Origin of the sequence: Micromonospora chersina, assembly GCF_900091475.1 — a bacterium.
In the GTDB taxonomy this organism is placed as follows: domain Bacteria; phylum Actinomycetota; class Actinomycetes; order Mycobacteriales; family Micromonosporaceae; genus Micromonospora; species Micromonospora chersina.
In genome coordinates, this window is the sequence record NZ_FMIB01000002.1 from 4,960,823 (window position 1) to 5,072,684 (window position 111,862).

A 111,862-nucleotide genomic window follows, 5' to 3' on the forward strand; every position below is an offset into this window, starting at 1 on the left:
GTTCGGCCCCGAGGTGTCCGACGCCGCGCTGACCGCCGCGCAGACCTTCCTGGGCCGCCCCGGCGTGGAGATCGCCCCGAAGAAGCTCTGGCCGACCGGGCTGGAGGCGGTCGGCGTACCCCTGAAGGGCCGCATCCCCCCGGCGGAGCAGGCGCTTCCCGGGCGGGCCGTGGGGCGCCTGTCCGACCTGGGCTGGGGCGGCCGGCTGCGCGGCCTGGTCGGGCCGGACGCGGCGGACGGCCCGGTCCCGGACGACGTGTCGGCGGCGGTGGTCGAGGTGCTGAAGGCGTGGGCGCACGGCGACGACCCGTGGCCGCGCCGCCCGGTCGGCGTGGTCGCGGTCGGCTCCCGCACCCGGCCCGAGCTGGTCGGCACGCTCGCCGAGCGGATCGCCGCGGTGGGTCGGCTGCCGCTGCTCGGCCGGGTCGTCCCGACCGGCCCGTCCGGGGCCGGCGGGCCGCGCGGCAACAGCGCCCAGCGGGTGCGCGCGCTGCACGACGCCTTCGCGGTGCCCGCCGACCTGGCCGACGCGCTGGCCGGGCTGGACGGGCCGGTGCTGCTCGTCGACGACCTGGTCGACTCGGGGTGGACCATGAGCATGGTGGCCCGGCTGCTGCGCCGGGCCGGCGCGCCCGACGTGCTGCCACTGGCGCTCGCGGTGGCCGGCTGAACCGTCGCGCCTCGGGCACGGAAAGTTCCCGACCCGGCCGGAATGCGAGCGTCGCCACCGTCGGCGGACCGTCGGCGGGCCGACCCCCGACCGGCGGTACGGTGGGCCCATGACCGAGCAGCGACCCGTCGTCCAGACGTACGCCGTCACCGGCATGACCTGCGAACACTGCGTCCGGGCGGTCACCGAGGAGCTGTCCGCCCTGCCGGGCGTGGACGAGGTCCGGATCGACCTCGCCGCCGGCACGGCCACGGTCACGAGCGCCGCCCCGCTGCCCGTCGAGTCCGTCCGCGCGGCGGTCGACGAGGCCGGCTACGAGCTGGCCTCCGGCGTTGCCTGAGTCACCGCCCCTCGCCGGCCCCGACGCGCCCTCGCCCGGCGCCGCCGTACCGGGGCCGGCCCACGACGTGTCGGAGCCCGGCGCCGCCGTACCGGGGCCGGCCCACGACGTGTCGGAGCCGGGCCGCCACGGGGCGCAGGGCGGCGCCGACGTGCTCGCATCCACGGCTGATGGGGCCGCGCCGGTCGCCCGCGGGTCCCGTCCGGACGGGCCGGTCGAGGTTGACCGGGCGACGCTGCGGCTCGCCCTGACGGTGGGCGGGCTGGTGCTGGCCGTGCTGCTCGGCTTCGGTCTCGGCCGGCTGAACCCGCCGCCGAACCCGACCCGCACCGGGAGCCCCGCGGTGACCGGCGAGCACAGCCACGCCCCCGGCGTCGGGGCGCACTCGCACGGCGGGGCCGCCGTCACCCAGGGCGGCGACGCCGACGCGGCCGGGCTGTCGATCAGCTCGGCCGGCTACACGCTCGCCCCGTCGACAGTGGAGTTCGTCCCCGGCCGGGCCGGCGAGCTGCGCTTCCAGATCAGGGACGAGCGGCGGCGGGCGGTCACCCGGTTCGCCGTCGTGCACGACAAGCCGATGCACCTCATCGTGGTGCGCCGCGATCTCACCGGCTACCAGCACCTGCACCCGACCATGGCCCCCGACGGCACCTGGTCGGTGCCGTTGACCCTGGCCGAGCCGGGTGCCTGGCGGGCGTACGCGGACTTCACCGCGGTGGCCGACGACGGCCGGCAGACCGCCGTGATCCTCGGCGCCGACCTGGCGGCGCCCGGCCGGTACGCGCTCCGGCCGCTGCCCGCCCCGGCCACCTCGACCACCGTCGGCGGGTTCACCGTCGGCTACGAGGGCGCCCCCGCGGTGGGGCGGTCGGTGCCGCTGCGGTTCCGGGTCACCGGGCCCGGCGGCGGCGCCGCGCCGCTGGAGCCCTACCTCGGCGCGTACGGCCACCTGGTCGCGCTGCGCGAGGGCGACCTCGGTTACCTGCACGTGCATCCCGAGCCGGTGCGGGACGGCGACGCGGTGACCTTCTGGCTGACCGCGCCGGGGCCGGGCCGTTACCGGATGTTCCTGGACTTCCAGGTCGGCGGCGTGGTGCGCACGGCCGCCTTCACCGTCTCGGTGGCCTGAGCCGCGGGTCAGCCCGCCCGGCGGACCGGACGGCGGGCCAGGTAGCGGAGCAGGTCGCGGATGTGGTGCTTCTCCTCGGCGGGGACGTTGGGGTCGGCCAGCCGCTCCAGGATCACCCGCACGTCGGCCTCCACCGGGCCGTCCTCGGCGCGGCGGCGCGGCACCGGGCCGGCGTCGGGCAGGCCCAGCGCGCGGAAGGCGGCCGCCACCGGCAGGTCCAGGGCGGCGCAGAAGCCGCGCACCTTGGCCAGCTCGGGGTAGTCCTGCCAGTCGCCGGCCAGCCAGCGGAAGACGGTCGACCGCCCCACGCCGGTGTGCGTGGCGAGATCGGTCACCGTCCAGCCGCGTTCCTCGCGGGCGTCATCGATGGCGCGTCGCACGAATCGTGCGAAGGCCATCTGCGGTGAAACGTCTGCCGAACCCATGTCGGGGGGTCTGTCCCTTCCCGCCGGAGCACCCGACTCTGGGCACCGAGCCTAGTACGCCGGTTGAAATAAGTAACTGACTGATCGGTCGGAAGGTCCCGTGGGCGGGACCGTCATGGGCATCGACAGTTGTGAGACGTCAACTAAACTCGACGGACCGCCGGAGCAGCGAATACACGTCGAGGAGCAGCATGGCCGAGCCGGACCGTCCCGTGCCCCACCGTCCCGGTGCGGTCAGCCTCTTCTTCGTGGCGAAGGCCGGCGTCTTCGCCCTCGGCTTCTGGATCTGGCTGCTGGTGCTGGCCGTGCGCGGCAGCCAGGCGACCGGCGTGCACCTGATCGCCGCGGCCGGCGCGATCACCACGACGCTGGTCGGCGTGGTGCTGGGCGCCCGGATGGCGCTCCAGCGCAACGCCGCCGCCCGGCACGCCGAGCTCAAGCGGCTGCTCGTCGACATCTCGTGGAACGCCTTCGCCGCCGCCGGCAACGCCGACGAGTCGGGGAAGGTGGTGCCGTTCCCGACCTCGTCGCAGGACGGCGACCGGCCCGCCAACCGCGGTCCCGGCGAGCGGGTCCCCGCGTTCGACCGTGGGGAGCGCAACCGGGGCGACCGCCGCCGCTAGGCGCGATCGGCGAGCAGCGTCTCCAGCCGGGGCGTGACGCCCCACTGGTCGACCAGCTCGCGATACTCGGCGCGCTGCTCGTCGGTCGGCGCGCTCCCGGTGCGCCGGGCCCGGATCAGCAGGTTGCGCGGGGTGTGCCGGGAGTCGACGAACTCCACCACCTCGGCGCGGTAGCCGTGCAGCCGGAGCAGGCCGGCGCGCAGCGCGTCGGTGAGCACGTCGGCGAACCGCTCGCGCAGGATGCCCTGCCGGGTGAGCAGCTGGTACGGCCGCGGCGCGGGCCGGGCCCGGAGCTGGGCGGCCACATCGTGGTGGCAGCACGGGGCGGCGAGCACCCAGCGGGCTTCCCAGCGCAGCGTCCGGGCCAGCGCCTCGTCGGTCGCCGTGTCGCAGGCGTGCAGCGCGAGCACCAGGTCCGGGGCCGGTTCGACAGCGGCGTCGAGGATGCTGCCGGCCACGAAGCTCACCCGGTCGGCCCAGCCCAGCCGCTCGGCGAGGTCGGTGTTGCGCCGGCGCTGGTCCTCGCGGACGTCCACCCCGACCAGCGTCACGTCCAGCCCGCGCTGGGACAGGTAGCGGTGGGCGGCGAAGGTCAGGTAGGCGTTGCCGCAGCCCAGGTCGACCACGCGCAGCGGCCCGGTCAGGTCGTCCGGCAGGGTGGCGGCCAGCGCCCGGAGGAACGCGTCCACCTGGCGGCGCTTGGCCGCCGAGCCGCCGATCTCGGCGAAGATCGGGTCACCCGGGTCGAGCAGCCAGTCCTTGGCCCGGTCGTGGCCGCCGGGCTCCGGCGCCGGCCGGCTCGCCGCCGCCCGGTGCACCTGCGCCTCGCCCGACTTCGTCACCCGGAGCTGGATCGTGCTGTCGGCGGTCTCCACGTGCCAGTTGCCGAAGGGCTCCGCGAGCAGCGCGTCGACAGCCGTGCCGGCCTCCGCGCCCGGCGCCACGTTCCGGGTGTACGGACGGGCCCCGTCGGAGGTGGAGATCTGGAGCCGGGGGCCGGCCTTCAGCGTGACCGGACGCAGCTCGGCGCGGACCACTGAGGGGCGCTGGCCGCGGCGGCGCCCGGCGGCGACCGCCCGGGTCAGGGCGGGGTCGAGCAGCAGCGCCCGCACCTCGCTCAGTGCGGCATCCAGCGGTTCCGGCATGGCTTCCTCTTCCTGGGGTCGGCCGGGGGCAGGTGGAACGGGGACGTCCCCCGCACCGGGTGACCGGTACGGGGGACGTCGGATGTCTCGCGGGTCAGTCGGCGGTCGCCTCGGCCGGCGTGCCGGTGCCCCCGCCACCGCCACCACGGCGGCGCCGGCGGCGGCGCGGCTTGGCGGCCGACTCGCCCTCGGCGGCCGCGGCCGGCTCGGCGCCACCCTCGGCGGAGATCACCGCGGTGGCCTCGCCGGCCACCGTCTCGCCGGCCCGGCGCCGCCGGCGGCGGCGCGGGCTGCGGGTGCCCTCCTCGGCGGACGCCTCGGTCGACGCGCCCTCGGGCGCCGCACCGGTGTCGCCGTCACGACCCCGGCGGCGCTCCCGGCCGCGGCCCTCGCCCCGGCCCTCGCCGCGCCGCGAGCCGCGCTCGCCGCGCCGCGAGCGGCCACCGCCCAGGTCCTCCTCGACCTCGGCCGACAGGCCGGCGCGGGTGCGCTCGGCGGTCGGCAGGGTGCCGCTGATGTCGCGGGAGATGTCCAGGTCGGTGTAGAGGTGCGGGGAGGTGTGGTAGGTCTCCGGCGGCTCGGGCATGTCGAGCCCCAGGGTCTTGTCGATGATCCGCCAGCGGGGCATGTCGTCCCAGTCGACGAAGGTCACCGCGACACCGGACGCCCCGGCCCGGCCGGTCCGGCCGATCCGGTGGGTGTAGGTGTCCTGGTCCTCGGGGCAGTCGTAGTTGATGACGTGCGTGACGCCTGTGACGTCGAGCCCGCGTGCCGCCACGTCGGTGGCGACCAGGATATCGATCTTGCCGGCCCGGAACGCCCGCAGCGCCCGCTCCCGCGCGCCCTGGCCCAGGTCGCCGTGGACGGCGGCGACCGCGAAACCGCGGAAGTCGAGGTCCTCGGCCACCCGGTCGGCGGCCCGCTTGGTGCGGGTGAAGATCATGGTGAGCCCGCGGCCCTCCGCCTGGAGGATGCGCGCCACGATCTCGACCTTGTTCATCGAGTGGGTGCGGTAGACCAGCTGCTGGGTCTGCGGCGACGGGCCGGTCTCGGCGGTGTGCCCGGCGTGGATGGTCACCGGCCGGCGCAGGAAGCGCCGGGACAGCGCGACGATCGGGTCCGGCATGGTGGCCGAGAAGAGCATGGTCTGCCGGTCCTCCGGCAGCATGGCCAGGATCTTCTCGACGTCGTCCAGGAAGCCCAGGTCGAGCATCCGGTCGGCCTCGTCGAGCACCAGCGCGTGCACCCGGTCGAGCCGGAGGTGCTTCTGCTTGGCCAGGTCCAGCAGCCGGCCCGGCGTGCCCACGAGGATCTCGACGCCCTTGCGCAGCGCGTCGATCTGCGGCTCGTACGCGACGCCGCCGTAGATCGGCAGCACCCGGACGCCCCGGGTGCGCCCCGCGGCGTCGAGGTCCTTGGCGACCTGGAGGCCCAGCTCGCGGGTGGGGACGACGACCAGCGCCTGCGGGACGCCGTCGCCGCCCTCGGAGGGGGCGAAGACGCGCTCCAGCAGCGGGATGCCGAAGCCGAGGGTCTTGCCGGTGCCGGTCGGCGCCTGGCCGATCAGGTCGACGCCGCGCAGCCCGATCGGCAGCGCGTACTCCTGGATGGCGAAGGCGCGGGTGATGCCGGCGGCGGCCAGGGCCTCGACGGTCTCCTGGCGGGCGCCGAGCTCGGCGAAGGTGGGTGCCTCCGGGCGGACCGGAGCGGTGGGGGCCAGTTCCTGGCCGTGAATCTGCTCGCTCATATGGATTTGGGGGTGCCCTCTCGTGGTGCGCCCCGTCATGTCCTCAGGGCGCGGTCGGTATGGCGCGGGCCACACGGTCGGGGGCGGTATCGCCGAGCCGGACCGGGCCGCACGCGCGCCGGGGACCGGTGCTGATCAGCTCAGCTGAACGAATCGGTGCCCACGGCAACTGTGTCATCTTAGCTGAACGGGACCGGGGCCGTCCTGATTCCGGGTCACCGCACGGCGGCCGGGGGTGACGGGTGTGACCTGGGTCACGCCCCAGCGGGTCTTGTGCCCGGGCGGTAGCCTGCGGTCGTGTCCGCCCCCGACCCCGCCCTGGTCGACCTGCTCGGCCTCGTGGCGTACGGCGAACTGCTCGCCTTCGACCGGCTTGCCGCCGACGCCCGTCTCGCCCCCGACCTGCGCCGACGGGCCGCGCTGAGCGAGATGGCCGCCGCCGAGATCGCGCACTACCGCTGGATCGCCGACCGGATCACCGCGCTCGGCGTGACCCCCGACGAGGCCATGGGCCCCTACGTCGAGGCGTTGCGGGCGTACCACGACTCGACCGAGCCGAAGGACTGGCTGGAGGCGGTGACCAAGGCGTACGTGGGCGACGCCATCAGCGACGACTTCCTGCGCGAGATCGCCGGCGGGCTCGACGGGCCGGACCGGCGGCTGATCCTCGACGTGCTGCACGACTCCCGGTACGCCGAGTTCGCCGCCACCGAGATCCGGGCCGCCGTCGAGGCGGACCCCCGGGTGGCCAACAGGCTCTCCATGTGGGCCCGGCGGCTGGTCGGCGAGGCGCTCTCGCAGGCCGGCCGGGTCGCCGCCGCCGACCGGGGCGCCCTCACCGCGCTGATCTCCCGGGAGGGCGTGGACGTGCCGGCGCTGTTCCGCCGGCTGACCGACGCGCACACCGCGCGGATGACCGCCGCGGGGCTGAACAACTGACGCCCGGCGCCGCCGTGACGGGATGCCCCCGCCACGGCGGGCCGGCGGGTATCAGCGGACGGTGAAACCGACCGCGCGGGGCGAGGCCTCCGCGATCTCGACGTAGGCGACCTTCGTGACCGGCACGATGACCCGCCGGCCCTTCTCGTCGGTCAGGGAGAGGGTGCCCTCACCCTTGGCGACGGCGTCGGTCACGATCTGCTCGATCTCGGCCGGCGACTGCGCGCTCTCCAGGACCAGCTCCCGCGGCGCGTACTGCACGCCGATCTTGACCTCCACTGTGCCTCCTCAACTGGGGCGAAAAAGCCACCGTGGGAAGGCTATCCGATCTGGCGGCCCGATGTTCAGGCTGACTCACCTTGCAGCGGGAAGCTGGCGATGCCCCGCCAGGACAGGGCCGCCACCAGCGCCTCGGCCTCGGCCTTGGGCACCTGACGGCCGCCGGCCAGCCAGAACTGGGCGGCCGTCTCGGCCGCGCCGACCAGGCCGGAGGCGAGCAGCTCGGCGTGCGCCCGGCTCACGCCGGTGTCCGAGATGATGGTGTCGGTGATCGCGGCGATGCAGCCCTGTTCCACCCGCTCCACCCGCTGCCGGACGGCCGGGTCGTTGCGCAGGTCCGACTCGAAGACCAGCCGGAACGCCTCGCTCTCGTGGTCGACGAAGTCGAAGTACGCCTGCACCGAGGCGCCGACCCGCTCCTTGTTGTCCTGGGTGCCGCGCATCGCGTCGTGCACCTTCGCCACGATGGCGTCGCAGTGGGTGTCCAGCAGCGCCAGGTAGAGCTCCATCTTCCCGGGGAAGTGCTGGTAGAGCACGGGCTTGGAGACTCCCGCCCGCTCGGCGATGTCGTCCATCGCGGCGGCGTGGTAGCCCTGCGCGACGAACACCTCCTGGGCGGCCGCGAGCAGCTGCTTGCGCCGCGCCGAGCGGGGCAGGCGGGTGGGCCGGCCGGCGGTCTGCGCACCGTTCCCCACAGCGGTCATGGGAACCTCCGAGTTTCTCTGTACGAGCCGGCACTTATCACCCGAACCGGTCCGGGTTCGTGAACCCGGCGCGGAATTGGCCCGCCGCTGTAACTTATCGCCACTGTCACCACACGGTAGCCTCAGCGGGGGCGACCAAGGAGCGCGCGGTGAGTGAATCAGGGCAACCCGGAGCCGCCACCCCGGGAGAGCACGGCGACGGCACGGGTCAGCAGGACGACCTTGCCCACGCCGGCAGCGGGTGGGCGCCCCCGGCGACCGGCTGGGCCCGGGGCGCACCGGCGCCCGGCGCCTGGCCCCGCGCCGACCTCACCACCGGCTGGGGCGCCTCGTCCCCCCGGCACGGCGACCTGCCGGCCCCGCTGCCGGGCCTGGCCGCCGAGGAGCCGCCCGCCCGCGTCAACGGCCGTCACGTCAACGGCGTGCACCACGCCGGGGAGGAGCCGCCCGTGACCCGCCAGGCGCCGGTCAGCGCCCCGCCCGCGGACGAGCCGCGCCGGGAGACCGACGGCGACCGGCTGGTCGTGCCGGCCCCGCGGCCGGCGCCCGCGGTCGAGCAGTCGACCGCCGAGGCGGAGCCCGGGTCCCGACACGCCTCCGACGACACGCCGCGCGCCACCCGCTGGGCCGAGAGTGGCCCGACGTCCGCGCCGCCGGCCCTCCAGGTGCCGCCGGTCGGCGCCGCCGCCTCCGGCTTCGAGGTGCCTCCGGGCTTCCACGCACCGACCGCCGAGCGCTCCGAACCCGCCCCGTCGCTCTCCCGCGGCTGGGCCGACCGCCTCCCCCCGGAACAGCCACCGACCGAGACGCCCGCCTCCGCCGGCTGGGCCGACCGTTTCCCGCCCGAGCAGCCGCCGGCCGAGGCGCCCGCCCCCGCCGGCCGCGACCGCCTGCCCCCGGAGCATCCGCCGGCCGCCGGCTGGGCCGACCGCTTCCCGCCGGAGCAGCCGCCGGCCGAGTCGCCGTCGCTGTCCCGGGGTTGGGCCGACCGGCCCACCTCGGCCCCGCCCGCCGGCGCCGAGGAACGCCGGCCGGCCGCGGAGCAGCCGCGCGCCGCTGCCGACGACCGGGATGCCGGGGAGCGCCGGCCGGTCGAGGAGCCGGAGTGGTCCCGGCCGGCCTGGAACCGCCCGAGCCCGGTCGGGAGCTGGGCGCCGCCGTGGGGCCGCGAGGACCAGCCGGCCGGCCGCCGCGCCCGCGAGGAGGAGCCCCCCGGCCGCCGCGCCGGCGAGGACGAGCCGGTCGGCCGCCGGGCCGGCCGCGAGGAATGGGCGCCCGAGCCGTCCCGGGCGTACGAGCCGGCCCGGTTCGAGCCGCCCGCCGCGTACGACCCGCCGCGGCCGGAGCCGGTCCGCCCGTACGAGCCGGTCCGGGCCGAGCAGCCCGCGGGCTACGAGGCGCCCCGCCCCGAGCCGTCCCGCCCGTACGAGGTGTCGCGGAGCGAGCTCGAGTCCCGCCCGGCGCACGAGCCGGCCGCCCGGGAGATCCCCGAGCGACCGTCCTGGGCCGGGCCGCCCGTGCCGGTGACCCCGTTCAGCGCGCCGCCGCACACCGCCCCGACGAGCGCCCCGCCGGTGCCCCGCGAGGCGCCCGCCGGCCCGCCGTCCACCGGCTACGCGCCGGCCGCCCGTGCCGGCGAGGAGCGGGAGGGGATGCCGTACCGGCTGGCGGGCGCGGCCGACCAGCCGCCCGCCGAGCCGGCCGGCGCGTCGCGGGCCCCCGCCACCGGCGGCGTTGCCCCCTTCGACCGCACCCCCGCGCCCGCACCGACGAGCGCACCTCCCTACGCGGCCCGCCGGTCCGCGCCCGAGCCGGTGCCGACCGCCGAGGCGGTCACCGAGCCCCGGCCGGCCGAGCCCACCCCGGTGCTGCCGCAGCGCGTCCCCGCCGAACCGGACGTGCCCGTCGTGCCGGAGCCGCCCGCCGTGGAACCGTCCGCCGAGACCCCGGAACTCGCCCGCATCGCCACCCACCTGCGCCGCGACGACGAGCCCGCGCCGCTGCGCGAGCGGCCGGAGGGCTTCGACGTCAACGCGATCCTCGACGCCGTCCGCGAGGTGGCCGGCGTCCGGGACGCGGCGCTGCGCCGCACCCCGGCCGGGGCGCACAGCCTCCGGCTGGACCTCGCCGACGGCGCGGACCCGGCCGAGGTGAGCCGGGTGGTGGCCCGCCTGCTCCAGGAGCGGATGGGGCTGGCCGCCGCCCCGCAGAACCTGTCCGGCGCCCCGGCGGCCCCGCCGCCCCCGGTCCGCCGCCGGTCGGCCCAGCCGCGCGCCGACCGCCCCGCCGAGCCCCGCCCGACCGAGGACCGGCCCGGCGCGCTCCGGCCGGCGCCGCAGTCGCGGCCGGCGGAAGACCTGTCGAGCGCGGCACGGTCGGTGGCGCAGTCCCGTCCGGCCGAGGACCTGACGAACCCGGCACGGTCCGGGCCGCAGTCCCGCCCCGCCGAGGAGCCGGGCGGGCCGGCGCGGTCCGGCACCAACCGGCCGGCCGAGAACCGCTCCGGGGAGGGTCGGTTCGCCGCGCCCGAGGCGCGCGCCGGCCGGCCCGCCGAGGCGCCGGCCGAGGGCACCGACCCGGGCATCGAGCCGCCGCGCCGCCGCCGCCAGGCCAGCGGTCACCGGGGCCGCGCCACGGTGGAGGAGTCCTCGCTGGCCACCGCCCCGGCCGGCACGCCCACCGGCAGCCCGGTCACGCTCGGCACCTCGTACTCCGGCGGGCAGATGAGCACGACGGAGACCGCGCCGTCGCGACCGCTGGACACCGGCGGCCTGCCGGGGCCCCGGGTGGTGATCGACCACGTCCAGGTGAGCACCTTCGGCCTCGACGCCACCGTGGAGGTCCGCCTGATCGCCGGGGACCGGACGGCGGAGGGCCACTCCACCGGGCCGGCCGTCGACGGCTACGTGCTGCGGCTCTGCGCGGTGGCCGCGGCCGCCGCGGTGGACGAACTGCTCGGCCGGGCCGTGCCCGCCGGCGAGCGGGGCAGGTGCTTCGTCGAGCACGCCGCAGTGGTGCCGTTCGGCAACTGCGAGGTGGCGACAGTCGTGGTGCTGCTGGTCTGTGACGGATGGGTGGAGCAGCTCGCCGGCTCGGCCCTGGTCGCCGGGGATCCCCGGCAGGCCGTGGTCCGGGCCACCCTGGCCGCCGTCAACCGCCGGCTGGAGGCGCTGCTCGCCTGAGCCGGTGTCGGGCCGGGCCGGTCCGGGAAGACTGGAGCCATGAAGCCCGCCGCCCTCTGGCCGGACCACCTCCTGCCCGCGCACCACGTCCCGCCACCCTGGCCCGGCCGGAACGTCCGGCTCGACGGCACCGTGACGTACGTGCGGGACACCCCGGCCACCGCTCCCGGCGCCGAGCCGGCGCTCTACGTGCACGGCCTCGGTGGCTCGTCGCAGAACTGGACGGACCTGGCCGGCCTGCTCGCCGACCGGCTCGACGGCCAGGCGATCGACCTGCCCGGCTTCGGGCGCAGCGAGCCCGGCCGGCGTTACACCGTGCCGGCCTTCGCGGACCGGGTGGTCCGCTGGATCGAGCACAGCGACCGGGGGCCGGTGCACCTGTTCGGCAATTCGCTGGGCGGCGCCGTCACGGTCCGGGTGGCGGCGCTGCGGCCGGACCTGGTGCGGACGCTGACCCTGATCTCCCCGGCCCTGCCGTTCCTGGACTTCCGGCGGTCGTTGCAGGGGCGGATGCTGCCGCTGCTGGCGATCCCCCGGGGCGAGCGGCTGGCCGCGTGGCGGCTGGCCCAGCTCGCCCCCGAGGTGATGGCCCAGCAGGTGATGGAGGCGTGCATCGCCGACCTGACCCGGATCAGCGAGCAGCGCCGGCTGGAGGCGGTCGAGGAGATCCGGATCCGGTACGAGGCGGCCCACTACGCCGCCGCCTACGTCCGGACCTTCCGGGGCCTGGTCTCCAGCTTCCTGCGGTCGTACCTGCCGGGGTCGGGCTCGCTGTGGCGGCTGGCGGCATCGGTGCGGGTGCCGACGCTCGTGGTGGGCGGGCGGCAGGACCGGCTGGTCGACGTGCGGGTGGCGCCGCAGGCCGCCCGGGTGATTCCGGACAGCCGCCTGCTGCTGCTCGACGGGGTCGGGCACGTGGCCCAGCTGGAGGTGCCCCGGACCGTGGCGCGGGCGGTGCTGGCGCTGCTGGCCGAGGCGTCCCCCGCCGGTTCGCCGCCCGGTGGGGACGGCACCTCGACGGCGCAGCCGGGCGCCGGGCGAGGACGGGGCGACGCCGGAGCGAGGAGCGTGACCGGGCGCCCGGCGGGGCAGGCCAGCGAGCTGATCGCCGAAACGGGGGAGGGCGGGCGGCGGCGCGACATGGCAGGCTGAGCCGGATGCCCACCTCCGTCCGTCCGCGTGCCGCGCGGCCCGCCGCCCGGCCCGCCGGCCGCTGGCGTTCCGCCCTCGTGGTCTGCGCCTTCTTCGCCGCCGCCGCGGTCGGCATCGGCGTGGCCCTGCAGCTTCCGTCGGCCGAGGCGCTTGTCGAGGTCGGTTCGGCGGCCCGGTCGCCCGTGCCGGCAAGTGCGCCGCCGTCGGGCGCGTCGCCGACACCGTCGCCGTCGCCGTCGACGGCCCCGGTGTCGACCGCCCCGGTGGCGCCGGTGCTGAGCCTGCCCGGGCCGGTGCCCTCGCACGGGCGGGGGAGCTTCGGCTACGACGACCGGACCGGCGGGGTGCTGGGCCGGGCCGGGGTCCTGCGCCGGTTCCGGGTGGCGGTGGAGGACGGCTCCGGTGAGGACGTGCACGCCTTCGGCGACGCGGTGCAGCGGGCGCTGGCCGGGCCGGGGAGCTGGGTGGACGGTGGCCGGCTGCGGTTGCAGCGGGTCGGCCCGGGCAGCGCGTCCGACTTCACCATCTACCTGGCCACCCGGGACACGGCGGGCCGGCTCTGTGGCGCCGGGGGCATCAACATCCGGGTGGGCGGGGTGCCGTACACGTCCTGTCGGGTCACCGGCAAGGTGGTGATCAACCTGGACCGGTGGCGGACCTCGGCGCCGCACCTGGTGGCGGCGAAGCTGCCGCTGGACACCTACCGGCTCTACGTGATCAATCACGAGGTGGGCCACCAGTTGGGCCACCATCACGAGGCCTGCCCGGGGGCGGGCCGGCCGGCGCCGGTGATGCAGCAGCAGACGCTCTTCCTGAACGGCTGCCGGCCGAACCCGTGGCCGTACCTGTCCGGGAAGCGGTACACCGGTCCGGCGGTCTGAGGACCTGATCCTGGCGATGAGCAGTATTTCGCGCAAAGACCGGCGAAAAGAGCTAATTGCCCGAATTGCCATGGCACGCTGGTGTCATGACGTCGTCGTCCCCTTACGACCCGCCTGAGGATCCCGCGCCGGCCGGCGACCGCCCGTCGGCGCGGCTCGACTTCGACCGTCCGCCGACCCACCCCGGGACCCCGGCGCCGGCCCGTCCCGGCGTGCGCCGGATGCGGCGCCGCCGCCGGCGGGCCGTGCTGCTCCTGGCGGTGCTGCTCGCCGCGGGCGCCGGCGCGTTCGAGGCGACCCGGCTGGCCGGCCCGGACTGGCCGGTGCACCTGTCCACCCGGCATCCGCTGTCCGCCGCCGATCCGTCGCTGGCCAACGGCGCCGGCGCGGGGACCCGGACCGAGCCGCGCGGGTACCCCACGGCGGGCCCCGGCAGCTTCGCGGCCGCCGACGGCCGGTCACCCGTACGCGGCCACGACGGCCCGCTGCGCCGCTACCGGATCGAGGTCGAGCGGGACGCCGGGCAGGACGCGGACGAGTTCGCCGCCACCGTGGACGCGGTGCTCGGCGACCCGCGCAGCTGGATCGCCTCGGGGGAGCTCCGGGTGCAGCGGGTGCCCGAGGCGGCCGCCGCCGACTTCACCATCTACCTGGCCACCCCGGCCACCTCCGAGCGGATGTGCGCCGAGGGCGGCCTGAGCACCGAGCGGTACACCTCGTGCCGGCTGCCCGGACGGGTCGTCATCAACCTGGCCCGGTGGATGGAGGCGGTGCCCGACTACGGCGCCCCGCTGGAGGTGTACCGGACGTACGTGGTCAACCACGAGGTCGGACACGAGCTCGGCGAGCTGCACCAGGCGTGCCCCGGGCCCGGCGAGCCGGCGCCGGTGATGCAGCAGCAGACGTACGGGCTGGACGGCTGCGTGGCGAACGCCTGGCCGTACGTCGACGGGGTCCGCTACTCCGGCGAGCCGACCGACGGGGTCTGAGTTATTCCCGCTCCCGCATGTCGGGCGACGTGGCCCTCATCATGGCCGATCCCTACCGGGGCGAGCGACAATGGCGCGGTCCCACCGCCGATCCCGGGGAGTCCACCGTGTCGTTGCCCCCGCTCGTCGAGCCCGCCGCCGAGCTGACCGTAGACGAGATCCGTCGCTACTCGCGCCACCTGATCATTCCGGACGTCGGGGTGGAGGGGCAGAAGCGGCTGAAGAACGCCCGGGTGCTCTGCGTCGGCGCCGGCGGTCTCGGCTCGCCGGCCCTCATGTACCTCGCCGCCGCGGGTGTCGGCACCCTCGGCATCATCGACTTCGACACCGTCGACGAGTCCAACCTCCAGCGCCAGATCATCCACGGCGTCTCCGACGTGGGCCGGTCCAAGGCCGAGTCCGCCGCCGCCTCGATCCGCGAGATCAACCCGCTGGTCAACGTGGAGATCCACAACACCGCGCTGGACCGGGACAACGTCCGGGAGATCTTCTCCGGCTACGACCTGATCGTCGACGGCACCGACAACTTCGCCACCCGCTACATGGTCAACGACGCGGCCGTGCTGCTCGGCAAGCCGTACGTCTGGGGTTCGATCTACCGGTTCGACGGCCAGGCATCGGTGTTCTGGGCCGAGCACGGCCCCTGCTACCGCTGCCTCTACCCGGAGCCCCCGCCGCCCGGCATGGTCCCCTCCTGCGCCGAGGGTGGCGTGCTCGGCGTGCTCTGCGCGTCCATCGGGTCGATCCAGGTCAACGAGGCGATCAAGCTGCTGGCCGGCATCGGCGAGCCGCTGGTCGGCCGGCTGATGGTCTACGACGCCCTGGAGATGAGCTACCGCAAGATCAAGGTTCGCAAGGACCCGAACTGCGTGCTCTGCGGCGAGAACCCCACGGTCACCGACCTGCTGGAGGACTACGAGGACTTCTGCGGCGCGGTCTCCGACGAGGCGCAGGAGGCGGTGGTCGACTCGACCATCACCGCCCTGGAGCTGAAGGAGTGGCAGGACGCCGGCAAGGACATCTTCCTGGTCGACGTCCGCGAGCCGGCCGAGTACGAGATCGTCCGGATCCCCGGCGCCACCCTGATCCCCAAGGGCGAGATCATCTCGGGCGACGCGCTGGCGAGGCTCCCGCAGGACAAGCAGATCGTGCTGCACTGCAAGTCCGGCGTCCGCTCCGCCGAGGCGCTCGCCGCGCTGAAGGCGGCCGGCTTCCGGGACGCCGTCCACGTCCAGGGCGGGGTGCTCTCCTGGATCAAGCAGATCGACCCGTCGCTGCCCGCGTACTGAGGTCGGAGTCGTCGGGCCCTCCCGGTGTGCCGGGAGGGCCCTTCGTCATACCGCCGGTGGGCCGGGCCACCCCTGGCCGAGCTACCGAGGCGTAACCACGTTTGCGCCGGTAGCGTGACTGCCGTGGTGGATCTGGACGCGGCGATCGGGTTCGTCGTGGCGCACGGCGACGCGGTGGACCGCGCCCGCCTCTCCCGGCTGCGCACCGGCACCCCGGTGCCGCCCGAGCTGCTCGACGCGGCCGAGTCCGGGCAGGCGCCCGGCGGCGGCTGGCCCGCCGTGCTCGACGGCGAGGTCGCCTCGGTCGACGCGACCTGCTACCGCCTGGCCGAGCTGGACGACCTCGGTGCGCTGGGCCGCCCAGCCGCCCGGCACGCCCTGGACTGGTTGGCCGCCCGGCAGCTCGCCGACGGCGGGTGGGACGAGGACCCGTCGCTGGCCGGGTTCGCCCCCGAGTGGGCCACCCCGGGCGACCCGGAGGCGCGGCTGTTCCTGACCGCCAACGCCGGGTTCTGGCTCACCGTGGCCGGGCTGGACGCCCGCGCCGCCGGCCCGCTCGACCACCGGGTCGGCGGGGCGTACGCGGGCGTGGTGCAGGCGGCCGCCCAGGCGCTCGCCGCCCAGCTCGCGCCCGACGGGAGCTGGCCGTCCTTCCTGCCGGCCGGCTGGCTCGCCGCGGCCGTGCTGCACCGCCAGCAGATGTACTACGAGTCGGCCCGGATCCAGGCGGTGCTGGCCGACCGCATCCCGCAGATGTCCCCGGCCGACGTGGCCTGGCTCGCCGCCACGCTGCGCCGGGTCGACGTGGGCGAGGAGCAGTGGCTGCTGGTCTCGGCCCGCCGGCGGCTGGCCGAGACCCAGCGCAGCGACGGCGGCTGGGACAGCGACGACGGCCACCAGTTCGACGTGCACACCACGCTGCGGGCGATCCGCGCCTGCCGCCCGACGGCGCCCGAGGCGCCGGTCTCCGGTGCGCCGTTCGTCGCGCCGCAGCCGGCCGCGCTGCCCTCCCCGCCGCTGGTGCCCGCGCCGCGCCCGGTGCCCCCGGGCGAACTGGTCCTGCCGCCCGTCGTGCCGCTGCCGAGGCCGGCCCCGCCGTCCGCTCCGCCACCGGAGTCGGCGCCGCCGGAGCCGGCCGCCCCCACCGCCTGAGGCGACCGGGTCAGCGCCGGTGGCCGTCGCCGGTGACCACGTACTTGGTGCTGGTCAGCTCGGGCAGCCCCATGGGGCCGCGGGCGTGCAGCTTCTGGGTGGAGATGCCGATCTCGGCGCCGAAGCCGAACTCGCCGCCGTCGGTGAACCGGGTCGAGGCGTTCACCATCACGGCGGCGGCGTCCACCCGGGCCACGAACTCGCGGGCCGCCGGCTGGGAGTCGGTGACGATCGCCTCGGTGTGCCCGGTGCCGTGCCGCCGGATGTGCGCGACGGCCGCGTCCAGCGAGTCGACCACCGCGACCGAGATGTCGGCGGAGAGGTATTCCGTGTCGAAGTCCTCCTCGGTGGCCGGCACCACCGCGTCGGAGTAGGCCGCCACCCGCGCGTCGCCGTGCACTGTCACCCCGGCGTCGGCGAAGGCGGCAAGCACGGCCGGCAGGAAGTCGTCCGCGATGTCCGCGTGCACCAGCAACGACTCGGCCGTGTTGCAGGTCGAGAGGCGCTGGGTCTTCGAGTTCAGGGTGACCGCCACGGCCTTGGCCAGGTCGGCGGCGGCGTCCACGTAGACGTGGCAGTTGCCCACCCCGGTCTCGATCACCGGCACGGTGGACTCCTCGACGACGGTGCGGATCAGCGACGCGCCGCCGCGCGGGATCAGCACGTCGACCAGGCCGCGGGCGCGCATCAGCTCCTTTACCGAGTCGCGGGTGCTGGAGTCGAGGAGCTGCACCGCGTCGGCCGGCAGGCCGGCGCCGGCGACGGCGTCGCGGAGCACCGCGACCAGGGCGGCGTTGGAGTGGGCCGCCGAGGAGGAGCCGCGCAGCAGCGCCGCGTTGCCGGACTTCAGGCAGATCCCGGCCGCGTCGACTGTCACGTTGGGGCGGCCCTCGTAGATGATGCCGACCACCCCGAACGGCACCCTGACCTGGCGCAGCTCCAGCCCGTTGGGCAGGGTCGCGCCGCGGACCACCTCGCCGACGGGGTCGGGCAGCGCGGCCATCTGGCGCAGCGCGTCGGCGATGGCGGCCACCCGGCCCTCGTCGAGGGCCAGCCGGTCCAGCACGGCCGCGCTCAGCCCGGCCTCCCGTCCGGCCGCCAGGTCCGCCGCGTTCGCGGTCAGGATCTCCGGGGTACGCGCCACCAGCGCGTCGGCCATCGCCCGCAACGCGGCGTCCTTGACCGTGCGGGTGGTGACCGCGAGGGCCTCCGCCGCGCTCCGGGCCCGGCGGGCCTGCTCGACGACGCTCATGCCAGCACTCCTCACAGCAGTACGAGGTCGTCGCGGTGGACGACCTCCCGTTCGTACGCCGGGCCGAGCGCCGCGGCGAGTTCCGTGGTGGAGCGGCCGAGCAGCCCGGGCAGCTCGACCGCGTCGTAGTTGACCAGCCCGCGGGCGACCGGTGCGCCCTCGGTGTCGACCAGGTCCACCGGGTCCCCGGCGGTGAACGCGCCGTCCACCGCGGTGATCCCGGCCGGGAGCAGCGACTTGCGCCGGCCCACCACCGCCTGCACCGCGCCCGGGTCGAGGTGCAGCCGGCCGCGTGGCGCGGTGGCGTGCGCCAGCCAGAAGAGGCGGGCGGCGGGGCGCCGGCTGCTCGGGTGGAAGAAGGTGCCTACCGGCTCGCCGGCCAGCGCCGGCGCGGCCAGCGGCGCGGCCGTGAGCACCACGGGGATGCCGAAGCCGGTGGCGATCCGGGCAGCCTCGACCTTGGTGACCATGCCGCCGGTGCCCACGCCGGCCCGGCCGGCCCCGCCGATGTCGACGCCGGCCAGGTCGCCCTCGCCGTGCACCTCGGTGATCCGGGTGCTGCCGGCGCGGGCCGGGTCGCCGGTCCAGAGGGCGTCCACGTCCGACAGCAGCACCAGCAGGTCGGCGTCGACCAGGGCGGCGACAAGCGCGGCCAGCCGGTCGTTGTCGCCGAACCGGATCTCCTCGGTGGCCACCGTGTCGTTCTCGTTGACGATCGGCACGGCCCGCAGGTCGAGCAGCTTGCGCAGGGTCCGGTACGCGTTGCGGTAGTGCGCTCGCCGGGTCACGTCGTCGACGGTGAGCAGCACCTGCCCGACGGTCAGCCGGTGCCGGGCGAAGGCCGCCGCGTACCGGCCGATGAGCAGGCCCTGCCCGACGCTGGCGGCGGCCTGCTGGGTGGCCAGGTCGCGGGGGCGCCGGGGCAGCCCGAGCGGGGCCAGGCCGGCGGCGATCGCGCCGGAGGACACCAGCACCACCTCGCGCCCGGCGGCGGCCAGCGCGCCGAGCGGGTCGACGAGCGCGTCGACGCGGGTGTCGTCCAGGCCGCCCGCCGGGGTGGTCAGCGAGGACGAGCCGATCTTGACGACGATCCGGCGGGCCGAGGTGACTGCTTCGCGCACCGGACCATTCTGCGCGCTGCGGTCCGCCGCACCTCGGCGCGTTCCCATATCGTGGCAGCCCGTGACACCTGACGAGTACGTCGAGGCGGTGCTGGACCTGGTCGAGCGGATCCCGCCCGGCCGGGTGATGTCGTACGGGGCGGTGGCCGACGCCCTCGCGGACCGGTCGGGGCGGGCCTCGGCCCGGCTGGTCGGTTCGATCATGGCCCGGCACGGGGGCGGGGTGCCCTGGCACCGGGTGGTGAACTCGGCCGGCCGGCTGCCACCGGGGCACGAGGTGGAGGCGCGGGCGCGGCTGCGTGCCGAGGGCTGCCCGCTGCGTCCCGCCGGGGTGGACATGGCGGCGGCCGCCTGGTCGCCCGACGAGGGGATGTGACCGCCGACATAACGTGAGTAGCATTCGGCTCCATGACAGGAACGGGCGGGAGCCTGCCTCGCCGGGTGCACGCCGGATACGCGCTGGGCTCGCTGGTCACCGGCGCGTTCGGGACGGTGCCGGGGCTGCTCCTGCTGCCGTACCTCACCGACACGCTGGGCGTCGCGGCCGGGGTGGCCGCCCTGCTCGTGCTCCTGCCGAAGGCGTGGGACGTGCTGGTGAACCCGGTCGCCGGGCGGATCTCCGACCGGACCCGGTCCCGGTGGGGCGCGCGCCGGCCGTACCTGCTCGGTGGCGGGCTGGCGCTGGCCGTGCTCTTCGCCGCGATCTTCGCGGCGCCGTTCGGCGCCGGACCGGCCGCCGGGACGTACGTGGCCCTGGCGTTCCTGGCCACCGCGACGGCGTTCGCCTTCTTCCAGGTGCCCTACGTGGCGATGCCCGCCGAGCTGACCGACGACCCGGCGGAGCGTACCCGGCTGATGAGCTGGCGGATCGCGGTGCTGGCGCTGGCCATCCTGGTCTCCGGGGCGGTGGCCCCGGCCGTGGTGACCGCCGGCGGCGACGGCGTGCCCGGGCACCGCTGGATGGGCCTGTTCGTGGCGGCGCTCATCGTGGCCGGCACGGTCGGCGCGTTCCTCGGCACCCGGTCCGCGCCGGCCGGCACGGTGGGGGAGAGCGAGCCGAGCCTGCGCGCCCAACTCGCCGTCGCCGGCCGGAACCGGCCGTTCCGGGCGCTGCTGGTCTGCTTCGTGATCCAGTCCGCCGGTGTCGCCACCGTGCTGGCCGGCGTGAAGTACTTCGCCGACCAGGTGCTCCGCGCCCCGGACAGCGGGCCGACGCTGCTCTTCGCCTGCTTCGTCGGCCCGGCGCTGCTGGTCATGCCGCTGTGGACCCGGGCCGGCGCCCGGCTCGGCAAGCGCGCCGCGCTGGTCGCCGCGTCGCTGCTCTTCGCGGCCGGCGCGCTCGCCCTTGTCGCGTCCCCGGCGCTGCCGGCCGCCGGGGTGTACGCGGTGGTCGCGCTGATCGGCGTCGGCTACGCCGGCCAGCAGGTCTTCGCGCTGGCCATGCTGCCGGACTGCATCGCCTACGACACCGCGCGCACCGGCCGCCGGCAGGCCGGCGTGTTCACCGGGCTGTGGACCGCCGGGGAGACCTTCGGCCTGGCCCTCGGCCCCGGCATCTACGGCCTGGTCCTCCAGCTCTCCGGCTACGTCAGCTCGTCCACCGGCGTCGCGGCGGACCAGTCGGCGACCGCCCGGCTCGGCGTGCTGCTCGGCTTCACCGTCCTGCCGGCGCTGCTCGTCGCCGCCCCGGTGGCGCTGCTGCGCGGCTACACCCTGACCCCGGCCGACCTGGCCGCCGTCGCCCCCGGTTCCGACGACCAGGGATTCGTGGTCGCGGATGAGAGCCGCTGACCGTCACAGAGAGGGCACCACACGTCCATGATCGACGAAACGACGGGCGCGCTGCCTGTCGAGGGGATGCCTGCCGCGCGGGTGCTCGACGAGATCCGGGCCCTGCGGGCGGCCGACCGTCCGACCCACGGCGGGCGGCTGTTCGCCTACGTCTACGACCCCGGGGTGGCCGGGCTGGACGAGCTGGCGCAGGCCGCGTACGCCGAGAGCGCGCACGTCAACGGCCTCGACCCCACCGCCTTCCCGTCGCTGCTGGCCATGGAGAACGCGCTGGTCGGGGCGGCCGCCCGGCTGCTCGGCGGCGGACCCGGCACGTCCGCGCCGGACGTGGTCGGCAGCGTCACCAGCGGCGGCACCGAGTCGCTGATCCTGGCCGTCAAGGCGGCCCGGGACGCCCGGCCCGACCTCACCGAGCCGCGGATCGTGGTGCCGGTCAGCGGGCACGCCGCCTTCGCCAAGGCGGCCCACTACCTGCGGGTGGCCCTCGACCCGGTGCCGGTGGACCCGGTGACCCTGCGTCCGGCTCCCGCCGACGTGGCCGCCGCGATCCGCCCCGAGACCGTGCTGGTGGTCGCCTCCGCCCCGTCGTACGCGCACGGCGTGATCGACCCGGTGGCGGAGATCGCGGCCGGGGCGGCGGCGGCCGGGGTGCGCTGCCACGTGGACGCCTGCTTCGGCGGCTGGACGCTGCCCTGGCTGCGCCGGCTCGGCGCGCCGGTGCCCCCGTTCGACTTCGCCGTGCCCGGGGTCACCTCGATCTCGGTCGACCTGCACAAGTACGCGTACGCGCCGAAGGGCGTGTCGGTGCTGCTGCACCGGGATCCGGGGCTGCGCGCGCCGCAGTTCTTCGCGTACGCGGACTGGCCCGGCTACACGATGGTCAACCCGGTGATCGCGTCGACCCGGTCGGGCGGGCCGATCGCGGCCGCGTACGCCACCCTGCGGCACCTCGGCGAGGACGGCTACCTGCGGCTGGCCGCGGTGACCCGTGACGCGGTCGCCGGGCTGGCCGACGCGGTCCGCGCGGTCGACGGGCTGCGGCTGCTGGCCGAGCCGGAGTCGACGGTGGTCTGCTTCACCGCCGACGACCCGGGGCTGGACCTGTTCGTGCTGGTGGACGAGCTGACCGCCCGGGGCTGGCACACCCAGCCGCAGCTCACGTACGCGGGCCTGCCGGCCAGCGTGCACCTCACGGTCACCGCGGCGGTGGCCCCGCGGGTGCCCGAGTTCGGCCCGGCGCTGGCCGAGGCGGCGGCGGCCGCCCGGGCGGCCGGGCCGGTCGTGCTGCCGCCGGAACTGCTGGCGCTCGCCGGCAGCCTCACCCCGGAGGCGCTCACCCCCGACCTGATCGCCGGGCTCTCCGCCGGCCTCGGACTCGGCGCGGGACCGGCGCCGGACCGGATGGCGGCGGTGAACACGCTGCTCCAGGCGGCCCCGGTCCGGCTGCGGGAGCGGCTGCTCGTGGAGTTCGTCGGGCTGCTCCAGCGCCCGACCTGGTGAGCACGGCGAGGGCCCGGAACCCCGCGGTCCCGGGCCCTCGCGGACAGGTCAGCTCGCGTCGGCCGTCACGGTGAACGAGGCGGTGTTGTCCGCCGGGTCGACGTCCTGCACGTCCTCGCAGTAGCAGAAGCTCGACATCGCCGTGTACGACCCGGTGCCCAGCACGCCGCCCGGAGTGCCGGCCGGAGCGCTCAGGATGACGTCGAAGGTGCGCTCCTCGCCGGGCATGAACCGCTCGCCCGGCACGCTGAAGCCGAGGTCCCAGCTCGGCATGTCCTGGGGTTCGATGTGGTTGACGACCACCCCGGCGGGCAGGGTCGCCGAGACGTTGACGCCGTACGACGGGGCGTCGTTGCCGTAGCGCACGGTCAGCGGCATCCGCCCCTCCAGGCTCCCGTCGGCGAGCCGGTGCAGGGTGACCGCGCCGGTGGTGGCCCGGATGTCGCTCTTCGTCGCCTGCACGTAGGGCTGCGGCTTCTTCAGGCTGCCGGTGGTGGAGCGGAAGACGGTGCTGATCGTCGCGCTGGCGGCGGGCTCGCCGGTGTCGCCGAGCACGCTGATCTGGCTGTCGGCGGCGGTCATCGCGTACTTCCGCGGGGTCGTCCAGGCGTGGAAGCCGAAGGTGTAGGTCTGGCTGGCGCCCGGCTCGATCGTCTCCCCGACGCACTCGATCCGCATCCGGTTCGCGGAGAGCCCCTGGTAGAGGCAGGGGCCGCCGGGGGTGACGCTGTCGAACGAGGCGCCGACCGGCTCGACGAAGTCGAGCGACGGGTAGTCGGCGGTGGTGCCGTTGTTGGTGACGGTCACGGCGAAGGTGCCGGCGTACCCCTTGGTGGTGGGGTTGAGCACCAGCCGCTCGGCGGTGATCGACCAGGGGCCGTCGGCCTCGGCGGGCGCGGCGGCGGCGGGCGCTCCGGCGGCGAGCAGCGCCAGCGCGGAACCCAGCAGGCCGGCGGCGACCCGCCGGCCGGTGGACGTGGTGATGGACATGGTTGTTCCTCCCCGTTGGGCGACGAGCCCGCCGGCTCCGGCGGGCGTCGATGGGCACGATATCGACGGGCCGGCATGGCGACGGCCCGGTGGGACGAAACGGACCCGGCGCGACCGCGCCGGGTCCGTCGTCGCCGGTCAGCTCGCGTCGACCGCGGTCACCGCGAAGGAGGTGCTGTTGTCGGCCGGGTCCACGTCCTGCGGCGGGTCGGCCGCCCAGAAGTAGCTCCCGGCCACGGTGAACGTGCCGGTGCCCAGCTCACCGGCCGGCGTGCCGACGGGCGCGCTGAGGAACACGTCGAAGGTCCGCTCCTCGCCCGGCATGAACCGGCCGCCGGGCACGGTGAACCAGTTCGGGAAGCTCGGCATGTCCTGCGGCTCGATGTGGTGGACGTCCACCCCGGACGGCAGGGCCGCCTCCACGTTGAGCGAGAAGGTCGGGGCGTCGTTGCCGTAGCGCACGGTGACCGGCATCCGCCCGAGCAGGCTGCCGTCCGGCTGCCGGTTGAGCGTCACCGCGCCGCCCCGGATGCTCAGGTCGGTCTCGGTGGCCTGCACGTACGGCCGCGGCTTCCGCAGGCTGCCCGTGGTGGAACGGAAGAGGGTGGTGAAGCCGGTGGCGTCCGCGGCCCGGTCGGCACCCGCCGGGACCACCTCGATCCGCCCGCCGTCGGCGACCATCGGGTAGTCCCGGGTGGTGGTCCAGACGTGGAAGCCGAGCCGGAAGGTGGTGCTCCGCCCAGCCTCGATCTGGTCACCCATGCAGCTGATGACCAGCCGGTTCTCCACGAGCCGGTCGTAGAGACAGGCGCCGCCGGGCTCGATGGTGGCGAACGAGGCGCTGGCCGGCTCGGTGATCACCAGGTTCACCGACGTCGCTGTCGGCTTCCGGTTGGTCACCGTCGCGGCGAGCGTCCCGACGTACCCCTGGTCGGTCGGCTCCAGGACGAGCCGCTGGGCCGTGACGTCGATGCCGCCGCTGGTCGCGTCCGGTGCCGCGGCGGCCGGTGCGGCCAGGGTGAGCAGGGCGGCGGCCCCACCGAGCAGCGCGGTGGCGACCCGTGTCGTACGTGTGGTCATGCTGGTCCTCCCGTGAATCCCCGTTGGTGGACGGCGGCGCTTCCGCCGGTCCGATGCCTGTGACACGTCCGGTTCGGACGGTCGGTTGCGGCATGCTCTGTCGCGAAGGCGACGCGGCGGCTCTAGCCGGCCGTGCGCAGCTCGACCTGGTTGTCCTTGAACTTCAGGTCGCCCCACCACCGCTCCTGCGGGTCGTAGTGGATGACCCGCAGGGTCGGCCGGCTGTCCGCCATTTCCGGCGGGTCGTAGCGGAAAGTGAAGGTGTACGTCTTCCGCTTCCCGGCTGCCAGGGCGTCAAGGACGCAGGCGTCTCCCCCGTCCGACCGCACCGCCCGGCACCGGCTCAGGTCCCCGCCCGCCGGCTCGCCGATGGTGAAGAAGTCGGAGAAGCCGAGCAGGGGCACGTCCACCGGTCCCTTGTTCACCACCGTGACGGTCACCGTGGCGGTGCGGTTGCCCTTCGTGTCCGCCGGCCCGACGACCAGGTCGCCGGCCGTGAGGGTGAGGTCGGTCAGGCGGGGGTCGACCCCGAACTTCGTCGGCCCGGCCGTCTGGGTGAACCGCTCGCCGGTCCAGGCGTACGTCCGCCACTGCCGCTGCGGCGACCACTTCGGCGTGCTGCAACACGGCTGGATGTCGGCCACGTACGCGCGGATCCTCCCGTCGTCCTGCACCGAGAAGTCCGTGATGTCGCCCATCCCGTCGTGGGTGCCGACCACCAGGCCCATGGTGACGATCCGGCCGGCGTCGTCCCGGTCGAAGGCCAGCACCTGCTTCTCCGAGGCCTCGCCGTAGCGGCACGCGACCAGGGCCACCGTCTCGGTGGCGCCGTCGCCGTCTAGGTCGCCGTAGCGGGGATCGGCCAGCAGCCTCGGCACGGAGCCCGACTCCGCCTCGGACCGGAGCCGGACGTTGTCGCTGACGCAGGTCTTCGGGGCGTACCCGGGCCAGGTCGGCAGGTCCAGCCGGGCGGCGAGCAGTTGGGACCGGGTGATCCGCCCGTCCGGGGCGGCCGGGGTGGTGCTGGCCGTGCTCGGCGTCGGTGGCGGCGGGGTCGGCGAGGCGGTCGTCTCCGACGGGCTCGGGGTGGCGGTCTGCGCCGGACCCGGCCTCGGGTCGGGACGTCGGTTCAGTGCGGCGTTCGCGCCCACCGGGATGGCCACGGCGAGCACCACGGCCGCCGCGGTGACCACCGCGGTACGGCGGCGCCGGCGGCGGACGGTCTCCCGCACCGCCGTCGTCCCGGCCGGGTGCACCGCCGGGGCGTACGCCTCGCGGAACGCGGCGAACTCGCCGCTGACCAGGATGTCCTCAAGCTCAGTCATGGTGGTTCACCTCGTTCGTGGTGGCGAGCTGGGCCGCCAGCGCGGCCCGGCCCCGGTGCAGCCAGGACTTGACCGTGCCCTCCGGCACCCCCTCCTGCTCCGCGATCTGCACGACCGTGAGATCGGCCAGGTAGTGCAGCACCACGGCGCGGCGCTGGACGGCCGGCAACTGGGCCAGCGCGGCGGTCAGCGCCACCCGGTCCGGGCCCGGACCCGGCACGTGCTCCTCGCGCTGCCGGTGCAGCCAGGACTGGGCCGTCCGCAGCCGCCGCCAGCGGCTCGTGGCCAGGTTCCAGGCGACCCGGCGCACCCAGGCCACCGGGTCGTCGTAGCGGGACACCCGCGACCAGCGGGCGAACGCCCGGCAGAACGCCTCCTGCACCAGGTCCTGCGCCTGCGACAGGTCGCCGCAGTAGGCGGCGAGCTGGAGCGTCAGGGACCGGAAGTGCGCATGGTAGAGCCCGTCGAAGTCGACCGCCTCGCCCCGGCCCGGGTGTTCCGGCCGGTCCGCTGTCCCCCCGGGTGGCGGCTCGCCGAGCCGTGGCTCCCTCGTCACCGTCATCTGTTCCTCCCCGTGCACGTGCCGCCGGCGCGGTCACGTCCGTCACACGCCCTGACGCCGGCCCCGGTTGCGCCGGTTGCCGTCCCGGGCGCTGTGGTTGACTGTCAACTCGAAGACAGGCGAGGGGAGGCGCGAGGTGCAGTTGCCGGCCGTGCTCGGCGAGCCGATCCGGTTCGTGCTGAACTGGGGCCGCCGCTACTCCCTCTGGGTGTTCAACTTCGGGCTGGCCTGCTGCGCCATCGAGTTCATCGCCACCAGCATGGGCCGGCACGACTTCATGCGGCTCGGCGTGATCCCGTTCGCCCACGGTCCCCGCCAGGCCGACCTCATGGTGGTCTCCGGGACGGTCACCGACAAGATGGCCCCGGCCATCAAGCGGCTCTACGACCAGATGCCCGAACCGAAGTACGTCATCTCGTTCGGCGCCTGCTCCAACTGCGGCGGGCCCTACTGGGACTCCTACTCGGTGACCAAGGGCGTCGACCAGCTCATCCCCGTCGACGTCTACGTGCCCGGCTGCCCGCCCCGCCCGGAGGCGCTGCTGCACGGCATCCTCCGCCTCCAGGAGAAGATCGCCGCCGAGGAGTCCGGCGTCGGCGGGGTGCCGCGCCCCGACCGGCTCGCCCCGCCGGTCGACCCGCGGCCCGCGGAGAGCACCCCCCGGCCCGTGGAATCCCTCACCGCGCCACCGGTACGTCCCCCGGCCGGCTGAGCCGCGAGGTGGCGGCCGAGGTCTAGCCTGCGGACCATGACCCAGTCCGCGGACAAGCGTTCCGCCTTCATCGTCGACGTGCTCACCGAGGAGTTCGGCGCGTCGATGGCGATCGACCCGGCGGCGTTCCGCCGCAAGTTCCGCAAGATGGCCGCCTCGCCGTTCGCCTTCTACCGGGGCAGCGCCTCGCTCTTCTACGCCGACCAGCGCGGCGACTTCGCCAGCGACCGGTTCCTCGACGAGCGGACCAGCCGGGTGTGGATCCACGGCGACCTGCACGCCGAGAACTTCGGCACCTACATGAACGCCTCCGGGCAGCTCGTGTTCAACGTCAACGACTTCGACGAGGCGTACGTCGGGCCGTTCTCCTGGGATTTGAAGCGCTTCGCCGCCAGCGTGGCCCTGCTCGGCTACGCCAAGGCGCTCTCCGACCGGGTGATCGGCGAGCTGGTGGCCGGCTTCGCCCGGTCGTACCTGGCCGAGCTGCGGGCCATCGCGGCCGGCGGCGACGACGCGATCGGCTCGATCACCCTGGACAACGCCGACGGCGTGCTGCGCCGGGTGCTCCAGCAGGCCCGGCTGAACACCCGGGTCGACCTGCTCGCGACGCAGACCACGATCGACAACTACGAGCGGCGGTTCTCGCTGGGCGACGGGGTCTACGAGGTCGACGCCGCGACCCGGGAGCAGGTCTGCGCCGCCTTCCAGGACTACCTGGGCACGCTGCCGGAGGGGAGCGCCCGGCTCCGCCCGGTGGCCGCGAACATCAAGGACGTGGTGCTGCGCAAGGGCGTGGGCATCGGCTCGGCCGGGCTGCCCTCGTACAACCTGCTCCTGGAGGGCCACACCCAGGCGCTGGAGAACGACGTCGTCATCTACATGAAGCAGGCCCAGGTGCCGGCGGTGGCGCGGCACATCGACGACGAGCGGGTCCGCTCGTACTTCCGGCACCAGGGGCACCGTACCGCCGAGTCGCAGCGCGCGTTGCAGGCGCACGCCGACCCGTGGCTGGGCTTCACCGAGCTGGACGGCGCCGGCCAGCTCGTCGCCGAGGTCTCCCCGTACGCGGCCGACCTCGACTGGGCCGACGTCAACGAGCCCGAGGAGCTCGGCGGGGTGCTCACCGACCTCGGCCGGGCGGTGGCGCGGATGCACTCGGTGGCCGACGACGAGTCCAGCCACGACCTGGTGGACTACTCCACCGAGGAGGCGATCGTCGCGGTCGTGGACGCCGACGCGGACAGTTTCGTCGACTACCTGATCGACTTCGCGCACACCTACGGCATCCGGGCCCGCGAGGACCACCAGCTCTTCGTGGACCTGTTCCGCAACGGCCGGCTGCCCGGCATCTGAGGCTCCGGGGCGGCGGAGCCCGCGCTCGGCCGCCCCGCCCTCAGAGCTCGAAGTCGAGCACCACCTTGATGTCCTCGCCCGTGGAGGCGTACGCGTCGGCGTACGAGGAGACCGGCACCCGGCGGGTGATGAGCGAGTCCAGCCACGCCTGGTCGGCCCGGGCGAGCGCCTGCGCGGCCAGGTCCCAGTGCCGGCGGTTCGCGTTCACCGAGCCGAAGACCACGTTGTTCTCCAGCACGAGGTCCCGGTTGAGCGCCCCCGCGTCGAAGTCGATGGTCCGGCCGCCGCTGGACACCCCGGTGAGGCAGACGACACCGTTCGGCCCGGCCTTGCACATGGCGTCGATCACGACCACGGGCGCGCCGGTGCACTCCACCACCACGTCCGGCGCGAAGTCCAGCTCCGCCACGGTCGTGGTGTGGTACGTCGCGCCGAGCGCCCGGACCAGCTCCGGCTTCGGCCCGGTCTTGTTCCGGTCCAGCACGTGCACCGACAGCCCGCGCTGGATGCCCAGCAGGGCGGCCAGCAGCCCGATCGGCCCGGCGCCGGTGACCAGCACGTTCTGCGGCTGCCACACTGCCCGGCTGCCGATCCGCTCGATGTGGTCCCACGCCTTCGCCACCACGCTTGTCGGCTCCAGCAGCATCCCGACCGGGGCGAGCATCGGGTCCAGGCCGACGGCGAACCTCGGCTGCACCCGCCAGCGGTCCCGGGCGAAGCCGGGGAGGCCCTTGATCCCGTGCTCGGTGTACCGGCCGTTGCGGCACATGTCCCACTCGCCCACGGCACAGTTCGGGCAGGGCACCGGGTCGGGGTGCCGGACGATCCCGGCCACCAGGTCGCCGGGCTGGAGGGTGCCGGTCGGGTCCTCCAGCACCCGGCCCAGCGCCTCGTGCCCGAGCACCAGCCGTTCCTGGCCGGGCGGGGCCTGGCCGTACTCGCCCGCGATGATCTCCTGGTCGGTCCCGCAGATGCCGACCGCCAGGGCCTGGACCAGGATCGCGCCCTCGTCCGTGGGCGGCTCGGGCCAGTCCTCGTCGAGGCGCAGGGAATTGGGGACGCCGGGAGTCACAGTGACAGCGCGCACGGTGTTCATCCTTCCCCGCCCGGGGCCCGCGTGCCCGGCAAAGCGGCGGATCCCGCCCGGGGGAGCGTGGACGGCCCGACACGGCTCCGGGCCGGCGGCCATAGGATCAGCGGCATGACTCCGGAAGAGGTCGGCCGGCGGGTGGTCGCGCTGCTCGCGCCCGTCGAGGCCACCGCGTCGGTCTCCGGCGGTCAGGGGTACGCCCGCGCCACCGTCGACGTACCCCCGGCGAGCTGGCGCGACGCGGTGCGCGCGGCACGCGGCGACGACGAGCTGGGCTGCGACTTCTTCGACTGGCTGTCGGCCGTCGACGAGCTGGCCGAGGGCTTCGACATCGTGGCCCACCTGTGGTCGGTCCGGCACCGGCACGGGCTGCTGCTGCGCACCCGGGTGCCCCGGGAGGCGCCGGTCGTGGCGTCCGTGGTGGACGTCTTCCCCGGCGCGGCCTGGCACGAGCGGGAGACCCACGAGATGTTCGGCATCGGCTTCGAGGGGCACGGCGAGCTGCGGCCGCTGCTGCTGCCGCCGGAGTTCGAGGGCCACCCGCTGCGCAAGGAGTTCGTGCTCGCCTCCCGGGTCGCCAAGCCCTGGCCGGGCGCGAAGGAACCGGGCGAGTCGGAGGCGGGCGGCGGCCGCCGGCCGATCCGGCCGCCGGGCGTGCCGGCGCCGGGGGAGTGGGGCACGACGCCCACGCCGGCCGGCGCGGCCGGGATGGGCGAGGGCCCCCGTGGGGGTACGCCGGCCCGCCCGGCCCGCGAACGCCCGGCCCGCCCCGCACCGGGCGAACGCCCGGCCCGGCCGGCCCGCCCGCAACCGGCCGGCGACGCCGAGGAGGGGGAGGGCTGATGCCGGACTGGTTGGAGCTGGTCCTCCGGGTGGCGGCCGTGCTTGTCGCGTTCCTCACCCTGCCGCTGATCGTGGGCCAGGCCGAGCACAAGGTGATGGCCCACATGCAGGGCCGCCTCGGCCCGATGTACGCGGGCGGCTTCCACGGCTGGGCGCAGCTGGTGGCCGACGGCATCAAGTTCGTGCAGAAGGAGGACGTCACCCCGCGTGAGGCGGACCGGCCGGTGTTCCGGCTGGCCCCCGCGGTGGCCCTGGTGCCCTACCTGCTCGCCCTGCTGGTCATCCCGCTCGGGCCGGGCGACCTGGTGGGGCAGCCGCTGGACATCGGCCTGTTCTTCGTGCTGGCCGTGGTCGGCATCGGTGTGCTGGCGGTGCTCATGTCGGCGTGGGCCTCGGCCAACAAGTACAGCCTGCTCGGCGGGCTGCGCGGGGCGGCCCAGCTGCTCGGCTACGAGCTGCCGCTGGTGCTGGCCGCCGCCTCGGTGGCCATGGCGGCGGGCACGCTCAGCCTGCCCGGCATCGTCGAGGCGTGGCGGCCCTGGTGGCTGATCTGGCAGGCGCCCGCCATGGTGATCTTCTTCGTGGCCGGGCTGGCCGAGATCCGCCGGCCCCCGTTCGACATGCCGGTGGCCGACTCCGAGCTGGTCTTCGGTTACATGACCGAGTACACCGGCCTGCGCTTCGCGTTCTTCCTGCTGGCCGAGTACGTCGGCATCGTGGTGATCGCCGCCCTGACCACCGTGCTGTTCCTGGGCGGCTGGCAGGGCCCGTTCGCCGACGCCCAGCTCGGCTGGCTGTGGACCCTGCTCAAGGTGTTCGCCGTCGCCTTCGTGATCATCTGGCTCCGGGTGAGCTACCCGCGGCTGCGCGAGGACCAGCTCCAGCGCCTCTGCTGGCTGGTGCTGGTCCCGCTGGCCCTGGCCCAGCTCGTGCTGACCGCCGCCGTCCGCCTGGCCATGTGAGGGCGGGCGGGCTCAGTCCGCGTCGCGCAGCGGGGTGTGCTCCGGGTCGACCCGCTCGGCCGGCGGCGCCGGCTGCGGGGGCGTGCCGTCGCCGAACGGGCGGCCGCCGAGCTGCTCCCGGCCGTGCGGGGTGAGCCAGTTCGCCAGGTCCGGGCCGAGCGGCACCACCCCGGTCGGGTTGATGTCCCGGTGCACCTCGTAGTAGTGCCGCTTGATGTGGTCGAAGTCGACGGTGTCGCCGAAGCCCGGAGTCTGGAACAGGTCCCGGGCGTACGCCCAGAGCACCGGCATCTCGGTCAGCTTCTGCCGGTTGCACTTGAAGTGGCCGTGGTAGACCGGGTCGAAGCGGACCAGCGTGGTGAACAGCCGGACGTCCGCCTCGGTGATCGTGTCGCCGACCAGGTAGCGCTGCCCGGTCAGCCGCTCGGTCAACCAGTCCAGCCGGTCGAAGAGCCGGTGGTACGCCTTCTCGTACGCCTCCTGGCTGCCGGCGAAGCCGCACCGGTAGACGCCGTTGTTCACATCCGCGAAGACCACCGCGTTGACCTCGTCGATCTCGTCGCGCAGCCGCTCCGGGTAGAGCTGCGGCGCGCCCGGCCGGTGGTACGCGGTCCACTCCGTCGACAGGTCCAGGCTCATCTGCGCGTAGTCGTTGGTGACCACCTGCCCGGTCGGCACGTCCACGATCGCCGGCACGGTGATGCCCCGCTCGTAGCCGGGGAAGCGCGCGAAGTAGGCGTCGGCCAGCCGCTCGATGCCGAGCACCGGGTCCCGGCCGCCCGGGTCGAGGTCGAAGGTCCAGCTCCGCTTGTCGTGGGTGGGCCCGGCCACCGCCATCGAGATGGCGTCCTCCAGCCCGAGCAGCCGCCGGACGATGATCAGCCGGTTGGCCCAGGGGCAGGCCCGGCTGACCGCCAGCCGGTAGCGGCCCGCCTCCACCGGCCAGCCGCTCGACCCGTCGGCGGTGATCCGCGTGGCGATGTAGCGCTGGTCCCGGGTGAACTCGCCGCCCGGCTCGACGTACTTGCCGCCGGTCCGGTCGAGGATCTCGTCGCCGCCCACGTCGCCTCCCGAAGATGTCTCGTTCCGGTCCCATCATTGTCGCTCCGGCCGCTCCTGGCAGGCCGAGCGCGAAGGGCGAGGGCTAGGCTGCCGCGGTGACCGATGTGGAGGCGGCGGCCCGACGCTTCATCGCGGACGTGTGGAACGCCGGCCGCGAGGAGAGCGCGTACGACCTGATCGCCGAGGACTGCCCGGGGCTGGGCGGGACGGGCCCGGAGGCCACCCTGGCCTGGCACCGGGACCGGCGGGCGTCCTTCCCCGACCTGCGCTACAAGATCGTCGAGGTGGTGGCCGGCGGTGACCGGGTGGCCGTGCACTGGCGGGCCGCCGGCACCCAGGCCGGGCAGTTCGGCCCGGTGCCGCCCACCGGCCGGGTGGTCAGCTACTCCGGGGCGAGCTTCCTCCGCTTCGACGAGACCGGCCGGATCGTCGACGTGTGGAGCGTCAACGAGCTGTTCCAGGTCCTCCAGCAACTCGGCGTGGAGATGCTCCCGCCGCTGCCGGCCACCGGGTCCTGACCCGGCCGGCGGCCGGTCGGCGGGCGATCCGCCGGGTGGTGGTCGCGCGCGCACGGGGCACAGGGCAGGATGGGCGGCATGAGCGAGCGCAGCGGCGTGCCCGGCGAGGGGTTGGTGAAGGGCCTGGCGGTCACGCTGAAGACGATGACCCGCCGCTCGACCACGCAGCAGTACCCGGACGTGGCCCCCGAGTTGCCGCCCCGCTCCCGCGGCGTGATCGCGCTGCTGGAGGAGAACTGCACGGTCTGCATGCTCTGCGCCCGCGAGTGCCCGGACTGGTGCATCTACATCGACTCGCACAAGGAGGAGGTGGCGGTGCCCGGCGCCGCCCGCCCCCGCCAGCGCAACGTGCTCGACAAGTTCGACATCGACTTCTCGCTCTGCATGTACTGCGGCATCTGCATCGAGGTCTGCCCGTTCGACGCGCTCTACTGGACCCCCGAGTTCGAGTACGCCGAGTACGACATCAAGGACCTGCTGCACGACAAGGACCACCTGGGCGAGTGGATGGCCACCGTCCCGCCGCCGCCGGCCCACGACCCGCACGGCGACCCCTCGAAGGAGGAGACCACCGCCGCCCGCAAGGCCGCGGCCCCCGCCGCGCGTCCGGCCCCGACCCGGGCCCGTCCCGAGCCCGGCGCCGAGCAGGGCGGAGGCGCGCCGTCATGACGGGTGCCGACGTGCTGCTGCTCGCCCTCGGCGCGGTGGCGGTGGGCGCGGGCGCGCTGGTGGTGGCCACCCGCCACCTGGTCCGGGCCGGGCTCTGGCTGGTGGTCTGCCTGGGTGCGCTGGCCGGTGACTACCTGGTGCTCGGCGCCGAACTGGTGGCCTGGGTGCAGGTGCTCATCTACGTCGGCGCCGTGGTGGTGCTGCTGCTGTTCGCCGTGATGCTGACCCGGGCCCCGATCGGCCCCTCCGACGACCTCGACCGGCCCGGCTGGCCGGCCGCGCTGATCGGGGCCGGCAGCGGGCTGGGCCTGGCCGTGCTGCTTGTCGACGCGTTCCGCTGGGCGCGCGTCGACATGCCGGCCACGGGCACCGCCGAACGCCTCGGCGAGCAGGTGTTCCGCTCCTGGGTGCTGCCCTTCGAGGTGCTCTCGGTGCTGCTGCTCGCCGCCCTGGTGGGCGCCATCGTGCTCTCCCGCCCCGACATCGGCCGACCCGGCGCGACCCCGGCGGCCGGCCCGGCCCGCCCCGGCGCGCCCGCCGGTCCGGTCGAGCCGGCCCGCCCGGTGGTCGCGGCCGGCGACGAGGGCGGGCGCGCGTGAGACCGGTCATCCCGTACGTCACCGCGGCGCTGCTGTTCGGCCTCGGCGTCTTCGGCGTGCTGCGCCGCCGCAACGCCGTCCTCGTGCTGATGGCCGTCGAGCTGATGCTCAACGCCGTCAACCTGATCCTGGTCACCGCCGACACCACGGTCCGCGCCGCGCTGCCGCACTCCGGCCAGGTCTTCGCGCTCTTCGTGATCGTGCTCGCCGCCGCCGAGATCGGCGTCGGGCTGGCCATCGTGCTGCAGCTCTACCGGCTGCGGGCCAGCGTCACGGTCGACGACGTGCCGCTCACCGAGGCGCCCACCGCTGTCGCCGCCGGCCGGGGCGAGGGGGACAGGTGACCGGACTGCTCGCGGTGGCGCTGCCCGGCGTACCCCTGCTCGCCGGCCTGCTCGGGCTGCTGCTGCCGCCCTCGCCGCGCGGGGCGACCACGGGGGAGGGCCCGGCCCGGCGGGCGGCCATCGCGCTCGGCGTGGCCGGCGCGGCGGTCGCGCTGCTGGCGGCGCTGGCGCTGCTGCTCCGGGTGGACGGGCCGGTCGAGGGCGCCACCGACTGGGTCGACCTGGGCGGGCTGCGGGTCACGCTCGGCTGGCGGCTGGACGGGGTGGCCGTGCTGGTCGCCGTGGCGGTGGCCGCGGTGGCCCTGGCCGTGCAGGTCTACTCGGTCGGCTACCTGCGGCGCGGCCCGCACGACGACGTCGAGGTGGACCACCGCTACCCGCCCTACGCGGCCCAGATCAGCCTCTTCACCGCCGCCATGCTGACCGTCGTGGTCTCCGGCGACCTGATCCTGCTGCTGGTCGGCTGGGAGGTGATGGGCATCTGCTCCTACCTGCTCATCGCCCACGACCGGCGGCTGCCCGAGGCGCCGGCCGCCGCCGTGAAGGCGTTCCTGGTCACCCGGGTGGGTGACGTCGGCTTCCTGCTCGGCATCGCGCTGCTCGGGGTCGGCGCGGGCAGCTTCCGGATCGCCGACGTGCTGGCCCACGACTATCCGACCGGCACGCTCACGGCGGCCTGCCTGCTGCTGCTCGCCGGGGTGGCCGGCAAGAGCGCCCAGTTCCCGCTGCACACCTGGCTGCCGGACGCGATGGCCGGCCCCACCCCGATCTCCGCGCTGATCCACGCGGCCACCATGGTCGCCGCCGGGGTCTACGCGGTGGCCCGGCTCTTCCCGCTCTTCGCGCAGGCACCGGCCGCCCTCGCCGTGCTCGGGGTGATGGCGGCGGTCACCCTGCTGCTCGGCGCGTTCGCGGCCACCGCGCAGGACGACATCAAGCGGGTGCTGGCCTGGTCGACGGTCTCCCAGATCGGCTACATGACCGGCGCGCTCGCCGTCGGCGCCCCCGCGGCGGCCCTGTTCCACCTGCTCACCCACGCCGCGTTCAAGGCGCTGCTGTTCCTCGCGGCCGGCGTGGTCATCCACGCCGTCGGCACCACCCTGATGTCCCGGATGGGTGGCCTGCGCACCGCCATGCCGTTGACCTTCTGGTGCATGCTGATCGGCCTCGGCGCGCTGGCCGGGGTGCCGCCGCTGTCCGGCTTCTGGAGCAAGGACGGCGTGCTCGCCGCCGCGGAGGCCGCCGCCCTGGACGGCGCCGGCCCGGCCCCGGCCTGGGTGGGCTGGCTGGTCTGGCTGGCCGGGCTGCTCGGCGTCGCGGTCACCGCCTGGTACGCGACCCGCCTGCTGCTGCGCACCTTCCTCGGCGCGACCCGGACCCCGCTGGCGCACCCGCACGACCCGCCGGCGGTGCTGCGCTGGCCGGTGCTGCTGCTCGCGGTGCCCGCCGCGCTGCTCGGCCTGGCCGCCTTCGCGCCGTGGTTCGCCGACCGGCTGCGGGTGCCCGCCGACGCCACCGACGAGGCCGTCGAGCTGGTCCACCTCGCGCCGAACCTGGTCCTGCCGTTCCTGCTGCTGCTGGTCGGCGCGGGCGTCGCCTGGGCGGGCTGGCGCCGCGACCCGGCCGCCGACCCGGCGCGCTTCCTGGGTCCGCTGCGGCCGGTCTTCGCCCGGGCGTTCCGGCTCGACGACGTCCAGGACGCCCTCGTCGTACGCCCGACCACCGCCCTGGCCCGGGCCGTGCGCACCGGGGACGAGCTGGGGGTGGACGGCCTCGTGGAGGGCAGCGGCCGGGCCGCGGTCGAGGTGGGCGGCGGGCTGGCCGCGCTGCACCGGGCCGCCCTGCCCCGCGCGGCGGCCGGGGTGCTGGCCGGCGCGCTGCTCATCGGCCTCGCGGTCGCCCTGATCGGAGTGGCCTCATGACGTTCGGGCAGTTCCTGCTGGTCGCGGTCCTCGCGGTGCCCGCGCTGGGCGCGGTCGCGGCCGCCGCCGTCCCCGGTGACCGGGCCGGCCGGCTGGTCGGCACGGCCGCCGCCGCGCTGACCCTGCTCGCCGCCCTGCCGCTGGTCGGCGGCGACCACGGCTGGTTCGGCTACGGCCCACGGCCGGCCGTGCAGCCCTGGCACCGGCTCGACGCGCCCTGGGTGCCCGGCCTCGACCTGCGCTTCCACCTCGGGGTGGACGGCATCTCCTGGCCCCTGGTCGTGCTCACCGCGCTGCTCACCCTGCTCTGCTGCGGCTACACGCTCTGGCGGGTGCCCTCCGGCGGCGGCAGCGGGCGGGCCCTGGTGGCGCTGCTGCTGGTCGTCGAGGTCGGCATCCTGGGCACCTTCCTCGCCCTCGACCTCGTGCTGTTCTTCCTGTTCTTCGAGGTCGTCCTGCTCCCCATGTACGCGATCATCGCCGGCTGGGGGGGCGACGACCGGCGCCGGGCGGCCCGCAAGTTCGCTCTCTACACGCTCTTCGGCTCGGTGCTGCTGCTGGTCGGCGTCTACGTGGTGGTGGCCGCCGCGGGCACCGCCGACCTCGTGACGCTGACCGGGGGCGCCGGGCTGTCCCGGGGCACCCAGCTCGCCGCGTTCACCCTGCTGGCCCTGGCATTCGCCGTGAAGAGCCCGCTCTGGCCGCTGCACTCCTGGCTGCCCGACGCGCACACCCAGGCCCCCACCGTGGGCAGCGTGGTCCTGGCCGGGGTGCTGCTCAAGATGGGCACCTACGGGCTGATCCGGGTGGCCGTCGGCGTGGCCCCCGAGGGCGCCCGCTGGGCCGCCCCGGTGCTCGGGGTGCTCGCCGTCGCGGCGATCCTGGTCGGCGGCCTGGTCTGCCTGGCGCAGGACGAGCTGAAGCGGCTCATCGCATACTCCAGCGTGGGGCACATGGGCTTCGTTCTGCTCGGGGTCGCCACGCTCACCGCCACCGGCCTCCAGGCCGCGCTCATCGGCAACATCGCGCACGGCGTGATCACCGGGTTGCTGTTCTTCCTGGCCGGGGCCGTCAAGGACCGCACCCACACGGGGTCGCTCGACGAGCTGTCCGGGCTGCGGGAGACCGCGCCCCGGCTGGCCGGGCTGCTCGGCTTCGCGGCGGTCGCCTCGCTCGGGCTGCCCGGGCTGGCCGGCTTCTGGGGCGAGGCGTTCGCCGTGGTGGCCGCACTGCGGCGGGGCGGCGGGTTGTGGACCACCCTGGCGGTGCTGGCCGCGCTGGGCGGCGCGCTGACCGCCGCGTACTTCCTGCGGTTGCTGCGCCGGGTCACCCACGGGCGGCCCAGCCCGGCGGTCGCCCCGCTCGCGCCCGGCCTGGCCGGGGCGGAGCTGACCGCCTGGGCGCCGCTGGTGCTGCTCGCCCTCGCCGTCGGCCTGGCCCCGGCACTGGTCCTGTCCTACGCCTCCGGCCCGGTGGGCGCCCTGCTGGGAGTGGTCACCAAATGAGCCTGGTGCAGACCGTGGACAACGTGGCGCTGCTGCCGGCCTACCTGGCCGCCGGCACGGCCGTGCTGGTGCTCCTGGTCGACCTGCTGGCGGCCCGGGCCGCCGCCACGGTGGCCGTGGCCGCCCTCGGCGCGGCGGGCACCGCCCTCGGCGCGGCGCTGGTCGGCGCGGCCGGCGACCGCCGCACCTTCTGCGTCGGCCCGGACTGCTCCTGGCTCTGGACCGGGCGCGCCGCCCTGGTCGCGGTCGTCATCGCGCTGCTCACCCTCGGCGTGCTGGCGCTCTCCGGCCCGCTGCTGCGAGCCCGCCGGGTCCCGGTCGGCGAATACTGCTTCCTGCTGGCCTGCGCGATGACCGGCGGCGTGGTGCTCGGCGCGGCCGGCGACCTGATCACCCTGGTCGTGGCGCTGGAGACGCTCACCCTGCCGCTCTACGTGCTGGTCGGCCTGCGCCGGGGCAGCCTGGCCGGGGCCGAGGCGGCGGTGACCTTCTTCGTGGTCAGCGTGGTGGCCACCACGATCACCCTGCTCGGCGCGGCGCTGCTCTACGCGGTGACCGGCAGCCTGCACCTCGACCGGCTCGGCGCGGTCTTCGGCGTCGCCGGGGAGGGCCTGCTCGACCTGCCGCTGGCCACCGTCGCCGTGGCGCTGGTGGTGGCCGGGCTGGCTTTCAAGGTCGCCGCGGTGCCCTTCCACGCCTGGGCGCCGGCCACCTACGACGGCGCGCCGCTGCCCGTGGCGGCGTACCTGTCGACGGCCTCGAAGCTGGGTGGCGTGGTGGCCCTGCTCGCCGTGGTGCAACGGGCGCTGCCGGCCACCGTGACCGGCCCGGTGCTGGCCCTGCTCGCGGTGCTCACGATGACCGTGGGCAACCTGGTGGCGCTGCGCCAGCGGCGGACGGTCCGGCTGCTCGCCTGGTCGTCGGTGGCCCAGGCCGGCTACATCCTCGCCCCGCTGGGCGCGCTCGCGCTGGCCGGTGGGCGCACCGCCGACGCCCGCGCCGGGGCGTACGCCGCGGCCGTCGCGTACGCCGTCTTCTTCGTGCTGCTGGAGCTGGCCGCGTTCGCCGCGGTGGTGGCGCTACGGCCGGCGGAGGGTGACGGCGGCACCCTGGCCGACCTGCGCGGCGCGGCACGCCGGCACCCGTGGGTGGGTGGCGCGTTCGCGCTCGCCCTCATCGGGCTGGCCGGGCTGCCGCCGGGCCTGGCCGGCCTGTTCGCCAAGGTGACAGTCGTCCGCGCGCTGCTGGCCGGGCACGCCGGCTGGCTGGCCCTCGTGGTGGCGTTGAACGCCGTGGTCGGCCTGGCCTACTACCTGCGCCTGGCCGCCACCCTCTACGCCACGCCCGGCGCGGTCGCGGCCCGCCCGGCCCGGACCGTGGTCGTCGCGCTCGGGGTCGCCACCGCGCTGGCCGTGGTGCTCGGTTTCGCCCCGCAGCTGGTGCTCGACGTGGCGGCCCGCTGACCGGTTCGTGCCCTGCTGGGAGGCTGGCACAGCCCGCGCACAGGAATCCCCAGCCAACTTTCAGCCATGAGCAGGATGGTTGGCGGGTACCGGTGTTGTTGAACCGGTCAGCGGGCCCCGCGCGGGCCCGCGCACCGAAGGAGCGATCGTGCATCACAACCGTCTCAAGACCGCAGCGCTGCTCGGCCTGTTGACCTCGCTGATCCTCGCGGTCGGCTACTGGTTCGGCGGTAGCGGCGGTCTAGTCTTCGCCGTCGTCGTCTCGCTGGTGATGAACGGCGTGACCTACTTCTACTCCGACAAGCTCGCGCTGCGCTCGATGCGGGCGCAACCGGTCAGCGAGGCACAGTTCCCCGAGCTGTACCGGATGGTCCGGGAGCTCTCCACCCAGGCGGGCAAGCCGATGCCCCGGCTGTACGTGAGCCCGACGTACCAGCCCAACGCGTTCGCCACCGGGCGTAACCCGGAGCACGCGGCGGTCTGCGTCACCCAGGGGATCGTCGAGATCCTCGACTACCGGGAACTGCGGGGCGTGATCGGGCACGAGTTGTCCCACGTCTACAACCGGGACATCCTGATCTCCAGCGTGGCGGCCGGCCTGGCCGGCATCATCACCGCGCTGGCGAACATCGCCTGGTTCATCCCGCTGGGCTCCTCCGACGACGAGGACTCCCCGAACCCGGCCGTGCTGCTGCTCACCCTGATCCTCGGCCCGATCGCGGCCACCCTGATCCAGCTGGCGATCAGCCGGAGCCGGGAGTTCCAGGCCGACCAGTCCGGCGCCGAGCTGAGCCGGGACCCGCTGGCCCTGGCCAGCGCCCTGCGCAAGATCCACGCCGGTACGCAGGCCCGCCCGCTGCCGGCGCAGGGTCAGCTCACCAGCACCGCGCACCTGATGATCGACAACCCGTTCAAGCGGGGCGGCGGCATCGCCGCGATGTTCGCCACCCACCCGCCGATGGAGCAGCGGGTGGCCCGGCTGGAGCAGCTGGCCCGCAGCTCCGGGCCGGTGCAGTTCCAGCGCTGACCCGCACCGACCGCCTCCGCCCGCGTCCGTCCGGACGCGGGCGGAGTGGTGTGTCCGGCCGGAGTGGTGTGTCCGGGCACAAACCGTTTCCCCCGGATACACCTTGGCGTTAGGGTCGAAACGTCTCCCACTCGTTACACCCCTGGAGGTCGACCGTGGCCGCACTGCGCCAGTACCTGGGCGTCTGGCGGATTCCCGGCGCCCCGATGCTGCTGGTCCTCGGCGTCATCGGCCGGCTCGGGATCGGCATGACGCCCCTGGCGCTGCTGCTCGTGGTCGCCGAGGTCACCGACCGGTACTCGCTCGCCGCCGTCGCCGGCGGCGTCTACGCGCTCTCCGGCGCCGCGCTCAGCCCGGTCGCCGGGCGGATCGCCGACCGGGTCGGCCCCACCCCGGTGCTGCTGGCCACCGCCGTGGCCCACCCGCTCGCCCTCTTCGGTCTGCTCGGTGCCAGCCGGTCGGGCTCGGACAACCTTCCCCTGATCTACCTGGCCGCGGGTGTCGCCGGCGCCACCTACCCGCCGCTGACCGCCGCCATCCGGGGCGCCTGGAACGACCTCACCGCCCACGCCACCGGCCGGGCCCACCTGCGCAACACCGCGCTCGCCGCGGAGACCTCCCTCTTCGAGGTCGTCTTCGTGCTCGGCCCGCTGCTGGTGGCCGGCTTCGTCCTGGTCGCCGACGCCGCCGCCGCGCTCGTCGGCGCCGCCGTGGTCACCCTCGTCGGCACCACCGCAGTGGCGCTCGGCCGGGTCATGCGCGGCTGGCAGCCGCACCCCCGCGAACACCACGCCAGGGGCCTCGGCCCGCTGCGGCTCGGCGGCTTCCCGGCCCTGCTGCTGTGCGTCGCCAGCCTGGGCATCGCCTTCGGCGCGGCCGGCGTGACCGTCCCGGCCTTCGCCGGGAACGCCACCACCGACGACCCGGAGAGCCTCGCCGGCGTGCTGCTGGCCGTCTGGGGCGTCGGCAGCGCCTTCGGCGGATTCTGGTTCGGGGTACGCAAGCCCGCGGCCAACATGAGCCGCCAGTTCGCCTGGCTGCTCGGCGCGGTCGCGGCCAGCTTCGCCGTCTTCGCGGTGATGCCCGGGCCGGCGGCGCTCGGCGTCGCGCTGGTGCTGGGCGGGGCCACCATCGCCCCCGCGCTGACGCTGGAGAACACCCTGGTCGGCCGGATCATCCCGGCCGGCATGCTGAACGAGGCGTACACCTGGGTGGTCACCATGTCCGTGGCGGCGAGCGCCGCCGGGGGAGCGGTGGCCGGGCTGATCGTCGACCACGCGGGCGGCGTGCCCTGGGCGTTCCTGTTCGCCGGGGCGGCGGTCGCCGTCGGGGCCGCGGTCGCCGCGCCGCCCGCCGGCCCGATCGCCCGCGCCGAGGCGCGGGCGGTCCGCGCCGAGCACGCCGCCGCGGCCTGAGCCGGTCCGGCTGAGCGCCGGACCGGCCGCCCCGCACGGCGGGACGGGTGGCGTCGTCCGCCGGTCCGCCTTGCCGGACGCCGGCAGATCCGTTCCCTGCTGACCCTTCGGTCAGTCATGTCATGCTGCTGGTGCCCGGGGCAACCGAAAGTGCCGACGCGGCGTGAATGATCGGCACGGCGGGCTGGAGGCGGTGTCCCGCAATTCCGGCGGTCGGGTCCGGATGATTGTTTCTCCTTTCAGTACGCCGGTCGACTCCGATCGACCGTTTGTCCGTTCATGGCCTCCGAGAATGGAAAAACGCGCGTTCACGATTGCCTTCAAGGTCGTGTTCACGTTCCATTCTCAGCAGCGCGGGACAGCGTCTCTGCTGGTCCCCGCGCCGCTTGGATTCACCCAATCGATCGAACTGGATGCGGATTGTCGGCTAGCCGACAATCGTGTAACGCGATGACGCGTTCGAGCGCTATTCGTTTTTCCTGTGGTTCATCTGGTGTTTCCCGAGCGGAGGAGAACGGTGATGACCGTCGCTATTTCGGCCCCGTCCAGCGTTGCCCAGGAATTGCGGAACGAGGCGACCGGGGACTCGCCGGCCCGCGCCGCGCCGCCTCGCCACGACGTCGCGGTCGTCGGCCTGGGCTACGTGGGACTGCCCACCGCGCTCGCCCTGCACGCCACCGGGCGCCGGGTGCTGGGCATCGACGTCGATCCGGCCCGGCTGGCGGCCATCGGGCAGCGGCGGGTGGATCTGCTTCCCGCCGACCTGGTGCGCCTCGGCGACGCGCTGGCGGACCGGTCCGCCTTCGAGCTCACCGACGACCCGGCCCGGCTGGCCGACGCCGGCACCGTGCTGATCTGCGTACCCACGCCGGTCGACCCGCAGCTCGTGCCGGACCTGCGGATCCTGCGCCGGGCCTGCGAGACGGTGGTCAACCACGCCGTGCCCGGGCAGGTGCTGATTCTCACCTCGACCAGCTACGTCGGCACCACCCGGGAACTGCTCGCCGAGCCCCTGGCGGCGCGTGGGCTGCACCCCGGCGCCGACGTCTACGTCGCGTTCAGCCCGGAGCGGATCGACCCGGGCAACGACCGGCCACAGGCCCTCGTGCCCCGGGTGGTCGGCGGGGTCACCGCGCAGTGCCGGGACCGCGCCATGGCCGCCCTGCACGGCTACGGCCCGACCCTGCACGAGGTCTCCTCCGCCGACGCCGCCGAGATGACCAAGCTGCTGGAGAACACCTTCCGGGCCGTCAACATCGCGTTCGCGAACGAGATCGCGGAGGCCAGCCGGGCGTTCGGGTTGGACGTCCAGGAGGTGATCCAGGCGGCCGCCACCAAGCCGTTCGGATTCATGCCCTTCTACCCCGGGCCGGGCGTGGGCGGGCACTGCATCCCGTGCGACCCGCACTACCTGCTCTGGCAGCTTCGCGGCGCCCGGACCCCGGTGCCGGTCATCGAACACGCCATGACCGCGCTGGCGGGCCGGCCCCGCCTGGTGGTCGACCGGATCCGCACGCTGCTCGCCGACGCCGGAACGCCGCTGCGGGCCGCCCGGGTGCTGGTCGTCGGCGTCACCTACAAGCCCGACGTCGAGGACCTGCGCGAGTCGCCCGCCCTGGAGATCATCGAGCAGCTTCGGGCCGCCGGTGCCGCCGTCGACTACCACGACCCGCACGTGCCCCGGCTGCAGCTCGCCTCCGGTGTGCTGCGGAGCGTGCCGCACCCGGCCGGCGCGGAGGTCGACCTGGTGCTGGTGCACACCCTGCACCGCGCTGCCGACCTCGACTGGCTCGACCAGCACCCGCTGGTGCTGGACGCCACCTACCGGCTGGCCCCAGCGCAGGGACGGTTCCGGCTTTGAGGAACCGGCCCGCGCCGCCCCCGCACCAGCTGCCCTGGGCGGGCCGTCCGGTCGCCGCGCAGGGAGACCCGGAGGACACCCCGCGGCTCCCGGCGCTTGCGCTCGGGTGGCGGTACGCCGACCTCGCGGACACGGTTCTCCTACCCGTGGCCGCCCCGTCCGGTGCGCCCGACCCGGCGGGGGCGAGCGGCGGGGTGGAGCGGCACCGGGCCGAGCGCACCCGGCGGGGGCCCCGGCAGATCGCCGCACTGCTCGGCATCGCGGCGATCTGCGGGCTGATCGGCTGGCACGTCGGGATAAAGGTGATGTTCCTGCGCGGCAACCTGGTGGCCGCCGGCTACACCATCCTGATCAGCAGCTACGTGCTGAGCCGCTTCGTTCTCGCCGCGTTCTACCGGCCACCCCGGGACGTCGGGTTGGAGCCCACCGTGGCGATCATCGTGCCGGCCTACAACGAGGGCGAGGCGGTCGGCCGGACCATCCACTCCTGCCTGGCGCTCGACTACCCGGCCGAGAAGCTGGAGATCGTCGTCATCAACGACGGCTCCACCGACGACACCTGGGAGCAGATGCGGCGCGCCGCAGGCCGCTACCGGCCCGGCGCGGTGCGCTGCATCGACCTGGGACACAACCAGGGCAAGCGGGCGGCCATGGCTGCCGGCATCCGGGCCACCTCGGCGGAGATCCTGGTCTTCGTCGACTCGGACTCCATGCCCGCGCCGGACGCCATCCGCACGCTCGTGCAGGGTTTCGCCGATCCGAACGTGGGCGCGATCTCCGGGCTCACCTACGTCCGCAACGCGGAGGCGAACACCCTCACCCGGATGCAGGCGGTCCGGTACTACGTCTCCTTCCAGCTGCTGAAGAGCGCCGAGTCGGTGCTCGGGGCGGTCACCTGCTGCTCCGGCTGCTTCGCCGCGTACCGCCGCTCGGCGGTGGTGGACCTGCTCGAGGCGTGGGAGCACCAGCGATTCCTCGGCGTGGAGTGCACCTACGGCGACGACCGGGCCCTCACCAACCGGGTGCTGAAGGCCGGCTGGACCACCAGGTACGACGCCCGGGCCGAGGCGTGGACCGACGCGCCCGAGAAGTACGGCAAGTTCCTCCGCCAGCAGCTGCGCTGGAAGAAGTCCTGGACCCGGGAGGGGCCGCTGCTGCTGGCCCACATCTGGCGTACCCGCGCCCGGGCCCTGCCGTCCGTCGCCGTGCAGACCGCGGCCGGCCTGCTCAGCCCGGTGATCGTCCTCTACAGCCTGATCCAGCCGTTCGTCGACGGGCACTTCCCGCTTGTCTACTTCACCGGCCTCTACCTGGTGGCCGGCGCGTACGCCCTGGTCTACCGGATGCTGCGGCACGACGGCCTCTGGCTCTACGCCCTGCTCGGGACCTTCTTCTACATCCTGTTCTCGCCGCAACTGCTCTGGGCCGTCGCGAGGATCCGCGACGGCAGCTGGGGCACCCGGGGCGCGGCGCCGCCCCCGACCGCCCCGCCGGACCCGCCCCGGGTCCCGGTCCCGGCGGCCCGGCCCGTTCCGGCGGTGGCCCGTGACTGACCGTCCCTCGCCGGGGCGCCGGCTGCTCGCCCTGCTCACCGGCCTCGTCGCGGTCGCCGCCCTGCTCGCCGCCGGAGCGAGCTGGGTGACCCTGAGCCGCCCGTTCGACCCGCCGCAGCTCTCCGCCCTGACGGTGGCCGCGTCGGCGAACCGGCCGGCGATGCCCCGCTATCCCGGGGCGATCACCGTGCTCACGTACCACGGCGTCTCCGACGAGGACACCGCCGCCGGCACCGTGAGCCGGGCGACCTTCGCCGAGCACCTGGCCGCCCTGGCCGCCGCCGGCTACCGGACGGTGAAGCTCGCCGACGTGCGGGACGCGCTCGCCGGGCGCGCCGGCACGCTGCCGGATCGGCCGCTGCTGCTCACCTTCGACGACGGCTCCCTGACCACCTGGACCACCGTCGACCCGGTGCTGCGGGCGTACGGCTTCACCGGCGTGGCCTTCCTGACCACCGGACGGGTGGTCGCTCCCGGCACCCCGTCCACCTTCCTCTCCACCCGCCAGATCAGGGACCTGGCCGAGAGCGGGCGGTGGGAGTTCGGCTCGCACACCGACGCGCTGCACGACTGGGTGCCGGTCGCCGGCGACATTCAACCCGCGCTGACCAACCAGATCCTCGTGGCGGGCCGCCCGGAGACCCTGGCCGAGTGGCGCCGGCGCGTCTCCGCGGACCTCGAACGCAGCCAGGACTTCTTCCAGCGGGTCCTGGGCGAGCGGGCCACCGCCTTCTCCTACCCCTACGGGGAGGCGGGCCGGCTCTCGAACAGCATCGAGATCTCCCGGGAACTGCCCGTCCTGCTGGAACGCGCGGGCTTCTCGCTCGCCTTCACCGGCGAGAACGTTCCCAGCGGACACGTCAACGCCCTCGGCGGCTCCACCTCCCGGTGGCTGCTGCCCCGCATCGGCGTGCGTCGCAGCACGAGCACGGCGAGCCTGCTGACGATGATCCGCCGGTCCATCCCCACGGTGCCGCCCCGCGACCTCACCACCGCGCCGTGGCTGGCCGCCGAGGGGCGGTGCGCGGTGCGACCGAGCCGGCTGCGGGTGAGCGTCGACGGGCACGGCGCGGGGGAGTGCCGGCTCGACGAGGTCAACACCAGCCAGTGGCGGGACTACGACCTGACCCTGGCGGTCGATGGGCTGCGGCCCGGCGTCTCCGCCGTGGTCGCGGTCCGGGACGGGGGCGGCGCCGGGCACCGGGGCGCGGTCGAGGTGCTGGTCGGGCGGCGGCAGATCACCGTCCGCCAGCAGGTCGGCGACAGTGCCGCCACCCGCCTGGTCACCCGGGATCTGCGCAGCGGGGCCCACGTGCGGCTGACCGTGGAGGTCCGCGGGGACCGGATCACCGTGCTGCCGGCCGGCGCCCCGCCCATCACCGCCACCTTCGACAACCGGTTGCACGAGGGCGGGGTGGTCTTCTCCCTGACCGGCCCGGCCGGCACCTCCGTCGGTTACGACGCACCCGTCCTGACCCCGATCACCTGAACACCTCGCCGTCCAGAGGAGCCCCGATGCGCCGCCTTCATCTCGTCCACCGGAGACCGTCCACCACGATCCTGTTCCGTGCCCTGCTCGCCGCGCTGGCCGCGCTCCTGGTCGCGCCGGCCCTGCCGGGGGCTCCCGCGCGCGCCGCCGGCCCCACCGTCGTGTCGCTCACCTTCGACGACGGCGGGTACGACCAGTTCGCCAACGCCCGCCCGCTGCTCGACGCGCGCGGCATGCGCGGCACCTTCTACATCAACAGCGGCCGGGTCGGCGCCAGCGGCTACATGTCGCAGTCCGACCTGGCCACGCTTGCCGCGGCCGGGCACGAGATCGGCGGGCACACCGTCAGCCACGCGGACCTCAACGCCCTCTCCGCCGACGACCAGCGCCGGGAGATCTGCAACGACCGGGTGGCGTTGCTCGGGATGGGCTTCACCGTCAAGAACCTCGCCTACCCGTACGGCTCGGCCAACGCGACCACGAAGCAGGTGGCCGCCGAGTGCGGCTACAACAGCGCCCGGTCGGTGGGCGGCGTCGTCTCGCCCGGCTCCTGCTCCGGTTGCCCGTACGCCGAGTCGACGCCCCCGGTCGACCCGTACTTCACCCAGACCCCCGACTCGGTGCGCGACACCACGACACTGGAGCAGCTCAAGACGTACGTGACCCAGGCGGAGACGCACGGCGGCGGCTGGGTGCAACTGGTGATGCACCACGTCTGCGACGGCTGCGGCGGCGACTACGAGGTGAGCCCGGCGACCCTGGCGGCGTTCCTCGACTGGCTCGCTCCGCGGGCCGCCACCGGCACCACTGTCCGCACCGTCGACGAGGTGGTCGGTGGGGCGCTGAAGCCGGGCGTCCCCGGCCCGTCGCTCTCCTCGGCCGACCCGAACGAGCTGGTGCAGAACGCCTCGCTGGAGTCGGTGGGCACCAACTCGCTGCCGTCCTGCTTCCAGTTCGGCGGCTTCGGCACCAACAGCTACGCCTGGAGCCGCACCACCGACGCGCACACCGGCTCGTACGCCGAGCAGGTCACCGTGTCGAGTTGGAGCAGCGGCGACCGCAAGCTGGTGACCCGCCAGGACACCGGGGCGTGCGCGCCGGCCGCCGTCGCCGGCCACACGTACTCCGCGAAGGTCTGGTACCGGGGCAGTTGGAGCGCGACGAGCCGGGTCCAGCTCGTGGTCTACTACCGCAACGCCGCTGGTGGCTGGGTCTACTGGCTGACCGGCCCCGCCCTGCCGGTCAGCGCCGCCTGGGCGCAGACCCCGGCGTACGTGACCCCACCGGTGCCGGCCGGGGCCACCGCGCTCAGCTTCGGCCTGGCGCTGGTCGGCACGGGCACCCTGCTCACCGACGACTACAGCCTCCGGGACACGTCGGCATGACGCAGGAACCGACAGTGCCCGCGCGGGGTGGGCCGCACCGGCCCACCCTGCGCCGGCACCTCGGCGAGCTGCTGGCCGCGGTGGTCGCGCTCGCGGCGATGGTGGCGTTCACCGGGTACGTGCGGAACCCGCCCGCGGCTGAGCAGGAGCGCCCTGAGGTGCGCGTCGACCAGGCGGTGCTCGACCGGGCGAGCAGGGACAACCCGTGCACCCGAGGTCGCGTCATGCTCACCTTCGACGACGGCCCGGACGTGCACACTCCGGCCGTGCTCGAGGTGCTCCGCGCGTACGGCGTCCAGGCCACCTTCTTCGTGCTGGGGGAGAAGGCCCGGGCGCATCCCGGACTGGTGGCCGCCGAGGCGGCCGACGGGCACATCGTCGGCAACCACAGCTGGGACCATCCACACCTGGCCGATCTGAGCGCCGAGGCGGTCCGCGCCCAGCTGAGCGACACCCAAGCGGCGGTGACGGCGGCGGGCGTGCCGGCCCCCACCCTGCTGCGGCCGCCGTTCGGGAGCACCGGGCCGGTGGTGCACGACCAGGCGGCGGCGTTGCGCCTGCGGGAGGTGCGGTGGAGCATCGACACCAACGACTGGCGGGGACGGGCCGCGGCGGACATCGAGGCGGCCGTCCTGGCCCGGCTGCGTGCCGGCGCGGTGATCCTGCTGCACGACGGCAGCCGCGAGTCCGGCAACACGGTCCGGGCGCTGCCCGGGATCATCGAGGGGCTGCGACGACAGGGCTTCTGCACCGCCCCGATGGAGACGTGATGGGAGGGGGCGCCATGGCGACGACGGTGCGGCCACCCGCGCGCCACGTGGCGGGTCGCCGGGCGCGGCGCCGGTGGCTGCTCGCGGTCGTCGCGGCCGGGGTGGCCCTCCTCGTGCTGGCGTCGCTGGCCGTGCTGCGCTGGGAGCACGGCGCCGCACCGCAGGTCTTCGCCCCCTCCTTCGCCGGCCCGGACCAGCTCGTGACCAACGAGTACGCGCACCGCCACCCGGACCGGCCGGGAGTGCACCGCTCCGACGACTGGGAAGTGACAAGCGGCTCGCTCTACCGGCGGGGCGGGGTGGGCTGGACCGGTGTGCCGGACGCGGCGACCCCCGACGCGGAGTCCGCCACGGGCACCGGTTCCAGCGTCTTCCGGATGACCACTCGCCGCCACGACTTCGAGAACGTGCGGGTGTCGCTGCGGCTGCGCACCCTCGGGCTCACCGACCGGGGGCGGGAGGCGCCCGCCGGCACCGACGGCGTGCACCTGTTTCTCCGCTGGCAGGACGAGACCGAGCTGTACGTGGTGTCGCTGAACCGGCGTGACGACCGGATGGTGATCAAGAAGAAGCTGAGCGGCGGCGAGGTCAACGGCGGGACGTACGTGACCCTCGGGCAGGTCGACTACCGGGTGCCGCTCGGGGCCTGGCAGTCCTTCGAGGTGACGATCGCGACGACCCCCTCCGGTTCGGTGGGCATCGACGTGCGGCAGGGTGACCGGCTGCTGCTGGCCGCTACGGACGGCGGTGCGAACGGCCGGCCGATCACCGGCGCGGGCGCCGTCGGCGTGCGCGGGGACAACTGCGAGTTCGAACTCGGCCAGCTCCGCGTCGGCCCGGTCGAGTGAGGTCTCCGCCTCGCCGCCTGATCGAACTGTCGCCTACGGGGTAAGCCCGGGAGATGTTCCTCTTCTTCTCCAACCGCGTCGGCTGTCTCGGCTCGATCCTGGTCAGCGCGGTCCTGACGGTGATCCTGCTGCTGATCTTCTCGCGTTGACCTGGTCGGCGGGCTCCGGACGCCGAGCCCGCCGACCACCGTCAGTCGGGTGCCTAGCGGTAGTTGGTGAACTGGAGGGCGACGCCGAAGTCCTCACCCTTGAGCAGCGCGATGACGGCCTGGAGGTCGTCCTTTTTCTTGCCGGTGACCCGGAGCTGGTCGCCCTGGATCTGCGCCTGCACGCCCTTGGGGCCCTCGTCGCGGATCTTCTTGCTGATCGCCTTGGCCTTGTCCGAGTCGATGCCCTGGATGACCTTGGCGTCGATCTTGAAGACCTTGCCCGACGCGCGGGCCTCGCCGGCATCCAGCGACTTCAGCGAGATGTTCCGCTTGACCAGCTTCTCCTTGAAGACCTCCAGCGCGGCCCGGACCCGCTCCTCGGTCTCCGCCTGGAGGCCGATCGCCTCCTCGCCCGACCAGGAGATCTCGGCGCCGGTGCCGCGGAAGTCGAACCGCGTCGCGAGCTCCTTCTCCGCCTGGCGGAGGGCGTTGTCGACCTCCTGCCGGTCGACCTTGCTCACGATGTCGAACGACGGGTTCGCTGCCATGATCATGCTCCTGCTGTCCGGCGGTCTGTCCTGGTCCGTCCCCCACTGACCAGCGGTGGGACCCCCTGACGGTACCCGGTTGCGACGGACCCGGGGGCAACCGCTATCCTTGCTTCCGCCGCCGCGTCGCGACGCGGTGGTGTGCCCTGGCGGGTTGCCCGAGCGGCCAATGGGAGCGGACTGTAAATCCGTCGCGAAAGCTACAGAGGTTCGAATCCTCTACCCGCCACCAGGCAACGACAAGGCCCCTGAACTGCGAAAACGTGGTTCAGGGGCCTTCGTCGTTTCCTGCGATGATTGACCGCTGTTGCCCCTCATGCTCCGGCCGATCGGGCACGTAGCGGGCACGTCCTGGAGCTGCGGCACGGCCCAGACGGGAGCTGGTTGGTGACGCGAGACGAACTTCTGAGCGCGCTTGCTGATGACGTACCGGCGCATCGCGCGTGCCGGCAGGCGTTGCTTCAGGGCGCTGAGTTTGTCGTCTGGGATGAGGGGATACCGGCGTCGCACCTGGAGTCGATCTATCGGCGCCGCGAGCGGCACATCCGTAGAACAGGCCAACGGACAATCGGGCTGCGGGAGGCCGTGGAGCAACTTCGAGAGCGCAGGCCGGAACTCGTACGGCTGGGCAAGGTGACAGTGAAAGATCCGCCCTGGGCGTACATGCTGTTTCTAGCCTTGGACCGGCCGCACGTGATCGGGTGCACCGGGGTCGAGCGCGATTAGAGGCCAGGCGGCACCGTCAGTTTGAAAGAGCGCCATCAAGCGGTCGTGATGTCCGAAACGCCTGCGGCCAGCGGCCGACCTGGTTACCTCTCGGGCCCGCTCGTGACTGCTGCGCGCCAGGGTTACTGGCCCACGGATGGCCCATGCCGGAGGCCACCAGCCACCTACGCGCCCTTGACTCCCATCCCTCTCGTCCGCCTGAGAGATCGCTGCCCACCGCCCGCCTCTTGCCACGCCGACAGCTCCTGCCGAAGCCGTCTTACCTCCTCAGGAGGGGCGTCCGGGAAGCTGGGGACTGCTCCAGCGATCTCCTCCACCGCCTCCTCACCGATCACCTGACTGATGGCATCCCACAGGGCCATTCGCGCCTGAGAAACCTGCGGGCCGACCAGCCACTCGGTGACGAATCGGTCGAGGGTCGCGGCGTCTGCCTCGCCGCCCGCCATCCGTGAACTGATCCGGTCAAGCGAGACGGTGAGGCACTCAAGCAAGCGCGCTACCTCGATCGCCTGGTCGAGCGGGACGGTCACCGTTGATTCGTCGCTGTCTGCGTCCAAGAGTGCCCCCTTTGATCAAAGCAGTCGTAGGCCGTCCGAGTTCCTCGGGCGGATGGCCGCCAGTCTGCCCCCATCCCCTGATAGGTGCCGAGGACTGCGGCGGCCGGTCGGGGTCAAGGGTGGCCGTAGGCCATCGGCGTGCCGACGCGCAGCGCCCTTGACGCCGGCCGGGTGGCGTAGAGGATCGGGCACCAGGCGGATGGGCCACGTCCTGGTCCTCGTCGTCATCGAGCCGCGGGCAATGCCCACGTGACTCGGAGGCAAGCAGCTCTGCGCGGCAGCGATCGCCCCGCCGTCAACGGAGAGCAACCCCGATGGCGGTCGTCCCGCCTCAGCCCTTCATGCCCTTGGTGTTCCGCGCCAGCGTGGCCGGCCGGCCCGGCCGATGCCGGCCGGAGGTCGCCAGCAGGCCGGGGCCGGGCCGGCGCGGCCCGCTGTGCGGGCCGCCTTGACGCCGACGCTCAAGGCCAAGACCCGGCACACGTGCCGGTCGCTGCTGACGCGGATGATCCTTCCGCGTTTCGGCAACGTGGTGATCTCCGCCGTCCTGCCGATGACCGTGGGCGCTGGGTGGCCGACCTGACTACCCGCGTCGGCCCCTCTCAGGTGCGTCAGGCGTACCGGCTGCTGTCGCAGATCATGTCCTCGGCCGTCGACAACGGGATGATCCCGGTGACCCCGTGCCGGGGCGTCAAGCTACCTCGGCTACCAGAGCCGAACCCGACCATCCTCACGGCCGCGCACGTCGACCGGCTCTTGGCCGAGTTGTCACCGCCGGATGACCGCTGGTCCTGGTCCTCGCCTACGGCGGGCTGCGGATCGGGGAAACGCTGTGCCTGCGCCGCCGGCACGTCGACGTGCCGGATGGTCGGATGATCGTGGCCGAGTCGGTGGCCCAGCTCCCCGGTGGCCCGATCATCGACACCCCGAAGAGTCACCAGCGGCGGGAACTGGCTCTGCCGGCCTTCGTGGTCGACCGGCTCCGACAGCACCTCGCCGAGCTGCCCGATGACCCGGACGCGATCCTCTTCCCTGGCCGGCAGCAGCGGACCGCCGGCCGGCCGCAGAGCTACAACGGCTGGAAGTACCGATTTGACCGGGCGGTCGAGCGGGCGGGCCTGACCGACCTGATCCCTCACGACCTTCGGGCGACGCACGGTGGCTGGGTGGCTGATTCTCATGGCGTCCTGGTCGCCGCCCGCCGGCTGGGTCACTCCAACGCCAGCGTCACGACTCGCCACTACGCCCGAGCTGTCGACGGCCGGGACGCCGAGGTGGCCGCCTTCCTCGACCGGGCACGGAAGGCCAAAGATCATTCCGGAGGGGCACGCAACGGGCACGCGGGGGAGTCCGAGCCGCCGACCGGGAGAGAAAAGCGGTCCTGACCTGCCCAGACTTCCATCGATGACCTTGATAACGGGCTTGTAAATCCGTCGCGAAAGCTACAGAGGTTCGAATCCTCTACCCGCCACCAGGTGCAGAGACGGCCCCGTGAGCCACGTGCTCCGGGGCCTTACTCGTGGGGTCGGTGAGCCGCTCCGGGTCGTACCCGAGCATTTCTTCGCATTTCGGTCCGCCGGTCGCCCGGCCGCTGCGACGATGGGCGCGTGCCAGCCCCACCGGCGCCCCGGCGCCGGGCGACGCGAACCGGCAGGTGGAGAGCATGTCCAACGGCAACGACGTCCGTCCGTTCCGGCTCGACACGCCCGACGAAGCGCTTGCCGATCTGCGCCGCCGGGTCGAGGCCACCCGCTGGCCGAGCCGGGAGCTGGTCGACGACCGTTCCCAGGGCGTGCAGCTGGCGACGGTCCAGGAGCTGGCCCGCTACTGGACCAGCGGCTACGACTGGCGCGCCTGCGAGGCGAAGCTGAACGCGCTGCCGCAGTTCACGACCTCCATCGACGGCGTCGACATCCACTTCATCCACGTGCGCTCGAAGCACGAGGACGCCCTGCCGCTGATCATGACGCACGGCTGGCCCGGCTCCGTCGTCGAGCTGCTCGGATCCGTCGGCCCGCTCACCGACCCGACCGCGCACGGCGGCGCCGCCGAGGACGCGTTCCACCTGGTGCTGCCGTCCCTGCCCGGCTACGGCTTCTCAGCCGAGCCGACCGAGCTCGGCTGGAATTCCAACCGGATCGCCCAGGCGTGGGCGCAGCTGATGGACCGCCTCGGCTACCCGCGCTACGTCGCGCAGGGGGGCGACGTGGGCGCCTCCGTCACGGACGCGATGGGCCGTCAGGCGCCCGAAGGGCTGGTCGGCATCCACCTCACCCTGCTGGCCGGGGCGATCGGCATCAAGGACAAGCTGCCGGCGAACACCGAGCAGGAGCGCGCGGCGCACGGCGCGCTCGAGACCTTCATGAAGGACGGCTTCGGCTACTTCCTGGAGCAGTCCACCCGACCGCAGACGATTGGCTACTCGCTGCTGGACTCGCCCGTCGGGCTGGCGGCCTGGATGCTCGACCACGACACGGACAGTTACTACAAGATCTCCCGCGCGTTCGTCGACGGCGAGCCGGTGGGCCGTCTCACCCGGGACAGCGTCGTCGACAACATCACGCTGTACTGGTTGACCGGTACGGGTGCGTCGTCCGCCCGGTGGTACTGGGAGGCCGGCCGGTTCCTGGCCGCGGCCGCGGCGTCCGGCCAGGCGCCGCCGCCGGTCTCGGTTCCGGTCGGCTTCACCGCGTTCCCCGGCGAGATCTGGGCTGCCCCGCGCAGCTGGGCAGAGACGGTCTACCCCGGTCTCGCCTACTTCAACGAGGTGGAGAAGGGTGGCCACTTCGCCGCCTGGGAGGAGCCGGAGCTGTTCGCGACCGAGGTGCGGGCCGCGTTCCGGCCCCTGCGGCAGTCCTGACCCCGCCGCTGCTCCGGACGAGTGCCGATCCGCCTCGGGCCGGGGCGCGCGAATCGGACAGCCCGAGCCTCTTGCCCGGACATCGATGATGGTGGAGTCTGTTCGACGGGGCTACCGCAACCGCCCGCTTCGCCGTCCATTGTGGCCAAGACTTCCGATCATCATGGCTGGTAGACGAATCTGCTCTTACGCGCGGTTTAACCGGGAAGTCGTTGTGCGCGCCTTCCGTAGCAGCGTCGGGACCGATCGTGACAGCATGCTGGGCCGGAGGGGCGGGCGTGCCGGTCGAACGGATGATTTCCCTGTCTGACGCCCCGAGGGGAGCCCTCCACCGCTTTTGTGCGTGCTCCCCGTGTGGCACGATCGTGGAACCTCCACCATCGCCGAAACTCTCCCGACAGGAGCAATCATGTCTGGTCGAAGGTTGGGCCGGCTGCTTGGCTCACTTCTTGTTCTCGCCGCTCTCATTGGTGGTGTCGGCGGTTTCGATTTCGATGGCAGCACGGGGGGCGCGCAGACCCAGGACCTCATCTGGACGTGACCGGCCCCCCGGTCCATCTCCGTCGATCTCCGGTTGACACGAGCGCCATGCCAGCCGGAGATCGAACCGTGCCGGTGACGGGACGGCGCGCCGCCAACGACAAGGGAGCGGCATGAGCGGTCGCGGTCAGCCACGGCGCAGGACGTCCGAGGACGCCTGGATCATCACGGCGCCGATGGCCCTGTTCGCCGTGGCCTGCGCCACGGTGACCGGCCTGCTCGCCGATCACCCCTTCGGCCGCTGGCCGCAGGCGGCGCTCTTCCTGGTCCTGATGGTCGCGGCCGGGCTGCCGCTGCTGAATCTCGTCGTCCGCCGGCAGACGTCGGCCGTCACGCTGACCGAGTTGCCGCTGGTGCTGGCACTCTTCTTCCTGCCACCGCTCAGCGTCGTCGTCATCTACTCGCTTGCCACGCTCGTCACGAACATCCGGCACCGCCTGTCGGCGCCGAAGGTCTGGTTCAACGTGGCCCGGGCCGCGGCCGGCACCTCGCTGGCCGTCCTGGTGCTCCAGGCGCTCCCGCCGCTCACGGAGGTGGAGCCGCGGACCTGGATCAGCATCGCCGCCGCAGTCAGCATGGTGCTGCTGGTCAGCGTCGTCAGCGTGGTCGCGGTGCACACCCTCCTCAACGGGTGGCAGACCGGCCGCGGGGCCGTCCGCAGCGTCAAGACCGCGTTGCTGACGGCAGCGATCAACGTGACGGTCGGGCTGATCGTGCTGATCCTGGTGCGCAGCACCGGGTGGTCGGTGCTGCTGCTCGCCGCACTCGGCGCCGGGCTGGTGCCGGTCTACCGGTCGTACGCGCAGTTCTTCCGGCAGCACCGCACCCTGACCGACCTCTACGAGCTGACCCGCGCGGTGATGGAGAGCGGGCAGACCGGCACGCTGGCCGACGCCCTGCTCGGCCGGGTGCGGGCCCTCATGCAGGCCGAGTACGCGACGCTCTGGCTCCCGGCCCAGGGGCGGCACCCGGAGACCCTGCTGACCGCTCGGGTGGACGACCCGGGGCTGCTGGACGTGGCGAAGACCCCGCAGGCGCTCCGGGAGAAGGTGCGGGACGCCCGCCGTACGGTCGCGGTCGGCCGGGGCGTGACCACGGACGGCGAGTTCCGGACGGAGCTGGGGGAGCAGCGGGTCAAGGACGTCGTGGTGGTGCCGCTGCGCTCCGGCCCGGTGGTGATCGGCACCCTGGAGGTGGCCAACCGGCTCGGTGACGGCAACCACTTCACCCAGGCGGACATCGCGGTCTTCGAGACCGTCGCCGCGCACGCCGCGGTCGCCCTGGAGAACTCGCGGCTGGTCGACCGACTGCGGCACGACGCCGAGCACGACGCGCTGACCAAGCTGCCCAACCGACGGCGGGTCACCGCGGCCATGACCGAGGCGGTCCGGATCGCGGCGCCCGGCGAGGTGGTGGCGCTGCTGCTCTTCGACGTCGACCGGCTGCGCCAGGTCAACGAGTCGCTCGGCCACGCGGCCGGTGACAAGGTCCTCGTCGAGGTGGCCGAGCGGCTGCGCGCCTGCGCGCCCTCCTCGGCCCTGGTCGGTCGGGCCGGCGGCGACGAGTTCCTGGTGACGCTGCGGCTGGAGAGCACCGAGGCGGCGCTGGAACTGGCCGGCCAGTTGCGTGAGCAGATCCGCGACGAGATGGTCTTCGACGCGCTCACCCTGGACGTGGACACCGTGGTGGGGGTGGCCGTCCATCCCGACCACGGCAGCGACGCGGCGGCCCTGCTCCAGCGGGTCGACCTGGCCGCCACGGCCGCCAAGTCGGTCCCGGGCAGCGTGCAGCTCTACAGCCCGGCGCTGGAGTCCCGGTCGCTGCGCCGGCTGGGCCTCGCCGGCGACCTGCGCCGGGCGCTGGACGACGGGGAGCTGGAGGTCTACTTCCAGCCCAAGGTCACGCTGCGGGACCGGCGCCTGGTCGGGGTGGAGTGCCTGGCCCGCTGGGAGCACCCGGCGCACGGCACGGTCGTCCCGGACGACTTCGTGGCGGTGGCCGAGCACACCGGCCAGCTCGGCCGGCTCACCGAGTTCGTGCTCCGGGAGAGCCTGCGGCGCAGCCGCGACTGGAGCCACGGCGGGCAGGCCCTCGCCATCTCGGTGAACCTCGCCGCCCGGACGCTCACCGACCAGCACTTCCCGGCACTGGTACGGGACCTGCTCGACGAGTACGGCGTACCGCCGCAGCGGCTCACCCTGGAGATCACCGAGGCCGGTGTGCTCGACGGCACCGAACGTCCCATTCCGACCCTGAAGCGCCTCCGCGACCTGGGTGTCCGCCTCTCGGTCGACGACTTCGGCACCGGCAACTCGTCCCTGGCCCAGCTCCGCCGGCTGCCCGTGCACGAGGTCAAGGTCGACAGGTCGTTTGTGCAGGGGATGGCCACCGATCCGGGCGACCTGGCCATCGTCAACGCCGTGGTGACCCTGTCGCAGCAGTTCGGCCTGGCCGTGGTGGCCGAGGGCGTGGAGAGCGAGCTGACCCTGGAGCTGCTCCAGGACATCGGCTGCGAGATCGGCCAGGGCTTCCTGTTCAGCCGGCCCCTGCCGTACGAGCGTTTGGAGGCCTGGTTCGGTGCCCAGGTCGACCCCGAGACGATCGCGGCGGGCGAGCTTCCGCGCCTCCGGGTCGTGCCCTGACCTGCGCGGACGCGGTAACCGGGGATCCGATTTCACCTCGGCGGCGGGGTCGTGTACTGTTTCCTCTGCGCGACACCCCACGGGGTGATCGGGTAGGCCCCCTTAGCTCAGTCGGCAGAGCGTCTCCATGGTAAGGAGAAGGTCTACGGTTCGATTCCGTAAGGGGGCTCAGAGGGTCCGGCTGGACCCGCCACGGCGGTGTAGCTCAGATGGCAGAGCAAGCGGCTCATAATCGCTGTGTCGCCGGTTCAAGTCCGGCCACCGCTACTTTCGTCGTCCTCCGGGTGCGCCCGGTGGCCGGTGGGATGGGCGCCATAGGCGCCCACTTTGCATGTCCGCGTAGGCAGCGCGTAGGCTGATACGCCGTAGTTGTTACCCGTGAGCGAGGAAGGCACTCCGCCGTGGCGAAGGCGACCGATGTCCGGCCGAAGATCACTTTGGCGTGTGTGGAGTGCAAGGAGCGCAACTACATCACGCGCAAGAACCGCCGTAACGACCCGGACCGCATCGAGCTGAAGAAGTTCTGCCCCCGGGATGGCAAGCACACCATCCACCGCGAGACCCGCTGACCCGCGGCCGGCACCGCCGGCCCGCAGACAGCTTCCGAACGCCGGTCCGCACGGACGGCGGCCCCTAACGGCCGACCGCCCGTACGGATCGGCGTTCGTGCTTTCCGTGTAGGTTCGCGGGCATGTCCCTGGACCCGTCCTTCGTCGGCCGGACCTATCCGCCGACCGCCCCCTACCAGGTGGGCCGAGAAAAGATCCGCGAGTTCGCCACCGCCATCGGAGCGACCGACCCGGCGCATCACGACCCGGCGGCCGCCCGGGCGCTCGGCCACCCCGACGTGGTGGCCCCGCCGACCTTCCCGGTGATTGTGACCATGGCCGCCAGCCGGCAGATCGTCGAGGACCCGGCGCTGGGCGTCGACTACAGCCGGGTGGTGCACGGCGACCAGCGCTTCGCGTACACCCGGCCGGTGGTGGCCGGGGACGAGCTGGTCTGCGTGAACACCATCGAGGAGGTCACCAACCGGGGCGGGCACGGCTTCCTGACCACCCGCACCGACGTGAGCACCGTCGCCGGCGAGCCGGTGGTGGCCGTGTGGTCCAAGATCGTCGTACGCGGGGAGGCCTGAGGAGATGGAGCTGCCCACCCAGACGTTCCGGGTGACCCGCGCGGACCTGGTCCGCTACGCGGGCGCCTCGGGCGACTTCAACCCGATCCACTGGAGCGACCGGACCGCCACGAAGGTCGGCCTGCCCGGGGTGATCGCCCACGGCATGTTCACCATGGCCCTGGTCGGCCGGGCGGTGACCACCTGGGCCGGCGCGCCGGACGCGGTGGTCGACTTCAACGTCCGCTTCACCCGGCCGGTGGTCGTGCCGGACACCGACGAGGGCGCCGAGGTCGAGGTCTCCGCGGTGGTCAAGGAGGTCACGGATGACGGCCTGACCAGGCTCGACATCACCGCGACCTGCCTGGGGGAGAAGGTGCTGTCGCAGGCTCGCGCGACCGTCCGGACGCCTCGCTGAGGATCCGTTCGACGCGCGAGGGGTGGACCGGTTGGGAAAGTCGCACGACTACCCGTACACTGGTCCGCCGTGGGGCAAGTGACCCCTGCTCGGCACCGTGTGTCCGAGTGGGGTGAGTTGCCGCACAGGGGTGTAGCTCAATTGGCAGAGCAGCGGTCTCCAAAACCGCAGGCTGCAGGTTCAAGTCCTGTCACCCCTGCGCCTCAGGCCTGACCGTTCCCGTGGGTCGCGCCGCCGCACAGCGGCGCCCGGCCCGTGGTGGTGGCATCGGCGGGGTTGGTTCCGAGGCATTCGGGGCCCTCCCGGTCGGTCCGCCGGCCGCGGCCCGTCGCGGGACGGTTGGTCCGGCCGGCGTGACCACACGCCGCGCACGCCGCCCGGCGTGCGACCCGATATCCCGCACGGAGGGCGAAGTGGCCGAGAGCAAGCGGCGCGGCGAGGACGCCGGCGACGAGCGTCTGGACGACGACGCGACCGTCGACGGTGTGGCCGACGACGACGCCACCGACGCGGACGAGCCTGTCTCCCGGGGCGGCACCGCCACGCGCAAGCGGGCCCGCGCCGATTCCACCGAGGGGCGGAAGACCCGCAGGGACACCGAGCGGATCGGGCTGTTCGCCCGCATCGCGCGGTTCTTCCGCGAGGTCGTGGCCGAGCTGCGTAAGGTCATCTGGCCGACCCGCAAGGAGCTGCTGACCTACACGGCCGTGGTGGTCACCTTCGTCGCGGTGATGTTGGCGATCGTGGCCGGCCTGGACTACGGCTTCGCGAAGGCGGTGCTGTGGGTCTTCGGCAACCCGAGCTGACCTGCGGACAGCGATAGTGACGGAAGTGAGCGAGCGTGCCTGAGTACGACGAGACCGCCGAGACCCCGGACGAGCAGTCCACGGTGGCGACGGCGGCCAACGATGAGTCGGTCGAGGCCGCCAGCGAGCCGGAGTTCCCGACCACCGAGCCCGCCCCGGACGAGGACTTCGACCCGGTCGCCGAGCTGCGCCAGAAGCTGCGCTACGCCCCCGGCGACTGGTACGTGGTGCACTCCTACGCCGGCTACGAGAACAAGGTCAAGACCAACCTCGAGACCCGGATCACCTCCCTCGACATGGAGGACTTCATCTACCAGGTCGAAGTGCCGACCCGGGAAGAGGTCGAGGTCAAGAACGGCAAGCGGTCGCAGGTCCAGGCGAAGGTCTTCCCGGGCTACATCCTGGTCCGGATGGAGCTGACCGCCGAGTCCTACTCCTGCGTCCGGAACACCCCGGGGGTCACCGGCTTCGTCGGCGCGACCGACCGGGCCGACCGGCCGGCGCCGCTGAGCCTCGACGAGGTCCTCAAGTGGCTGGCCCCGGCGGTCGAGACCGAGCAGAAGAAGGCGAAGCCCGAGGTCAAGGTCCTCGACTTCGAGGTCGGCGACTCGGTCACCGTCACCGACGGCGCCTTCGCCTCGCTGCCGGCGACGATCAGCGAGATCAACGCCGACCAGCAGAAGCTCAAGGTCCTGGTGTCGATCTTCGGCCGGGAGACCCCGGTCGAGCTCAACTTCAACCAGGTCGCCAAGATCTGACGCACGTCCGCACCGGCGGTGGGCCTCCGGGCCGGCCGCCGGTGCGTCGTTTTCCCGGCCCGCCGGACCTCGGCGGCGAGGGTGGCGGAAGGCTGCGCTACCCTAGAACGTCGGCTGTCCGCACCGCGCTGACCGTGCGCGCCCGCGGGCCGGCGAAAATCCCAGTTCCAAGCCCCAGGAAGAGACATGCCTCCGAAGAAGAAGCTCGTCAAGACGTTCACGCTTCAGCTGCCGGCGGGCCAGGCCACCCCGGCGCCGCCGGTCGGCCCCGCGCTCGGCCAGCACGGCGTGAACATCATGGAGTTCTGCAAGTCCTACAACGCGCAGACCGAGTCCCAGCGGGGCGACATCGTCCCCGCCGAGATCAGCGTCTACGAGGACCGCACCTTCACCTTCGTGCTGAAGACCCCGCCCGCCGCCCGGCTGCTGATCAAGGCCGCCGGCGTGCAGAAGGGCTCGGGCGTCCCGCACAAGGAGAAGGTCGGCTCGGTGACCCGCGCCCAGCTCCGGGAGATCGCCGAGAAGAAGATGGCGGACCTGAACGCCAACGACATCGACCAGGCCGAGAAGATCATCGCCGGCACCGCCCGGTCGATGGGCCTGACCGTCGCCGACTGACCTCGTAGCACCGCTCCAGCCGATCCGTTCGTGGGAGGGCCGCGGAGTCGCGGGCCCGCCATAGACCACAGGAGTTACCAGAAATGCAGCGCAGCAAGAGCTACCGCAAGGCCGCCGAGGTCATCGACCGGTCGAAGCTCTACACCCCCGCCGAGGCCGTCAAGCTGGCCAAGGAGACCACCAACGTCAAGTTCGACGCCACGGTCGAGGTCGCGATGCGCCTCGGCGTCGACCCCCGCAAGGCGGACCAGATGGTCCGCGGCACGGTCAACCTGCCGCACGGCACCGGTAAGACCGCCCGCGTGATCGTCTTCGCCGCCGGCGCGAAGGCCGAGGAGGCCGCCGCCGCGGGTGCGGACGAGGTGGGCACCGACGAGCTGGTCGCCCGTATCCAGGGCGGTTGGCTGGACTTCGACGCGGCGATCGCCACCCCGGACCAGATGGCCAAGATCGGCCGGATCGCGCGGATCCTGGGCCCGCGCGGCCTCATGCCGAACCCGAAGACCGGCACGGTGACCATGGACGTCGCCAAGGCCGTTTCGGACATCAAGGGCGGTAAGATCACCTTCCGGGTGGACAAGCACTCCAACCTCCACCTGATCATCGGCAAGGCCTCGTTCTCCGAGGCCCAGCTGGTCGACAACTACGCGGCGGTGCTGGACGAGGTCCTGCGCTCGAAGCCGTCCGCGGCCAAGGGCACGTACCTCAAGAAGGTCACCCTCACCACCACCATGGGCCCGGGCGTCCCGGTCGACCCGAAGCTGGTGAAGAACCTGAACGAGGCCTCGACCGAGGCCTGAGCACGACTGCCCGGACGGGGCCCCGCCACCACCCGGTGGCGGGGCCCCGTCCGTCTCTCCGGTGTGGCAGGCTCGGCGCATGCGGCTGGAAGGCGTCTGGCTGCGGTACCAGCGGCGCGGCCCGTGGGTGCTGCGGGAGACCGACGTGGCGATCGGTCCGGGCGAGGTGGCGGTGGTGCTCGGGCGCAACGGGGTGGGCAAGTCCACCCTGCTCCAGCTCGCCGCCGGCGTGCTCCGACCCACGCGGGGGCGCGTGGTCGACCGGCCGGCCGCCGTCGGCTGGGTTCCGGAGCGCTTTCCCGCCGACCAGCCCTTCACCGTGGGCGCCTACCTGGCCGCGATGGCCCGGGTGGCCGGCCTGCCCGGCCCCGAGGCCGACCGGGCGGTGCGGCGCTGGGTCGACCGGCTCGGCCTGACGCGCTTCCACGGGGTGCGGCTGCCCGAGCTGTCCAAGGGCACCGCGCAGAAGGTCGGCCTGGCCCAGGCGCTGCTCCGCCCGCCCGGCCTGCTCGTCCTCGACGAGCCCTGGGAGGGGCTGGACTCCGCCGCTCGCGAGCTGGTGCCCGAGGTGGTCGACGAGGTGCTGGCCGAGGGTGGCACGGTGCTGGTCAGCGACCACCGTGGGGAGACCGTCCGGCTCCCCGGCGCCCGGCACTGGTCGGTCGCCGACGGCACGGTCACCGAGGCGGCGCCGTCCGGGGCCGCGGCCACCGTCGTGGTCGAGCTGTCGGTCCCGGCCGCCGGGGTCGGCGCCGCCGTCGCCCGGTTGCGCGCCGACGGCCACCACGTCATTCGGGTACGCGACCACGCCGTCCCGCCCCCCGCCACGCGACAGGCGTCCGACTCCCCACCCGCCGCCCCTCCCGACGACCCGTTCTCCGCCACCGCACAGCCCGGCGCGCCCGGCCGGCCGGGTCCGGCCCCCGGCGAGGCACCCCTGTCCGGCGCGCCCGGCGGCTCCGGTCCCGCTCCGGAGGTGGCCCGGTGATCGCGCTGGTCCGGCTGCGGCTGGCCGGCTTCCTGCGTACCGGACGGGCGCTGGCCCCGGTGCTGGCCGGCCTGCTCGCCCTCGGCGTCCTCTACGGCGGCGGCCGGGCCCAGCCCGCGGAGGCCTACGGCGTCTCGGCGGTGGTCCTGTTCCCGGTGCTGGCCTGGCAGACCAAGATCCTGCTCGACGTCGAGCCCGACGTGCAGCGCCGGCTGGCCCGGGTGGTCCTCGGCCCGGCCCGGGAGCGGGCCGCCGGCCTGCTCGCGGCGGCCGTGGCCGGCCTCGGCACGGTGGCCGTCGCGCTGGTCTTCCCCTGGCTGGTCGGCGGGGTGACCGGCCCGGCCGGGCCGGGGGACCGGCCGCTGGCCGAGGGGCTGGCGCTCGGCCTCTGGGCCCACCTGCTGGCCCTGCCGGCGGCGGTCGGGCTGGGCGCCCTGGCCTGCCGGGCGATCACCCGCAGCGCCGGCTACGGCGTCGCCGTGCTCACCCTCGGCGGGGTGGGCGCGGTGGTCCTGGGCCTCTCCGGCTCGGTGGCGCCCTGGCTGGCGCCGCCCGTGCTGCCCACGGCCCGGGCGCTGGCCGGCCCGCTCGCGGCTTCCACCGGCCTGCTGCTGACCGCCCGGGCGCTGGCCTGGGCGGCCGTGCCGCTGGCCGGCTACGCCTGGGGCCGCCGCGGCCGCGCCTGAGTGACCGGGAGCACTCCGGGGGCGATTTGGCGGTAAGGGGACACGTCGCGTAACCTTTGGCGCGTAGTTCCACCCAGAGACCGCTGGTCACCGTGCCCTGGCACGGTCGAAGGTCCCGCGATGACGGGCGACCCGCGCAGGGCGGCAAGCGAAACTCGGTGCTGCACGTGGTCCGCCGACCGCGTCCACGGTGCCGGCCCTCGCCCCGTGCGCCCTGCGCCGGGGCTTTTCTCGTTGTCGTGATGCCTCCGCCGCCGTCGCGAGCGTCCGCTCGTCGCCGGCGTACCAGCTCCGAGCAACGAGAGAGGAGGGACATGGCGGACAAGCCGATCCGGGCCGACAAGGCCACGGCCGTCGCCGAGCTGACCGAGAGCTTCCGCAACGCGGGGGCGACCGTGCTGACCGAGTACCGCGGGCTCACGGTTTCGCAGCTCACCCAGCTGCGGCGCTCGCTCGGCAAGGAGACCAGCTACACGGTCGCGAAGAACACGCTGGCCAAGCGTGCCGCGAGCGATGCGGGCATCTCCGGCCTCGACGAGCTGTTCTCCGGTCCTACCGCGCTGACTTTCGTTTCGGGCGACGTCGTCGAGGCGGCGAAGGGGCTTCGCGACTTCGCGAAGGCCAACCCGAAGCTCGTCATCAAGGGCGGTGTCTTCGAGGGCAAGGCCATTTCCGCGGCCGAGGTCACGAAGCTCGCCGACCTGGAGTCCCGCGAGGTGCTGCTGGCGAAGCTGGCCGGCGCCATGAAGGGCAACCTGAGCAAGGCCGCGGCCCTGTTCCAGGCTCCGCTCGCCAAGACCGCGCGTCTGGCGGCCGCTCTGCAGGACAAGCGCGAGAAGGAGGGCGCCGAGGCGGCCTGAGGCCACCCGGCGCACCCACGTTCTTAGTTTTCACTTTCAGAAAGGACGCCAGACATGGCGAAGCTCAGCACCGACGAGCTGCTCGACGCGTTCAAGGAGATGACGCTGATCGAGCTCTCCGAGTTCGTGAAGCAGTTCGAGGAGACCTTCGAGGTCACCGCCGCGGCTCCGGTCGCCGTCGCCGCCGCCGGCGGCCCCGCCGGCCCGGCCGCCGAGGCCGAGCCGGAGAAGGACGAGTTCGACGTCATCCTCGACGCCGACGGTGGCAAGAAGATCCAGGTCATCAAGGTCGTGCGCGAGCTGACCGGCCTGGGCCTCAAGGAGGCCAAGGACCTGGTCGAGGCCGCTCCGAAGGCCGTCCTGGAGAAGGCCAACAAGGAGACCGCCGAGAAGGCCAAGGCCAAGCTCGAGGGCGAGGGCGCCAAGGTCACCCTCAAGTGACCTTGCGTTCGACCTGACGCGCGTCCGGCTCACGTGAGCCGGGGCACACCGCGTCGCGGCGGGCGGCGATCCGGGAACCGGATCGCCGCCCGCCGTGTTGGTACTACCCGGTGGCAGCGGCGTGAGCAGGGTTTACAGGTTCCTCGCACCGGCTTCACAGCGGTGTCTGTCGGTAGCCCGTCGGTGGGAAAGACACCCCGAGCGGTAACCGGCCCTTGACGCGGCACCGGCCCGACAGGCACGCTGACACCAGCAAGACCTTCCGCGCTTGCAACGGCCGCCTCTCGGGTAAGGCAACGGCAGCACCACCGCCGCTGCGCCTGAGCGGACCGGCAGGAACATCGCGTTCCGAGCAGCCCGGTTGACCCGGTTTTCCGAGGTCCCGAGGCAAGTTCCGCGATGACCTGCGGGGTGGGCTGGACAGCGGTTAGCCTCTCGGCTACACTGCTAGTTTGCGCTGCCTTCCGACTTGACCCCTGCTCGGAAATGTCCGTTTACGGATAATTCTGGTGGGGTCATTGGAGTGCACGCGTACCAGCCGTTCTGCAGCACCGGTCCTCGGAAGGACGCATCTTGGCAGCTTCCCGCCCTGCGAAGACCAGTCGTACGTCGAGCGCATTCGCGCCCCGCCGAGTTTCTTTCGGTCGGATTACCGAACACCTCGAGGTCCCCAACCTCCTCGCCATCCAGAACGAGTCCTTCGACTGGCTCGTCGGCAACGAGGCTTGGCAGGGCCGGTCGTCGGACGACCCGCACGCACGCTCGGGTCTCGCGGAGATCCTCGACGAGATCAGTCCCATTGAGGACTTCTCCGGCACCATGTCGCTCTCCTTCTCGGCTCCGCGCTTCGACGAGGTCAAGGCCTCGATCGAGGAGTGCAAGGAGAAGGACCTGACCTACTGCGCCCCGCTGTTCGTGACCGCGGAGTTCACCAACAACACCACCGGCGAGATCAAGAGCCAGACGGTGTTCATGGGTGACTTCCCGATGATGACGCCCAAGGGCACCTTCATCATCAACGGCACCGAGCGCGTCGTGGTCAGCCAGCTCGTCCGCTCGCCGGGCGTCTACTTCGACAAGCAGCCGGACAAGACCTCCGACCGCGACCTCTCCAGCGTCAAGGTGATCCCGAGCCGGGGTGCCTGGCTGGAGTTCGACATCGACAAGCGCGACACGGTCGGCGTCCGCATCGACCGCAAGCGCCGGCAGGCCGTCACGGTCCTGCTCAAGGCCATCGGGTGGTCGGCGGAGCAGATCCGCGAGAAGTTCGGCTGGTCCGAGCTCATGATGACCACGCTCGAGAAGGACCACATCGCCGGGCAGGATGAGGCGCTGCTCGACATCTACCGGAAGCTCCGCCCCGGCGAGCCGCCGACCCGCGAGAACGCCCAGACCCTGCTCGACAACCTCTTCTTCAACCCGAAGCGGTACGACGTCGCCAAGGTCGGGCGTTACAAGTTCAACAAGAAGCTCGAGCTGGACGTGCCGATCACGACCGGCACGCTGACCGAGGACGACATCGTCGCCACCGTGGAGTACCTCTGCCGGCTGCACGCCGGTGAGGAGGGCTACGAGGCCGACGACATCGACCACTTCGGCAACCGGCGCCTGCGCACTGTGGGCGAGCTGATCCAGAACCAGGTCCGGGTCGGTCTCTCCCGCATGGAGCGGGTCGTCCGCGAGCGGATGACCACCCAGGACGTCGAGGCGATCACGCCGCAGACCCTGATCAACATCCGCCCGGTCGTGGCGGCGATCAAGGAGTTCTTCGGCACGTCGCAGCTGTCCCAGTTCATGGACCAGACCAACCCGCTGGCGGGCCTGACCCACCGGCGCCGGCTGAGCGCGCTCGGCCCGGGTGGTCTGTCCCGGGAGCGGGCCGGCTTCGAGGTCCGTGACGTGCACCCGTCCCACTACGGCCGGATGTGCCCGATCGAGACGCCGGAAGGCCCGAACATCGGCCTGATCGGCGCGCTGTCCACCTTCGCCCGGGTCAACCCGTTCGGCTTCATCGAGACGCCGTACCGGAAGGTCGTCGACGGTCGGGTCACCGACCAGATCGACTACCTGACCGCGGACGAGGAGGACCGGTTCGTCAAGGCGCAGGCCAACGCCCCGCTGAAGTCGGACGGCTCGTTCGCCGAGGACCGCGTCCTGGTCCGCCGTAAGGGCGGCGAGACCGAGGACGTGGCGCCGTCGGCCGTCGACTACATGGACGTGTCGCCGCGGCAGATGACCTCGGTCGCGACCGCGATGATCCCGTTCCTCGAGCACGACGACGCCAACCGCGCGCTCATGGGCGCGAACATGCAGCGTCAGGCGGTGCCGCTGGTCAAGGCCGAGGCGCCGCTGGTCGGCACGGGCATGGAGTACCGCGCGGCCGTGGACGCCGGTGACGTCGTCGTCGCCGAGGTCGGCGGTGTGGTCGAGGACCTCTGCGCGGACTACATCACGGTCCACCAGGACGACGGCCACCGCCGGACGTACCTGCTGCACAAGTTCCGCCGCTCCAACGCCGGCTCCTGCGTCAACCAGAAGCCGGTCGTCTTCGAGGGCGACCGCGTCGAGGCCGGCCAGGTCATCGCCGACGGTCCGTGCACCGACGAGGGCGAGATGGCGCTCGGGCGCAACCTGCTCGTGGCGTTCATGACCTGGGAGGGCCACAACTACGAGGACGCGATCATCCTGTCGCAGCGCCTCGTGCAGCAGGACGTGCTCACCTCGATCCACATCGAGGAGCACGAGGTCGACGCCCGGGACACCAAGCTCGGCCCGGAGGAGATCACCCGCGACATCCCGAACGTCAGCGAGGAGATGCTCGCCGACCTCGACGAGCGCGGCATCATCCGGATCGGCGCCGAGGTCGTCCCCGGCGACATCCTGGTCGGCAAGGTCACGCCGAAGGGCGAGACCGAGCTGACCCCCGAGGAGCGGCTGCTCCGCGCGATCTTCGGTGAGAAGGCGCGCGAGGTCCGGGACACCTCGCTGAAGGTGCCGCACGGCGAGACCGGCACGGTCATCGGTGTGCGTACCTTCTCCCGCGAGGACGGCGACGAGCTGCCCCCGGGCGTGAACGAGCTGGTCCGGGTCTACGTGGCCCAGAAGCGCAAGATCCAGGACGGTGACAAGCTCGCGGGCCGCCACGGCAACAAGGGCGTCATCTCCAAGATCCTGCCGATCGAGGACATGCCGTTCCTGGAGGACGGCACCCCGGTCGACATCGTGCTGAACCCGCTCGGTGTGCCGTCCCGGATGAACATCGGCCAGGTCCTGGAGACCCACCTCGGGTGGGTGGCCAAGACCGGCTGGAGCGTGGACGGCGACGACGAGGAGTGGAAGCGCCAGCTCCGCTCGATCGAGGCGCACGAGTCCGAGCCGGACACCAACGTGGCCACTCCGGTCTTCGACGGTGCCCGCGAGGAGGAGATCTCCGGTCTGCTGGCGTCGACCCTGCCCAACCGGGACGGCAAGCAGCTGATCGGCCGCAGCGGCAAGGCGCAGCTGTTCGACGGTCGCTCCGGCGAGCCGCTGCCGGACCCGATCGCGGTCGGCTACGTCTACATCCTGAAGCTCAACCACCTGGTCGACGACAAGATCCACGCCCGGTCGACCGGCCCGTACTCGATGATCACGCAGCAGCCGCTGGGTGGTAAGGCGCAGTTCGGTGGCCAGCGCTTCGGTGAGATGGAGTGCTGGGCCATGCAGGCGTACGGCGCCGCCTACGCCCTCCAGGAGCTGCTGACCATCAAGTCCGACGACGTCCTCGGCCGGGTGAAGGTCTACGAGGCCATCGTCAAGGGCGAGAACATCCCCGAGCCGGGCATCCCGGAGTCGTTCAAGGTGCTGCTCAAGGAGCTGCAGTCGCTGTGCCTCAACGTCGAGGTGCTCTCCAGCGACGGTGTGGCCCTCGAGATGCGCGAGACCGACGACGAGGTGTTCCGGGCCGCGGAGGAGCTGGGCATCGACCTGTCCCGGCGCGAGCCGAGCTCGGTCGAAGAGGTCTGAGGCGAGCGGTCGGGAGCCGGTCCGCCGGCTCCCGACCCCGCCCGTTAGCTAAGCAGTACAGACGACGACATAGGGGACATAGTGCTCGACGTCAACTTCTTCGACGAGCTGCGCATCGGTCTCGCCACCGCCGACGACATCCGTCAGTGGTCCCACGGCGAGGTCAAGAAGCCCGAGACCATCAACTACCGCACCCTGAAGCCGGAAAAGGACGGGCTCTTCTGCGAGAAGATCTTCGGTCCGCAGCGGGACTGGGAGTGCTACTGCGGTAAGTACAAGCGGGTCCGCTTCAAGGGCATCATCTGCGAGCGCTGCGGCGTCGAGGTGACCCGCTCCAAGGTTCGCCGGGAGCGGATGGGTCACATCGAGCTGGCCGCTCCGGTGACCCACATCTGGTACTTCAAGGGCGTGCCGAGCCGGCTGGGCTACCTGCTGGACCTCGCCCCGAAGGACCTCGAAAAGATCATCTACTTCGCCTCGTACGTCGTGACGAGCGTGGACGCCGAAGCGCGTCACCGCGACCTCTCGACGATCGAGAACGAGATCCTGGCCGAGAAGCGGCAGGCTGAGAACAGCCGCGACTCGGAGATCGAGAAGCGGGCCGCCAAGCTCGAGGCCGACCTGGCCGAGCTGGAGGCCGAGGGCGCGAAGGCGGACGTCCGGCGCAAGGTCAAGGAGGGCGGAGAGCGCGAGATGCGCCAGATCCGCGACCGGGCCCAGCGCGAGATCGACCGCCTCGACGAGGTCCTCGACACCTTCCGCAAGCTCGAGCCGAAGCAGCTGGTCACCGACGAGCTGCTCTACCGCGAGCTGCGCGACCGCTTCGGCGAGTACTTCACCGGCAGCATGGGCGCCGAGGCCATCAAGGCGCTGGTCCAGAACATGGACCTGGAGGCCGAGGCCGAGAGCCTGCGCGAGACCATCCGGTCCGGCAAGGGCCAGCGGAAGATCCGGGCGCTCAAGCGGCTCAAGGTCGTCGCGGCGTTCCAGAACACTCGCAACTCGCCGCTCGGCATGGTGCTGGACTGCGTCCCGGTCATCCCGCCGGACCTGCGTCCGATGGTGCAGCTGGACGGTGGCCGCTTCGCGACCTCCGACCTGAACGACCTGTACCGCCGGGTGATCAACCGGAACAACCGCCTCAAGCGGCTGATCGACCTCGGCGCGCCCGAGATCATCGTCAACAACGAGAAGCGGATGCTCCAGGAGGCTGTCGACGCGCTGTTCGACAACGGCCGTCGCGGCCGGCCGGTTACCGGTCCGGGCAACCGCCCGCTGAAGTCGCTCTCCGACATGCTGAAGGGCAAGCAGGGCCGGTTCCGCCAGAACCTGCTCGGCAAGCGCGTCGACTACTCCGGCCGTTCGGTCATCGTGGTCGGCCCGAAGCTCAAGCTGCACCAGTGCGGCCTGCCCAAGCAGATGGCGCTGGAGCTGTTCAAGCCGTTCGTGATGAAGCGGCTGGTGGACCTCAACCACGCGCAGAACATCAAGTCCGCCAAGCGGATGGTCGAGCGGCAGCGGCCGGTCGTGTGGGACGTGCTGGAAGAGGTCATCGGCGAGCACCCGGTCCTGCTGAACCGGGCGCCGACCCTGCACCGGCTGGGCATCCAGGCCTTCGAGCCGCAGCTGGTCGAGGGCAAGGCCATCCAGATCCACCCGCTGGTCTGCACCGCGTTCAACGCCGACTTCGACGGTGACCAGATGGCGGTCCACGTGCCGCTGTCCGCCGAGGCCCAGGCCGAGGCGCGGATCCTGATGCTGTCGTCGAACAACATCCTCAAGCCGGCCGACGGCAAGCCGGTCACCATGCCCACCCAGGACATGGTCATCGGCCTCTACCACCTCACCCACCTCACCCCCGGTGGGCAGGGCGAGGGCCGGGCGTTCAGCTCGGACGCCGAGGCGCGGATGGCGTACGACAACCGGGAGCTGCACCTGCAGACCCCGGTCAAGATCCGCCTGCGCGGCATCGTCGGTGTCGACAACGGCGCCGGCGCGGAGCCGTGGGTCGCGCCCGAGGGCTGGGTCGAGGGCGAGCCGGTGACGGTGGAGACCACCCTGGGCCGGGTCCTGTTCAACGAGACGCTGCCGCAGGGCTACCGCTTCGTGAACTACGAGATCCGCAAGGGCCAGCTCTCCGCGATCGTCAACGACCTCGCCGAGCGCTTCCCGAAGGTGGCCCTGGCGGCCACCCTCGACGGGCTCAAGGAGGCCGGTTTCCACTGGGCCACCTGGTCCGGCGTCACCATCGGCATGGAGGACGTCATCGCTCCGCCGCGCAAGCGGGAGATCCTGGAGCGGTACGAGAAGGAAGCCGACCGGATCGACAAGCAGTACCAGCGTGGTCTGATGACCGCCGAGGAGCGTCGCGGCGAGCTCATCGAGATCTGGACCAAGGCGACCAACGAGGTCGCCAAGGAGATGGACACCGCGCTGCCGCAGGAGAACCCGCTGTGGAAGATGATCAACTCGGGTGCCCGCGGTAACCTGCTCCAGCTCCGGCAGATCGCGGCGATCCGTGGTCTGGTGGCCAACCCGAAGGGCGAGATCATCCCGCGGCCGATCAAGGCCTCGTACCGGGAGGGTCTGTCCGTGCTGGAGTACTTCATCTCCACGCACGGCGCCCGGAAGGGTCTCGCGGACACCGCCCTGCGTACCGCCGACTCGGGTTACCTGACCCGGCGTCTGGTGGACGTCTCGCAGGACGTCATCATCCGCGAGGAGGACTGCGGCACCGACCGCGCCATCCCGATGCAGATCGGCGAGCGGCTCGACGGCAAGCTGGTCGTGCACGAGCACGCCGAGACCAGCGTGCACGCCCGCACCCTGGCCGACGACATCAAGGGCCCGGACGGCAACGTCGTGGCCCACCGCGGCCAGGACATCAACTCCATCCTGGTCGACGCGATCGTCGCCGCCGGCGTGGAGACGGTGCGGGTGCGCAGCGTGCTCACCTGCGAGTCGAAGCTGGGCGTCTGCGGTGCGTGCTACGGCCGCTCGCTGCCGACCGGCAAGACCGTGGACGTCGGCGAGGCGGTCGGCATCATCGCCGCCCAGTCGATCGGTGAGCCGGGCACGCAGCTGACGATGCGTACCTTCCACACCGGTGGTGTCGCGGGTGAGGACATCACCCAGGGTCTGCCCCGTGTCCAGGAGATCTTCGAGGCCCGGGTCCCGAAGGGTAAGGCGCCCATCGCCGACACCCCGGGTCGGATCCGGATCGAGGACGGCGAGCGGTCCCGCAAGATCGTCGTCATCCCGGACGACGGCAGCGACGAGATCGTCTACGACAAGATCTCGAAGCGGGTCCGGCTCCGGGCGCACGACGGCGACCACGTCGAGGTCGGCGAGAAGCTCACCGAGGGCACCATCGACCCGCACGAGCTGCTGCGCATCCTCGGCCCGCGCGCGGTCCAGGTCCACCTGACCCAGGAGGTCCAGGAGGTCTACCGCTCGCAGGGTGTGCTCATCCACGACAAGCACATCGAGATCATCATCCGCCAGATGCTCAAGCGGGTGACGGTCATCGACTCCGGCTCGACCGAGTTCCTGCCGGGCGTGCTTGTCGACCGGGCGCTCTTCGAGTCGGAGAACCGCCGGCTCGTCGGCGAGGGTGGCGAGCCCGCCGCCGGTCGCCCGGTGCTGATGGGTATCACCAAGGCCTCGCTGGCCACGGACTCCTGGCTGTCGGCGGCCTCCTTCCAGGAGACCACCCGGGTGCTGACGGACGCGGCGATCCACGCCCGCAGCGACTCGCTGATCGGTCTCAAGGAGAACGTGATCATCGGTAAGCTCATCCCGGCCGGTACGGGCATCAGCAAGTACCGCAACGTCCGGGTCGAGCCGACCGAGGAGGCGAAGGCCAAGGTCTACTCGATGACCGGCTACCCGGAGACCGACTACGGCTTCGGGCCGGCCAGCGGCCAGGCGGTGCCGCTGGACGACTTCGACTTCGGGTCGTACCGCTAAGCAGTAGGAACGACGAGGCCCCCGGCACCCGCCGGGGGCCTCGTCGCGTCCATGGGTGCGCCATATGAATACGAGTCTCTCGAGAGATTTCCTCGAGAGGTTACTCTCGACTCCATGGACGGCGACGAACCCCGCACCCTCACCGACCCCCGGGAACTCCGCGCGCTCAGTCACCCCGTACGGCTCGCCCTCATGGAGGCGCTCGGGGCCGGCCCGTTGACCGCCACCCAGGCCGGCGAGCTGATCGGGGAGAGCCCGACCACCTGCTCCTTCCACCTGCGTCAGCTGGCCCGCTACGGGTTCGTGGAGGAGGCCGGCGGTGGCCGCGGCCGGGCCCGGCCCTGGCGGCTGACCCGGCGCGGCTGGTCCGCTCCGGCCCGCCCCGAGGACCCCGACTGGACCCGAGCGTCCCAGGCGCTCGACCGGGTCCTGCTCGACCGGTACGTCCAGCGGCTGCGCCGGTTCGTCGACGACGCCCCCACCTATCCACCCGAGTGGTACCAGGCGGCCACCGGGCAGCAGCACCTCTTCCACCTCACCGCTGACGAACTGGCCGAGTTCGTGGCCGCCTACCGCGAGCTGGTCGCCGGGTTCACCGCCCGGTTCGACGCCAGACGCACCGGGTCCGACGCCCGCCCGGCCGGGGCGCTCCCGGTCGAGTTGCTCTTCTTCGGCTACCCCGTCCGAGCGCCGGAGGTGTCGGATGTCGACCCGACGACTGCTGGCTGACCGGCGCGCCCGCCGGTACCTCGCCGGGCAGACCCTCTCCCTCGTCGGTGACAGCTCGATGTGGCTGGCCTGCGGCATCTGGGTGAAGGACCTGACCGGCAGCGACGGGGCGGCCGGCCTGACCTTCCTCTTCTTCACCGCCCCGGCGCTGCTCGCGCCGCTGGCCGGGCTGCTCGCCGACCGGGTGCCGCGCCGCCGGCTGCTGGTGGTGGCGAACCTGGCCGGCGGGGCGATCCTGCTCCCCCTGCTGGCCGTCCGCGGCCCCGACCAGGTGCCCCTGATCTACGCGGTGATGTTCCTGTACGGGTGCCTCAACCTGGTCATCGCGCCGGCCCAGTCCGCCCTGCTGGTCAGCCTGCTCCCCGGCGACCTGCTGGCCGACGCGAACGCGCTGCTGCGTACGGCGCGGGAGAGCCTGCGGCTGCTCGCCCCGCTCGTCGGTGCCGGCCTTTACGCGCTGCTGGGCGGCGCCGCGGTCGCCGTGCTCGACATGGCGACCTTCGTGGCCGCGGCCGTGCTGCTGCTGACCCTGCGCGTCGCGGAACCCGCCCTGGCGCGACCGGAACGCGATGACGGCGTGCTGCGGCACTGGGCAGGGGAGATCACGGCCGGATTCCGGCACCTCGCCGGCCACCCTCTGCTCCGCAGAGTGGTGCTGGCCACCGGGGTGCTCGCCCTCGTGTTGGGCTTCGCTGAGTCCACCGCGTACGCCGTCGTCGACCGTGGGCTGCACCGTCCCCCGGAGTTCCTCGGCGTGCTCCAAGCCGCGCAGGGGCTCGGCGCGGTGCTCGGCGGGCTGGCCAGCGCTGCGGCGGTCCGTCGCTTCGGCGAGATACGTGTCGCCGCGGCGGCATTCCTGGCCTGGGCCGCCGGCGCGACCGCCGCAGCCACCCCGCTGCTCGGCCTGGTCCTGGCTGGGCGGGTCAGCTCGGGCGCCGGTCTGACCGTGATGGCCATCGCCCTGCTGACCCTGCTGCAACGGACGGCGCCGGAACGCCTCCAGGGCCGGGTGTACGCGGGTTTCGAGGTGACCACCACCGTCCCGCAGACCCTCTCGATCGGGGTCGGGGCGTACCTCATCGGGATGCTCGACTACCGCGCGCTGCTGCTGACCGAGGCGGCCGTCGTGGTCCTCGCCGCGTTGCTGCTGTTCCGGGCCGACCGCCTCGCCCCGAGGCAGGCCGAGCCGGCGGCGCAGCCCGACCCCGCGACCTCGGCGGCATAGCGCCCGACCGGCGTCGGGCGGTCGGGGCATGATGGTGGGCATGACGACAGTGCCCGGGCAGGTGCCCGCCGCCCAGCAGGGGCACCGCCATCCGCTCGACCCCGAGCCGGTCCGCTCGACAAAGGCGCGCGCGGTCTTCGCCCTCGGGCTGATCGGGGCGCTCACCGGCTTCTTCGTGGGCGGGGTGGTGCCCGCGACCATCGCGCTCACCCTCGCCCGGCAGGCCCGCCGCGAGGCGTACGTCTCGGGCGGTTTCCTCACCGGCGCCGGCTGGATGCGCCGGGGCGAGCAGTTGGCCTGGACCGGCCTGCTGCTCGCGGCCGTGGCCGTCGTGGCGGCCGTGGTGATCGGCGTGGTCCGGCTGGCCGGGGCCCCGTTCGGGCACGACTTCGCCCCGAACATCGACTGACCCGCCGGGGGAGCGCCCCGCGCCCGGCCCCGCCGGCGAGACCCGCGACGGTAGCCTGGCCGGTGTCCGCCGCGCGGCGGGCGAGCCACGTCGACAGGAGGACCCCCGTGACGGAACCGGCCCCGCCGCCGGGAGGCGACCCGACCCGCCCCGGCACCGGGCCGGACGCCGGGCCCGCCGGGGGCTCCGGCACGTCACCGGAGATCACCCCCATGGGGTACGCGCCGGCGCCCGTCTCGCCCCAGTCCGCGCCACCCCGGTCCACCTCGCCCGCGCCGACCTCGCCGCACTCCGCGCCGCCCGGGTCCTGGCCGCCCGCCGGGCCGTACCCGCCGGCTCCGCCCGGCTCCCCGCCGCACCCCGCCGGCTACGGCGTCCCCGGCGCGCCGGGACCGTCGACCCCACCCGTGGTGCCGCCGCACTACGCGGGGTACGGTGCCGGATCCTCGACCCCGCCCGGCTCGCCGTCGCACCACGGCGGGTACGGCGCCCCGCCCGTTCCCGGGCCGCACTCCGGGCCGTCCGCTCCGGTCGGCTGGCCGGGGTCCGGGGCGTACCCGGGGAACCAGCCGGCGCCCGGCGGTGGGTGGGCCACGCCGGGTAGCGCGCCGGCCGGCGGTGGCTGGGGATCGGCGCCCCCGGCCGCGGTGCCGCCGCCCCCGCGTGAGGCGCCGCGTCCGCCGAAGCGGGTCGACGCGGTCCCGGGCACCCCGTTCGGTGTGGTCCACCTGGACGTGCCGCCGGTGACCTCCGGGCTCGCCATCGGTTCGCTGGTCATCGGGATCGCCTCGATCCTGGTGTCGCTGCTGGTCCTCTGCTTCGGTGTGGCCGGGCCCAACTACGGCGGGGCCTGGGCCGCCGGGGCCTTCACCGTGCTCGGGGCGATCGCCGGCACCGCGGCCGTCGTGGCGGGGCTCCTGGCCCGGCGGCAGATCCGGCGCCCGGCGCCGCCGCCGGCGGTCCGGTTCACGGGGCGTGGCCTGGCCGTGGCGGGCCTCAGTTGCGGGGGAGTGGGCCTGCTGGTCAGCCTGGGCGGGCTCGCGCTGGCTCTGGTGGTGCAGATCACGTGATCCGGGCCGTCCGGTCGGGCGGTGCTCTGACCAGCTACGACCGGTATGCCCGGATGCCCGGCGTGCGGGCGGAACCGGGGCCGCCCGGCCGAGCGCCGGAGAAGCCGGTACACTTGTCACCGTAGGTGCCCATGACGGGCGGGCGGGCATGATGTGATCGGCCGGCGGACCGCGAAGCGGTTCTCCCGGACCGCTCCGTTTTGACCTGCGCGCCTGTGGTAGGTACTCTTTCCCCTTGTGCCCGGGCCAGCCCGGGCAATGCGTGCGTGCGCCGGAACCGGTCAGCCGGTGATCGCGCGGCCGCACGACAGAGCCCCAAGACCTGGCGTCGGGAGTTTCCTGCGCCGGTGACAGAACCCGGTACGACGCGCGAGCGACCGCACCGGACCGTGACTCGGGCGACACGCCCGACCGCGGGTGCTGGGACCCCCGTCAGGTGGCCCTGGTTGGAATGTAGGAGAGCCGTCCATCAGGCCGGCTAGAGCAGACGGCGCGGTCGCCTCGCAGCGGCCGAAGGGAGCGGAGAAACCCGGTGCCCACCATTCAGCAGCTGGTCCGAAAGGGCCGCCAGGCCAAGACGACCAAGACCAAGACCCCGGCGCTCAAGGGGTCTCCCCAGCGGCGCGGCGTGTGCACCCGCGTGTACACCACCACCCCCAAGAAGCCGAACTCGGCGCTGCGCAAGGTCGCTCGTGTCAAGCTCAGCAGCCAGATCGAGGTGACCGCCTACATCCCCGGCGTCGGCCACAACCTGCAGGAGCACTCGATCGTGCTCGTCCGCGGCGGCCGTGTGAAGGACCTCCCCGGCGTGCGGTACAAGATCGTTCGCGGCTCGCTGGACACCCAGGGTGTCCGCAACCGCAAGCAGGCTCGCAGCCGTTACGGCGCGAAGAAGGAGAAGAGCTGACATGCCGCGTAAGGGACCCGCTCCGCGGAAGCCGCTGGTCGCTGACCCGGTGTACAACTCGCCGCTGGTCACCCAGCTGGTGAACAAGATCCTGCTGCGCGGCAAGCGCCAGCTCGCCGAGCGCATCGTCTACGCCGCCCTGGAGGGCTGCCGCGAGAAGTCCGGCACCGACCCCGTCGTCACGCTGAAGCGGGCGATGGACAACGTGAAGCCGACTCTCGAGGTCCGCAGCCGTCGCGTCGGTGGCGCCACCTACCAGGTTCCGGTCGAGGTCCGGCCGGCCCGCGCGACCACCCTCGGTCTGCGCTGGCTGGTGACCTACTCCCGCGCCCGTCGCGAGAAGACCATGGTCGAGCGGCTGATGAACGAGCTGCTGGACGCGAGCAACGGCCTCGGTGCCGCCGTCAAGCGGCGCGAGGACACGCACAAGATGGCCGAGTCGAACAAGGCCTTCGCGCACTACCGCTGGTAACACCCTGGTTCCGGCGCCCACGAGGCGCCGGAACCGCCACCAGTTGTGTCTAGACGACGATAAGTAGGGATTGAAGTGGCCGCCGCAGACGCGCTCGCCAACGTACGCAACATCGGCATCATGGCGCACATCGATGCCGGTAAGACCACTACCACCGAGCGAATCCTGTTCTACACCGGTATCACGTACAAGATCGGTGAGGTCCACGAGGGCGCTGCCGTCATGGACTGGATGGAGCAGGAGCAGGAGCGCGGTATCACCATCACTTCCGCCGCCACCAAGTGCGAGTGGAAGGGCCACACGATCCAGATCATCGACACGCCCGGCCACGTCGACTTCACGGTCGAGGTGGAGCGGTCGCTGCGGGTGCTGGACGGTGCGGTCGCGGTGTACGACGGTGTCGCCGGCGTCGAGCCGCAGACGGAGAACGTCTGGCGGCAGGCGGACAAGTACAACGTCCCGCGGATGTGCTTCGTCAACAAGCTCGACCGGACCGGTGCCGACTTCTTCCGCTGCGTGCAGATGATGATCGACCGGCTCAACGCCACCCCGCTGGTTCTCCAGATCCCGATCGGCGCCGAGTCCGACTTCATCGGCGTGGTCGACCTGGTCGAGATGCGCGCGCTCACCTGGCGTGGCGAGACCCAGAAGGGTGAGGACTACGCGATCGAGGAGATCCCGGCCGACCTGGCCGACTCCGCGGCCGAGTGGCGCGAGAAGCTCATGGAGACCCTGGCCGACGTCGACGACTCGGTGATGGAGAAGTACCTGGAGGGCGAGGAGATCTCCGTCGAGGAGATCAAGGCCGCCATCCGCCGGGCCACCATCGCCGGCAAGGCCAACCCGGTCCTCACCGGTACCGCCTTCAAGAACAAGGGCATCCAGCCGATGCTCGACGCGGTCGTCGCGTACCTGCCGTCGCCGCTGGACATCCCGGCGATCGAGGGCACCGCGACCGACGGCGAGACCCCGCTGCAGCGGAAGCCCTCGGTCTCCGAGCCGTTCTCCGGCCTGGCCTTCAAGATCCAGACCGACAAGCACCTCGGCAAGCTCACCTACGTCCGGATCTACTCCGGCACGCTCGAGTCCGGTTCCCAGGTGATCAACTCCACCAAGGACCGCAAGGAGCGGATCGGCAAGATCTACCAGATGCACGCCAACAAGCGGGAGGAGCGCAGCTCCGCCCAGGCCGGCGACATCATCGCGGTCCAGGGTCTGAAGCAGACCACCACCGGTGACACCCTGTGCGACCCGGCGAACCCGGTCATCCTCGAGTCGATGACCTTCCCGGAGCCGGTCATCGAGGTGGCCATCGAGCCGAAGACCAAGGCCGACCAGGAGAAGCTCAGCACCGCCATCCAGCGGCTGGCCGAGGAGGACCCGACCTTCCGCGTCAAGCTGGACGAGCAGACCGGTCAGACGGTCATCTCCGGCATGGGCGAGCTCCACCTGGACATCCTGGTGGACCGGATGCGCCGCGAGTTCAACGTCGAGGCGAACATCGGTAAGCCGCAGGTGGCGTACCGCGAGACCATCCGCCGCGCGGTGGACAAGGTCGAGTACACCCACAAGAAGCAGACCGGTGGTTCCGGCCAGTACGCCCGGGTGATCATCGCCCTGGAGCCGCTGCCGCTGGGCAACGACGCCCCGACCTACGAGTTCGCCAACGCCGTCACCGGTGGCCGTATCCCCCGGGAGTTCATCCCGTCGGTGGACGCGGGCGCCCAGGACGCCATGCAGTACGGCATCCTCGCCGGCTTCCCGCTGGTGGGCATCAAGCTCACCCTGGTGGACGGCCAGTACCACGAGGTCGACTCGTCGGAAATGGCGTTCAAGATCGCCGGCTCGATGGCGATGAAGGAGGCGGCCCGCAAGGCCGACCCCGCGCTGCTCGAGCCGATGATGGCCGTTGAGGTCACCACTCCTGAGGAGAACATGGGTGACGTCATCGGCGACCTCAACTCCCGTCGTGGCATCATCCAGGCGATGGAGGAGCGCAGCGGCGCTCGCGTCGTCCGGGCCCTGGTGCCGCTGTCGGAGATGTTCGGCTACGTCGGCGACCTGCGGTCGAAGACCCAGGGCCGGGCTAGCTACAGCATGCAGTTCGACTCCTACGCCGAGGTTCCGCAGAGCGTCGCGAAGGAGATCATCGCCAAGGCTACGGGTGAGTGACGCTCACCTGAGCTGATCCGTTGATCCGGGGCCGGTCGCGGGAGGGTTCTCCCGCCCGCGGCCACCTCGGTCGGATTGTGTGAATCCGGGCCTGTAGGCTTCATCGCCGCAGAACCCACAAAGGCTCTCCGGCCAGCAGGCCGGAAAGGCTGTCGACAGAGTCCTAAGCGCCGACCCGGCGCGCCGGGGCGAACGAACCAAGAAAGTCCACAGGAGGACACCAGTGGCGAAGGCGAAGTTCGAGCGGACTAAGCCGCACGTCAACATCGGCACCATTGGTCACATCGACCACGGTAAGACGACGCTGACGGCGGCCATCACCAAGGTCCTGCACGACCAGTTCCCGGACCTCAACCCGTACACGCCGTTCGATGAGATCGACAAGGCGCCGGAGGAGAAGGCCCGCGGCATCACGATCTCCATCGCGCACGTCGAGTACCAGACCGAGGCGCGTCACTACGCGCACGTCGACTGCCCCGGTCACGCCGACTACATCAAGAACATGATCACCGGTGCCGCCCAGATGGACGGCGCGATCCTGGTGGTGGCGGCGACCGACGGCCCGATGCCGCAGACCCGCGAGCACGTGCTGCTGGCCCGTCAGGTCGGTGTGCCGTACATCGTCGTGGCGCTCAACAAGAGCGACATGGTCGACGACGAGGAGCTCCTGGAGCTCGTCGAGCTCGAGGTCCGCGAGCTGCTCTCGTCGCAGGAGTACCCGGGTGACGACCTGCCGGTCGTCCGGGTCTCGGCGCTGAAGGCCCTCGAGGGTGACCCCGAGTGGACCGGCAAGCTCATGGACCTCATGAACGCTGTCGACACCGCGATCCCGCAGCCGGAGCGCGAGACCGAGAAGCCGTTCCTGATGCCGATCGAGGACGTGTTCACGATCACCGGTCGTGGCACCGTCGTCACCGGTCGCGCCGAGCGCGGCATCCTCAAGCCGAACGAGGAGGTGGAGATCGTCGGCATCCGCGAGAAGTCGATGAAGACCACCTGCACCGGCATCGAGATGTTCCGCAAGCTGCTCGACGAGGCCCGGGCCGGCGAGAACGTTGGTCTGCTCCTCCGCGGCATCAAGCGCGAGGACGTCGAGCGCGGCATGGTCGTCATCAAGCCGGGCACCACGACCCCGCACACGGAGTTCGAGGCCACGGTCTACATCCTCTCCAAGGAGGAGGGCGGCCGGCACACCCCGTTCTTCCAGAACTACCGTCCGCAGTTCTACTTCCGGACCACGGACGTCACCGGCGTCGTCACGCTGCCCGAGGGCACCGAGATGGTCATGCCGGGCGACAACACCACGATGACCGTGAAGCTGATCCAGCCCATCGCGATGGAGGAGAACCTCAAGTTCGCGATCCGGGAGGGTGGCCGTACGGTCGGCGCTGGTCGCGTCACCAAGATCATCAAGTGAGCTGGGTAACCCCGATTAGCGTCGCCGCCGGTCGTGCGGCATACTAGTCAGGTTGCGTAACGACGGTCGGTCGCCCGCGTCCGGTTAACGCTGGACCTCCGGGAGGCAGACAGTCTCGCGTAGGGTGGTTGATCGCCCCTGGCGGTCAACCACCCTCGCGCGGCGTCCAGGTCGCGGTCACCGCGATCGGCGCCATGACCCACCGCGTGGTCGGAAATCGCTCCGGAGTCCCGGGGCGGAGCCTGGCCCACGGGCGCGACACGCCCGACCGCGGGGGTCGGCGAAGTGGGCCTGTGCCAGCCGGTACAGGCGCCCGCAACACAGCGGCATCGAGAGAAGGAACAGAAGCCACCATGGCGGGACAGAAGATCCGCATCCGGCTCAAGGCCTATGACCACGAGGTCGTCGACTCCTCGGCTCGGAAGATCGTCGAGACGGTGACGCGTACCGGGGCGCAGGTCGCTGGCCCGGTGCCGCTGCCCACGGAGATCAACCGTTTCTGCGTTATCCGCTCGCCGCACAAGTACAAGGACTCGCGCGAGCACTTCGAGATGCGCACGCACAAGCGTCTGATCGACATCATCGACCCGACCCCGAAGACGGTCGACTCGCTCATGCGCCTCGACCTGCCGGCTGGCGTCGACATCGAGATCAAGCTGTAGGGACCGGACAAATGGACAGGCAAGTCAAGGGGATCCTGGGCGCAAAGCTCGGCATGACCCAGGTCTGGGACAACAACCGCGTTGTTCCCGTGACCGTGGTTCAGGCCGGCCCGTGCGTCGTGAGCCAGGTTCGTAGCGCCGACAAGGACGGTTACTCCGCGGTCCAGCTGGCGTACGGGGCCATCGACCCGCGCAAGGTCAAGAAGCCGCTCGCCGGGCACTACGCCAAGGCGGACGTCGCACCGCGCCGGCACATCGTCGAGCTGCGCACCACCGACGCCGCGGACTACTCGCCGGGCCAGGAGGTCACGGTCGAGGAGTTCCCGGCCGGCGTGACCATCGACGTCACCGGCAAGACCAAGGGCAAGGGTTACGCCGGCCCGATGAAGCGGCACGGCTTCCACGGTCTGCGCGCCAGCCACGGTGTGGAGCGCAAGCACCGCTCGCCGGGCTCGATCGGCGCCTGCGCGACCCCGGGTCGCGTCTTCAAGGGCACCCGGATGGCGGGTCGGATGGGTGGCGTTCGCTACACCGTCCAGAACCTGACCGTCCAGGCGGTCGACACCGAGAACAACCTCCTGCTCGTCCGCGGCGCCATTCCCGGCCCCAAGGGCGCGCTGGTCCTGGTCCGTACCGCGGCCAAGACCAAGGTGAAGAAGGGCGGTGCGGCCAAGTGACCACCGTTGACGTCCTCAACGTCGAAGGCGCCAAGAGCGGCTCCGTCGAGCTGCCGGCCGACATCTTCGACGTCCAGGCCAACATCCCGCTGATGCACCAGGTCGTGGTGGCTCAGCTGGCGGCGGCCCGGCAGGGCACGCACAAGGCCAAGACCCGCGGCGAGGTCTCCGGTGGAGGCAAGAAGCCGTACAAGCAGAAGGGCACCGGTCGTGCCCGCCAGGGCTCGACCCGCGCGCCGCAGTTCGCCGGCGGTGGCGTGGTCCACGGCCCGGTGCCGCGCGACTACAGCCAGCGCACCCCGAAGAAGATGAAGGCCGCCGCCCTGCGTGGCGCCCTCTCCGACCGGGCGCGCGCCGGCCAGGTGCACGTCGTCGAGGCGTTCGTCTCGGGCGAGAAGCCGTCGACCAAGGCCGCGCTGGCCACGCTGGCGAAGGCGACCGAGGCCCGTCGGGTCCTGGTCGTGCTGAGCAGCACCGACGAGCTGAACTGGGTGTCGCTGCGCAACGAGCCGCGGGTGCACCTGATCGAGGCCGGCCAGCTCAACACGTACGACGTGCTGGTGGCCGACGACGTGGTCTTCACGAAGGAGGCCCTGGACGAGTTCCTGGGCGTTCCCGCCGAGACCACCGAGGAGGGTGGCAAGTGAGCACGATCGCCGATCCGCGCGACATCATCGTCGCCCCGGTCGTCTCGGAGAAGAGCTACAGCGAGCTGAACCGGAACTGGTACACCTTCCTGGTGCACCCGGACGCCAACAAGACCGAGATCAAGATCGCTATCCAGCAGATCTTCAACGTCCGCGTCCTGACGGTCAACACGCTCAACCGCGAGGGCAAGCGCAAGCGCACCAAGACCGGTTTCGGTCAGCGCAAGTCGACCAAGCGGGCGATCGTGAAGCTGGCTGACGGTGACCGTATCGAGGCCTTCGGCGGCCCGGTCAGCTGAGGGGTGTAGACAATGGCTATCCGTAAGTACAAGCCGACGACGCCGGGCCGGCGTGGCTCGAGCGTCGCCGACTTCGCCGAGATCACCCGGTCGACGCCCGAGAAGTCGCTGCTGGCTCCGCTGCCGAAGAAGGGCGGACGCAACGCCCACGGCCGGATCACCACCCGGCACCACGGTGGCGGCCACAAGCGGCAGTACCGCCTGATCGACTTCAAGCGGGTCGACAAGGACGGCGTGCCGGCGAAGGTCGCGCACATCGAGTACGACCCGAACCGCACCGCGCGCATCGCGCTGCTGCACTACGCCGACGGCGAGAAGCGCTACATCATCGCGCCGAAGGACCTGAAGCAGGGTGACCGGGTGGAGTCGGGGCCGAGCGCCGACATCAAGCCGGGCAACAACCTGCCGCTGCGCAACATCCCGGTCGGTACCACCGTCCACAACGTGGAGCTGCGTCCGGGCGGCGGCGCCAAGCTGGCCCGTTCGGCCGGCGTCGGCATCCAGCTGCTCGGCCGTGAGGGCGCGTACGCGACCCTCCGCATGCCGTCCGGTGAGATCCGGCGCGTCGACGTGCGCTGCCGCGCCAGCGTCGGCGAGATCGGCAACGCCGACCAGTCGAACATCAACTGGGGTAAGGCCGGCCGGATGCGGTGGAAGGGCAAGCGCCCGACCGTCCGTGGTGTCGCCATGAACCCGGTCGACCACCCGCACGGTGGTGGTGAGGGTAAGACCTCCGGTGGTCGCCACCCGGTCAACCCGCAGGGTAAGCCCGAGGGCCGCACCCGTCGTAAGGGCCAGCCGAGCGACCGGCTGATCGTCCGCCGCCGCTACGCCACGCGTAAGCGCGGCTGAGGGAGATAAGACATGCCTCGCAGCCTGAAGAAGGGCCCGTTCGTCGACGACCACCTGCTCAAGAAGGTGGAGACGCAGAACGACAAGGGCTCGAAGAACGTCATCAAGACCTGGTCGCGCCGCTCGACGATCATCCCGGAGATGCTGGGTCACACGATCGCCGTGCACGACGGACGTAAGCACGTCCCGGTCTTCGTGACCGAGGCCATGGTCGGGCACAAGCTCGGCGAGTTCGCGCTGACCCGCACGTTCAAGGGTCACGAGAAGGACGACCGGAAGAGCCGCCGGCGCTGACGCCGCGGGCATACGGATAGAGGAACAAGGGGTTACAGCGATGCCAGGAAAGGGCGACGCTCCGGTGCTTCCGGGCGCGCGGGCGGTTGCGCGGCACGTGCGCATCTCGCCGATGAAGGCGCGCCGGGTGGTCAACCTCGTCCGCGGCCTGCCCGCGAAGGAGGCGCTCACGGTGCTGCAGTTCGCGCCGCAGGCTGCGAGCGAGCAGGTGTACAAGGTGCTCGCGAGCGCGATCGCCAACGCGGAGAACAACGAGCGGCTGGACCCCGACGCGCTGCTCGTCAGCGAGGCGTTCGTCGACGAGGGCCCGACCATGAAGCGGTTCCGGCCGCGGGCGCAGGGCCGGGCGTACCGGATCCGCAAGCGGACCTGCCACATCACCGTGGCGGTCGAAGCGGTCGCGCCGGCCGCGCCGAAGAAGTCGGCGAAGAAGGCCGCCCCGGCCAAGCAGGCCGAGGCCGCTGAGGGGCAGAGCACGACGGAAGGTGCCGAGTAATGGGTCAGAAGGTTCACCCCACTGGGTTCCGGCTCGGCATCTCGACCGACTGGAAGTCCCGCTGGTTCGCGGACAAGCTCTACAAGGACTACATCGGCGAGGACGTCAAGATCCGCCGCATGATGTCCAAGGGCCTCGAGCGCGCCGGGATCTCCAAGGTCGACATCGAGCGCACCCGGGACCGGGTCCGTGTCGACATCCACACCGCCCGGCCGGGCATCGTCATCGGCCGTAAGGGTGCGGAGGCCGACCGGATCCGCGGCGAGCTGGAGAAGCTCACCGGCAAGCAGGTTCAGCTGAACATCATCGAGGTGAAGAACCCCGAGTCGGACGCGCAGCTGGTCGCCCAGGGCGTTGCCGAGCAGCTGTCCAGCCGGGTCAGCTTCCGTCGGGCCATGCGCAAGGCGATGCAGTCCGCGATGAAGAACCCGGCCTGCAAGGGCATCCGGGTGAAGGTCTCGGGCCGTCTCGGCGGCGCCGAGATGAGCCGGACCGAGTTCTACCGCGAGGGCCGGGTTCCGCTGCACACGCTGCGGGCCAACATCGAGTACGGCTTCTTCGAGGCCCGTACCACCTTCGGCCGGATCGGCGTGAAGGTCTGGATCTACAAGGGCGACGCCGTCCCGGGCCGCGAGGCCCCGGCCGAGGCCGCCCCCTCGCGCGGTCCGCGCCGCGACCGTGGCGACCGGCCCGAGCGGCCGCGCCGTGGCCGGTCGGGTTCGTCGGGTACGACCGCCGGTGGCACCGAGGCCGGCCGGGCTGCCGCGACCACCATCGCGCAGCAGGCCGAGACGCCGAGCGGCGAGCCGGTTGACGCCGGCGCCGTCGCCGCGGCCGCCACCCAGCCGGCAGAAACGCAGCAGGAGGGCTGACAGATGCTGATGCCGCGCAAGCCCCCGAAGGGCTTCCGCAAGCCGCACCACCCGGACCGCCACGGCGCGTCCAAGGGTGGTAACCGGGTGGTGTTCGGCGAGTTCGGGATCCAGGCTCTCGAGCCGGCGTACGTGACCAACCGCCAGATCGAGTCGGCGCGTATCGCGATGACCCGCCACATCAAGCGTGGCGGCAAGGTCTGGATCACGATCTTCCCGGACCAGGCCCTCACCAAGAAGCCGGCCGAGACCCGGATGGGTTCCGGTAAGGGTTCGCCCGAGTGGTGGGTCGCCAACGTGAAGCCGGGGCGGGTTCTCTTCGAGATGTCCTTCCCCAACGAGCAGATCGCGCGAGAGGCGATGCGTCGCGCGATCCACAAGCTCCCGATGAAGTGCCGCATTGTTACGCGCGAAGTGGGTGAATCCTGATGGCAGCGGGCGTCAAGGCCTCCGAGCTGCGTGAGCTCTCCGAGGAGGAGCTGGTCACGAAGCTGCGCGAGGCGAAGGCGGAGCTGTTCAACCTCCGCGTGCAGGCCGCAACCGGGCAGCTGGACAACAACCGGCGGCTGCAGGTCATCCGTCGGGAGATCGCCCGGATCTACACGATCATGCGTGAGCGTGAGCTGGGTCTCTCGGCCGCGCCGACTGAGGTGACTGCATCATGAGTGAGAACACCACCGCCGCCACCGCGCGGGCCCGCCGCAAGGTGCGTGAGGGCCTCGTGGTCAGCGACAAGATGGAAAAGACCGTCGTGGTCGAGGTCGAGGACCGGGTCAAGCACGCGCTGTACGGCAAGATCATGCGCCGGACCAGCAAGCTGAAGGTCCACGACGAGCAGAACTCGGCCGGCATCGGCGACCGGGTCCTGATCATGGAGACCCGGCCGCTGTCCGCCACCAAGCGGTGGCGGCTCGTGGAGATCCTCGAGAAGGCCAAGTAGCGAAGGCTCGAGCTCGGCCGGGTTCGGTCGGGCGCAGGTTCCGCCAGGCTCCGGCCGCCCCCGGGCGGCCGGAGAACCGGCAGACATAGGAGATAGACGTGATTCAGCAGGAGTCGCGACTGCGCGTCGCCGACAACACGGGTGCCCGGGAGATCCTGTGCATCCGGGTTCTCGGTGGCTCCGGTCGGCGCTACGCGAGCATCGGCGACGTCATCGTGGCCACGGTCAAGGACGCGATCCCCGGTGCCGGTGTGAAGAAGGGCGACGTCGTCAAGGCCGTCGTCGTTCGCACCGCCAAGGAGAAGCGGCGGCCGGACGGCTCGTACATCCGCTTCGACGAGAACGCCGCCGTCATCATCAAGGACGGTGGGGACCCGCGCGGTACCCGCATCTTCGGCCCGGTGGGCCGCGAGCTGCGGGACAAGCGGTTCATGAAGATCATCTCTCTCGCGCCGGAGGTGTTGTGACCGTGAAGGTCAAGAAGGGCGACACGGTCGTCGTCATCGCCGGCAAGGACAAGGGTGCCAAGGGTAAGGTCATCGCGGCCTACCCGCGGCAGGACAAGGTCCTGGTCGAGGGCGTGAACCGGGTCAAGAAGCACACCCGCATCAGCACCACCCAGCGTGGCGCCAAGACCGGTGGCATCGTCACCCAGGAGGCCCCGATCCACGTCTCGAACGTGCAGGTCCTGGACTCCGACGGCAAGCCGACCCGGGTCGGTTACCGGATCGACGACAACGGCCAGAAGGTCCGCATCGCGCGTAGCACCGGTAAGGACCTCTGATGACCACGGCTACCGAAACCAAGACCCTGCCGCGCCTCAAGGAGCGGTACCGCAACGAGGTCGTGGCGAAGCTGCAGGAGCAGTACAGCTACGGCAACCCCATGCAGGTGCCCGGGCTCGTCAAGATCGTCGTCAACATGGGTGTCGGCGAGGCTGCTCGCGACGCCAAGCTGATCGACGGCGCGGTCCGCGACCTGGCCACCATCACCGGCCAGAAGCCGCTGGTGCGTCGGGCGACCAAGTCCATCGCGCAGTTCAAGCTCCGCGAGGGCATGCCGATCGGCGCGAAGGTCACCCTCCGCGGCGACCGGATGTGGGAGTTCCTGGACCGGCTGCTCTCGATCGCGCTGCCGCGTATCCGTGACTTCCGCGGCCTGGACGGGCGCAAGCTCGACGGCCACGGCAACTACACGTTCGGTCTGACCGAGCAGTCGGTGTTCCACGAGATCGACCAGGACAAGATCGATCGCCAGCGGGGCATGGACATCACGGTGGTCACGACCGCCACGACCGACGACGAGGGCCGGGCGCTGCTCAAGCTCCTGGGCTTCCCGTTCAAGGAGAACTGAGATGGCCAAGAAGGCGCTGATCCTCAAGGCGGCCGCGAAGCCGAAGTTCTCGGTTCGCGCGTACACCCGCTGCCAGCGGTGCGGGCGTCCGAAGGCGGTCTACCGCAAGTTCGGTCTCTGCCGGGTGTGCATCCGGGAGATGGCCCACCGCGGTGAGCTGCCCGGCGTGTCCAAGGCTTCCTGGTAATAGCCCGGCGCGCTTCGCGCGTCAGCTGAACTGTCTCTTCGCCGTAGGCCCCGGGCCTGGCCCGGGGAACCCCGGCGAGAAAGGTTGACGAATTTCATGACGATGACCGACCCGATCGCAGACATGCTCACGCGTCTGCGTAACGCCAACCAGGCGTACCACGACCGGGTGACCATGCCCTACTCGAAGATCAAGGCGAACATCGCCGAGGTCCTCAAGGCCGAGGGTTACATCGCCACCTGGTCGGTCGAGGAGCCCGAGGAGGGCGCCGTCGGCAAGCGACTGGTCGTCGAGCTGAAGTACGGCCAGAACCGGGAGCGGAGCCTGGCCGGCATCAAGCGCGTGTCCAAGCCCGGTCTCCGGGTGTACGCCAAGTCGGACGGGCTCCCGCGGGTGCTCGGCGGGCTGGGCGTGGCGATCATTTCGACGTCCCAGGGGCTGCTCACCGACCGGCAGGCCCGCAAGCGGAGCGTTGGCGGGGAAGTCCTCGCCTTCGTCTGGTAACGGGAGACAGGTAGAAATGTCGCGTATTGGACGTAAGTCGATCCCGGTGCCAGCCGGCGTCGATATCACCATCGACGGCCAGACCGTCAAGGTCAAGGGCCCCAAGGGCGAGCTGAGCCACGTACTGGCCGAGCCGATCACGGCGGAGCGGGGCGAGGACGGCGCGCTGCACGTCAACCGGCCCAACGACGAGCGCAAGGCCAAGGAGCTGCACGGCCTGAGCCGTACGCTGGTGGCCAACATGATCGTCGGCGTGACCGAGGGCTACCGCAAGAGCCTCGAGATCGCCGGCACCGGTTACCGCGTGACCGCCAAGGGCAAGGACCTCGAGTTCGCGCTCGGGTTCTCGCACCCGGTGCTGGTTCCGGCCCCGGACGGCATCACCTTCACGGTGGAGAAGCCGACCCTGTTCCACGTGGCCGGCATCGACAAGCAGCAGGTCGGCGAGGTTGCCGCCAACATCCGGAAGATCCGCCCGCCGGAGCCCTACAAGGGCAAGGGCGTGAAGTACCAGGGCGAGGTCATCCGCCGCAAGGCTGGAAAGGCAGGTAAGAAGTGAGCGCCACGCTGCTCAAGCGCCGCCGCGGCGTCGCCGCCAAGCGTGCCGTCGGGCGTGCGCGACGGCACTTCCGGGTCCGCAAGAACGTCAACGGCACCACCGAGCGTCCCCGCCTGGTCGTCACCCGTTCCCTGCGGCACATGGTCGCCCAGATCGTGGACGACACCAAGGGTCACACCCTGGCGTCGGCCTCGACCATGGACGCCTCGCTGCGCGGCGTCGAGGGCGACAAGAGCGCCCTGGCCGGCAAGGTCGGCGCCCTGCTCGCCGAGCGGGCCAAGGCCGCCGGCGTCTCGAAGGTCGTCTTCGACCGCGGTGGCAACCGGTACGCGGGGCGGGTCGCCGCGCTTGCCGACGCCGCCCGCGAAGCCGGGCTCGAGTTCTAGAAACCCCGTCACGAGAGAGAAGGAAGGCTGCTGATGCCAGGTCAACAGCGCCGTGGCGGCGGGTCCGGTGGCAACGAGGGTGGTCGCCGCGACAACCGCCGTGAGGGCGGCCGCGGAAACGCGCCCGTCGAGAAGACCCCGCACCTCGAGCGGGTCGTCGCGATCAACCGCGTCGCCAAGGTCGTGAAGGGTGGTCGGAACTTCAGCTTCACCGCCCTGGTGATCGTGGGCGACGGCGACGGCACCGTCGGTGTGGGCTACGGAAAGGCCAAGGAGGTGCCCGCGGCGATCGCCAAGGGTGTCGAGGAGGCCAAGAAGCACTTCTTCAAGGTGCCGCGGATCGGCCAGTCGATCCCGCACCCGGTGCAGGGCGAGGACGCGGCCGGTGTGGTGCTGCTCAAGCCGGCCTCGGCCGGTACGGGTGTCATCGCCGGTGGTCCGGTCCGTGCCGTGCTGGAGTGCGCGGGCATCCACGACGTGCTCTCCAAGAGCCTCGGCTCGTCGAACCCGATCAACATCGTGCACGCCACGGTGGCGGCCCTGAAGGCGCTCGAGTCGCCGGAGCAGGTCGCGGCCCGTCGTGGTCTGCCGGTCGAGGACGTCGCGCCGGCCGCCATGCTGGCTGCGCGGGCGGGGGTGGCGTCCTGATGGCACGCCTGAAGGTCACCCAGGTCCGGTCCGAGATCGGGACCAAGAAGAACCAGCGTGACTCGCTGCGTTCGCTCGGTCTCAAGCGGATCAACGACGTGGTGGTCAAGGAGGACCGGCCGGAGATCCGGGGCATGATCTTCACGGTCAACCACCTCGTGAAGGTCGAGGAGGTCGAGTAATGACGATCAAGGTGCACCACCTGCGCCCGGCGCCGGGAGCCAAGACCGACAAGACCCGTGTGGGTCGCGGTGAGGGCTCGAAGGGCAAGACCGCCGGTCGCGGTACCAAGGGTTCCAAGGCCCGGAAGAACATCTCGGCGGCGTTCGAGGGTGGGCAGATGCCCATCCACATGCGCCTGCCGAAGTTGAAGGGCTTCAAGAACAAGTTCAAGGTCGTCTTCCAGGTGGTCAACCTGGACCGGCTCGCCGAGCTCTTCCCGAACGGCGGCCAGGTCGGCCCGGCCGAGCTGGTCGAGGCCGGTGCGGTCCGCAAGGGCCAGCCGGTCAAGGTGCTCGGCACCGGCGACCTCGGCGGCGTGGCTCTCCAGGTGTCGGCGCACGCGTTCAGCGCGTCGGCCAAGGAGAAGATCACCGCGGCCGGCGGCTCGGTCACCGAGCTGTAAGGCACGATCGTGGCGCCCGCTCAGTTGTCCGCAACTGGGCGGGCGCCGTGCTCTACCTGGCGAATGTGCGCCGGGTAACATCGGATTCGTTTTATGTAGCCGGGCACATCTGCCCGGACCGGGATCGGGCTGTTAGAGTCCGTTCCCAGCCATGGATATCGGGCGGTCCGCCCGGCACCCACCCCGCTCCGCCAGGGATCATGACCGGCGGCCCGCGTCGCGCAGGAGGAAGAAGTTGCTGTCCGCCTTTCTCAGTGCGTTCCGTACGCCTGACCTGCGCAAGAAGCTGCTGTTCACAGTAGGCATCATCGCGGTCTACCGGCTGGGCGCCACGCTGCCCAGCCCGGGTGTCTCGTACGGCAACGTGCAGAAGTGCCTCGACACCATCCAGGGCAGCAGCGGTGTGCTGAACCTGCTGGACCTCTTCTCCGGTGGCGCGCTGCTCCAGCTCTCGGTCTTCGCGCTGGGCATCATGCCCTACATCACCGCGTCGATCATCCTGCAGCTGCTGACCGTGGTCATCCCACGCCTGGAGCAGCTCCGCAAGGAGGGCCAGGCCGGCCAGGCGAAGATCACCCAGTACACCCGCTACCTGACGCTGGGCCTGGGCATCCTCCAGTCCTCGGCGTTCGTGGCGCTCGCGCGCTCGGGTCAGCTCTTCAACAACCAGTGCGACCAGTTCCCGATCGTCCCGCGGGGCACCGGCATCCCGGACTGGCTGACGCTGACGATCCTGGTCATGACGATGACCGCGGGCACCGGCGTGGTGATGTGGCTCGGTGAGCTGATCACCGACCGGGGCGTCGGCAACGGCATGTCCGTGCTGATCTTCACCTCGATCGCGGCCCGGCTCCCCAGCGAGGGCTGGAAGATCAAGACCACCAAGGGCTGGGGGATGTTCTTCCTCGTCATCGCCCTGGTCCTGCTGGTCATCACCGCGGTCACCTTCATCGAGCAGGCCCAGCGCCGCATCCCGGTGCAGTACGCCAAGCGGATGATCGGCCGGCGGATGTACGGCGGCACGTCCACCTACATCCCGCTCAAGGTGAACCAGGCCGGCGTCATCCCGGTCATCTTCGCCTCGTCGCTGCTCTACCTGCCGCAGCTCGCGCTCCAGTTCTTCGACCAGAACAACCCGGGGAAGACCCAGGCCTGGATCCAGAACCACATCGTGAAGGCGAGCGCGCCGGAGCACATCGCGATCTACTTCCTGCTGATCATCTTCTTCACCTACTTCTACGTGTCGATCACGTTCAACCCGACCGAGGTCGCGGACAACATGAAGAAGTACGGCGGCTTCGTGCCGGGCATCCGCCCCGGCAAGCCGACCGCCGAGTACCTCGACTTCATCCTCAGCCGGATCACCCTGCCGGGTGCGCTCTACCTGGGCATCGTCGCGGTCCTGCCGAACTTCTTCTTCATCTGGCTGGACAACCAGCAGTTCCAGAACTTCCCGTTCGGCGGCACCGCTGTGCTCATCATGGTCGGCGTCGGTCTGGAGACCGTGAAGCAGATCGAGAGCCAACTCATGCAGCGGAACTACGAAGGGTTCCTGCGGTAGATGCGACTCGTTCTGGTTGGCCCGCCGGGCGCGGGCAAGGGCACGCAGGCGGAGTTCATCGCCGCCCACCTCTCGGTGCCGAAGATCTCGACCGGGGACATCTTCCGGGCCAACGTCTCCCAGGGCACGCCCCTGGGGGTCGAGGCCAAGCGGTACATGGACGCCGGCAAGCTGGTCCCGGACGAGGTCACCATCAACATGGTGCGGGACCGGCTCGCCGAGCCGGACGCCGCCGAGGGCTTCCTCCTCGACGGCTTCCCGCGGACGACGCCGCAGGCCGCCGCGCTGGACAAGCTCCTCGCCGACCTCGGCACCGCGCTGGACCTGGTGCTGGAGCTCGTCGTCGACGACGACGAGGTGATCCGGCGGCTCTCCGGCCGGCGCACCTGCCGTGGCTGCGGCAAGATCTGGCACGTCGAGTTCGACGCCACCACCCGTGAGGGCGTCTGCGACCGCTGCGGGGCAGAGCTGTTCCAGCGGGACGACGACAAGCCGGAGACCATCGCGGCCCGGCTGCGGGAGTACGCCGAGAAGACCGCGCCGCTCGTCGACTACTACGGCGCCCAGGGCAAGCTCGTCGGCATCGACGCGACCGGGCCGGTGGAGGACGTCACCGTCCGCGCCATCGACGCCCTCCGCTCGTACGGCGGCTGACGTCCCGCCGGATTCCGGCGGATAGAGTGCGAACAGCGGGGTACGTGCGACGTGCCCCGCTGTTCCGCGCAACGAAAGGTAAACGCCTCCATGCGTCGTCCCCAGCTGGACATCCAGCTGAAGACCCCCGAGCAGATCGAGCTGATGCGGGCCGCCGGTCTGGTGGTCGCCCGCGCCCTGCGCCGGATGCGGGAGGCGGTCGCCCCCGGCGTCACCACCGCCGACCTCGACGCCATCGCCGAGGCCACCATCCGCGAGGCCGGCGCCATCCCGTCGTTCAAGGGCTACCACGGCTTCCCTGCGTCGATCTGCTCCTCCGTCAACGAGCAGGTGGTGCACGCCATCCCGTCGTCGACCCAGGTGCTCCGCGACGGTGACCTGATCTCGATCGACTGCGGGGCGGTGCTCAACGGCTGGCACGGCGACGCGGCCATCACGGTCGGCGTCGGCGAGGTCGACCCGGCCCTGCTGAAGATGGCCGCGGTCGCCGAGGACGCCATGTGGGCCGGCATCGCGGCCGCGGCGCGGGGGGCGGCCAGCGGCAAGGGCCGGCTCACCGACATCTCCCACGCGGTGGAGACCGCGGTCCGCCAGGGCGGCCGGTACGGCATCGTCGACGGCTACGGCGGGCACGGCATCGGCACCGAGATGCACCAGGACCCGCACGTGCTCAACCACGGGCGCCCGGGCAAGGGCCCGCGGCTCGTGCCGGGGCTGGCCCTGGCCATCGAGCCCATGATCACGATGGGCAACCCGCGCACCGTGGAGCTGTCCGACGGCTGGACCGTGGTGACCCGCGACCGGTCGATGGCCGTGCACGTGGAGCACTCGATGGCGCTCCTGGACGACGGTGTCTGGGTGCTGACCGCCGAGGACGGCGGCCGTGCCCGGCTCGGCGACCTGGTCACCGCCCGCCAGCCGGCGGACTCCCCGGCCGTCTGACGAGGCGGACCCGCCCGCCCGCTTGCGCTCCGGCGCGGTTCGGCTCGCTGGCAAGGATCCGGCCCGGTCGTGAGGATCCGGCCCGGTCGTGAGGACCCGGCCCGGTCGTGAGGATCCGGCCCGGCGGTGAGGATCGGGCCCGATCGTCAGGATCTGGCTCGCTCGCCGCGTTCCTACCGCCGCCGACTCTCCGGCACCGGTTGCGAGGTTCCGTACCAGCGGTCCGGATCGTGCGCGGCGGGCGCTGGCGGGGCGGTGGCATGCTTGCCCTCATGGACGGGCGGAACGGGATGCGGGCGGCCGACGCCGACCGGGAGGCCACGGCGGAGCGGCTCCGGGTGGCCCTGGAGGAGGGCCGGCTCGACCTGCACGAGTACGACGAGCGGCTGGTCCGGGCGTACGGGGCGAAGACCTACGCCGACCTGGACGAGGTGGTGGCGGACCTGCCCGGGACGACGCCCGCGCACCGCGCCGCGGTGGCCCCGGCGGCGCCGGCCGACGCCGACGGGACGGTCGTGGCGAGCGGGCGCGGCGCCGGCGGGCTGCTCGCGATCTGGTCGCCGTGGCTGCGGGTGGCCGGGATCCTGACCGCGATCTGGTTGTTCGCCTCGCTCGGCTCCGGGCACCTCGGGCCCTACTGGCCGGTCTGGGCCATCGGGCCGTGGGGCTTCTTCCTGCTGATGCGTACCGTGGGCGGCCACGACAACGGGTGGCGAAGGGCCGAGCGGCGCGGCCGGGCCCGGCGGGACCGACGCCGGCGCCGCTGACCGGAACCGGCTGTGGCCGGCGCCACAACCGGCCGGTGGGGCCGGGCGAATGTCCTCCGTCGGGGTGACCGACCGGGTGGCCGGTTTGGCGACGGCGCGCAGGCGGGCGTACACTTTCTGATCGGCGCACAGCGTCCACTCCGGCATGCCCACCCTGCGCTTCGGTGGGAGTCGGAGCCGCGGCTGGCTCGGGCTCGGCGAATCCCGCCGGAGCCCGTGTAAGACGTTGTGGGCCGTCCGGAGCAACCGACGTCAGGACAGCGGAGGACATGCCGAAAAAAGACGGAGCCATCGAGATCGAGGGTCGGGTCATCGAGCCCCTGCCGAACGCCATGTTCCGGGTGGAGCTCGCGAACGGCCACAAGGTGCTGGCTCACATCAGTGGCAAGATGCGGCAGCACTACATCCGCATCCTGCCGGAGGACCGGGTCGTCGTCGAACTCTCGCCGTACGACCTGACCCGCGGGCGCATCGTCTACCGCTACAAGTAAGCCTGACGACGGCCGGGACGTCCCCGTGTCCGTCTTCGACGTCCGGGTCGCGCTCGTCGCGTCTCCGGGCCAGATGGGAAGTAAGGCAACCGTGAAGGTCAAGCCGAGCGTCAAGAGGATCTGCAACAAGTGCCGGGTGATCCGCCGGCACGGCCGGGTCATGATCATTTGTTCTGACCCGCGCCACAAGCAGCGCCAGGGCTGAACCGTTCCCGCCGACCGCGACGAGCGGCGGCGGAACCGGCCCGGGTCGCAGATCCCGACACACACATCACCAGCTCGTCCCAGCCGCGAGCGGTACGCAGCGCGTACCCCCTCGTGGTTGACCCCCGGTCGGAGGCCGGGGCCCGCTCGGGCAGCGACCGATCCCGGTCGCCGGCGCTGATCGCGCCGGAAGGACAGGGACGGTCGGTAGCGGGGTGGGACGGGTCCACACCTCCGCCACAACATCACGAGGAGTACGCCCGCACATGGCACGTCTAGTCGGCGTGGACCTCCCCCGCGACAAGCGGATGGAGATCGCGCTCACCTACATCTTCGGGGTCGGTCGCACCCGCGCCCTGGAGACGCTGGCCGCCACCGGCATCTCGCCGGACAAGCGCGCTCGGGACCTCACGGACGAGGAGCTCGTGCAGCTCCGCGACCACATCGAGGCCAACTACCAGGTTGAAGGTGACCTTCGCCGCGAGGTCGCCGCTGACATCCGCCGCAAGGTCGAGATCGGCTGCTACGCGGGTATCCGGCACCGCCGGGGCCTGCCCGTCCGTGGCCAGCGGACCAAGACCAACGCGCGGACCCGCAAGGGCCCGAAGCGGACCGTCGCCGGCAAGAAGAAGCCCGGCAAGAAGTAACTAGGAGCGCACAGACTTATGCCACCGAAGGCTCGTGCCGGAGCCGCTGTCAAGAAGGTCCGGCGCAAGGAACGCAAGAACGTCGCCCACGGGCAGGCGCACATCAAGAGCACCTTCAACAACACCATCGTGTCCATCACGGACCCGACCGGTGCGGTCATCTCCTGGGCCTCCGCGGGCCAGGTGGGCTTCAAGGGCTCGCGCAAGTCGACCCCGTTCGCCGCGCAGCTGGCCGCCGAGGCCGCCGCGCGTCGGGCCATGGACCACGGCATGCGCAAGGTCGACGTGTTCGTCAAGGGCCCCGGCTCCGGCCGGGAGACCGCCATCCGTTCGCTGCAGGCCGTGGGCCTCGAGGTCGGGCAGATCTCCGACGTCACCCCGCAGCCGCACAACGGATGCCGTCCGCCGAAGCGTCGTCGGGTCTGAGAGGTAGAGAGAGATGGCTCGTTACACCGGTGCTGACTGCCGCCGTTGCCGGCGGGAGAAGATGAAGCTGTTCCTCAAGGGCAGCAAGTGCGATGGCCCGAAGTGCCCGTTCGAGTCCCGGCCGTTCCCGCCCGGGCAGCACGGCCGCGGCCGCACCAAGGAGACGGAGTACCTGCTCCAGCTCCGTGAGAAGCAGAAGGCCCGCCGCGTCTACGGCGTGCTGGAGAAGCAGTTCCGCGGCTACTACGAGGAGGCCGTGGGCAAGCAGGCCAAGACCGGTGAGGTCCTCCTGCAGATCCTCGAGTCGCGGCTGGACAACGTGGTCTACCGGGCTGGCTACGCCAAGTCCCGGGACATGGCCCGCCAGCTGGTCAAGCACGGTCACTTCACGGTGAACGGCAAGAAGGTCGACATCCCGTCGTACCGCGTCAAGGAGCACGACATCGTCGAGGTCCGGGGCAAGAGCAAGGAGCTCACCCCGTTCATCGTCGCGCAGGCCGAGGCCGGCTCCAAGACCGTTCCGGCGTGGCTCGAGGCCATCCCCAGCCAGATGAAGATCCTCGTGCACTCGCTCCCGGCCCGCCAGGTGATCGACACCCAGGTCCAGGAGCAGTTGATCGTCGAGCTCTACTCCAAGTAAGGGCTCGTTGCGGTGGCCCGCCCTCCGGGGCGGGCCACCGGAACAGTTTGTGTCGTGGGCGTCATATAGCGGGCGCCCCGGAAGAGAAGAGAAAAGATGCTCATCAGCCAGCGACCGTCTCTCTCCGAAGAGTCGATCAACGAGACCCGGTCCCGGTTCACCATCGAGCCGCTGGAGCCGGGCTTCGGCTACACCCTGGGCAACTCGCTGCGGCGCACGCTGCTGTCGTCCATCCCGGGTGCGGCGGTCACCTCGATCAAGATCGACGGTGTCCTGCACGAGTTCACCACGATCCCCGGTGTCAAGGAGGACGTGGTCGAGCTCGTCATGAACATCAAGGAGCTGTGCGTCAGCTCGGAGCACGACGAGCCGGTCAGCATGTACCTGCGCAAGCAGGGCCCGGGCGACGTGACCGCCGGTGACATCCAGCCCCCGGCCGGTGTCTCGGTGCACAACCCGGACCTGAAGCTCGCCACCCTGAACGGCAAGGGCCGGCTCGACATGGAGCTGACCGTCGAGCGTGGTCGTGGCTACGTCACGGCGGCGCAGAACAAGCAGGCGGGCGCGGAGATCGGCCGGATCCCGGTCGACTCGATCTACTCGCCGGTGCTCAAGGTGACCTACCGCGTCGAGGCGACCCGTGTCGAGCAGCGGACCGACTTCGACCGGCTGATCATCGACGTCGAGACCAAGCCGTCGATGGGCCCGCGTACCGCGCTGGCCTCGGCCGGCTCGACGCTCGTGGAGCTGTTCGGGCTGGCCCGGGAGCTGGACGAGACCGCCGAGGGCATCGACATCGGGCCGTCCCCGCAGGACGCCCAGCTGGCGGCCGACCTCGCTCTGCCGATCGAGGAGCTGGACCTCACCGTCCGCTCCTACAACTGCCTCAAGCGCGAGGGCATCAACTCCGTTGGTGAGCTCATCGGGCGTACCGAGGCCGACCTCCTCGACATCCGCAACTTCGGTCAGAAGTCGATCGACGAGGTCAAGATGAAGCTCGCCGGGATGGGCCTGGGGCTGAAGGACTCGGCTCCGAACTTCGACCCGGCGCACGTCGTGGACGCCTTCGGCGAGGCCGACTACGACACCGACGACTACCGCGAGACCGAGCAGCTCTAGTCCGCGCTGCCGCCACACCTGAGGAGCACCAAGCATGCCCACGCCCACCAAGGGCCCCCGCCTCGGCGGCAGCCCCGCGCACGAGCGGCTGATGCTGGCCAACCTGGCCACCGCGCTGTTCCAGCACGGCAAGATCCAGACCACCGAGACGAAGGCCCGGCGGCTGCGTCCGCTGGCCGAGCAGCTCATCACCAAGGCCAAGCGTGGCGACCTCGCCTCGCGGCGTCGGGTGCTGGGCGTCGTCAAGGACAAGGACGTGGTCTACGCCCTGTTCGACCAGATCGCGCCCCGGTACGCCAACCGCAACGGTGGCTACACCCGGATCGTGAAGACCGGTCCGCGCAAGGGTGACGCCGCTCCGATGGCGATCATCGAGCTGGTGGAGGAGCTTCAGGTCGCCGAGCCGAAGGCGAACAAGAAGACCGCCGCCCGCAAGGCCGCCCAGCAGGACAAGGTCGAGGCCCTGGCCCCGGCCGAGGAGGCCCCGAAGTCCAGCGAGGTCGCCGACCAGGACGCCGAGGCTCCGGTCTCGGCCTCCGGTGACACCGCCGCCGCCCGCGAGGACAGCGACGAGGCCGCCGAGAACGACAAGGCCTGAGCACTGGCCGCACCATCGGGCCCGGTACCCCCGCACGGGGTGCCGGGCCCGACGGCATGAGGAGGTACGAGGTGGACGAGCGGACCCGGCTGCGGCTGGACGTCTCGTACGACGGCACCGATTTCTCCGGCTGGGCCGCCCAGCCCACCCGGCGGACCGTCGCCGGCGTGCTCATGCAGACGCTGGACCTGGTCCTCGGCGCGGGCACCGCGACGGGGCTGACCGTGGCCGGCCGCACGGACGCCGGCGTGCACGCCACCGGGCAGGTCTGCCACCTCGACCTGCCGGCCGAGGTGTGGCGGCAGCACGACGGGAAGCTGCTGCGCCGGCTGGCCCGGCTGCTCCCGCCGGACGTGCGGGTCCGCGCCATGACCGAGGTGCCGGCCGACTTCGACGCCCGCTTCTCGGCCACCTTCCGCCGCTACGAGTACCGGGTGACCGACGCCCCGTGGGGCGCCGAGCCGCTGCGCCGCACCGACACCCTGGCCTGGCCGAAGCCGCTGGACCTGGCGGCGTTGAACGCCGCCGCGGCGGGGCTGGTGGGGGAGCACGACTTCGCCGCGTACTGCCGGCGGAAGGAGAACGCCACCACGCTGCGCGAGGTGACCCGGCTGGACTGGCGACGCGACCCGGACGGCATCCTGGTCGCCACCGTGCAGGCCGACGCGTTCTGCCAGAACATGGTGCGCAGCCTGGTCGGCGCCATGCTGGTCGCCGGGGACGGCCGCCGGCCGGTCGAGTGGCCGGCGAGCCTCCTGAGCCGCCGGGAACGCTCCAGCGAGGTGACCGTGGCGCCCGCGCACGGGCTGGCCCTGGTCGAGGTCGGCTACCCGGCCGACCCCGCCGAGTACGCCCGCCGCGCCGACCTCACCCGCCGCCTCCGGGTGCCCGTCGCCGAGGGCTGAGGACAGTGGAACGGCCCGCCGTCCCGGAAGGGGGACGACGGGCCGTGGTGGTCGGGCTCAGTTGCCGGTGCCGTCCTGGCCGGCGGTGCCGTCGGTCGGGGCGTCGGTGGGCTGGCTGGCCGTCCCGCCGTTCGCCCGGCGCTCCAGCACGCTCCGGTTCAGGTAGACCTCGATCATGTCGTACAGGATGTCGCGGGCCTTGCTGTCGTCGGAGCTGATCCGTTGCCCGTCGGCCCGGGTGACCACGCAGTAGGCGAGGTAGTGGCCGCGGACCTGCCAGCCGACCCGGGCCGCGGCCGTGGCGACCGCCTCGGTGTCGTCGCTCGCCGCCATGCCGCGGAACCGGCCCTGCCGTTCGTCAAGCATCGGCCGGATCCGGTCGCGCGCCCGCTGGGCGCTGGCCACGTCGGTGAGGTTGAACAGGCCGGCCGTGAGCAGGTGGTCGCCGTCGGGGGAGCGGAGGGTGGCCCGGACCACCTGGTTGCAGCCGAGGCGCACCAGCAGGTCGGCGATCTCGCCGGTGGCCGCGACGGCGCAACTGCCGCTGGAGTGCGTCTTGAGCACCCGGTACGCCGGCTGCCCGTCGGTCACCACGAGCTGCTGGCCGGGGAAGACCTCCTTGGCGGTGAGCGCCGCCTGGTCGGTGTCCCGGGAGTTCAGGTCGCTCCCGTCGCCCGCGGCGGACTGCTCCACCGCGGGCGGAGTGCTCTGCTGGCCGGCCTGCGGCGTGGCGGTCCGGTCGTCGAGCAGGGCGGCGACGGCCAGCCCCGTGAGGGCGAGCAGCATCAGCACGGCGGCGCCGCCGATCAGCACCTGCCAGGCCCGGCCGCCGCCGCGCCGGTGGTCGGGCCGGCGGCCCCGGGACAGGTCCAGCGGCTCGGTGGTCCGGACCACCGGGTCGGGCGGGGCCGAGGCCGCCGGCCTGGGCGCGGCGGCCGGTGTCGGCTGCGGCGCCGGTGGCGCGGGCTGCGGCACCGTCGGCGTGGGCTGCGGCACGGGAGCGGGCTCCCGGGGCGGGGCGGGGCGGCTCGGGGCAGGCGTGGGAGCCGGCGGTGCCGGCGCCCGCGCGGCCTCGACGGCCGGTCGGGTGGGCCGGGCCGGCGGGGGCAGCGACGGGGTGGGGAAGCGGGACGGCGAGGGACCCGCCGGCGGAGCCGCCGTGACGGCGGGCACGGACGGGTCCGACCCGGGCCTCGGGTACTCCAGGAAGGCGTCCTCATCGGACTCGTACCGATACACCATGTTGGCTACAGTAGGGGTCATTGTCCCTTTCGGGGGTAATATCGCGAAATTCTGGCGGAGTGGCGTCGCGCCCTGCCCCGGCCACCGTCGCGGGGGCCGATCCCGGGCGGTGCGACAATGCCCGTCGTGACCGGCGACCACTACTTCACCGCGGAACCCACGACCGCCGCCCGGCCGCGCGAGGTCGAGTTCTCCGCCGGCGGGCGCGACTACACCCTCGCCTCGGCCAGCGGGGTCTTCTCCGCCAACCGGCTCGACCCCGGCACCGCGGTGCTGCTGCGCAAGGCCGACCTGCCGGCGCACGACACCACCGGCCCGCTGCTCGACATCGGCTGCGGCTTCGGGCCGATCACCTGCGTACTGGCCGCCAGCGCGCCGGCCGCCACCGTCTGGGCGGTCGACGTCAACGAGCGGGCCCGCGAACTCACCGCCGCCAACGCCGCCCGCGTCGGCGCCGCCGACCGGGTCCGGGTCGTCGCCCCGGACGACCTCCCGGCCGACGTCACCTTCGCCCAGATCTGGTCCAACCCGCCGATCCACATCGGCAAGGGGGAGCTGCACGGCCTGCTGCAACGGTGGCTGCCCCGGCTCACCCCGGACGGGGTGGCCTGGCTGGTCGTCGCGCGGCACCTCGGCGGCGACTCGCTGCACCGCTGGCTGATCGAGCAGGGCTGGCAGGTCGAGCGGCACGCCAGCCAGAAGGGCTTCCGGGTGCTCCGGGTCACCCGGTAATCCGGTGTCGCCCGCGCCCACCCCTCGGGCAGGATGCCCGCGTGGGATACGTGGACGTGGCAGGGGTCGGGCACATCCTCCCGGACGGCCGGGAACTCTTCGCCGAGGTGTCGTTCCGGGTCGGTGAGGGCGCCAAGGTGGCGCTCGTCGGCCCCAACGGCGCCGGCAAGACGACGCTGCTGCGCATGGTCGCCGGCGACCTGCCCGTGAAGACCGGCGCCGTCGCCCGCTCCGGCGGCCTCGGCGTGATGCGCCAGTTCATCGGCATGATCGGCGACGAGTCGACCCTCGCCGACCTGGCGCTGTCGCTCGCCCCGCCGGCGCTGCGCGACGCCGGTCACCGCCTCGCCGAGACCGAGGCGGCCATGCGGGCGGCCGAGGTCCGCGGCAAGTACAGCAGCGCCGCAGGCAAGGCCCAGCTCGCGTACGCCGACGCGCTGGCCGCCTGGGGCGAGGTCGGCGGCTACGACGCCGAGGTGCTCTTCGACACCGTCGCCACCATCGTTCTCGACCTGCCCTGGGACGCCGCCCGGGAACGCCCGGTGCGGACCCTGTCCGGCGGCCAGCAGAAGCGGTTCGCGCTCGAACTGCTGCTCCGCGGCCCGGACGAGGTGCTGCTCCTCGACGAGCCGGACAACTTCCTCGACGTGCCCGGCAAGCGCTGGCTGGAGGCCCGGCTGCGCGAGTCCGGCAAGTCCGTGCTCTACGTCTCGCACGACCGGGAACTGCTGGCCCAGACCGCCGACCGGGTGGTCGCCGTCGAGGGCGGCAGCGCCTGGGTGCACCCCGGTGGCTTCGCGAGCTGGCACGAGGCCCGGGTGGCCCGGCACGCCCGCCTCGACGAGCTGCGCCGCCGCTGGGACGAGGAACACCAGAAGCTGCGCGAACTCATGCTCATGTACAAGCAGAAGGCCGCGTACAACGACGGGATGGCCTCCCGCTACCAGGCCGCGCAGACCCGGTTGCGCAAGTTCGAGGAGGCCGGGCCGCCGCCCGTACCCCCGAAGGACCAGGACATCCGGATGCGCCTGACCGGCGGGCGGACCGGCAAGCGCGCGGTGATCGCCGAGCAGCTCGAACTGGACGGCCTGACCTACCCGTTCGACCTGGAACTCTGGTACGGCGACCGGGTGGCGGTGCTCGGCGCGAACGGCACGGGGAAGTCGCACTTCCTGCGCCTGCTCGCCCGCGGCGGCACCGACCCCGACCCGGCCAACACCCCCGTCGACGGCGCGGCGGCGCTCGCCCCCGTCGCGCACGACGGCCAGGTACGCCTCGGCGCCCGGGTCCGGCCCGGCCACTTCTCGCAGACCCACGACCGGCCCGAGCTGATGGCGAAGACGCTTGTCGACATCCTGTGGCGGGGCGACGAGCACCGGGCCGGCATGGACCGGCACGCGGCCATGGCGGCGCTGTCCCGCTACGAGCTGGCCGGGCAGGGCGACCAGCGCTTCGGCACCCTCTCCGGCGGCCAGCAGGCGCGTTTCCTGGTGCTGCTGCTGGAGCTGTCCGGGGCCACCCTGCTGCTGCTCGACGAGCCGACCGACAACCTCGACCTGGCCTCCGCCGAGGCCCTCGAAGCGGGGCTGGCCGCGTTCGCGGGCACTGTCGTGGCCGTCACCCACGACCGGTGGTTCACCCGCTCCTTCGACCGGTTCGTGCTGTTCCGCGGCGACGGCGAGGTGGTGGAGACCCCGGAGCCGGTCTGGGACGTGCGGTGAGCGCCCGGCCCGCGGCATAGGGTGGATCTCGTGACTGAGATGACCTACCGCCGGCTGGGCGACTCCGGGCTCGTGGTGTCCGTCGTCGGCATCGGCTGCAACAACTTCGGCCGCAAGCTCGACCTCGACGGCACCCGCGCCGTGGTGGACGCCGCGCTCGACGCCGGGATCAACTTCTTCGACACCGCCGACATCTACGGCGAGCCGCAGGGCGGCTCCGAGGAACTGCTCGGGCAGGCGCTCAAGGGCCGCCGGGACGACGTGGTGGTCGCCACCAAGTTCGGCATGGACATGCACGGCCTCAACGGGCCGGACCACGGCGCCCGGGGCGCCCGCCGCTACATCGCCCGGGCCGTCGAGGCGTCACTGCGCCGGCTCGACACCGACCACATCGACCTGTACCAGATGCACGAGCCCGACCCGGGCACCCCCATCGACGAGACCCTCGCCGCGCTCGACGACCTGGTGACCGCCGGCAAGGTGCGCTACCTCGGCAACTCGAACTTCGCCGGCTGGCAGATCGCCGACGCCGACTGGGTGGCATCGTCGAACGGGCGGACCCGCTTCATCTCCGCCCAGAACCACTACTCGCTGCTGGAGCGGAGCGTGGAGGCCGAGGTGATCCCGGCGTGCGAGCGGTTCGGCCTGGGCATGCTGCCGTTCTTCCCCCTCGCCAACGGGCTGCTCACCGGCAAGTACCAGCGCAACGAGGCCCCGCCCGCGGGCAGCCGGCTCTCCGGCGGCGGCCGGTACGCCGAGCGCCTCGCCGCCGCGGACTGGGACACCATCGAGGCCATCTCGGAGTTCGCGGCCGAGCGCGGGCTCAGCATGCTCCAGGTGGCCATCGGCGGGCTCGCCGCCCGGCCGGCGGTGACCTCCGTGATCGCCGGCGCCACCACGCCCGAGCAGGTACGCGCCAACGCCGAGGCGGGCACCTGGCAGCCCACCGACGAGGACCTCGACGCCCTCGACGCGATTCTCTGAGACACCCTCCGCTGCCCCGGCGCCGCCCAACCGGCACCGGGGCAGCGCGCTGTCCACCGCGCGCACGCCGCCGCCCCGTCCGACCCGGACAGCATCACGTGACCGCGAGATCACCCGCTGTCCCCATCCTCCATCCGGGACGGTCGGTGGGAATTTCCGCACCCACCCTTGGCGGATCCGCGCCCACGTCGTACGGTAGGCCGCAAGTGACCCACGGGAGCCCGGTGCCACCGGGCTGAGAGGGGGGCTGGAAGCCCCCGACCGTCGAACCTGATCCGGGTAATGCCGGCGCAGGGAGGAGAGTTGCCGTGCCGTCCCTGGGACGACTGCATCTGATCACCGACACCCGGCCGGGGCGGGACCCGCTCGCCGTGCTGCGCGCCGCCCTGCCGGTGGCCCGCGCCGAGCTGGTCGTTCAGGTCCGGGTGGAGGACGACGCCACCGACCGGGAGGCGTACGAGCTGGCACAGCGGGTGGTCGGGCTGTGCCGGCCGTACGGGGCGACGTGCCTGGTCAACGACCGGCTGCACGTGGCGCTGGCGGTGGCGGCCGCCGGCGGCCACGTCGGTGCGGAGGACCTGCCCGTGGCGGCGGCCCGCCGGGTGCTGGGCGCCGGCGCCGTGCTCGGTGCGACCGCGCGGGAGCCGGGCGGCGCAGCCGCGGCGGTGGCCGCCGGGGTCACCTACCTGGGCGTGGGCCCCTGCCACGCCACCACCACAAAGGCCGGCCTGCCCGACCCGATCGGCCCCGAGGGGGTACGCGCGGTGGCCGGCGCCGTGGACGTGCCGGTGATCGCCATCGGCGGGGTGACCGTCGCGTCGGTGCCGGCGCTGCGGGCCGCCGGGGCGTACGGGGTGGCGGTGGTGGGTGCGCTCTCCGCGAGCCCCGATCCCGCCCGCACGACGGCCGAGCTGATCGAGGCCCTGACGTGCTGACCCGACCGGACGTCGCCGTTGTGGGGGCGGGACCGGTCGGGCTGGCGATCGCGTGGCGGTGCGCGGCCCGGGGGCTGCGCGTGACCGTGCACGACCCGGCGCCCGGCTCCGGGGCCTCGCACGTGGCCGCGGGGATGCTCTCGCCGGTGGCCGAGGCGTACTTCGGCGAGCACGAGCTGACCGGCCTGCTCGCCGAGTCCGCCGCCCGCTGGCCCCGCTTCGCCGCCGACCTGGCCGAGGCGTCCGGCGCCGACGTCGGGTACCGCGCCGACGGCACCCTGGTGGTCGGGCTCACCGCCGACGACCTGGCCGAGGCGCGGCGGCTGTGGTCGTACCAGCAGGGGTTGGGGCTGCCGATCACGCCGCTGCGCCCCTCGGAGCTGCGCGACCGCGAGCCGGCGCTGGCCCCGCGGGTCCGCGGCGGCGCGGTCGCACCCGGCGACCACCAGGTCGACCCGCGCCGGCTGGTTCCCGCGCTGCGGGCGGCGGCCGAGCGGGCCGGCGCCGTGCTGCGCCCGGCCCGGGTGGGCGCGCTGTCCGAGGTGGACGCGCGGGTCACCGTGGTCGCGGCCGGCTGCGGCGCCGCCGACCTGACCGGGCTGCCGGTCCGGCCGGTCAAGGGCCAGGTGCTCCGGCTCCGCGCGCCCGGCCGCGGCGCGCCGGACTTCCGGCACGTGATCCGGGGGTACGCCGACGGCGAGTCGATCTACCTGGTGCCCCGGGACAGCGGGGAGGTGGTGGTCGGGGCGACAGTCGAGGAGCGCGCCGACACCGAGGTGACCGCCGGGGCGGTGCTGCGGCTGCTCCGCGCCGCCGTGGACCTGGTGCCGGAGCTGGCCGAGTACGACCTGGTCGAGGCCACCGCCGGGCTGCGCCCCGGCACGCCGGACAACGCGCCGATCATCGGGTCGCTGCCCGGCCGGCCCGGCGTGCTCGTGGCCACCGGGCACCACCGGCACGGCATCGTGCTCACCCCGGTCACCGCCGACCTGGTCACCGAGCTGATCGTCACCGGCGAGCCGGACCCGCTGCTCGCCCCCTTCACCCCGGACCGGTTCGGGAAGGAGCGCAGGTGGAACTGATCGTCAACGGCGCGGGACGCGACCTGCCCGGCGGCTCGACAGTCGCGGACGTGGTGCGCGCGGTCACCGCCCAGGAGCGCGGCCTGGCGGTCGCCGTGAACGGTGAGGTGGTGCCGCGCGGCGGCTGGTCGGCGACCGTGCTGCGCGACGGCGACCGGGTCGAGGTGCTCAGCGCCGCCCAGGGCGGGTGAGCCGGATGTCCCTGGAGATCGGCGGCGTCCGGTTCGGCTCGCGGCTCGTCCTCGGCACCGGCGGCGCGGCCAACCTGCACGTGCTGGAACAGGCGATCCGCGCCTCCGGCACCGAGCTGGTGACCCTCGCGCTGCGCCGGGTGGACACCGCCCCCGGCGCGGCCGGCGGCCTGCTCGACCTGCTGGACCGGTGCGGCGTACGGCTGCTGCCGAACACGGCTGGCTGTTACACGGCGTCCGAGGCGGTGAAGGTGGCGCGGCTGGCCCGGGAGGCGTTCGACACCGACTGGGTGAAGCTGGAGGTGATCGGCGACGAGCGCACGCTGCTGCCCGACGGGGTGGAGCTGCTGCGTGCCGCCGAGGAACTGGTGGCCGACGGGTTCACGGTGCTGCCGTACACCTCGGACGATCCGGTCCTGGCCCGCCGGCTGGCCGACGTGGGCTGCGCGGCGGTGATGCCGGCCGGTGCGCCCATCGGCTCGGGGCTGGGGGTGAGCAACCCGCACCACATCCGGCTGATCCGGCAGGCCGTGGACGTGCCGGTGATCCTCGACGCCGGGATCGGCACGGCCTCCGACGCGGCGCTCGCCATGGAGCTGGGCTGCGACGCCGTGCTGCTGGCCAGCGCGGTCACCCGGGCGGCCGACCCGGTGGCGATGGCCACCGCCATGCGGCACGCCGTCGAGGCGGGGCGGCTGGCGTACGGGGCGGGCCGGATCGCCCGGCGCTTCCACGCCCTCGCCTCCACCCCCGACGAGGGAAGGCCGGACCTGTGACGGTGCCGCCCAGCATCGGGTTCGCGATCCGCTTCGCAGATCTTGGCGGGAAACGGCCCCTTGGGGGGCCGGATCCGTCCAAGATCTCCGGCGATGCCGTGCCGTCGGGCGTCGTGCTTCTCACCGACCGGCGGGTGGCGCGGCGGCCGCTCGCCGAGGTCGTCGCGGCGGCCGTGGCCGGGGGAGTGCGCTGGGTGGTGCTGCGGGAGAAGGACCTGTCCCGGGCGGAGCGGGCCGCCCTGGCCGCCGAGCTGCGCGCGATCCTCGCCGACGCAGGCGGCCGGCTGATCGTCGCCGGGCCCGATCCGCTCGACGGCGACGCCGTGCACCTGCCGGCCGCCGGCCCGTACCCGCCACCGGCCGTCCGGCTGGTCGGCCGCTCCTGCCACGACGCCGCCGAGCTGGCCCGGCTCACCACGGAGGACTACGTGACCCTGTCGCCGGTCTACCCGACGCGGACCAAACCCGGCTACGGCCCGCCCCTGCACCCGGCCGGCCTCCGCGAGCTGATCGCCACCAGCCCGGTGCCGGTGCTCGCGCTGGGCGGCATCGAAACCCCGCAACAGGTACGGGAGTGCGTCGAGGCCGGCGCCGCCGGGGTGGCCGTGCTCGGCGCCCTGATGCGCGCCGGAGACCCCACCGAGGTCGCCTCAGGACTCACCGAAGCGGCTGGTCGGGCCGGTCACGGGGCGGCCCGACCAGCCCCCACCGCAACCAGGGAAGTCAGATGACGCCGAGGACCACACTCACCATCGCCGGATCGGACTCCGGGGGCGGCGCCGGCATCCAGGCCGACCTCAAGGTCTTCGCCGCCCTCGGGGCCTACGGGACCAGCGTGATCACCGCGGTCACCGCCCAGAACACCCGGGGCGTGGACGCCGTCCTGCCACTGCCGCCGCAGACCGTGCGCGACCAGCTCGACAGCGTGCTCGGCGACTTCGACGTACGCGCCGTGAAGACCGGCATGCTCGGCACCCCGGCGGTCGCCGACGCGGTGGCCGAGGCGGCGCGGGCCGGCCGGCTGCCCCACCTGGTCGTCGATCCGGTGCTGGTCGCCACGAGCGGGCACCGGCTGGGCGTGGGGACGGCCGTCGAGCGGCTGCTCCCGTACGCCGAGGTGGCGACGCCGAACTGCGCGGAGGCCGCGGCCCTCACCGGACGCCCGGTGACCACCGTCGAGGAGATGGTCGCGGCGGCCGAGGCGCTGGCGGCCGGCGGCCCCGCGCACGTGGTGGTGACCGGCGGCGACGTCGACGCGGCCGGCGAGTCGGTGGACGTGCTGGCCGGCGGCGGCGGGACCACGCTGCTGCGCGCGCCCCGCGTGCCGACCCGGCACAACCACGGCACCGGCTGCTCGTTCTCGGCGGCGATCACCGTCCGGCTGGCGGCCGGCGACCCGGTGCCGGTCGCGGTGGCCGCCGCCAAGGAGTACGTGACCCGCGCGCTGACCGGCGCCCGGGACTGGGAGCTGGGCGCGGGACGCGGCCCGCTGGACCACTTCGGCTGGTCCGCTTGAGCGACAGGGAGGCTGTCATGCACGCACGTCGCAAGGTGTACGTCGAGGGGTCGCGCCCGGACCTCCGGGTGCCGTTCGCGGAGGTGGAGCTGACCGGGGACAACCCGCCGGTCCGGCTCTACGACACCGCCGGCCCCGGCTCGGACCCGGAGGTGGGGCTGCCGCCGCTGCGCGGTCCGTGGATCGCCGAGCGCGGGGACGTCGCTCCGGTGCGGGGCGCCGGCACGCCGCTGGCGGGTGTGGACGGCCGCCGTCCGACCCAGCTCGCCTACGCCCGGGCCGGGATCGTCACGCCGGAGATGGAGTTCGTGGCGATCCGGGAGGGGGTCGCGCCGGAGTTCGTCCGGGACGAGATCGCCGCCGGGCGGGCGGTGCTGCCGCTCAACGTCAACCACCCGGAGTGCGAGCCGGCGATCATCGGCAAGGCCTTCCTGGTCAAGGTGAACGCCAACATCGGCACCTCGGCGGTGACCTCGTCGGTCGCCGAGGAGGTGGAGAAGCTGACCTGGGCCACCCGGTGGGGCGCGGACACCGTGATGGATCTGTCCACCGGCAAGCGGATCCACGAGACCCGCGAGGCGATCGTGCGGAACTCGCCGGTGCCGATCGGGACCGTGCCGATCTACCAGGCGCTGGAGAAGGTCGGCGGCGACCCGGTGAAGCTCAGCTGGGAGGTGTTCCGCGAGACGGTCGTCGAGCAGGCCGAGCAGGGCGTCGACTACATGACGGTGCACGCCGGGGTGCTGCTGCCGTACGTGCCCCTGGCCGTGGACCGGGTCACCGGGATCGTCTCCCGCGGTGGCTCGATCATGGCGGCCTGGTGCCTGGCGCACCACGAGGAGAACTTCCTCTACACCCACTTCGAGGAGCTGTGCGCGCTGCTCGCGAGGTACGACGTGACGTTCTCGCTCGGCGACGGGCTGCGGCCGGGCTCGATCGCGGACGCCAACGACGAGGCGCAGTTCGCCGAGCTGCGCACCCTGGGCGAGCTCACGAAGGTCGCCTGGGCGCACGACGTGCAGGTGATGATCGAGGGCCCCGGGCACGTGCCGATGCACAAGATCAAGGAGAACGTGGACCTCCAGCAGGAGTGGTGCCACGAAGCCCCGTTCTACACGCTCGGCCCGCTGACCACCGACATCGCGCCCGCGTACGACCACATCACCTCGGCCATCGGCGCGGCGATGATCGGCATGTTCGGCACGGCGATGCTCTGCTACGTCACCCCGAAGGAGCACCTCGGGCTGCCCGACCGGGACGACGTGAAGGCGGGCGTGATCGCGTACAAGATCGCGGCACACGCGGCCGACCTGGCCAAGGGGCACCCGGGGGCGCAGGCCTGGGACGACGCGCTCTCCAAGGCGCGGTTCGAGTTCCGCTGGGAGGACCAGTTCAACCTGGCGCTGGACCCGGAGACCGCCCGGGCGTACCACGACGCGACGCTGCCGGCCGAGCCCGCGAAGACCGCCCACTTCTGCTCGATGTGCGGCCCGAAGTTCTGCTCCATGAAGATCACCCAGGAGCTGAAGGAGTACGCGGCGCGCGGCATGCAGGACAAGTCGGCGGAGTTCGTGGCCGGCGGTTCCCGCGTCTACCTGCCGCTGGCCTGAGCGCCGTCGGGGCCGGGCCGCTGGTCGACCCGGCCCCCGCACGCTCAGTCGCGGTGGTGCCGGCCGGTACGCAGCGACCGGGTGTCGTCCGCGTCGTCGTCCGAGGCGAGGCCGGCGACCCAGTCGACGTACTCCTCGTCCTGCCTCGGGAGCGGCTCGGACTCGCGGTCGACCTCGCCCGGCTCGCCGCCCTTCCCGCGGTTACGCCGGAACAGGCCGCGCCGGGCCTTGGACTTCCCGCCGGCCGCCTCGGGGGCCGCGTCGGCCCCGGACACGTCGGCGTGCCGGCCGCCGGAGGTGGTCTGCGCCGCCTGACCGTCCCAGGCCGGAAGGACCCGGCCGGTGCTTTCCGGGGCGGGGCCACTGTGGCCGGTGGCTTCCGGGCCGGCGGTTTCCGGGCCGCTGGTTTCCGGAGCGGTCGTTTCCGGAGCGCGGTCGGTGGGCGGTGGGGTGGCCGGGCCGGCGGGGCGGGCGTTGGCGAGGGCGTCCCAGCCGGTGCTCCGGCCCAGGTCGGGCAGGGCCCGGTGCCGGGGGCGCGGCGCCGGCTCCGGCCGGGTGACGTGGGCGGGCCC

The 111,862-nt window shown here is 72.7% G+C and carries 116 protein-coding genes, 4 tRNA genes, 2 pseudogenes and 1 riboswitch (2 of these 123 cut by a window edge); of the genes and pseudogenes, 105 read left to right on the top strand and 17 right to left on the bottom strand.

The genetic code is table 11. The features are described from left to right. From GA0070603_RS23080 to GA0070603_RS23090, 3 genes are all read left to right on the top strand, one after another. On the top strand, window positions 1-670 hold the end of the coding sequence (locus tag GA0070603_RS23080) for a RecQ family ATP-dependent DNA helicase (RefSeq protein WP_091317756.1). 1,451 nt of this gene lie to the left of the window's left edge; 670 of the gene's 2,121 nt are visible here — the last part of the coding sequence; its start codon lies beyond the left edge, outside the window; the stop codon is at window positions 668-670. Between the two features lie 109 nt (window positions 671-779). Beyond that, complete coding sequence (locus tag GA0070603_RS23085) at window positions 780-1,010, top strand: heavy-metal-associated domain-containing protein (protein ID WP_091317759.1); 231 nt, start codon at window positions 780-782, stop codon at window positions 1,008-1,010. Window positions 1,011-1,161: 151 nt separating this feature from the next. Next, on the top strand, window positions 1,162-2,139 hold the full coding sequence (locus tag GA0070603_RS23090) for a DUF8832 domain-containing protein (RefSeq protein WP_425270516.1): 978 nt from the start codon (window positions 1,162-1,164) through the stop codon (window positions 2,137-2,139). Between the two features lie 8 nt (window positions 2,140-2,147). Here GA0070603_RS23090 and GA0070603_RS23095 read toward each other — a convergent pair whose 3' ends face one another. Beyond that, window positions 2,148-2,564, bottom strand: a complete 417-nt coding sequence (locus tag GA0070603_RS23095) for a helix-turn-helix domain-containing protein (RefSeq protein ID WP_091317762.1) — start codon at window positions 2,562-2,564, stop codon at window positions 2,148-2,150. Between the two features lie 191 nt (window positions 2,565-2,755). Here GA0070603_RS23095 and GA0070603_RS23100 point away from each other — a divergent pair, with 191 nt between their 5' ends. Continuing rightward, window positions 2,756-3,187, top strand: a complete 432-nt coding sequence (locus GA0070603_RS23100; RefSeq protein WP_091317764.1) for a hypothetical protein — start codon at window positions 2,756-2,758, stop codon at window positions 3,185-3,187. Here the strand turns inward: GA0070603_RS23100 and GA0070603_RS23105 are convergent. Together GA0070603_RS23105 and GA0070603_RS23110 are read right to left on the bottom strand one after the other, a co-directional pair. Then, window positions 3,184-4,332 carry a class I SAM-dependent methyltransferase gene (locus GA0070603_RS23105; protein ID WP_091317767.1) on the bottom strand — a complete coding sequence of 383 codons (1,149 nt, stop codon included), beginning with the start codon at window positions 4,330-4,332 and terminating at the stop codon, window positions 3,184-3,186. The genes GA0070603_RS23100 and GA0070603_RS23105 overlap by 4 nt on opposite strands. A gap of 94 nt (window positions 4,333-4,426) precedes the next feature. Continuing rightward, the gene (locus GA0070603_RS23110) at window positions 4,427-6,079 is read right to left on the bottom strand and encodes a DEAD/DEAH box helicase (protein WP_091317769.1); all 1,653 of its coding nucleotides are present in this window, start codon (window positions 6,077-6,079) and stop codon (window positions 4,427-4,429) included. Window positions 6,080-6,376: 297 nt separating this feature from the next. Between GA0070603_RS23110 and GA0070603_RS23115 the strand changes: the two genes are divergently transcribed. Continuing rightward, window positions 6,377-7,018 carry a ferritin-like fold-containing protein gene (locus GA0070603_RS23115; protein ID WP_091317771.1) on the top strand — a complete coding sequence of 214 codons (642 nt, stop codon included), beginning with the start codon at window positions 6,377-6,379 and terminating at the stop codon, window positions 7,016-7,018. Window positions 7,019-7,069: 51 nt separating this feature from the next. Here GA0070603_RS23115 and GA0070603_RS23120 read toward each other — a convergent pair whose 3' ends face one another. Both GA0070603_RS23120 and GA0070603_RS23125 read right to left on the bottom strand, forming a co-directional pair. Next, complete coding sequence (locus GA0070603_RS23120; RefSeq protein WP_091317774.1) at window positions 7,070-7,297, bottom strand: DUF3107 domain-containing protein; 228 nt, start codon at window positions 7,295-7,297, stop codon at window positions 7,070-7,072. A 65-nt stretch (window positions 7,298-7,362) separates the two neighbouring features. Further along, window positions 7,363-8,001 (bottom strand): TetR/AcrR family transcriptional regulator, encoded by a 639-nt coding sequence (locus tag GA0070603_RS23125; RefSeq protein ID WP_091317777.1) that lies wholly within the window; start codon window positions 7,999-8,001, stop codon window positions 7,363-7,365. A gap of 149 nt (window positions 8,002-8,150) precedes the next feature. Here GA0070603_RS23125 and GA0070603_RS23130 point away from each other — a divergent pair, with 149 nt between their 5' ends. The 6 genes and pseudogenes from GA0070603_RS23130 to GA0070603_RS23155 all read left to right on the top strand — a co-directional run. Further along, the gene (locus GA0070603_RS23130; RefSeq protein WP_425270460.1) at window positions 8,151-11,183 is read left to right on the top strand and encodes a hypothetical protein; all 3,033 of its coding nucleotides are present in this window, start codon (window positions 8,151-8,153) and stop codon (window positions 11,181-11,183) included. Window positions 11,184-11,222: 39 nt separating this feature from the next. After that, on the top strand, window positions 11,223-12,335 hold the full coding sequence (locus GA0070603_RS23135) for an alpha/beta fold hydrolase (protein WP_091317780.1): 1,113 nt from the start codon (window positions 11,223-11,225) through the stop codon (window positions 12,333-12,335). A gap of 5 nt (window positions 12,336-12,340) precedes the next feature. Further along, complete coding sequence (locus GA0070603_RS23140) at window positions 12,341-13,216, top strand: DUF3152 domain-containing protein (protein ID WP_091317782.1); 876 nt, start codon at window positions 12,341-12,343, stop codon at window positions 13,214-13,216. 86 nt (window positions 13,217-13,302) lie between these two features. Then, window positions 13,303-14,205 carry a DUF3152 domain-containing protein gene (locus tag GA0070603_RS23145; RefSeq protein ID WP_244282591.1) on the top strand — a complete coding sequence of 301 codons (903 nt, stop codon included), beginning with the start codon at window positions 13,303-13,305 and terminating at the stop codon, window positions 14,203-14,205. 41 nt (window positions 14,206-14,246) lie between these two features. Then, window positions 14,247-15,494, top strand: a complete 1,248-nt coding sequence (gene moeZ, locus GA0070603_RS23150) for an adenylyltransferase/sulfurtransferase MoeZ (protein ID WP_208863068.1) — start codon at window positions 14,247-14,249, stop codon at window positions 15,492-15,494. Between the two features lie 72 nt (window positions 15,495-15,566). Next, a pseudogene (locus GA0070603_RS23155) lies at window positions 15,567-16,436 on the top strand (prenyltransferase/squalene oxidase repeat-containing protein); the annotation flags it as partial. Between the two features lie 220 nt (window positions 16,437-16,656). On the opposite strand, the gene GA0070603_RS23160 reads toward GA0070603_RS23155, so the two are convergent. Both GA0070603_RS23160 and proB read right to left on the bottom strand, forming a co-directional pair. Continuing rightward, complete coding sequence (locus GA0070603_RS23160) at window positions 16,657-17,898, bottom strand: glutamate-5-semialdehyde dehydrogenase (protein WP_091317784.1); 1,242 nt, start codon at window positions 17,896-17,898, stop codon at window positions 16,657-16,659. Window positions 17,899-17,909: 11 nt separating this feature from the next. Beyond that, window positions 17,910-19,067, bottom strand: a complete 1,158-nt coding sequence (proB, locus tag GA0070603_RS23165) for a glutamate 5-kinase (RefSeq protein ID WP_091317786.1) — start codon at window positions 19,065-19,067, stop codon at window positions 17,910-17,912. A 13-nt stretch (window positions 19,068-19,080) separates the two neighbouring features. Between proB and GA0070603_RS23170 the strand changes: the two genes are divergently transcribed. Genes GA0070603_RS23170 through GA0070603_RS23180 form a run of 3 tightly spaced genes read left to right on the top strand, consistent with a single transcriptional unit; the run spans window position 19,081 to window position 22,310 of the window. Then, window positions 19,081-19,395: an MGMT family protein gene (locus GA0070603_RS23170; protein ID WP_091317788.1), complete on the top strand. Its 315-nt coding sequence runs from the start codon at window positions 19,081-19,083 to the stop codon at window positions 19,393-19,395. 32 nt (window positions 19,396-19,427) lie between these two features. Next, window positions 19,428-20,810: an MFS transporter gene (locus tag GA0070603_RS23175; RefSeq protein ID WP_091317791.1), complete on the top strand. Its 1,383-nt coding sequence runs from the start codon at window positions 19,428-19,430 to the stop codon at window positions 20,808-20,810. A 27-nt stretch (window positions 20,811-20,837) separates the two neighbouring features. Further along, window positions 20,838-22,310, top strand: a complete 1,473-nt coding sequence (locus GA0070603_RS23180) for a pyridoxal phosphate-dependent decarboxylase family protein (protein ID WP_091317793.1) — start codon at window positions 20,838-20,840, stop codon at window positions 22,308-22,310. Between the two features lie 48 nt (window positions 22,311-22,358). On the opposite strand, the gene GA0070603_RS23185 is transcribed toward GA0070603_RS23180, so the two are convergent. From GA0070603_RS23185 to GA0070603_RS23200, 4 genes are all read right to left on the bottom strand, one after another. Then, window positions 22,359-23,300, bottom strand: a complete 942-nt coding sequence (locus tag GA0070603_RS23185) for a hypothetical protein (protein ID WP_244282593.1) — start codon at window positions 23,298-23,300, stop codon at window positions 22,359-22,361. Window positions 23,301-23,438: 138 nt separating this feature from the next. Further along, complete coding sequence (locus GA0070603_RS23190) at window positions 23,439-24,380, bottom strand: hypothetical protein (RefSeq protein WP_091317795.1); 942 nt, start codon at window positions 24,378-24,380, stop codon at window positions 23,439-23,441. A gap of 122 nt (window positions 24,381-24,502) precedes the next feature. Beyond that, a complete protein-coding gene (locus GA0070603_RS23195) occupies window positions 24,503-25,705 on the bottom strand; it encodes a hypothetical protein (protein ID WP_091317798.1) in 1,203 nt (400 codons plus the stop codon). Further along, window positions 25,698-26,267, bottom strand: coding sequence for a SigE family RNA polymerase sigma factor (locus tag GA0070603_RS23200; RefSeq protein ID WP_091317800.1), 570 nt, complete (start codon window positions 26,265-26,267; stop codon window positions 25,698-25,700). The genes GA0070603_RS23195 and GA0070603_RS23200 overlap by 8 nt, the downstream gene beginning before the upstream one ends. 136 nt (window positions 26,268-26,403) lie before the next feature. Between GA0070603_RS23200 and GA0070603_RS23205 the strand changes: the two genes are divergently transcribed. Together GA0070603_RS23205 and GA0070603_RS23210 are read left to right on the top strand one after the other, a co-directional pair. Beyond that, window positions 26,404-26,979, top strand: a complete 576-nt coding sequence (locus GA0070603_RS23205) for an NADH-quinone oxidoreductase subunit B (protein ID WP_091317803.1) — start codon at window positions 26,404-26,406, stop codon at window positions 26,977-26,979. Between the two features lie 36 nt (window positions 26,980-27,015). Then, window positions 27,016-28,332, top strand: coding sequence for a DUF2252 domain-containing protein (locus tag GA0070603_RS23210; protein WP_091317805.1), 1,317 nt, complete (start codon window positions 27,016-27,018; stop codon window positions 28,330-28,332). Window positions 28,333-28,372: 40 nt separating this feature from the next. On the opposite strand, the gene GA0070603_RS23215 is transcribed toward GA0070603_RS23210, so the two are convergent. Then, a complete protein-coding gene (locus GA0070603_RS23215; RefSeq protein ID WP_208862941.1) occupies window positions 28,373-29,419 on the bottom strand; it encodes a glucose 1-dehydrogenase in 1,047 nt (348 codons plus the stop codon). A 114-nt stretch (window positions 29,420-29,533) separates the two neighbouring features. On the opposite strand from GA0070603_RS23215, the pseudogene GA0070603_RS23220 reads away from it, so the two are divergent. After that, a pseudogene (locus GA0070603_RS23220) lies at window positions 29,534-30,130 on the top strand (NADH-quinone oxidoreductase subunit C); the annotation flags it as partial. A gap of 134 nt (window positions 30,131-30,264) precedes the next feature. Further along, the gene (gene nuoH / locus GA0070603_RS23225; protein ID WP_091317810.1) at window positions 30,265-31,227 is read left to right on the top strand and encodes an NADH-quinone oxidoreductase subunit NuoH; all 963 of its coding nucleotides are present in this window, start codon (window positions 30,265-30,267) and stop codon (window positions 31,225-31,227) included. Window positions 31,228-31,239: 12 nt separating this feature from the next. Here the strand turns inward: nuoH and GA0070603_RS23230 are convergent, their stop codons facing one another. After that, entirely contained in the window at window positions 31,240-32,289 is a 1,050-nt protein-coding gene (locus GA0070603_RS23230) for a glutathione S-transferase family protein (RefSeq protein ID WP_091317812.1), read from the bottom strand. A 95-nt stretch (window positions 32,290-32,384) separates the two neighbouring features. Here GA0070603_RS23230 and GA0070603_RS23235 point away from each other — a divergent pair, with 95 nt between their 5' ends. The 15 genes from GA0070603_RS23235 (at window position 32,385) to GA0070603_RS23305 (ending at window position 49,657) form a co-directional block, all read left to right on the top strand. Continuing rightward, window positions 32,385-32,807 carry an ester cyclase gene (locus tag GA0070603_RS23235; protein ID WP_091317815.1) on the top strand — a complete coding sequence of 141 codons (423 nt, stop codon included), beginning with the start codon at window positions 32,385-32,387 and terminating at the stop codon, window positions 32,805-32,807. A 78-nt stretch (window positions 32,808-32,885) separates the two neighbouring features. Then, window positions 32,886-33,476 carry a NuoI/complex I 23 kDa subunit family protein gene (locus tag GA0070603_RS23240; RefSeq protein WP_393199867.1) on the top strand — a complete coding sequence of 197 codons (591 nt, stop codon included), beginning with the start codon at window positions 32,886-32,888 and terminating at the stop codon, window positions 33,474-33,476. After that, entirely contained in the window at window positions 33,473-34,075 is a 603-nt protein-coding gene (locus tag GA0070603_RS23245; protein WP_091317820.1) for an NADH-quinone oxidoreductase subunit J family protein, read from the top strand. The genes GA0070603_RS23240 and GA0070603_RS23245 overlap by 4 nt, the downstream gene beginning before the upstream one ends. After that, on the top strand, window positions 34,072-34,419 hold the full coding sequence (nuoK, locus tag GA0070603_RS23250; protein ID WP_091317823.1) for an NADH-quinone oxidoreductase subunit NuoK: 348 nt from the start codon (window positions 34,072-34,074) through the stop codon (window positions 34,417-34,419). Before GA0070603_RS23245 ends, nuoK begins: the two co-directional genes overlap by 4 nt. After that, a complete protein-coding gene (locus GA0070603_RS23255; protein ID WP_091317826.1) occupies window positions 34,416-36,341 on the top strand; it encodes an NADH-quinone oxidoreductase subunit 5 family protein in 1,926 nt (641 codons plus the stop codon). Before nuoK ends, GA0070603_RS23255 begins: the two co-directional genes overlap by 4 nt. Next, on the top strand, window positions 36,338-37,846 hold the full coding sequence (locus GA0070603_RS23260; protein ID WP_091317829.1) for a complex I subunit 4 family protein: 1,509 nt from the start codon (window positions 36,338-36,340) through the stop codon (window positions 37,844-37,846). Before GA0070603_RS23255 ends, GA0070603_RS23260 begins: the two co-directional genes overlap by 4 nt. After that, on the top strand, window positions 37,843-39,309 hold the full coding sequence (locus GA0070603_RS23265) for an NADH-quinone oxidoreductase subunit N (protein WP_091317832.1): 1,467 nt from the start codon (window positions 37,843-37,845) through the stop codon (window positions 39,307-39,309). The genes GA0070603_RS23260 and GA0070603_RS23265 overlap by 4 nt, the downstream gene beginning before the upstream one ends. 148 nt (window positions 39,310-39,457) lie before the next feature. Continuing rightward, on the top strand, window positions 39,458-40,336 hold the full coding sequence (gene htpX, locus GA0070603_RS23270; protein WP_091317834.1) for a zinc metalloprotease HtpX: 879 nt from the start codon (window positions 39,458-39,460) through the stop codon (window positions 40,334-40,336). A gap of 155 nt (window positions 40,337-40,491) precedes the next feature. Continuing rightward, window positions 40,492-41,751: an MFS transporter gene (locus GA0070603_RS23275; protein WP_091317837.1), complete on the top strand. Its 1,260-nt coding sequence runs from the start codon at window positions 40,492-40,494 to the stop codon at window positions 41,749-41,751. 520 nt (window positions 41,752-42,271) lie between these two features. Continuing rightward, a complete protein-coding gene (locus tag GA0070603_RS23280; RefSeq protein ID WP_091317839.1) occupies window positions 42,272-43,612 on the top strand; it encodes a nucleotide sugar dehydrogenase in 1,341 nt (446 codons plus the stop codon). Continuing rightward, window positions 43,609-45,165, top strand: coding sequence for a glycosyltransferase family 2 protein (locus GA0070603_RS23285; RefSeq protein ID WP_139131923.1), 1,557 nt, complete (start codon window positions 43,609-43,611; stop codon window positions 45,163-45,165). The genes GA0070603_RS23280 and GA0070603_RS23285 overlap by 4 nt, the downstream gene beginning before the upstream one ends. Further along, window positions 45,158-46,654 (top strand): polysaccharide deacetylase family protein, encoded by a 1,497-nt coding sequence (locus GA0070603_RS23290; RefSeq protein ID WP_091317844.1) that lies wholly within the window; start codon window positions 45,158-45,160, stop codon window positions 46,652-46,654. Before GA0070603_RS23285 ends, GA0070603_RS23290 begins: the two co-directional genes overlap by 8 nt. 26 nt (window positions 46,655-46,680) lie before the next feature. Continuing rightward, window positions 46,681-48,039 (top strand): polysaccharide deacetylase family protein, encoded by a 1,359-nt coding sequence (locus tag GA0070603_RS23295; protein ID WP_091317847.1) that lies wholly within the window; start codon window positions 46,681-46,683, stop codon window positions 48,037-48,039. Then, window positions 48,036-48,809, top strand: coding sequence for a polysaccharide deacetylase family protein (locus GA0070603_RS23300; RefSeq protein ID WP_091317849.1), 774 nt, complete (start codon window positions 48,036-48,038; stop codon window positions 48,807-48,809). The genes GA0070603_RS23295 and GA0070603_RS23300 overlap by 4 nt, the downstream gene beginning before the upstream one ends. 14 nt (window positions 48,810-48,823) lie before the next feature. Next, window positions 48,824-49,657, top strand: a complete 834-nt coding sequence (locus GA0070603_RS23305) for a hypothetical protein (RefSeq protein ID WP_139131924.1) — start codon at window positions 48,824-48,826, stop codon at window positions 49,655-49,657. A 202-nt stretch (window positions 49,658-49,859) separates the two neighbouring features. On the opposite strand, the gene GA0070603_RS23310 is transcribed toward GA0070603_RS23305, so the two are convergent. Further along, complete coding sequence (locus tag GA0070603_RS23310) at window positions 49,860-50,354, bottom strand: YajQ family cyclic di-GMP-binding protein (protein WP_167544580.1); 495 nt, start codon at window positions 50,352-50,354, stop codon at window positions 49,860-49,862. Window positions 50,355-50,502: 148 nt separating this feature from the next. Here GA0070603_RS23310 and GA0070603_RS23315 point away from each other — a divergent pair. Both GA0070603_RS23315 and GA0070603_RS23320 read left to right on the top strand, forming a co-directional pair. Further along, window positions 50,503-50,586 (top strand) — tRNA-Tyr (locus tag GA0070603_RS23315). A gap of 155 nt (window positions 50,587-50,741) precedes the next feature. Then, on the top strand, window positions 50,742-51,080 hold the full coding sequence (locus tag GA0070603_RS23320; RefSeq protein WP_139131925.1) for a hypothetical protein: 339 nt from the start codon (window positions 50,742-50,744) through the stop codon (window positions 51,078-51,080). 164 nt (window positions 51,081-51,244) lie between these two features. Here GA0070603_RS23320 and GA0070603_RS23325 read toward each other — a convergent pair whose 3' ends face one another. Then, the gene (locus GA0070603_RS23325) at window positions 51,245-51,637 is read right to left on the bottom strand and encodes a hypothetical protein (protein ID WP_091317858.1); all 393 of its coding nucleotides are present in this window, start codon (window positions 51,635-51,637) and stop codon (window positions 51,245-51,247) included. 791 nt (window positions 51,638-52,428) lie between these two features. On the opposite strand from GA0070603_RS23325, the gene GA0070603_RS23340 reads away from it, so the two are divergent. The 60 genes from GA0070603_RS23340 (at window position 52,429) to truA (ending at window position 100,501) form a co-directional block, all read left to right on the top strand. Then, window positions 52,429-53,022: a tyrosine-type recombinase/integrase gene (locus GA0070603_RS23340; RefSeq protein WP_279627511.1), complete on the top strand. Its 594-nt coding sequence runs from the start codon at window positions 52,429-52,431 to the stop codon at window positions 53,020-53,022. 278 nt (window positions 53,023-53,300) lie between these two features. Next, entirely contained in the window at window positions 53,301-54,497 is a 1,197-nt protein-coding gene (locus GA0070603_RS23345) for an epoxide hydrolase family protein (protein WP_091317941.1), read from the top strand. Window positions 54,498-55,150: 653 nt separating this feature from the next. Further along, window positions 55,151-57,679, top strand: coding sequence for a putative bifunctional diguanylate cyclase/phosphodiesterase (locus GA0070603_RS23350; protein ID WP_091317943.1), 2,529 nt, complete (start codon window positions 55,151-55,153; stop codon window positions 57,677-57,679). Window positions 57,680-57,775: 96 nt separating this feature from the next. Then, window positions 57,776-57,848 (top strand) — tRNA-Thr (locus GA0070603_RS23355). Window positions 57,849-57,873: 25 nt separating this feature from the next. Continuing rightward, window positions 57,874-57,946, top strand: a tRNA-Met gene (locus GA0070603_RS23360). A 134-nt stretch (window positions 57,947-58,080) separates the two neighbouring features. Beyond that, complete coding sequence (rpmG, locus tag GA0070603_RS23365; protein ID WP_067301359.1) at window positions 58,081-58,248, top strand: 50S ribosomal protein L33; 168 nt, start codon at window positions 58,081-58,083, stop codon at window positions 58,246-58,248. A 122-nt stretch (window positions 58,249-58,370) separates the two neighbouring features. Next, a complete protein-coding gene (locus tag GA0070603_RS23370; protein ID WP_091317946.1) occupies window positions 58,371-58,817 on the top strand; it encodes a MaoC family dehydratase N-terminal domain-containing protein in 447 nt (148 codons plus the stop codon). Window positions 58,818-58,821: 4 nt separating this feature from the next. After that, a complete protein-coding gene (locus tag GA0070603_RS23375) occupies window positions 58,822-59,214 on the top strand; it encodes a MaoC family dehydratase (protein WP_091317948.1) in 393 nt (130 codons plus the stop codon). Window positions 59,215-59,340: 126 nt separating this feature from the next. Then, window positions 59,341-59,413, top strand: a tRNA-Trp gene (locus tag GA0070603_RS23380). 214 nt (window positions 59,414-59,627) lie between these two features. Next, window positions 59,628-60,020: a preprotein translocase subunit SecE gene (secE, locus tag GA0070603_RS23385; protein WP_091317950.1), complete on the top strand. Its 393-nt coding sequence runs from the start codon at window positions 59,628-59,630 to the stop codon at window positions 60,018-60,020. 35 nt (window positions 60,021-60,055) lie between these two features. Next, window positions 60,056-60,778 carry a transcription termination/antitermination protein NusG gene (nusG, locus tag GA0070603_RS23390; protein ID WP_046567240.1) on the top strand — a complete coding sequence of 241 codons (723 nt, stop codon included), beginning with the start codon at window positions 60,056-60,058 and terminating at the stop codon, window positions 60,776-60,778. 186 nt (window positions 60,779-60,964) lie between these two features. Beyond that, complete coding sequence (gene rplK, locus GA0070603_RS23395; protein WP_013288647.1) at window positions 60,965-61,396, top strand: 50S ribosomal protein L11; 432 nt, start codon at window positions 60,965-60,967, stop codon at window positions 61,394-61,396. 83 nt (window positions 61,397-61,479) lie between these two features. Further along, window positions 61,480-62,196, top strand: a complete 717-nt coding sequence (rplA, locus tag GA0070603_RS23400) for a 50S ribosomal protein L1 (protein ID WP_091317952.1) — start codon at window positions 61,480-61,482, stop codon at window positions 62,194-62,196. A gap of 79 nt (window positions 62,197-62,275) precedes the next feature. Continuing rightward, on the top strand, window positions 62,276-63,184 hold the full coding sequence (locus tag GA0070603_RS23405; RefSeq protein WP_091317954.1) for an ATP-binding cassette domain-containing protein: 909 nt from the start codon (window positions 62,276-62,278) through the stop codon (window positions 63,182-63,184). Then, window positions 63,181-63,870: a hypothetical protein gene (locus GA0070603_RS23410; RefSeq protein ID WP_091317956.1), complete on the top strand. Its 690-nt coding sequence runs from the start codon at window positions 63,181-63,183 to the stop codon at window positions 63,868-63,870. The genes GA0070603_RS23405 and GA0070603_RS23410 overlap by 4 nt, the downstream gene beginning before the upstream one ends. Before the next feature lie 314 nt (window positions 63,871-64,184). Continuing rightward, the gene (gene rplJ, locus GA0070603_RS23415) at window positions 64,185-64,730 is read left to right on the top strand and encodes a 50S ribosomal protein L10 (RefSeq protein ID WP_091317958.1); all 546 of its coding nucleotides are present in this window, start codon (window positions 64,185-64,187) and stop codon (window positions 64,728-64,730) included. A 54-nt stretch (window positions 64,731-64,784) separates the two neighbouring features. After that, window positions 64,785-65,171, top strand: a complete 387-nt coding sequence (rplL, locus tag GA0070603_RS23420) for a 50S ribosomal protein L7/L12 (RefSeq protein ID WP_091317960.1) — start codon at window positions 64,785-64,787, stop codon at window positions 65,169-65,171. Between the two features lie 573 nt (window positions 65,172-65,744). Next, window positions 65,745-69,176, top strand: a complete 3,432-nt coding sequence (gene rpoB / locus GA0070603_RS23425; protein WP_091317962.1) for a DNA-directed RNA polymerase subunit beta — start codon at window positions 65,745-65,747, stop codon at window positions 69,174-69,176. 81 nt (window positions 69,177-69,257) lie between these two features. After that, complete coding sequence (locus GA0070603_RS23430) at window positions 69,258-73,145, top strand: DNA-directed RNA polymerase subunit beta' (RefSeq protein ID WP_091317964.1); 3,888 nt, start codon at window positions 69,258-69,260, stop codon at window positions 73,143-73,145. 114 nt (window positions 73,146-73,259) lie between these two features. After that, complete coding sequence (locus tag GA0070603_RS23435) at window positions 73,260-73,874, top strand: ArsR/SmtB family transcription factor (protein ID WP_091317965.1); 615 nt, start codon at window positions 73,260-73,262, stop codon at window positions 73,872-73,874. Continuing rightward, entirely contained in the window at window positions 73,849-75,099 is a 1,251-nt protein-coding gene (locus GA0070603_RS23440; RefSeq protein WP_091317967.1) for an MFS transporter, read from the top strand. Before GA0070603_RS23435 ends, GA0070603_RS23440 begins: the two co-directional genes overlap by 26 nt. Before the next feature lie 40 nt (window positions 75,100-75,139). Then, on the top strand, window positions 75,140-75,508 hold the full coding sequence (locus tag GA0070603_RS23445) for a hypothetical protein (protein WP_091322242.1): 369 nt from the start codon (window positions 75,140-75,142) through the stop codon (window positions 75,506-75,508). 647 nt (window positions 75,509-76,155) lie between these two features. Continuing rightward, entirely contained in the window at window positions 76,156-76,578 is a 423-nt protein-coding gene (locus GA0070603_RS23450; protein ID WP_091322244.1) for a hypothetical protein, read from the top strand. 532 nt (window positions 76,579-77,110) lie between these two features. Then, window positions 77,111-77,485 (top strand): 30S ribosomal protein S12, encoded by a 375-nt coding sequence (gene rpsL, locus GA0070603_RS23455; RefSeq protein WP_007465318.1) that lies wholly within the window; start codon window positions 77,111-77,113, stop codon window positions 77,483-77,485. 1 nt (window position 77,486) lies between these two features. Next, the gene (rpsG, locus tag GA0070603_RS23460) at window positions 77,487-77,957 is read left to right on the top strand and encodes a 30S ribosomal protein S7 (protein WP_013735957.1); all 471 of its coding nucleotides are present in this window, start codon (window positions 77,487-77,489) and stop codon (window positions 77,955-77,957) included. A gap of 75 nt (window positions 77,958-78,032) precedes the next feature. Continuing rightward, a complete protein-coding gene (gene fusA / locus GA0070603_RS23465) occupies window positions 78,033-80,129 on the top strand; it encodes an elongation factor G (RefSeq protein WP_091317969.1) in 2,097 nt (698 codons plus the stop codon). A gap of 223 nt (window positions 80,130-80,352) precedes the next feature. Further along, window positions 80,353-81,546 (top strand): elongation factor Tu, encoded by a 1,194-nt coding sequence (tuf, locus tag GA0070603_RS23470; RefSeq protein WP_091317970.1) that lies wholly within the window; start codon window positions 80,353-80,355, stop codon window positions 81,544-81,546. 353 nt (window positions 81,547-81,899) lie between these two features. Continuing rightward, window positions 81,900-82,208, top strand: coding sequence for a 30S ribosomal protein S10 (gene rpsJ, locus GA0070603_RS23475; protein WP_007073037.1), 309 nt, complete (start codon window positions 81,900-81,902; stop codon window positions 82,206-82,208). An 11-nt stretch (window positions 82,209-82,219) separates the two neighbouring features. Then, window positions 82,220-82,885, top strand: a complete 666-nt coding sequence (gene rplC, locus GA0070603_RS23480; protein WP_091317972.1) for a 50S ribosomal protein L3 — start codon at window positions 82,220-82,222, stop codon at window positions 82,883-82,885. Further along, window positions 82,882-83,532, top strand: coding sequence for a 50S ribosomal protein L4 (rplD, locus tag GA0070603_RS23485; protein WP_091317974.1), 651 nt, complete (start codon window positions 82,882-82,884; stop codon window positions 83,530-83,532). The genes rplC and rplD overlap by 4 nt, the downstream gene beginning before the upstream one ends. Next, window positions 83,529-83,831 (top strand): 50S ribosomal protein L23, encoded by a 303-nt coding sequence (gene rplW, locus GA0070603_RS23490; protein WP_091317975.1) that lies wholly within the window; start codon window positions 83,529-83,531, stop codon window positions 83,829-83,831. The genes rplD and rplW overlap by 4 nt, the downstream gene beginning before the upstream one ends. Window positions 83,832-83,843: 12 nt before the next feature. Beyond that, window positions 83,844-84,683 carry a 50S ribosomal protein L2 gene (gene rplB, locus GA0070603_RS23495; protein WP_091317977.1) on the top strand — a complete coding sequence of 280 codons (840 nt, stop codon included), beginning with the start codon at window positions 83,844-83,846 and terminating at the stop codon, window positions 84,681-84,683. 12 nt (window positions 84,684-84,695) lie between these two features. After that, complete coding sequence (gene rpsS / locus GA0070603_RS23500; RefSeq protein WP_007073032.1) at window positions 84,696-84,977, top strand: 30S ribosomal protein S19; 282 nt, start codon at window positions 84,696-84,698, stop codon at window positions 84,975-84,977. Between the two features lie 40 nt (window positions 84,978-85,017). Further along, window positions 85,018-85,473 carry a 50S ribosomal protein L22 gene (gene rplV, locus GA0070603_RS23505; protein ID WP_073834929.1) on the top strand — a complete coding sequence of 152 codons (456 nt, stop codon included), beginning with the start codon at window positions 85,018-85,020 and terminating at the stop codon, window positions 85,471-85,473. Beyond that, window positions 85,473-86,345: a 30S ribosomal protein S3 gene (gene rpsC, locus GA0070603_RS23510; protein WP_091317979.1), complete on the top strand. Its 873-nt coding sequence runs from the start codon at window positions 85,473-85,475 to the stop codon at window positions 86,343-86,345. The genes rplV and rpsC overlap by 1 nt, the downstream gene beginning before the upstream one ends. Window positions 86,346-86,348: 3 nt before the next feature. After that, entirely contained in the window at window positions 86,349-86,774 is a 426-nt protein-coding gene (gene rplP, locus GA0070603_RS23515) for a 50S ribosomal protein L16 (protein ID WP_073834927.1), read from the top strand. Then, window positions 86,774-87,010 (top strand): 50S ribosomal protein L29, encoded by a 237-nt coding sequence (rpmC, locus tag GA0070603_RS23520; RefSeq protein WP_007073028.1) that lies wholly within the window; start codon window positions 86,774-86,776, stop codon window positions 87,008-87,010. The genes rplP and rpmC overlap by 1 nt, the downstream gene beginning before the upstream one ends. Beyond that, window positions 87,007-87,285, top strand: a complete 279-nt coding sequence (rpsQ, locus tag GA0070603_RS23525; RefSeq protein ID WP_091198287.1) for a 30S ribosomal protein S17 — start codon at window positions 87,007-87,009, stop codon at window positions 87,283-87,285. The genes rpmC and rpsQ overlap by 4 nt, the downstream gene beginning before the upstream one ends. Window positions 87,286-87,383: 98 nt before the next feature. After that, window positions 87,384-87,752 carry a 50S ribosomal protein L14 gene (gene rplN, locus GA0070603_RS23530; protein WP_007073026.1) on the top strand — a complete coding sequence of 123 codons (369 nt, stop codon included), beginning with the start codon at window positions 87,384-87,386 and terminating at the stop codon, window positions 87,750-87,752. Continuing rightward, window positions 87,749-88,069: a 50S ribosomal protein L24 gene (gene rplX, locus GA0070603_RS23535; RefSeq protein ID WP_007465276.1), complete on the top strand. Its 321-nt coding sequence runs from the start codon at window positions 87,749-87,751 to the stop codon at window positions 88,067-88,069. The genes rplN and rplX overlap by 4 nt, the downstream gene beginning before the upstream one ends. Beyond that, window positions 88,069-88,638: a 50S ribosomal protein L5 gene (gene rplE / locus GA0070603_RS23540; protein ID WP_091317981.1), complete on the top strand. Its 570-nt coding sequence runs from the start codon at window positions 88,069-88,071 to the stop codon at window positions 88,636-88,638. Before rplX ends, rplE begins: the two co-directional genes overlap by 1 nt. 1 nt (window position 88,639) lies before the next feature. After that, complete coding sequence (locus GA0070603_RS23545; protein ID WP_007073023.1) at window positions 88,640-88,825, top strand: type Z 30S ribosomal protein S14; 186 nt, start codon at window positions 88,640-88,642, stop codon at window positions 88,823-88,825. 96 nt (window positions 88,826-88,921) lie between these two features. Then, window positions 88,922-89,329 (top strand): 30S ribosomal protein S8, encoded by a 408-nt coding sequence (gene rpsH, locus GA0070603_RS23550; RefSeq protein WP_013288624.1) that lies wholly within the window; start codon window positions 88,922-88,924, stop codon window positions 89,327-89,329. Between the two features lie 16 nt (window positions 89,330-89,345). Then, on the top strand, window positions 89,346-89,888 hold the full coding sequence (rplF, locus tag GA0070603_RS23555) for a 50S ribosomal protein L6 (RefSeq protein ID WP_091198285.1): 543 nt from the start codon (window positions 89,346-89,348) through the stop codon (window positions 89,886-89,888). Continuing rightward, the gene (gene rplR, locus GA0070603_RS23560) at window positions 89,885-90,274 is read left to right on the top strand and encodes a 50S ribosomal protein L18 (protein WP_091317983.1); all 390 of its coding nucleotides are present in this window, start codon (window positions 89,885-89,887) and stop codon (window positions 90,272-90,274) included. Before rplF ends, rplR begins: the two co-directional genes overlap by 4 nt. Window positions 90,275-90,307: 33 nt before the next feature. Further along, window positions 90,308-90,922, top strand: a complete 615-nt coding sequence (rpsE, locus tag GA0070603_RS23565) for a 30S ribosomal protein S5 (RefSeq protein ID WP_091317985.1) — start codon at window positions 90,308-90,310, stop codon at window positions 90,920-90,922. After that, window positions 90,922-91,104 (top strand): 50S ribosomal protein L30, encoded by a 183-nt coding sequence (gene rpmD / locus GA0070603_RS23570; RefSeq protein WP_013473693.1) that lies wholly within the window; start codon window positions 90,922-90,924, stop codon window positions 91,102-91,104. Before rpsE ends, rpmD begins: the two co-directional genes overlap by 1 nt. Then, on the top strand, window positions 91,104-91,547 hold the full coding sequence (gene rplO, locus GA0070603_RS23575; RefSeq protein WP_091317986.1) for a 50S ribosomal protein L15: 444 nt from the start codon (window positions 91,104-91,106) through the stop codon (window positions 91,545-91,547). Before rpmD ends, rplO begins: the two co-directional genes overlap by 1 nt. Before the next feature lie 235 nt (window positions 91,548-91,782). After that, complete coding sequence (gene secY, locus GA0070603_RS23580) at window positions 91,783-93,108, top strand: preprotein translocase subunit SecY (protein ID WP_091317988.1); 1,326 nt, start codon at window positions 91,783-91,785, stop codon at window positions 93,106-93,108. Beyond that, window positions 93,109-93,762, top strand: coding sequence for an adenylate kinase (locus GA0070603_RS23585; RefSeq protein WP_089012511.1), 654 nt, complete (start codon window positions 93,109-93,111; stop codon window positions 93,760-93,762). It abuts the gene before it with no gap. A gap of 90 nt (window positions 93,763-93,852) precedes the next feature. Next, window positions 93,853-94,704 carry a type I methionyl aminopeptidase gene (gene map / locus GA0070603_RS23590; protein WP_091317990.1) on the top strand — a complete coding sequence of 284 codons (852 nt, stop codon included), beginning with the start codon at window positions 93,853-93,855 and terminating at the stop codon, window positions 94,702-94,704. A 272-nt stretch (window positions 94,705-94,976) separates the two neighbouring features. After that, a complete protein-coding gene (locus tag GA0070603_RS23595; RefSeq protein ID WP_244282594.1) occupies window positions 94,977-95,471 on the top strand; it encodes a DUF1707 SHOCT-like domain-containing protein in 495 nt (164 codons plus the stop codon). Between the two features lie 269 nt (window positions 95,472-95,740). Beyond that, window positions 95,741-95,962: a translation initiation factor IF-1 gene (gene infA / locus GA0070603_RS23600; protein ID WP_007073013.1), complete on the top strand. Its 222-nt coding sequence runs from the start codon at window positions 95,741-95,743 to the stop codon at window positions 95,960-95,962. Between the two features lie 91 nt (window positions 95,963-96,053). Next, complete coding sequence (rpmJ, locus tag GA0070603_RS23605) at window positions 96,054-96,167, top strand: 50S ribosomal protein L36 (RefSeq protein ID WP_088982067.1); 114 nt, start codon at window positions 96,054-96,056, stop codon at window positions 96,165-96,167. A gap of 265 nt (window positions 96,168-96,432) precedes the next feature. After that, window positions 96,433-96,813: a 30S ribosomal protein S13 gene (gene rpsM / locus GA0070603_RS23610; RefSeq protein ID WP_091262776.1), complete on the top strand. Its 381-nt coding sequence runs from the start codon at window positions 96,433-96,435 to the stop codon at window positions 96,811-96,813. 18 nt (window positions 96,814-96,831) lie between these two features. Next, window positions 96,832-97,239, top strand: a complete 408-nt coding sequence (gene rpsK / locus GA0070603_RS23615) for a 30S ribosomal protein S11 (RefSeq protein ID WP_076466649.1) — start codon at window positions 96,832-96,834, stop codon at window positions 97,237-97,239. Window positions 97,240-97,252: 13 nt separating this feature from the next. Further along, entirely contained in the window at window positions 97,253-97,879 is a 627-nt protein-coding gene (rpsD, locus tag GA0070603_RS23620; protein WP_091317992.1) for a 30S ribosomal protein S4, read from the top strand. Between the two features lie 96 nt (window positions 97,880-97,975). Beyond that, on the top strand, window positions 97,976-98,998 hold the full coding sequence (locus tag GA0070603_RS23625) for a DNA-directed RNA polymerase subunit alpha (RefSeq protein WP_007073009.1): 1,023 nt from the start codon (window positions 97,976-97,978) through the stop codon (window positions 98,996-98,998). Between the two features lie 34 nt (window positions 98,999-99,032). Beyond that, window positions 99,033-99,596, top strand: coding sequence for a 50S ribosomal protein L17 (rplQ, locus tag GA0070603_RS23630; RefSeq protein WP_091317993.1), 564 nt, complete (start codon window positions 99,033-99,035; stop codon window positions 99,594-99,596). 71 nt (window positions 99,597-99,667) lie between these two features. Continuing rightward, on the top strand, window positions 99,668-100,501 hold the full coding sequence (truA, locus tag GA0070603_RS23635; RefSeq protein WP_091317995.1) for a tRNA pseudouridine(38-40) synthase TruA: 834 nt from the start codon (window positions 99,668-99,670) through the stop codon (window positions 100,499-100,501). A 57-nt stretch (window positions 100,502-100,558) separates the two neighbouring features. On the opposite strand, the gene GA0070603_RS23640 is transcribed toward truA, so the two are convergent. Next, window positions 100,559-101,743 (bottom strand): hypothetical protein, encoded by a 1,185-nt coding sequence (locus tag GA0070603_RS23640; protein WP_244282595.1) that lies wholly within the window; start codon window positions 101,741-101,743, stop codon window positions 100,559-100,561. A gap of 126 nt (window positions 101,744-101,869) precedes the next feature. Here GA0070603_RS23640 and GA0070603_RS23645 point away from each other — a divergent pair, with 126 nt between their 5' ends. From GA0070603_RS23645 to thiC, 10 genes are all read left to right on the top strand, one after another. Continuing rightward, complete coding sequence (locus GA0070603_RS23645) at window positions 101,870-102,475, top strand: class I SAM-dependent methyltransferase (RefSeq protein ID WP_091322250.1); 606 nt, start codon at window positions 101,870-101,872, stop codon at window positions 102,473-102,475. A gap of 41 nt (window positions 102,476-102,516) precedes the next feature. Beyond that, window positions 102,517-104,196, top strand: coding sequence for an ABC-F family ATP-binding cassette domain-containing protein (locus GA0070603_RS23650; RefSeq protein WP_091317997.1), 1,680 nt, complete (start codon window positions 102,517-102,519; stop codon window positions 104,194-104,196). Between the two features lie 21 nt (window positions 104,197-104,217). Further along, entirely contained in the window at window positions 104,218-105,180 is a 963-nt protein-coding gene (locus GA0070603_RS23655) for an aldo/keto reductase (protein ID WP_208862942.1), read from the top strand. A gap of 203 nt (window positions 105,181-105,383) precedes the next feature. After that, window positions 105,384-105,494: riboswitch (TPP riboswitch) on the top strand. After that, window positions 105,489-106,115, top strand: coding sequence for a thiamine phosphate synthase (locus tag GA0070603_RS23660; protein WP_091318002.1), 627 nt, complete (start codon window positions 105,489-105,491; stop codon window positions 106,113-106,115). (Overlaps the previous riboswitch by 6 nt.) Beyond that, window positions 106,109-107,197, top strand: a complete 1,089-nt coding sequence (gene thiO / locus GA0070603_RS23665) for a glycine oxidase ThiO (RefSeq protein ID WP_091318004.1) — start codon at window positions 106,109-106,111, stop codon at window positions 107,195-107,197. Before GA0070603_RS23660 ends, thiO begins: the two co-directional genes overlap by 7 nt. Next, window positions 107,188-107,388, top strand: coding sequence for a sulfur carrier protein ThiS (gene thiS, locus GA0070603_RS23670; protein WP_091318006.1), 201 nt, complete (start codon window positions 107,188-107,190; stop codon window positions 107,386-107,388). The genes thiO and thiS overlap by 10 nt, the downstream gene beginning before the upstream one ends. Before the next feature lie 5 nt (window positions 107,389-107,393). Next, window positions 107,394-108,164: a thiazole synthase gene (locus GA0070603_RS23675; protein WP_167544581.1), complete on the top strand. Its 771-nt coding sequence runs from the start codon at window positions 107,394-107,396 to the stop codon at window positions 108,162-108,164. 98 nt (window positions 108,165-108,262) lie between these two features. Then, window positions 108,263-108,895 (top strand): thiamine phosphate synthase, encoded by a 633-nt coding sequence (locus GA0070603_RS23680; protein WP_425270461.1) that lies wholly within the window; start codon window positions 108,263-108,265, stop codon window positions 108,893-108,895. Further along, window positions 108,892-109,680 (top strand): bifunctional hydroxymethylpyrimidine kinase/phosphomethylpyrimidine kinase, encoded by a 789-nt coding sequence (gene thiD, locus GA0070603_RS23685; RefSeq protein WP_091318010.1) that lies wholly within the window; start codon window positions 108,892-108,894, stop codon window positions 109,678-109,680. The genes GA0070603_RS23680 and thiD overlap by 4 nt, the downstream gene beginning before the upstream one ends. Before the next feature lie 17 nt (window positions 109,681-109,697). Continuing rightward, window positions 109,698-111,290 carry a phosphomethylpyrimidine synthase ThiC gene (gene thiC / locus GA0070603_RS23690; protein ID WP_091318013.1) on the top strand — a complete coding sequence of 531 codons (1,593 nt, stop codon included), beginning with the start codon at window positions 109,698-109,700 and terminating at the stop codon, window positions 111,288-111,290. Between the two features lie 44 nt (window positions 111,291-111,334). Here the strand turns inward: thiC and GA0070603_RS23695 are convergent, their stop codons facing one another. Then, window positions 111,335-111,862, bottom strand: partial view of a hypothetical protein gene (locus GA0070603_RS23695; protein ID WP_091318016.1) — the final stretch only. 2,691 nt of this gene lie beyond the right edge of the window; only the last 528 of its 3,219 coding nucleotides appear in the window; its start codon lies beyond the right edge, outside the window; its stop codon occupies window positions 111,335-111,337.

Coding starts and splice junctions, on each gene's coding strand:
- GA0070603_RS23085 (WP_091317759.1), top strand. CDS start 780: ATGACCGAGCAGCGACCCGTCGTCCAGACGTACGCCGTCACCGGCATG.
- GA0070603_RS23095 (WP_091317762.1), bottom strand. CDS start 2,564: ATGGGTTCGGCAGACGTTTCACCGCAGATGGCCTTCGCACGATTCGTG.
- GA0070603_RS23100 (WP_091317764.1), top strand. CDS start 2,756: ATGGCCGAGCCGGACCGTCCCGTGCCCCACCGTCCCGGTGCGGTCAGC.
- GA0070603_RS23105 (WP_091317767.1), bottom strand. CDS start 4,332: ATGCCGGAACCGCTGGATGCCGCACTGAGCGAGGTGCGGGCGCTGCTG.
- GA0070603_RS23110 (WP_091317769.1), bottom strand. CDS start 6,079: ATGAGCGAGCAGATTCACGGCCAGGAACTGGCCCCCACCGCTCCGGTC.
- GA0070603_RS23125 (WP_091317777.1), bottom strand. CDS start 8,001: ATGACCGCTGTGGGGAACGGTGCGCAGACCGCCGGCCGGCCCACCCGC.
- GA0070603_RS23135 (WP_091317780.1), top strand. CDS start 11,223: ATGAAGCCCGCCGCCCTCTGGCCGGACCACCTCCTGCCCGCGCACCAC.
- GA0070603_RS23140 (WP_091317782.1), top strand. CDS start 12,341: ATGCCCACCTCCGTCCGTCCGCGTGCCGCGCGGCCCGCCGCCCGGCCC.
- GA0070603_RS23145 (WP_244282591.1), top strand. CDS start 13,303: ATGACGTCGTCGTCCCCTTACGACCCGCCTGAGGATCCCGCGCCGGCC.
- moeZ (WP_208863068.1), top strand. CDS start 14,247: ATGGCCGATCCCTACCGGGGCGAGCGACAATGGCGCGGTCCCACCGCC.
- GA0070603_RS23160 (WP_091317784.1), bottom strand. CDS start 17,898: ATGAGCGTCGTCGAGCAGGCCCGCCGGGCCCGGAGCGCGGCGGAGGCC.
- proB (WP_091317786.1), bottom strand. CDS start 19,067: ATGGGAACGCGCCGAGGTGCGGCGGACCGCAGCGCGCAGAATGGTCCG.
- GA0070603_RS23175 (WP_091317791.1), top strand. CDS start 19,428: ATGACAGGAACGGGCGGGAGCCTGCCTCGCCGGGTGCACGCCGGATAC.
- GA0070603_RS23180 (WP_091317793.1), top strand. CDS start 20,838: ATGATCGACGAAACGACGGGCGCGCTGCCTGTCGAGGGGATGCCTGCC.
- GA0070603_RS23185 (WP_244282593.1), bottom strand. CDS start 23,300: ATGTCCATCACCACGTCCACCGGCCGGCGGGTCGCCGCCGGCCTGCTG.
- GA0070603_RS23190 (WP_091317795.1), bottom strand. CDS start 24,380: ATGACCACACGTACGACACGGGTCGCCACCGCGCTGCTCGGTGGGGCC.
- GA0070603_RS23195 (WP_091317798.1), bottom strand. CDS start 25,705: ATGACTGAGCTTGAGGACATCCTGGTCAGCGGCGAGTTCGCCGCGTTC.
- GA0070603_RS23200 (WP_091317800.1), bottom strand. CDS start 26,267: ATGACGGTGACGAGGGAGCCACGGCTCGGCGAGCCGCCACCCGGGGGG.
- GA0070603_RS23210 (WP_091317805.1), top strand. CDS start 27,016: ATGACCCAGTCCGCGGACAAGCGTTCCGCCTTCATCGTCGACGTGCTC.
- nuoH (WP_091317810.1), top strand. CDS start 30,265: ATGCCGGACTGGTTGGAGCTGGTCCTCCGGGTGGCGGCCGTGCTTGTC.
- GA0070603_RS23240 (WP_393199867.1), top strand. CDS start 32,886: ATGAGCGAGCGCAGCGGCGTGCCCGGCGAGGGGTTGGTGAAGGGCCTG.
- GA0070603_RS23245 (WP_091317820.1), top strand. CDS start 33,473: ATGACGGGTGCCGACGTGCTGCTGCTCGCCCTCGGCGCGGTGGCGGTG.
- GA0070603_RS23260 (WP_091317829.1), top strand. CDS start 36,338: ATGACGTTCGGGCAGTTCCTGCTGGTCGCGGTCCTCGCGGTGCCCGCG.
- GA0070603_RS23265 (WP_091317832.1), top strand. CDS start 37,843: ATGAGCCTGGTGCAGACCGTGGACAACGTGGCGCTGCTGCCGGCCTAC.
- GA0070603_RS23280 (WP_091317839.1), top strand. CDS start 42,272: ATGACCGTCGCTATTTCGGCCCCGTCCAGCGTTGCCCAGGAATTGCGG.
- GA0070603_RS23295 (WP_091317847.1), top strand. CDS start 46,681: ATGCGCCGCCTTCATCTCGTCCACCGGAGACCGTCCACCACGATCCTG.
- GA0070603_RS23300 (WP_091317849.1), top strand. CDS start 48,036: ATGACGCAGGAACCGACAGTGCCCGCGCGGGGTGGGCCGCACCGGCCC.
- GA0070603_RS23305 (WP_139131924.1), top strand. CDS start 48,824: ATGGCGACGACGGTGCGGCCACCCGCGCGCCACGTGGCGGGTCGCCGG.
- GA0070603_RS23310 (WP_167544580.1), bottom strand. CDS start 50,354: ATGGCAGCGAACCCGTCGTTCGACATCGTGAGCAAGGTCGACCGGCAG.
- GA0070603_RS23345 (WP_091317941.1), top strand. CDS start 53,301: ATGTCCAACGGCAACGACGTCCGTCCGTTCCGGCTCGACACGCCCGAC.
- GA0070603_RS23350 (WP_091317943.1), top strand. CDS start 55,151: ATGAGCGGTCGCGGTCAGCCACGGCGCAGGACGTCCGAGGACGCCTGG.
- GA0070603_RS23370 (WP_091317946.1), top strand. CDS start 58,371: ATGTCCCTGGACCCGTCCTTCGTCGGCCGGACCTATCCGCCGACCGCC.
- GA0070603_RS23375 (WP_091317948.1), top strand. CDS start 58,822: ATGGAGCTGCCCACCCAGACGTTCCGGGTGACCCGCGCGGACCTGGTC.
- rplK (WP_013288647.1), top strand. CDS start 60,965: ATGCCTCCGAAGAAGAAGCTCGTCAAGACGTTCACGCTTCAGCTGCCG.
- rplA (WP_091317952.1), top strand. CDS start 61,480: ATGCAGCGCAGCAAGAGCTACCGCAAGGCCGCCGAGGTCATCGACCGG.
- GA0070603_RS23405 (WP_091317954.1), top strand. CDS start 62,276: ATGCGGCTGGAAGGCGTCTGGCTGCGGTACCAGCGGCGCGGCCCGTGG.
- rplJ (WP_091317958.1), top strand. CDS start 64,185: ATGGCGGACAAGCCGATCCGGGCCGACAAGGCCACGGCCGTCGCCGAG.
- rplL (WP_091317960.1), top strand. CDS start 64,785: ATGGCGAAGCTCAGCACCGACGAGCTGCTCGACGCGTTCAAGGAGATG.
- GA0070603_RS23435 (WP_091317965.1), top strand. CDS start 73,260: ATGGACGGCGACGAACCCCGCACCCTCACCGACCCCCGGGAACTCCGC.
- GA0070603_RS23440 (WP_091317967.1), top strand. CDS start 73,849: ATGTCGACCCGACGACTGCTGGCTGACCGGCGCGCCCGCCGGTACCTC.
- GA0070603_RS23445 (WP_091322242.1), top strand. CDS start 75,140: ATGACGACAGTGCCCGGGCAGGTGCCCGCCGCCCAGCAGGGGCACCGC.
- rpsG (WP_013735957.1), top strand. CDS start 77,487: ATGCCGCGTAAGGGACCCGCTCCGCGGAAGCCGCTGGTCGCTGACCCG.
- rpsJ (WP_007073037.1), top strand. CDS start 81,900: ATGGCGGGACAGAAGATCCGCATCCGGCTCAAGGCCTATGACCACGAG.
- rplC (WP_091317972.1), top strand. CDS start 82,220: ATGGACAGGCAAGTCAAGGGGATCCTGGGCGCAAAGCTCGGCATGACC.
- rplB (WP_091317977.1), top strand. CDS start 83,844: ATGGCTATCCGTAAGTACAAGCCGACGACGCCGGGCCGGCGTGGCTCG.
- rpsS (WP_007073032.1), top strand. CDS start 84,696: ATGCCTCGCAGCCTGAAGAAGGGCCCGTTCGTCGACGACCACCTGCTC.
- rplV (WP_073834929.1), top strand. CDS start 85,018: ATGCCAGGAAAGGGCGACGCTCCGGTGCTTCCGGGCGCGCGGGCGGTT.
- rpsC (WP_091317979.1), top strand. CDS start 85,473: ATGGGTCAGAAGGTTCACCCCACTGGGTTCCGGCTCGGCATCTCGACC.
- rplP (WP_073834927.1), top strand. CDS start 86,349: ATGCTGATGCCGCGCAAGCCCCCGAAGGGCTTCCGCAAGCCGCACCAC.
- rpmC (WP_007073028.1), top strand. CDS start 86,774: ATGGCAGCGGGCGTCAAGGCCTCCGAGCTGCGTGAGCTCTCCGAGGAG.
- rpsQ (WP_091198287.1), top strand. CDS start 87,007: ATGAGTGAGAACACCACCGCCGCCACCGCGCGGGCCCGCCGCAAGGTG.
- rplE (WP_091317981.1), top strand. CDS start 88,069: ATGACCACGGCTACCGAAACCAAGACCCTGCCGCGCCTCAAGGAGCGG.
- GA0070603_RS23545 (WP_007073023.1), top strand. CDS start 88,640: ATGGCCAAGAAGGCGCTGATCCTCAAGGCGGCCGCGAAGCCGAAGTTC.
- rpsH (WP_013288624.1), top strand. CDS start 88,922: ATGACGATGACCGACCCGATCGCAGACATGCTCACGCGTCTGCGTAAC.
- rplF (WP_091198285.1), top strand. CDS start 89,346: ATGTCGCGTATTGGACGTAAGTCGATCCCGGTGCCAGCCGGCGTCGAT.
- rpsE (WP_091317985.1), top strand. CDS start 90,308: ATGCCAGGTCAACAGCGCCGTGGCGGCGGGTCCGGTGGCAACGAGGGT.
- rpmD (WP_013473693.1), top strand. CDS start 90,922: ATGGCACGCCTGAAGGTCACCCAGGTCCGGTCCGAGATCGGGACCAAG.
- rplO (WP_091317986.1), top strand. CDS start 91,104: ATGACGATCAAGGTGCACCACCTGCGCCCGGCGCCGGGAGCCAAGACC.
- GA0070603_RS23585 (WP_089012511.1), top strand. CDS start 93,109: ATGCGACTCGTTCTGGTTGGCCCGCCGGGCGCGGGCAAGGGCACGCAG.
- map (WP_091317990.1), top strand. CDS start 93,853: ATGCGTCGTCCCCAGCTGGACATCCAGCTGAAGACCCCCGAGCAGATC.
- GA0070603_RS23595 (WP_244282594.1), top strand. CDS start 94,977: ATGGACGGGCGGAACGGGATGCGGGCGGCCGACGCCGACCGGGAGGCC.
- infA (WP_007073013.1), top strand. CDS start 95,741: ATGCCGAAAAAAGACGGAGCCATCGAGATCGAGGGTCGGGTCATCGAG.
- rpsM (WP_091262776.1), top strand. CDS start 96,433: ATGGCACGTCTAGTCGGCGTGGACCTCCCCCGCGACAAGCGGATGGAG.
- rpsK (WP_076466649.1), top strand. CDS start 96,832: ATGCCACCGAAGGCTCGTGCCGGAGCCGCTGTCAAGAAGGTCCGGCGC.
- rpsD (WP_091317992.1), top strand. CDS start 97,253: ATGGCTCGTTACACCGGTGCTGACTGCCGCCGTTGCCGGCGGGAGAAG.
- GA0070603_RS23625 (WP_007073009.1), top strand. CDS start 97,976: ATGCTCATCAGCCAGCGACCGTCTCTCTCCGAAGAGTCGATCAACGAG.
- rplQ (WP_091317993.1), top strand. CDS start 99,033: ATGCCCACGCCCACCAAGGGCCCCCGCCTCGGCGGCAGCCCCGCGCAC.
- GA0070603_RS23640 (WP_244282595.1), bottom strand. CDS start 101,743: ATGGTGTATCGGTACGAGTCCGATGAGGACGCCTTCCTGGAGTACCCG.
- GA0070603_RS23675 (WP_167544581.1), top strand. CDS start 107,394: ATGTCCCTGGAGATCGGCGGCGTCCGGTTCGGCTCGCGGCTCGTCCTC.
- thiD (WP_091318010.1), top strand. CDS start 108,892: ATGACGCCGAGGACCACACTCACCATCGCCGGATCGGACTCCGGGGGC.
- thiC (WP_091318013.1), top strand. CDS start 109,698: ATGCACGCACGTCGCAAGGTGTACGTCGAGGGGTCGCGCCCGGACCTC.